This is a genomic window from Photobacterium angustum, from assembly GCF_003026365.1.
Taxonomy (GTDB): Bacteria; Pseudomonadota; Gammaproteobacteria; order Enterobacterales; family Vibrionaceae; genus Photobacterium; species Photobacterium angustum.
The window spans coordinates 1-115,343 of record NZ_PYOM01000004.1 but is presented as its reverse complement, the minus strand read 5'-3'; the positions used below and the strand labels follow the sequence as shown (position 1 = coordinate 115,343).

General features: G+C 39.3%; 93 protein-coding genes and 2 tRNA genes (1 of these 95 running past the window's edge). 55 read left to right on the top strand and 40 right to left on the bottom strand.

Annotated features, from left to right (window positions below; translation table 11 throughout):
• On the bottom strand, position 1 holds a 1-nt sliver of the coding sequence (locus CTN01_RS05485) for a beta-ketoacyl synthase chain length factor (protein ID WP_045148499.1). Its footprint begins 731 nt before the window's first position; a 1-nt sliver of its 732-nt coding sequence is all that appears in the window; its start codon straddles the left edge of the window (only 1 of its three bases is visible, at position 1); the stop codon falls past the left edge of the window.
• Positions 2 to 233: 232 nt separating this feature from the next.
• Between CTN01_RS05485 and CTN01_RS05480 the strand changes: the two genes are divergently transcribed.
• Entirely contained in the window at positions 234 to 521 is a 288-nt protein-coding gene (locus CTN01_RS05480) for a putative periplasmic lipoprotein (protein WP_249033675.1), read from the top strand.
• 239 nt (positions 522 to 760) lie between these two features.
• Positions 761 to 1,828 (top strand): methyltransferase, encoded by a 1,068-nt coding sequence (locus tag CTN01_RS05475; protein ID WP_045148497.1) that lies wholly within the window; start codon positions 761 to 763, stop codon positions 1,826 to 1,828.
• Positions 1,829 to 1,838: 10 nt separating this feature from the next.
• On the opposite strand, the gene CTN01_RS05470 is transcribed toward CTN01_RS05475, so the two are convergent.
• Positions 1,839 to 2,717, bottom strand: coding sequence for an alpha/beta hydrolase (locus tag CTN01_RS05470; RefSeq protein ID WP_045132027.1), 879 nt, complete (start codon positions 2,715 to 2,717; stop codon positions 1,839 to 1,841).
• Positions 2,718 to 2,964: 247 nt separating this feature from the next.
• On the opposite strand from CTN01_RS05470, the gene CTN01_RS05465 reads away from it, so the two are divergent.
• Together CTN01_RS05465 and CTN01_RS05460 are read left to right on the top strand one after the other, a co-directional pair.
• A complete protein-coding gene (locus tag CTN01_RS05465) occupies positions 2,965 to 4,206 on the top strand; it encodes an NAD(P)/FAD-dependent oxidoreductase (RefSeq protein ID WP_045148495.1) in 1,242 nt (413 codons plus the stop codon).
• Between the two features lie 152 nt (positions 4,207 to 4,358).
• Entirely contained in the window at positions 4,359 to 4,574 is a 216-nt protein-coding gene (locus tag CTN01_RS05460; RefSeq protein WP_045148493.1) for a DUF465 domain-containing protein, read from the top strand.
• Positions 4,575 to 4,655: 81 nt separating this feature from the next.
• Here CTN01_RS05460 and CTN01_RS05455 read toward each other — a convergent pair whose 3' ends face one another.
• The 4 genes from CTN01_RS05455 to CTN01_RS05440 form a co-directional block, all read right to left on the bottom strand.
• Positions 4,656 to 6,077, bottom strand: a complete 1,422-nt coding sequence (locus tag CTN01_RS05455) for a sugar porter family MFS transporter (protein WP_005366556.1) — start codon at positions 6,075 to 6,077, stop codon at positions 4,656 to 4,658.
• 648 nt (positions 6,078 to 6,725) lie between these two features.
• The gene (locus CTN01_RS05450; protein ID WP_107342109.1) at positions 6,726 to 7,784 is read right to left on the bottom strand and encodes a hypothetical protein; all 1,059 of its coding nucleotides are present in this window, start codon (positions 7,782 to 7,784) and stop codon (positions 6,726 to 6,728) included.
• A gap of 450 nt (positions 7,785 to 8,234) precedes the next feature.
• Positions 8,235 to 8,456: a VF530 family protein gene (locus CTN01_RS05445; RefSeq protein WP_005366553.1), complete on the bottom strand. Its 222-nt coding sequence runs from the start codon at positions 8,454 to 8,456 to the stop codon at positions 8,235 to 8,237.
• 161 nt (positions 8,457 to 8,617) lie between these two features.
• Positions 8,618 to 9,679, bottom strand: coding sequence for a helix-turn-helix domain-containing protein (locus CTN01_RS05440; protein WP_005366546.1), 1,062 nt, complete (start codon positions 9,677 to 9,679; stop codon positions 8,618 to 8,620).
• A gap of 1,394 nt (positions 9,680 to 11,073) precedes the next feature.
• Between CTN01_RS05440 and CTN01_RS05435 the strand changes: the two genes are divergently transcribed.
• The 9 genes from CTN01_RS05435 to CTN01_RS05395 are packed head-to-tail and all read left to right on the top strand — an operon-like array spanning position 11,074 to position 17,970.
• On the top strand, positions 11,074 to 11,472 hold the full coding sequence (locus CTN01_RS05435) for an ATP synthase subunit I (protein ID WP_045148492.1): 399 nt from the start codon (positions 11,074 to 11,076) through the stop codon (positions 11,470 to 11,472).
• Position 11,473: 1 nt separating this feature from the next.
• On the top strand, positions 11,474 to 12,241 hold the full coding sequence (gene atpB, locus CTN01_RS05430) for a F0F1 ATP synthase subunit A (RefSeq protein ID WP_005366539.1): 768 nt from the start codon (positions 11,474 to 11,476) through the stop codon (positions 12,239 to 12,241).
• A 53-nt stretch (positions 12,242 to 12,294) separates the two neighbouring features.
• Entirely contained in the window at positions 12,295 to 12,531 is a 237-nt protein-coding gene (atpE, locus tag CTN01_RS05425) for a F0F1 ATP synthase subunit C (RefSeq protein ID WP_004727739.1), read from the top strand.
• A 52-nt stretch (positions 12,532 to 12,583) separates the two neighbouring features.
• Positions 12,584 to 13,054 (top strand): F0F1 ATP synthase subunit B, encoded by a 471-nt coding sequence (gene atpF / locus CTN01_RS05420; protein ID WP_005366521.1) that lies wholly within the window; start codon positions 12,584 to 12,586, stop codon positions 13,052 to 13,054.
• A 14-nt stretch (positions 13,055 to 13,068) separates the two neighbouring features.
• Positions 13,069 to 13,617: a F0F1 ATP synthase subunit delta gene (locus CTN01_RS05415; RefSeq protein ID WP_005366520.1), complete on the top strand. Its 549-nt coding sequence runs from the start codon at positions 13,069 to 13,071 to the stop codon at positions 13,615 to 13,617.
• Between the two features lie 13 nt (positions 13,618 to 13,630).
• A complete protein-coding gene (atpA, locus tag CTN01_RS05410) occupies positions 13,631 to 15,172 on the top strand; it encodes a F0F1 ATP synthase subunit alpha (protein ID WP_005366518.1) in 1,542 nt (513 codons plus the stop codon).
• A gap of 58 nt (positions 15,173 to 15,230) precedes the next feature.
• Complete coding sequence (gene atpG / locus CTN01_RS05405; RefSeq protein ID WP_045148491.1) at positions 15,231 to 16,103, top strand: F0F1 ATP synthase subunit gamma; 873 nt, start codon at positions 15,231 to 15,233, stop codon at positions 16,101 to 16,103.
• Positions 16,104 to 16,124: 21 nt separating this feature from the next.
• Positions 16,125 to 17,510 carry a F0F1 ATP synthase subunit beta gene (gene atpD, locus CTN01_RS05400; protein ID WP_005366516.1) on the top strand — a complete coding sequence of 462 codons (1,386 nt, stop codon included), beginning with the start codon at positions 16,125 to 16,127 and terminating at the stop codon, positions 17,508 to 17,510.
• A 16-nt stretch (positions 17,511 to 17,526) separates the two neighbouring features.
• Positions 17,527 to 17,970, top strand: a complete 444-nt coding sequence (locus CTN01_RS05395; protein WP_005366515.1) for a F0F1 ATP synthase subunit epsilon — start codon at positions 17,527 to 17,529, stop codon at positions 17,968 to 17,970.
• A gap of 230 nt (positions 17,971 to 18,200) precedes the next feature.
• On the opposite strand, the gene CTN01_RS05390 is transcribed toward CTN01_RS05395, so the two are convergent.
• The 5 genes from CTN01_RS05390 to trpS form a co-directional block, all read right to left on the bottom strand.
• On the bottom strand, positions 18,201 to 18,752 hold the full coding sequence (locus tag CTN01_RS05390) for a DUF2799 domain-containing protein (RefSeq protein ID WP_045148489.1): 552 nt from the start codon (positions 18,750 to 18,752) through the stop codon (positions 18,201 to 18,203).
• 376 nt (positions 18,753 to 19,128) lie between these two features.
• Positions 19,129 to 19,701: a DUF2913 family protein gene (locus CTN01_RS05385; RefSeq protein WP_045148488.1), complete on the bottom strand. Its 573-nt coding sequence runs from the start codon at positions 19,699 to 19,701 to the stop codon at positions 19,129 to 19,131.
• 281 nt (positions 19,702 to 19,982) lie between these two features.
• The gene (locus tag CTN01_RS05380) at positions 19,983 to 20,327 is read right to left on the bottom strand and encodes a hypothetical protein (RefSeq protein WP_045148598.1); all 345 of its coding nucleotides are present in this window, start codon (positions 20,325 to 20,327) and stop codon (positions 19,983 to 19,985) included.
• A 92-nt stretch (positions 20,328 to 20,419) separates the two neighbouring features.
• Positions 20,420 to 22,138 (bottom strand): VRR-NUC domain-containing protein, encoded by a 1,719-nt coding sequence (locus tag CTN01_RS05375; protein ID WP_249033674.1) that lies wholly within the window; start codon positions 22,136 to 22,138, stop codon positions 20,420 to 20,422.
• A gap of 40 nt (positions 22,139 to 22,178) precedes the next feature.
• A complete protein-coding gene (gene trpS, locus CTN01_RS05370) occupies positions 22,179 to 23,195 on the bottom strand; it encodes a tryptophan--tRNA ligase (RefSeq protein WP_045148485.1) in 1,017 nt (338 codons plus the stop codon).
• Positions 23,196 to 24,169: 974 nt separating this feature from the next.
• Between trpS and CTN01_RS05365 the strand changes: the two genes are divergently transcribed.
• Positions 24,170 to 25,699, top strand: a complete 1,530-nt coding sequence (locus CTN01_RS05365) for an alanine/glycine:cation symporter family protein (protein WP_045148483.1) — start codon at positions 24,170 to 24,172, stop codon at positions 25,697 to 25,699.
• A gap of 55 nt (positions 25,700 to 25,754) precedes the next feature.
• Here the strand turns inward: CTN01_RS05365 and CTN01_RS05360 are convergent, their stop codons facing one another.
• Positions 25,755 to 26,297 carry a type II secretion system protein gene (locus CTN01_RS05360; protein WP_045148482.1) on the bottom strand — a complete coding sequence of 181 codons (543 nt, stop codon included), beginning with the start codon at positions 26,295 to 26,297 and terminating at the stop codon, positions 25,755 to 25,757.
• A gap of 385 nt (positions 26,298 to 26,682) precedes the next feature.
• Here CTN01_RS05360 and dbpA point away from each other — a divergent pair, with 385 nt between their 5' ends.
• Positions 26,683 to 28,068: an ATP-dependent RNA helicase DbpA gene (gene dbpA, locus CTN01_RS05355; RefSeq protein ID WP_045083126.1), complete on the top strand. Its 1,386-nt coding sequence runs from the start codon at positions 26,683 to 26,685 to the stop codon at positions 28,066 to 28,068.
• Positions 28,069 to 28,166: 98 nt separating this feature from the next.
• Here the strand turns inward: dbpA and CTN01_RS05350 are convergent, their stop codons facing one another.
• A complete protein-coding gene (locus tag CTN01_RS05350) occupies positions 28,167 to 28,385 on the bottom strand; it encodes a hypothetical protein (protein ID WP_005366500.1) in 219 nt (72 codons plus the stop codon).
• 348 nt (positions 28,386 to 28,733) lie between these two features.
• On the opposite strand from CTN01_RS05350, the gene CTN01_RS05345 reads away from it, so the two are divergent.
• Positions 28,734 to 30,560 (top strand): cation:proton antiporter, encoded by a 1,827-nt coding sequence (locus tag CTN01_RS05345; protein ID WP_045148480.1) that lies wholly within the window; start codon positions 28,734 to 28,736, stop codon positions 30,558 to 30,560.
• A gap of 105 nt (positions 30,561 to 30,665) precedes the next feature.
• On the top strand, positions 30,666 to 32,168 hold the full coding sequence (locus tag CTN01_RS05340; protein ID WP_244156014.1) for a phosphoethanolamine transferase: 1,503 nt from the start codon (positions 30,666 to 30,668) through the stop codon (positions 32,166 to 32,168).
• 84 nt (positions 32,169 to 32,252) lie between these two features.
• On the opposite strand, the gene CTN01_RS05335 is transcribed toward CTN01_RS05340, so the two are convergent.
• A complete protein-coding gene (locus tag CTN01_RS05335) occupies positions 32,253 to 33,152 on the bottom strand; it encodes a LysO family transporter (RefSeq protein ID WP_045148476.1) in 900 nt (299 codons plus the stop codon).
• A 691-nt stretch (positions 33,153 to 33,843) separates the two neighbouring features.
• Between CTN01_RS05335 and CTN01_RS05330 the strand changes: the two genes are divergently transcribed.
• From CTN01_RS05330 to CTN01_RS05320, 3 genes are all read left to right on the top strand, one after another.
• Complete coding sequence (locus CTN01_RS05330) at positions 33,844 to 35,277, top strand: amino acid permease (protein ID WP_045148475.1); 1,434 nt, start codon at positions 33,844 to 33,846, stop codon at positions 35,275 to 35,277.
• 208 nt (positions 35,278 to 35,485) lie between these two features.
• A complete protein-coding gene (locus tag CTN01_RS05325) occupies positions 35,486 to 35,818 on the top strand; it encodes a tRNA-binding protein (protein WP_045148473.1) in 333 nt (110 codons plus the stop codon).
• Between the two features lie 145 nt (positions 35,819 to 35,963).
• Positions 35,964 to 36,971: a substrate-binding domain-containing protein gene (locus tag CTN01_RS05320; protein ID WP_045148472.1), complete on the top strand. Its 1,008-nt coding sequence runs from the start codon at positions 35,964 to 35,966 to the stop codon at positions 36,969 to 36,971.
• A gap of 81 nt (positions 36,972 to 37,052) precedes the next feature.
• Here the strand turns inward: CTN01_RS05320 and galM are convergent, their stop codons facing one another.
• The 4 genes from galM to galE form a co-directional block, all read right to left on the bottom strand.
• Complete coding sequence (gene galM / locus CTN01_RS05315; protein WP_045148470.1) at positions 37,053 to 38,114, bottom strand: galactose-1-epimerase; 1,062 nt, start codon at positions 38,112 to 38,114, stop codon at positions 37,053 to 37,055.
• A 29-nt stretch (positions 38,115 to 38,143) separates the two neighbouring features.
• Positions 38,144 to 39,298: a galactokinase gene (gene galK / locus CTN01_RS05310; protein ID WP_045148468.1), complete on the bottom strand. Its 1,155-nt coding sequence runs from the start codon at positions 39,296 to 39,298 to the stop codon at positions 38,144 to 38,146.
• 69 nt (positions 39,299 to 39,367) lie between these two features.
• On the bottom strand, positions 39,368 to 40,423 hold the full coding sequence (locus CTN01_RS05305; protein WP_045148466.1) for a UDP-glucose--hexose-1-phosphate uridylyltransferase: 1,056 nt from the start codon (positions 40,421 to 40,423) through the stop codon (positions 39,368 to 39,370).
• Between the two features lie 17 nt (positions 40,424 to 40,440).
• The gene (galE, locus tag CTN01_RS05300; RefSeq protein ID WP_045148465.1) at positions 40,441 to 41,451 is read right to left on the bottom strand and encodes a UDP-glucose 4-epimerase GalE; all 1,011 of its coding nucleotides are present in this window, start codon (positions 41,449 to 41,451) and stop codon (positions 40,441 to 40,443) included.
• Positions 41,452 to 41,808: 357 nt separating this feature from the next.
• On the opposite strand from galE, the gene ebgR reads away from it, so the two are divergent.
• From ebgR to CTN01_RS05265, 7 genes are all read left to right on the top strand, one after another.
• Positions 41,809 to 42,792 carry a transcriptional regulator EbgR gene (gene ebgR / locus CTN01_RS05295; RefSeq protein WP_045148597.1) on the top strand — a complete coding sequence of 328 codons (984 nt, stop codon included), beginning with the start codon at positions 41,809 to 41,811 and terminating at the stop codon, positions 42,790 to 42,792.
• Positions 42,793 to 43,083: 291 nt separating this feature from the next.
• Positions 43,084 to 46,176, top strand: a complete 3,093-nt coding sequence (gene ebgA, locus CTN01_RS05290; RefSeq protein ID WP_045148463.1) for a beta-galactosidase subunit alpha — start codon at positions 43,084 to 43,086, stop codon at positions 46,174 to 46,176.
• 3 nt (positions 46,177 to 46,179) lie between these two features.
• Complete coding sequence (locus CTN01_RS05285) at positions 46,180 to 46,632, top strand: beta-galactosidase subunit beta (protein WP_045148461.1); 453 nt, start codon at positions 46,180 to 46,182, stop codon at positions 46,630 to 46,632.
• Between the two features lie 105 nt (positions 46,633 to 46,737).
• Positions 46,738 to 48,174, top strand: a complete 1,437-nt coding sequence (locus CTN01_RS05280) for an amino acid permease (protein ID WP_045148460.1) — start codon at positions 46,738 to 46,740, stop codon at positions 48,172 to 48,174.
• Positions 48,175 to 48,808: 634 nt separating this feature from the next.
• Positions 48,809 to 51,454: an alpha-glucosidase gene (gene ygjK / locus CTN01_RS05275; RefSeq protein ID WP_045148596.1), complete on the top strand. Its 2,646-nt coding sequence runs from the start codon at positions 48,809 to 48,811 to the stop codon at positions 51,452 to 51,454.
• Positions 51,455 to 51,936: 482 nt separating this feature from the next.
• Complete coding sequence (gene eptA, locus CTN01_RS05270; protein ID WP_045148459.1) at positions 51,937 to 53,571, top strand: phosphoethanolamine transferase EptA; 1,635 nt, start codon at positions 51,937 to 51,939, stop codon at positions 53,569 to 53,571.
• 43 nt (positions 53,572 to 53,614) lie between these two features.
• On the top strand, positions 53,615 to 53,974 hold the full coding sequence (locus CTN01_RS05265) for a diacylglycerol kinase (protein WP_005366468.1): 360 nt from the start codon (positions 53,615 to 53,617) through the stop codon (positions 53,972 to 53,974).
• A 105-nt stretch (positions 53,975 to 54,079) separates the two neighbouring features.
• Here the strand turns inward: CTN01_RS05265 and speB are convergent, their stop codons facing one another.
• Together speB and speA are read right to left on the bottom strand one after the other, a co-directional pair.
• Positions 54,080 to 55,012, bottom strand: coding sequence for an agmatinase (gene speB / locus CTN01_RS05260; protein WP_045128168.1), 933 nt, complete (start codon positions 55,010 to 55,012; stop codon positions 54,080 to 54,082).
• A gap of 93 nt (positions 55,013 to 55,105) precedes the next feature.
• Complete coding sequence (gene speA / locus CTN01_RS05255) at positions 55,106 to 57,025, bottom strand: biosynthetic arginine decarboxylase (protein WP_045148458.1); 1,920 nt, start codon at positions 57,023 to 57,025, stop codon at positions 55,106 to 55,108.
• 709 nt (positions 57,026 to 57,734) lie between these two features.
• On the opposite strand from speA, the gene CTN01_RS05250 reads away from it, so the two are divergent.
• From CTN01_RS05250 to CTN01_RS05240, 3 genes are all read left to right on the top strand, one after another.
• Positions 57,735 to 58,649, top strand: coding sequence for a DUF808 domain-containing protein (locus tag CTN01_RS05250; RefSeq protein ID WP_045148457.1), 915 nt, complete (start codon positions 57,735 to 57,737; stop codon positions 58,647 to 58,649).
• A gap of 191 nt (positions 58,650 to 58,840) precedes the next feature.
• The gene (locus tag CTN01_RS05245; RefSeq protein ID WP_005366456.1) at positions 58,841 to 59,311 is read left to right on the top strand and encodes an outer membrane lipoprotein; all 471 of its coding nucleotides are present in this window, start codon (positions 58,841 to 58,843) and stop codon (positions 59,309 to 59,311) included.
• Positions 59,312 to 59,853: 542 nt separating this feature from the next.
• The gene (locus CTN01_RS05240) at positions 59,854 to 61,140 is read left to right on the top strand and encodes an MFS transporter (protein WP_045148456.1); all 1,287 of its coding nucleotides are present in this window, start codon (positions 59,854 to 59,856) and stop codon (positions 61,138 to 61,140) included.
• Between the two features lie 74 nt (positions 61,141 to 61,214).
• Here CTN01_RS05240 and CTN01_RS05235 read toward each other — a convergent pair whose 3' ends face one another.
• From CTN01_RS05235 to CTN01_RS05225, 3 genes are all read right to left on the bottom strand, one after another.
• A complete protein-coding gene (locus CTN01_RS05235) occupies positions 61,215 to 63,194 on the bottom strand; it encodes a flavohemoglobin expression-modulating QEGLA motif protein (RefSeq protein ID WP_045148454.1) in 1,980 nt (659 codons plus the stop codon).
• A complete protein-coding gene (gene gshB / locus CTN01_RS05230; RefSeq protein WP_045083105.1) occupies positions 63,181 to 64,206 on the bottom strand; it encodes a glutathione synthase in 1,026 nt (341 codons plus the stop codon). Before gshB ends, CTN01_RS05235 begins: the two co-directional genes overlap by 14 nt.
• A 115-nt stretch (positions 64,207 to 64,321) precedes the next feature.
• Positions 64,322 to 64,675: a MaoP family protein gene (locus CTN01_RS05225; protein ID WP_005366451.1), complete on the bottom strand. Its 354-nt coding sequence runs from the start codon at positions 64,673 to 64,675 to the stop codon at positions 64,322 to 64,324.
• A 219-nt stretch (positions 64,676 to 64,894) separates the two neighbouring features.
• Between CTN01_RS05225 and hdfR the strand changes: the two genes are divergently transcribed.
• Together hdfR and CTN01_RS22720 are read left to right on the top strand one after the other, a co-directional pair.
• Positions 64,895 to 65,755 (top strand): HTH-type transcriptional regulator HdfR, encoded by an 861-nt coding sequence (hdfR, locus tag CTN01_RS05220; RefSeq protein ID WP_045148453.1) that lies wholly within the window; start codon positions 64,895 to 64,897, stop codon positions 65,753 to 65,755.
• Between the two features lie 227 nt (positions 65,756 to 65,982).
• Complete coding sequence (locus CTN01_RS22720; RefSeq protein WP_005366446.1) at positions 65,983 to 66,144, top strand: hypothetical protein; 162 nt, start codon at positions 65,983 to 65,985, stop codon at positions 66,142 to 66,144.
• An 89-nt stretch (positions 66,145 to 66,233) separates the two neighbouring features.
• Here the strand turns inward: CTN01_RS22720 and CTN01_RS05215 are convergent, their stop codons facing one another.
• Positions 66,234 to 66,680: a hypothetical protein gene (locus CTN01_RS05215; RefSeq protein ID WP_045148452.1), complete on the bottom strand. Its 447-nt coding sequence runs from the start codon at positions 66,678 to 66,680 to the stop codon at positions 66,234 to 66,236.
• A gap of 441 nt (positions 66,681 to 67,121) precedes the next feature.
• On the opposite strand from CTN01_RS05215, the gene mrcB reads away from it, so the two are divergent.
• The gene (mrcB, locus tag CTN01_RS05210; protein WP_045148451.1) at positions 67,122 to 69,467 is read left to right on the top strand and encodes a penicillin-binding protein 1B; all 2,346 of its coding nucleotides are present in this window, start codon (positions 67,122 to 67,124) and stop codon (positions 69,465 to 69,467) included.
• Positions 69,468 to 69,577: 110 nt separating this feature from the next.
• On the opposite strand, the gene CTN01_RS05205 is transcribed toward mrcB, so the two are convergent.
• The 3 genes from CTN01_RS05205 to CTN01_RS05195 form a co-directional block, all read right to left on the bottom strand.
• Positions 69,578 to 70,630, bottom strand: a complete 1,053-nt coding sequence (locus tag CTN01_RS05205) for a succinylglutamate desuccinylase/aspartoacylase family protein (protein WP_045083101.1) — start codon at positions 70,628 to 70,630, stop codon at positions 69,578 to 69,580.
• A gap of 348 nt (positions 70,631 to 70,978) precedes the next feature.
• Complete coding sequence (locus tag CTN01_RS05200; RefSeq protein WP_045148449.1) at positions 70,979 to 72,298, bottom strand: peptidoglycan DD-metalloendopeptidase family protein; 1,320 nt, start codon at positions 72,296 to 72,298, stop codon at positions 70,979 to 70,981.
• Positions 72,299 to 72,645: 347 nt separating this feature from the next.
• On the bottom strand, positions 72,646 to 72,951 hold the full coding sequence (locus tag CTN01_RS05195; protein WP_045148447.1) for a hypothetical protein: 306 nt from the start codon (positions 72,949 to 72,951) through the stop codon (positions 72,646 to 72,648).
• A 188-nt stretch (positions 72,952 to 73,139) separates the two neighbouring features.
• Here CTN01_RS05195 and CTN01_RS05190 point away from each other — a divergent pair, with 188 nt between their 5' ends.
• Positions 73,140 to 73,580 carry a bifunctional diaminohydroxyphosphoribosylaminopyrimidine deaminase/5-amino-6-(5-phosphoribosylamino)uracil reductase RibD gene (locus CTN01_RS05190; protein WP_107188425.1) on the top strand — a complete coding sequence of 147 codons (441 nt, stop codon included), beginning with the start codon at positions 73,140 to 73,142 and terminating at the stop codon, positions 73,578 to 73,580.
• 110 nt (positions 73,581 to 73,690) lie between these two features.
• Here the strand turns inward: CTN01_RS05190 and CTN01_RS05185 are convergent, their stop codons facing one another.
• The 4 genes from CTN01_RS05185 to CTN01_RS05165 all read right to left on the bottom strand — a co-directional run bounded on the left by CTN01_RS05185 (position 73,691) and on the right by CTN01_RS05165 (position 78,656).
• Positions 73,691 to 74,005, bottom strand: a complete 315-nt coding sequence (locus CTN01_RS05185; protein ID WP_005366435.1) for a hypothetical protein — start codon at positions 74,003 to 74,005, stop codon at positions 73,691 to 73,693.
• A 591-nt stretch (positions 74,006 to 74,596) separates the two neighbouring features.
• On the bottom strand, positions 74,597 to 76,591 hold the full coding sequence (gene tkt / locus CTN01_RS05175; protein WP_045148444.1) for a transketolase: 1,995 nt from the start codon (positions 76,589 to 76,591) through the stop codon (positions 74,597 to 74,599).
• 77 nt (positions 76,592 to 76,668) lie between these two features.
• The gene (gene tal / locus CTN01_RS05170; protein ID WP_006644397.1) at positions 76,669 to 77,619 is read right to left on the bottom strand and encodes a transaldolase; all 951 of its coding nucleotides are present in this window, start codon (positions 77,617 to 77,619) and stop codon (positions 76,669 to 76,671) included.
• 467 nt (positions 77,620 to 78,086) lie between these two features.
• Complete coding sequence (locus CTN01_RS05165) at positions 78,087 to 78,656, bottom strand: outer membrane protein (RefSeq protein ID WP_045148442.1); 570 nt, start codon at positions 78,654 to 78,656, stop codon at positions 78,087 to 78,089.
• Between the two features lie 492 nt (positions 78,657 to 79,148).
• Here CTN01_RS05165 and CTN01_RS05160 point away from each other — a divergent pair, with 492 nt between their 5' ends.
• From CTN01_RS05160 to CTN01_RS05125, 8 genes are all read left to right on the top strand, one after another.
• Positions 79,149 to 80,822, top strand: a complete 1,674-nt coding sequence (locus tag CTN01_RS05160; protein WP_244156012.1) for an ABC transporter substrate-binding protein — start codon at positions 79,149 to 79,151, stop codon at positions 80,820 to 80,822.
• Between the two features lie 11 nt (positions 80,823 to 80,833).
• Complete coding sequence (locus tag CTN01_RS05155) at positions 80,834 to 81,613, top strand: vWA domain-containing protein (RefSeq protein ID WP_045148438.1); 780 nt, start codon at positions 80,834 to 80,836, stop codon at positions 81,611 to 81,613.
• A gap of 14 nt (positions 81,614 to 81,627) precedes the next feature.
• Positions 81,628 to 83,154 (top strand): phosphate ABC transporter substrate-binding/OmpA family protein, encoded by a 1,527-nt coding sequence (locus CTN01_RS05150; protein WP_045148436.1) that lies wholly within the window; start codon positions 81,628 to 81,630, stop codon positions 83,152 to 83,154.
• 11 nt (positions 83,155 to 83,165) lie between these two features.
• On the top strand, positions 83,166 to 83,975 hold the full coding sequence (locus tag CTN01_RS05145; protein WP_045083090.1) for a hypothetical protein: 810 nt from the start codon (positions 83,166 to 83,168) through the stop codon (positions 83,973 to 83,975).
• A 9-nt stretch (positions 83,976 to 83,984) separates the two neighbouring features.
• On the top strand, positions 83,985 to 85,163 hold the full coding sequence (locus tag CTN01_RS05140) for a toxic anion resistance protein (RefSeq protein ID WP_045148435.1): 1,179 nt from the start codon (positions 83,985 to 83,987) through the stop codon (positions 85,161 to 85,163).
• A gap of 20 nt (positions 85,164 to 85,183) precedes the next feature.
• Positions 85,184 to 85,840 carry a hypothetical protein gene (locus tag CTN01_RS05135; RefSeq protein ID WP_005366414.1) on the top strand — a complete coding sequence of 219 codons (657 nt, stop codon included), beginning with the start codon at positions 85,184 to 85,186 and terminating at the stop codon, positions 85,838 to 85,840.
• 135 nt (positions 85,841 to 85,975) lie between these two features.
• Positions 85,976 to 86,066 (top strand) — tRNA-Ser (locus tag CTN01_RS05130).
• Between the two features lie 40 nt (positions 86,067 to 86,106).
• Positions 86,107 to 86,183: transfer RNA gene (locus CTN01_RS05125), tRNA-Asp, on the top strand.
• A gap of 160 nt (positions 86,184 to 86,343) precedes the next feature.
• On the opposite strand, the gene CTN01_RS05120 is transcribed toward CTN01_RS05125, so the two are convergent.
• The gene (locus CTN01_RS05120) at positions 86,344 to 86,658 is read right to left on the bottom strand and encodes a cupin domain-containing protein (RefSeq protein ID WP_045083088.1); all 315 of its coding nucleotides are present in this window, start codon (positions 86,656 to 86,658) and stop codon (positions 86,344 to 86,346) included.
• Entirely contained in the window at positions 86,642 to 88,117 is a 1,476-nt protein-coding gene (gene pdxR / locus CTN01_RS05115) for a MocR-like pyridoxine biosynthesis transcription factor PdxR (RefSeq protein WP_045148433.1), read from the bottom strand. Before pdxR ends, CTN01_RS05120 begins: the two co-directional genes overlap by 17 nt.
• Before the next feature lie 91 nt (positions 88,118 to 88,208).
• On the opposite strand from pdxR, the gene CTN01_RS05110 reads away from it, so the two are divergent.
• Positions 88,209 to 88,865 carry a pyridoxamine 5'-phosphate oxidase family protein gene (locus CTN01_RS05110; protein WP_045148432.1) on the top strand — a complete coding sequence of 219 codons (657 nt, stop codon included), beginning with the start codon at positions 88,209 to 88,211 and terminating at the stop codon, positions 88,863 to 88,865.
• A gap of 80 nt (positions 88,866 to 88,945) precedes the next feature.
• Here CTN01_RS05110 and CTN01_RS05105 read toward each other — a convergent pair whose 3' ends face one another.
• From CTN01_RS05105 to CTN01_RS05095, 3 genes are all read right to left on the bottom strand, one after another.
• Entirely contained in the window at positions 88,946 to 89,050 is a 105-nt protein-coding gene (locus CTN01_RS05105; protein WP_080896178.1) for a 30S ribosomal protein THX, read from the bottom strand.
• A 340-nt stretch (positions 89,051 to 89,390) separates the two neighbouring features.
• On the bottom strand, positions 89,391 to 91,043 hold the full coding sequence (locus CTN01_RS05100) for an AMP-binding protein (RefSeq protein ID WP_005366406.1): 1,653 nt from the start codon (positions 91,041 to 91,043) through the stop codon (positions 89,391 to 89,393).
• A gap of 338 nt (positions 91,044 to 91,381) precedes the next feature.
• A complete protein-coding gene (locus tag CTN01_RS05095; protein WP_045148431.1) occupies positions 91,382 to 92,635 on the bottom strand; it encodes a leucine-rich repeat-containing protein kinase family protein in 1,254 nt (417 codons plus the stop codon).
• Between the two features lie 257 nt (positions 92,636 to 92,892).
• On the opposite strand from CTN01_RS05095, the gene CTN01_RS05090 reads away from it, so the two are divergent.
• From CTN01_RS05090 to CTN01_RS05045, 10 genes are all read left to right on the top strand, one after another.
• Positions 92,893 to 93,594, top strand: coding sequence for a L,D-transpeptidase family protein (locus tag CTN01_RS05090; RefSeq protein WP_045148429.1), 702 nt, complete (start codon positions 92,893 to 92,895; stop codon positions 93,592 to 93,594).
• Between the two features lie 220 nt (positions 93,595 to 93,814).
• Positions 93,815 to 94,276: a TetR/AcrR family transcriptional regulator gene (locus CTN01_RS05085; RefSeq protein ID WP_045083083.1), complete on the top strand. Its 462-nt coding sequence runs from the start codon at positions 93,815 to 93,817 to the stop codon at positions 94,274 to 94,276.
• A 190-nt stretch (positions 94,277 to 94,466) separates the two neighbouring features.
• Complete coding sequence (locus CTN01_RS05080; RefSeq protein ID WP_107342108.1) at positions 94,467 to 95,693, top strand: tyrosine-type recombinase/integrase; 1,227 nt, start codon at positions 94,467 to 94,469, stop codon at positions 95,691 to 95,693.
• A complete protein-coding gene (locus tag CTN01_RS05075; protein WP_045148427.1) occupies positions 95,690 to 97,429 on the top strand; it encodes a hypothetical protein in 1,740 nt (579 codons plus the stop codon). The genes CTN01_RS05080 and CTN01_RS05075 overlap by 4 nt, the downstream gene beginning before the upstream one ends.
• A gap of 3 nt (positions 97,430 to 97,432) precedes the next feature.
• A complete protein-coding gene (locus CTN01_RS05070; protein ID WP_045148425.1) occupies positions 97,433 to 99,586 on the top strand; it encodes an integrase in 2,154 nt (717 codons plus the stop codon).
• Between the two features lie 2 nt (positions 99,587 to 99,588).
• On the top strand, positions 99,589 to 99,987 hold the full coding sequence (locus tag CTN01_RS05065; RefSeq protein ID WP_005367717.1) for a hypothetical protein: 399 nt from the start codon (positions 99,589 to 99,591) through the stop codon (positions 99,985 to 99,987).
• 431 nt (positions 99,988 to 100,418) lie between these two features.
• Positions 100,419 to 106,712, top strand: a complete 6,294-nt coding sequence (locus CTN01_RS05060; RefSeq protein ID WP_107342107.1) for a P-loop domain-containing protein — start codon at positions 100,419 to 100,421, stop codon at positions 106,710 to 106,712.
• Complete coding sequence (locus CTN01_RS05055) at positions 106,615 to 107,328, top strand: hypothetical protein (protein ID WP_045148423.1); 714 nt, start codon at positions 106,615 to 106,617, stop codon at positions 107,326 to 107,328. The genes CTN01_RS05060 and CTN01_RS05055 overlap by 98 nt, the downstream gene beginning before the upstream one ends.
• 783 nt (positions 107,329 to 108,111) lie before the next feature.
• On the top strand, positions 108,112 to 108,573 hold the full coding sequence (locus CTN01_RS05050) for a hypothetical protein (protein WP_045150644.1): 462 nt from the start codon (positions 108,112 to 108,114) through the stop codon (positions 108,571 to 108,573).
• Positions 108,574 to 108,613: 40 nt separating this feature from the next.
• Positions 108,614 to 108,961 (top strand): hypothetical protein, encoded by a 348-nt coding sequence (locus CTN01_RS05045; protein WP_045150643.1) that lies wholly within the window; start codon positions 108,614 to 108,616, stop codon positions 108,959 to 108,961.
• A 189-nt stretch (positions 108,962 to 109,150) separates the two neighbouring features.
• Here CTN01_RS05045 and CTN01_RS05035 read toward each other — a convergent pair whose 3' ends face one another.
• From CTN01_RS05035 to CTN01_RS05020, 4 genes are all read right to left on the bottom strand, one after another.
• Positions 109,151 to 110,431: a Y-family DNA polymerase gene (locus tag CTN01_RS05035; protein WP_045150646.1), complete on the bottom strand. Its 1,281-nt coding sequence runs from the start codon at positions 110,429 to 110,431 to the stop codon at positions 109,151 to 109,153.
• Positions 110,428 to 111,135 carry a S24 family peptidase gene (locus CTN01_RS05030; protein ID WP_107342106.1) on the bottom strand — a complete coding sequence of 236 codons (708 nt, stop codon included), beginning with the start codon at positions 111,133 to 111,135 and terminating at the stop codon, positions 110,428 to 110,430. Before CTN01_RS05030 ends, CTN01_RS05035 begins: the two co-directional genes overlap by 4 nt.
• Positions 111,136 to 111,226: 91 nt before the next feature.
• On the bottom strand, positions 111,227 to 111,874 hold the full coding sequence (locus CTN01_RS05025) for an endonuclease (RefSeq protein WP_244156142.1): 648 nt from the start codon (positions 111,872 to 111,874) through the stop codon (positions 111,227 to 111,229).
• A gap of 558 nt (positions 111,875 to 112,432) precedes the next feature.
• Positions 112,433 to 112,741 carry a helix-turn-helix domain-containing protein gene (locus tag CTN01_RS05020; protein WP_045150635.1) on the bottom strand — a complete coding sequence of 103 codons (309 nt, stop codon included), beginning with the start codon at positions 112,739 to 112,741 and terminating at the stop codon, positions 112,433 to 112,435.
• Between the two features lie 101 nt (positions 112,742 to 112,842).
• On the opposite strand from CTN01_RS05020, the gene CTN01_RS05015 reads away from it, so the two are divergent.
• The gene (locus CTN01_RS05015; RefSeq protein WP_045150634.1) at positions 112,843 to 113,370 is read left to right on the top strand and encodes a hypothetical protein; all 528 of its coding nucleotides are present in this window, start codon (positions 112,843 to 112,845) and stop codon (positions 113,368 to 113,370) included.
• Positions 113,364 to 114,740, top strand: a complete 1,377-nt coding sequence (locus tag CTN01_RS05010) for a DEAD/DEAH box helicase (RefSeq protein WP_045150633.1) — start codon at positions 113,364 to 113,366, stop codon at positions 114,738 to 114,740. The genes CTN01_RS05015 and CTN01_RS05010 overlap by 7 nt, the downstream gene beginning before the upstream one ends.
• Positions 114,741 to 115,343: the final 603 nt, after the last annotated feature.

The following is a 115,343-nucleotide window of genomic DNA, read 5'->3' as shown; positions in this document are numbered from 1 at the left end:
TGGTTAACCGTTTGCGTTAAATGTCGTGTTCTAATGAATGTGTCTTATGATAATAAAGTCTACCTGTGATTGAAAAACATATTTGTGTTGTTATTGCACGCAACGTAAAAAATAGTATGTAAAATTTTAAATATGTCATTCATTAGCTAAGTAGCAGATTCATCTTGTTTGTTGGGATCGATTTAGATGATAATTCTTATTAGGTGTTAACTGAAATAATGATGCTCCTTAAAATGAAAAAGACACTGCTTAGTATAATGGCTAGCTTGCTGATTGTAGGTTGTACCAGCAAACCTGTCATGAATTTAAATGATGTCTATGTGCCGAGCACTGTCACTGGGCAACAACATTCTATTGATGATGTTCAAACAGCGATATTAACCGCAGCAGAGCAACGAGGATGGAGCGCTCGAGTAAATAAAAACAGGCTTGATTGTGGCAACCCTTTCTGTTCGAACTCATACCGCAACGGTCGACATTCCTTATTCTGCATTAAGTTACAGTATCGATTACAAAAATAGTCAAAATTTGGATTATGACGGCACGGATATTCACCGCAATTACAATAACTGGGTGGTGAAATTATCTCGCTCTATTCAACAGCAATTAGATGTAAGTACTCAAAACTATTAATAAAATTATCGTAATAAGTGCATACATAATGATATTAACTAATGACAGATAATTTGTTTTAAAACAATAAGAGTGAGTAAAGGGTCGATAGAATAAGCGCCAACTGTATAACCTATGAAGGTGTTGTGTGACCGATTATTCTCTAGATCCTTTTAATGCTCTTGATGCAAAAACAGAAGCGCAAAAACTTGCTTTTTCTCCTATCGTATTTCAAACCGCTAAATCACTGCGTGATCTTGGTATCCTCGCGGCATTAGATGAAGTAAAAAAAGATGGGTTGGATGCTGTTGCAATTTCAAAGCGTACAGGGATCAGCGAATATGGTGTAAAAGTGTTATTAGATATGGGGCTAAGCGCACATATTGTCACTTGGCACGCGCCAAAATACCGTTTAGCTAATCTGGGGCATTATTTACTGCATGATGGCATGACTCGAGCAAATGTCGATTTTACCGCAGATGTTTGCTACGCCGCGATGATACACCTTTCTGAATCCATTAAAGAAAGCAAACCCGCAGGCCTTGTTGAACTAGGCGATTGGGAAACCATTTATCAAGGACTATCTCAATTACCTGTAGCCGCCAAAGAAAGTTGGTTTAATTTCGATCATTTCTATTCTGATCGTTCATTTTCGTTACTACTTGAACGTGTCTTTGCGAAAAAGCCTAAACGCTTATTTGATATTGGCGGTAATACGGGGAAGTGGGCGCAACAGTGTTGTACGTATGATCTTGATGTGAACGTTACTATTATCGATTTACCACAACAAATTGAGATGGCGCTTGCGCAAGCCCAAAAAAATGGACTGGCAGAACGCATTTCGGGTGTGGGCACTAACTTACTGGATAAATCTCAAGCATTACCGCAAGGAGCGGATGTGTGGTGGATGAGCCAGTTTTTAGATTGTTTTTCACCGATGGAAATACTGAGTATATTACGTCGCGTACGTGAAGCTATGTCGCCTGATGCGGTGGTGTATATTTTAGAGCTTTTCTGGGATGCACAGCGTTACGAAGCAGCAACCTATAGTTTGAATGCGACCTCGTTATATTTCACTTGTTTAGCCAACGGTAATAGCCGTTTCTATCGCAGTGATGATTTTCTAGAAATCGTCAAAGAAGCGGGCTTTATTGTGACAGAGCGCGAAGACAATATCGGTTTAGGTCATACATTGTTAACTTTATCAGCCGCATAAACGAACCGAACTATTCATTATAAGCGACCATTTGCGTGGCTTGCTCTCGGTTATTTTGTCTGACGTATTGCTCGGTGTTAACTAACCATTGGGCAATGTTTTGCTGATAATGAGGGTGGTCGCCTGTCATGGCTCTCGCGTGTCGACAATCATCGAAAGCCATAAATTCTTTATTCCCCTTGAGCTGTTGATAGAGTGTTTCACCAAATTCAAATGGCACAACGCTATCTTCTTCACAGTGTAATACCAAGGCATGACTCTCCGGAACACGATGCAAACTCTGCTCTGCGGCATAATCATCTCGCATAATTACCAGTGCAAACCAATCATAGAGTTTACCGAAAGGACTTTGGCTTAAAACAAACTGCGCTTCTTTAACGTAACTGGTAAAGGGGGAGTCGAGAACAATGCCGTCAATTTCAATCGGATTATCAGCCCAAGCCCGTAAAAAAATATTACTGCCAGTAGATGTGGCGACAACAAATAACGGCTGGTGGTTATATTGATTGATGTAATTGAGGATAGAAATCGCATCAAGGTACGCATCTTTATCTGTTGCCGTACCTGTTGAGTGACCAAAGCCTGAATAGTCGAAAGTGATCACGTTAAAGCCATAATCTGTCAGCCATGCGACTTTTTCTTGGGTTTGCTCCATTTGCCCACTGTTGCCATGAAAGTGAACCACAATGCCGCGATGTTCAGGCGACGATATAGAAGAGATATTAGTAGGGTGATAATAGCGATAAGCAATTTTATTGCCAGAGAGCGAATCAAGCCAAATGACCTCTTTACTTGGTATATTATTATTTGATGGTGAGAAAAAGGCTTGGTTGGCACAACCAGATATTATAGGAAGTAATAACAGAGTCAGAAGCAAAAAAGAGTTCATGGACATCTTCCTGATTTGTCATGACGTATTAATAGTGTGTACGCCTTAAAACGAAAATGTGATCTCTCCTATGAGAAAATAAAACAATGTCCCTAATTGCTATTTTTTAAGATAAAGCGATACCCGTTGTATGGTGTGAAGAAATAACTTTGTTAAACTCTGCGCTGATAATATATCCAAACCGATCGTTGCTTCTTATCTCACTCCCGTCAGGTAAGACACTTATAGCGTTAATAAAAGGAAAAAGATGTTGAACAGTAGACAACGTACCCAAGTTGCGATTATTGGCGCAGGTCCATCAGGCTCTGTTGCAGCAGCGTTGCTCAATCAAAATAATATTGATGTTGTTGTCTTAGAGAAAAACACTTTTCCTCGTTTTTCTATCGGCGAAAGCTTATTACCTGCCTGTATGGAAGTGATCAAAAAAGCCAATATGCTCGATGCAGTGATAGGCGCAGATTTTCAATATAAAAATGGTGCTGCGTTTCGCCGTCGTGATACCTACACCGCGTTTGATTTTCGCGATAAATTCACAGCAGGCGCTGGTACGACTTATCAAGTTCAGCGTAGTAATTTTGATAAAGTGTTAGCCGATGAAGCGGCCAAGCAAGGGGTTGAAATTCGCTATCAACATAGCGTAGAAGCAATTGAATGTGGTGACACTCGCTCTGTTATTACGATTCGTGATGAGTTAACAGGGCAAACCTATGCGCTCGAAGCAGACTTTATTTTAGATGCCAGCGGTTTTGGGCGTGTATTACCGCGTTTACTCGATTTAGAGCAGCCGTCTTGTTTACCTGTGCGTCATGCCATTTTTACCCATGTGGTGGATCATATTGAAGATAGCGGTGTTGAGCACGATCGTGAAAAGATTTTAATTTCCGTTCACCCAACTAATGAAGACGTGTGGTTTTGGCTTATTCCATTTAGCAACGGGACTTGCTCATTAGGTGTGGTGGCAGAGCCTGAATTTTTAGCCCAATACGATGCCGATGAAAAAACTGCATTGCAGCAAATTGTGGCGCAAGAGCCAACATTAAATAAGCTGCTCAGTAAAGCTGAATACGCGAATCCTGCAGCGCAAATTGGCGGTTATTCTGCCAATGTAAAACACCTAGCGACGAACAACTATGCGTTATTAGGCAATGCAGGGGAGTTTTTAGATCCTGTATTTTCATCAGGCGTGACCATTGCAATGCAATCGGCAGATTTGGTTGTTAGTGCCTTATTGAAGCAATTGGCAGGCGATGACGTTAATTGGCAGCAAGAATATGCCGATAAATTAATGGTAGGGGTAAATACTTTCCGTACCTATGTAGAAGGTTGGTACTCTGGTGAATTACAAAAAGTGATTTTCTATACCGATCCTGATCCTAAAATAAAACAAATGGTGTGCTCGATTCTGGCAGGTTATGCATGGGATCAGAATAACCCGTTTGTTGCCCAATCTGAACGCCGTTTAAGAACCCTCGCTGAAATTTGTAGTTAAGTCGCCTTGCGCCTATTTAAAGCCATATTCAATGGCTTTAAATAGTAATATTGTTTTTCATAAATAGAGCAGAAAAAGTGTGATTTTTGTCTTAATTTAATTAGATAGAAGGCGTATAACTAAGACATAAGCTATTTATGAGGAGAGTTCCGATGTTTCCAGAACACAAAGAGTTAATCGATTCTTTAAAAGGTAAAGAAGTTGATTTTGAGCGTCTATACAATAAACACAGCGAGCTAAATGCTGAAATTGAAAAAATGACAGCGAAAGACGGTTACGACGAAGATATTATTGATAAGCTTAAAAAAGAAAAACTATTGCTTAAAGATGAAATCTTGGTTTATTTAAAAAATGCCGAAGCGAAGTAAGAATCTATTCGTCAATAATTAGTAAATTGAAACAGAAAAGATAAGCGCGAGCTTTTCTTTTCTGTTTCTACATTGAACGTATTATTTCTTTCCAAGTTTAGATAAAGGTATACCCGCCATTAGGTTTTGCTCAATCTTCTCCAAACTGATCCCTTTTGTTTCAGGGATTAGGATTAAAGTAACAAAGAGGAAGATGATATTAAGTACAGCATAAAGCCAGAAAGTTTGCGCATTTCCGAGTACTTGTAAGAAAGTAAGGAAAGTAGCGCCAACAATCATGTTTGCAATCCAGTTAGTTGCAGTACTCACTGTAATACCAAAGTCACGTGCTTTTAGTGGCTGAATCTCAGAGCATAATACCCAAATAAGTGGACCTGCACTCATTGCAAAACCAACGATAAAGATAAGTAAAACGAAGGCTGCGAAATATTGCTCGAAAGATGTTGTTACTCCTTGGTTTAAAAGAAAACCTAGTGTAGCCATACTCGCAGACATGACTAAAAAGCCAAGTTTCAAAATTGGTTTACGACCTAGTTTATCAACCAAACCTATCGCAATGAAGGTCGCAAAGACATTCACTAAACCTACGATCACAGTTCCCCACATTTGTTGTTCAGTACTTGCAAAGCCTGCAATCTTAAAGATTTTTGGTGCGTAATACATGATTACGTTCATGCCAGTAAACTGTTGCATTATCTGCAACGTGACGCCCAAATAAACAGCTCGGCGACAGTTACGATTGGTTTTAAATAATGACCAGCCACTTTGTTTTACCTTTAAACTTTCACGAATAGCATCGAGTTCATGTTTTGCTGTCTCATCACTACCACGCAATAATTCAAGTACTTCTTTTGCTTCAGTATGACGGCCTTTTAAAGCTAACCAACGTGGGCTTCGAGGTAGCATCAGTACACCAATTAATAAAATTAAAGCTGGAACTGTAATCACACCTAACATCCAGCGCCATTGTCCCTCATAGCTAAAAGCAGTATCAGACAAAAAGGCAACGACGATGCCAATAGTAATCATTAATTGATACATGGAGATTAAGCTACCACGCAATTTTTGTGGTGCGATTTCAGATAAATATAATGGGGCAGTGAATGAAGCGACGCCTACAGCGAGTCCGAGGAAAATACGAAATATAATTAATATTTCAGTGTTATTCGCTAAAGCACAGCCCAAAGAGCCAACCGTAAATAAGATTGAAGCAACAACTAAACTATATTTACGACCAAACTTGTTTGATAGCGGTCCAGAGCCAATCGCACCAAAAGCGGCGCCAAACATCATTGAACTAACAACCCATTCTTGTGTGTGTGTCGCTAGACCGAATTCTTTAGCAATGAAAGGCAATGCACCAGATATCACACCTATGTCTAGACCAAATAATAAGCCAGCTAATGCTGCAATAATACAGGCAATAAAGACATTTTTATTGAGGTCACTTTTTTCTAAAGAAAGCGTTCCATTAGATCGCTCTTCTGTAATCACTGTCGCCATCATTGAGTCCCTTTATTGGATATTTCGCTGAGACAGCTTCAAAGAGTAGGTAATCCTTTCTGATGAATGGCCCCTTTGTTTTACTGCTTTGAAACTGTTTAAGCGCTTTTATCATATTAATAATTTTATTTTTTAGACTTAGCATGAGAGTTGTCTCTGTCTTAGATTTGATCTTTTGACATCGACACACCGTTCATATGCTTAATCATTGAATGTAATGGTAACGTTTACACTAAGTTTTCAACGTGAGAAAAATCACATAAAGAGACATTGTAATAATCATAGATATGCATATTTATGATTTTGAGGACATATATCTTTACCCAAGATTTATTTATTGCGTTAGTCGTTTGGTATAACTTACTGAATTGGATAGAAGATCTTTATCAGAGGACAAGAGGGGGAGTGTTATTAGGTTATTGCATATGGCGAGGAAACCGATAAGCAGCCTTTAAAAATACGGCTTTTTACTATTGGAGTATTAATTTGAATTTATATTACTTTTTTACTGTGAAATGGTACTGCTGAGCCTAACTGAAATCCTCTCCCAAAAATAGGTTTTGAGAGAGGTAGGTACTGGATGTATAACGAATAGAGCGTTTAAAGAGCTCTAATTTGATATAAGACTATAAACGATTTAAAACTGGGTTATTTTGTTTTATGTGAGTACAATTTATAGCCGAAAGTATTGTTATTATCGTCATTATCTGAACCATAAAACATTCCTTTCTGTATACCGTAACCTGTTATTCCTTCAATTTTATCTTCTTTGAAATCAGCAATCTTATCAATATTAACCTTACTGTCAGGCCCAAGTGCAGCCATAAATTCTGTATTCTTAAGTTCAAAGACTTTACTACTTCGATATAATGTTGAGCGGTGAACTGTTGTCTTATTATCAAAGGAAGCGGCGCCATAAAGGTGATGATCTTGAGTACTATAGAAAAGATCTGAAATATTACGATTGGTTTTCCACTCTTTAGGGGCTGAAATTTTGCCAACTTGTTTTAAATGTAGCGTATCATCTTCTTGATTTGTAAAGTTATTAACGTCTATGCTATCCCAATATAAATTTCCTGATTTTCTGTCCCCAAGCAGGATATTATAGTTTTCACTCCCATCAGCTTGTGCACAAGCTAGGCCTTCAAAATTGATATTCGCAAAGTTTTCTGGATTGCTAGCTATGTTATATACTTTTTCTACGGTTAACCCACTTTTTAATCCGTCAGGATCTAATGATGCATCTCGGTGGATAAGTAAAAGGCGACCATAAAGGTAATCACCCGCGCTCTTATCATAGTAATAACCACTTTCAGCAGCTAAGTAATAGTTATCATCTAATTTGCAGATAGATTCAAGGTCATTTCCTTTAGTGTTTCCATTCCATTCAACCGGATAATTTATGTTTTCAACAATCGGCTTGCCATTTTTATCCATATGTAACATGACAAACCTTGGCTTATTTTCTTCACTGGGTATATTTTTATAGTCCAAAACAGCTAAGACATAATCATGAAGATTATCTTTACTATCTTCGCTGTTATTTCCTAACGCTAGCCCACTTATTGATTGGTCGATTGACCCACTAATTTGAATGTCCTTAGTAGTTGTATCTGAACTAGAGTTAGAATCTGAACCGCCACAGCCTGTTACCAATGTTGCTGAAACCAGTAGCCACAGTAAATTTTTTTTATATTTACAACTCATAATTTAGTTAACTTTTTATATTCGATGGTTATATAAGAAACAGAATCTTCTTTAATCTATTACGCAAGCAATAGTTATCCTGAAAATATCATTTGCCCTTTGAATAGTTGCTGAATTGATACCAATGAGTTAAATGTCATCAGTGTTAAATATTGATAAATTTGGTAATTTTGGAGTAAATAACTTAAAAATTGAATTATTATTTATTTCTAATGATTAAATAACTAATTTTATCTTATTGATTGGATTCTAATCTGTTGTTCTTTATTCAATATGAACTAGCGCTGTATGTTTATTTATGCGAATTGATGATCTAGGTGAGTGTTTTGTTCTAGCTACTCGTAAACATATCGTTAGCCTGATTTGATGGTGTGTTGTTAGAAGTTGCGAAGATAGAGGGAGATGGCATACCTTACTTATGTATTGGTTAAAGCGCGTATGCCAATCGGGTTACTTACAAAAAGTCTCAATATATAAGGCTTCTACTTTGTCTCTTGCCCATTGAGTTTTGCGTAAAAACTTTAAAGACGACTTAATAGAAGGATCGCTGTAAAAACAGTTAATTTTAATTCTTGCATCTAGCCCTTCCCATCCGTAGTGCTCTTGTAAACGCACAAGGATCTTTTCTAACGTCAAACCGTGTAATGGGTTGTTGATTTGTTCTTGGCTCATGATTGAGTGTTCCTACCATCGCGAAATCTGTCGACGGAGTTTAGCAGAATGCGCTGGTGTGGTTTAAGGTTTTCACAAAATTTAAGCATATCTCGTTAGCTTATCGCTCACAATTAGCGACCTATTAGGCAGCTAATCAAACAATAGTGAAGTAACAAGTTTTAAATAAGTTCCCAATGTGAAACCACACGCGGTGCTATTGTTTGGTTTTTACTGGTTAACTGAGACGGACACAGTCCCGTCCAGCGTTTAAACGCGCGTGAAAAAGTACTGAGATCAGAAAAACCTAATTGCTGTGCAATATCAGCTAAGCCTAACTCTGAATTATCTAACAGTGATAACGCCATTTCTAATTTATAGTTCTCTAACACCCCTCGATAACTTGTTGATAAACATGCTAAACGTCTATTTAAGGTACGAAAGCTTATATCCATTAAACTTGCGATATGGTTGCCAGATGCCGCCTCTAAATCAGGTAGGCTTCTAAGCGCACGATAAACTTGATGAATCACATTGTTCTGCTGATAGTTTACGAGCTGATGTTTTAACTGCCATAAGCTGTTTTGATTGATCACCGGGTCAGAATCGGTTAACGGTAAGGATAACGACTTTTTACTAAAGCTAAGTCGGATCAACGGAAAGCTATAGTGGCACTTTATATTCAGTGCAGATGACGCAATCAGGTTATCAAATAACTGTTGCTCTATACGTAAATTAGTCAGCGAGGGTAAATACGCATCACCTTTAAGTGTTTGTGTGCCCCATGTTTGCTTGATGACATTCAATAATAGCGCGAAGTGTAAAGCCAATAACGATAGGCTTTCTGTTGAATGTTTTGCGATCGGTTCATTACTTAATAGCCATAAGTTGATGTTATCACCTTTATTTTCATCTAAATGAAAACGAATAGAGCTATTGAGTAATGCGCTGTAGTGGCACAGTGTATGTAATTGCGTGTAGCGATCAGGGCTCGTCCATAGCGCTAAACTATAGAAGTTAAAGGTTAAAGGATTTACTGACTGTGCTATTTTTGTAATTTGGGTGGATAAAGCATGATACTCAGGCGTGATAGTTGAGAGGTATTGCTTTAGCCACAGACCTTCAAAATGGGTCATGTCAAAGGTGTGATTCTCCTCAATATTGAAGTTTGCAAAAGGAATGACACTTTTCCAACCTGAAGAGACTGTATTTTTTAGTGATGAGAGTTGAGATTTGACTTCCATTGTTACTTATATACCTCATAAAAGTTACATCTCAGAAACATACCAGCGTATTAAAAGACAAGATTAAATAGAGGGTGCAAATTAATGTTACTAAATGCAGTTATCAGTTAGTTGATAATGTATCTTGAAAGTAACAGTTATGTGTCTTTGTCTTTATTTGTTTATCAGTAAATATGTATCATCGTTGTTTTATTTATTTACATTAGCAATGTTTGTAGCACATTAATATTGTTTATTTTGTGCTGATTCTACGTATGGCAAAGTTGTTAATCTATAATTATAGCTCAAACAGTCGATAAATTTTGTCGGATAGCTCTATTTTTATTACGATTCATATTTATTATATATAACCCTAATTGGTAAATATAATGGCTGAATTTAGCAACTCTTACCTTCTCTATTTTATATTTAGGACTGGATGCATATATTGACTTTTATGTTTTATTTTTAATGTATTATTTTCGCTCTTTTATTGTGGCATATTATCGCTCGCAGTGAGCGATATTATAAATATAATATTGTCTGTTTTTTATGACTTCGAATTGTAAATTACAACGTTGAAAATCGCTTTTAATGAGCGTTGATTTATATTTGTTGAGCTTAAAAATGAAAGTTTTTAGTGCCGTTAAGGGCTTTTATTACCTTTGTTAATCATCATCTTATTATTTCATTCTGTAACATCTCATTTTAAATAAGTACGTTGTTCCGCTTCCTTATTTTAAAAATTAATCTGACTATATATACAGTCAGTTATTTTTCTTCCTTTTGCTTCTTTTTTCGCCACAGAGAACGCCCTTTCTGTGTTGGTTGTTATCGCTTTTCTTTCTTGATCTAGCAGTGAAAGAGGAAGAATACGAGCTTAAATCGCGTGATTTTGGTCTTTTAAAATTGAAATTTATTGCAAAAAAAGACAATAAATAGCAAATAACCGTCAACTTTTATGGTTGATAATAATTATTAGTACGTCGTAAGTTTTGTATTTCGCTCATTTTGATTATTGATGTGAATACATAATTATTCGCTTTGCTTACAATATAATCCATTCGGGCTGCAATCATTTACTTGCTCAAAAATGAAAAACATTGATTTCATTTTTTTTAATGGCGTTAGTGATAACGATCACGTAAATTTTAATCATCAAGAGGTGGCGGCAAAGTTATTGATTTTAAATGTATTGCAAATTGCATTACTGAAAATAACACTTTTCTGCTTTGATATTTAATATTTACTTAACATTTTAGTTGATGAGATATTTGCTCTTGATGAGGTTATTTTTTCTTGTGATGTTATTCATTATTCATGTGTGTATGGGTTTGATCATAAGTTGAAATAATCTATAACAAGTTGAAATGGAGGGGTTTAGCAGGTTATTGCATAAATAAAGAGGATTAGAAATGAATACGAAATCTGGTTCTAGCGATATTTTATCTGCAGCAAAAGTAATAGTGATAGGGCAAGTAATATTAGGTTTACTTTTTATTTGTTTCGCTTCTATTACTACTAATTGGTTTGGCGTTAAATCTTCAATTATTGGGGTGGCTATTGCAGTTATTCCTTCGTTGTTAGGCTTAAGTGCAGCTGCTTTTAAAATAAAAACAAATAAAGACATTAGTATTCGATATTTAGCCAAACTTAATAGTTTTATTAAGTGGGTTTATACCGCGGTAATGATTTTAGCTGTTGTTCGTTTTATTCCAGTAAATCATGTAGCTATGTTATTAGCTTATAGCGTGACATTTTTAGGATGCTTTTTAACCCCGATACTTAACAAACCTCAATTTAGGATGACGTAAGGTGGAAGCAGTAACTACCGCTCACGAATATATTGAGCACCACTTAACATTCCTTACTGTAGGCCAAGGTTTTTGGAGCCTAAATATAGACTCCATGTTTATGGTATGGGTGTTAGGTTTACTGTTCATCGGTGTCTTTAAATATGTTGTTAGCCGCGGAACCTCTGGTGTTCCAGGTCGATTGCAATGTTTTATTGAGATCACTTATGAATTTGTAAACAACCTTGTTAAGGAAATTTTTCAGACGAGAAGCAAGATAGTCGGCCCTTTAGCTTTAACTATCTTCGTGTGGGTTTTCTTAATGAATATGATCGACTTAATTCCGGTCGACTTCGTTCCTGCATTAGCACGAGTACTGGGCTTTGAGCACTTCCGTGATTTGCCTTCTGCTGATGTGAACGTACCAATGTCGATGGCGTTAGGTGTGTTTATTTTAATCATTGGTTATACCTTAAAAACTAAGGGACTTGTTGGCTTTATTAAAGAGTTAACAACTCAACCATTTGAACACCCATTGTTGTATCCGGTGAACTTCGTTTTGGAGTTGGTGACATTAATTTCAAAACCAATTTCTCTTGGACTTCGACTCTTCGGAAATATGTACGCAGGTGAAATGATTTTTATCCTGATTGCATTAATGCCGTGGTGGATGCAGTGGGCGTTAAGCGTGCCGTGGGCATTGTTCCACATTTTAATTGTGTTCCTTCAGGCCTTCATCTTTATGGTACTAACCGTTGTGTACCTAGCGATGGCAACTGAAGAACATTAATAAATTAAGTTCGATTTAAGTTTTATCTATTAAATAAATTTTTGGAGTCATTCATGGATATTGTAAGTGCAGTTCTTTACGTTGCTGGTGCGCTTCTTATTGGTTTAGGCGCGGCAGGTGCGGCTGCTGGTATCGGTAATCTTGCGGGTAAATACCTTGAAGGTGTTGCACGTCAGCCTGATTTAACCCCTATGTTACGTACTCAGTTTTTTATCATGATGGGTCTTGTGGATGCGGTACCTATGATTGGTGTGGGTATTGGTCTTTACATCATCTTTGCTGTGGCTTAATAGCCAGAACTACCGTTATAAATCATAACGTTATTTAAATAGTGAGGATGGTATGAATTTAAATGCAACCATGCTTGGTCAGGCAATCTCATTCGTGATTTTTGTTTGGCTCTGTATGAAATATGTTTGGCCACCGCTAACTGCGTTAATTGACCAACGTCAGCGCGAAATCGCTGAAGGACTGATTCATACCGAAAACGCGTCAAAAGAACTTGAATTAGCAAAAGCTAATGGTGAAAAGCTTCTGGATGATGCGAAGAAAAGTGCAAATGAATTAGTCGAGCAAGGTAATAAGCGTCGCGCTCAAATTATCGAAGAAGCTCAAGCAGAAGGTGAGAAAGAAAAAGCTCGCATTATTGCTCAGGGCAATGCTGAAGTGGAAAGTGATCGTAATCGTCTTCGCCAAGAACTCCGTGCAGAAATGTCTGACATGGTGATTGAAACGGCGCAGAAACTGATTAATCGTAACTTAGACACAGATGCTAACCGCGATCTTGTTAATAAACTCATCAAGGATATGTAAGCGGAGAGCACATTATGTCAGATCCACTAACTATTGCTCAGCCCTATGCCAAAGCAGCGTTTGATTTCGCTCTTGCCAATGATGCATTGGAACAATGGGAGCAAATGTTAATTATCGCAGCAACGGTTGCTAGCCAACCCGTTATTGCTCAGCAAATTGAAGATAGCGAGCAGTTTGGCGAGCATGACTCAACAGCGTTTACTGACATGTTCTTGGGCGTTTGTGAGGGGCTGCTGGATGAACATGGCCAGAACCTGATCAGAGTAATGGCTGAAAATGGACGTCTAAATGTGATTGCGCAAGTTGCTGAATTGTTCCATGAGCTGAAAGAAGATCATGAGCGCATGGTAACAGCGACAGTAACAACAACCGAGCCGTTAACAGATGAGCAGAAAGCGAACCTGATACAGGCGCTGCAAAAGAAATTAAATCGCAGTGTTGAGCTTGATTGTCACATTGATGAGTCGCTAGTTGGCGGAATGCTAATCAAAGCCGGTGAAATGGTGATTGATGGCTCGCTAAAAAGCTCTATCAACCGACTTGCTACAAGCCTTCAGGCGTAATAGGTAATTAGATATGCAACTGAATTCCAACGAAATTAGCGATTTAATTAGACAACGAATCGCCACCTTTAACGTGACTAGTCAGGCACGTAATGAAGGTACTATCGTCTCTGTAAGTGACGGTATTATTGTTATCAATGGTCTTGCTGATGTTATGCAAGGTGAGATGATTGAACTTCCAGACAACCGTTATGCATTGGCACTTAACTTAGAGCGTCACTCTGTAGGTGCGGTAGTGATGGGTCCTTACGCTGATCTTGCTGAAGGCATGAAAGTAACAGGTACCGGTCGTATCCTCCAAGTGCCAGTAGGTAAAGGTTTATTGGGTCGTGTTGTTAACACCCTTGGTCAGCCTATTGATGGTAAAGGCGCGATTGATAATGATGGCTTTGCGCCTGTTGAAATTATCGCACCCGGCGTAATCGATCGTAAATCGGTTGATCAACCAATCCAGACTGGTTACAAAGCGGTTGACTCTATGGTGCCAATCGGTCGAGGTCAGCGTGAGTTGATCATCGGTGACCGCCAAACAGGTAAAACAGCGATGGCGATTGATGCCATCATTAACCAGAAAGACTCTGGTATCTACTCTGTGTATGTGGCTATTGGTCAAAAAGCATCAACAATTGCTAACGTAGTACGTAAATTAGAAGAAAACGGCGCGCTGAAAAATACAATTGTTGTTGTAGCTTCAGCTTCTGAAGCGGCAGCCCTTCAATACCTAGCTCCTTATGCGGGCTGTACTATGGGTGAATACTTCCGTGACCGTGGTGAAGATGCCCTGATCGTATACGATGACCTGTCTAAGCAGGCTGTTGCTTACCGTCAAATCTCACTATTGCTTAAGCGTCCACCTGGTCGTGAAGCTTTCCCTGGTGATGTTTTCTACCTTCACTCACGTCTACTAGAGCGTGCATCACGTGTAAATGCTAACTATGTTGAGCGTTTTACTAACGGTGAAGTGAAAGGCAAAACAGGTTCATTAACTGCGTTACCTATCATTGAAACCCAAGCGGGTGACGTATCAGCATTCGTACCAACTAACGTAATTTCGATTACTGATGGTCAGATCTTCTTGCAGACTAACTTGTTCAACGCAGGTTTACGTCCAGCGGTTGACCCTGGTATTTCGGTATCACGTGTTGGTGGTGCAGCGCAGACTAAGATCATCAAGAAACTGTCTGGTGGTATTCGTACCGCACTTGCGCAGTACCGTGAATTGGCAGCATTTGCCCAGTTCTCATCAGATCTTGATGATGCAACTCGTAAACAGCTAGACCATGGTGAAAAAGTAACTGAGCTAATGAAGCAAAAGCAGTACGCACCTATGTCTGTTGCTGAGCAAGCACTTGCTATTTTCTCTGCGGAGAAAGGCTACTTGAATAACGTTGAGTTATCTCAAATCGGTGCATTTGAAGAAGCATTAATGGCATTTGCTAAGAGTCAGTCAGCTGAATTACTAGCAAAAATTAATGAGTCTGGTGATTACAACGATGACATCGAAGCAAGCTTGCACCAGCTTCTAAAAACATTCGTTGATACCCAGTCGTACTAAGCGACGAGAACATTTCCGTCCAAGTACGATGCAGTATGAATGTAGATAGGAGCTAACCATGTCAAATGCAAAAGAGATCCGCACTAAGATCGCCAGCGTGCAAAATACGCAAAAGATCACTAGTGCTATGCAGATGGTTGCCGCAAGTAAGATGCGCAAAGTTCAACAGAACATGGAAGCGACCCGACCTTACGCAGAGAACATGCGTAAAGTGATCGGACACGTGACTTCTGGTTCGTTGGAGTACAAGCATCCCTATCTTGAAGAGCGTGAAGTAAAACGTGTTGCTTACATCATTATTTCCTCGGACCGAGGATTATGTGGTGGCTTGAACATTAACTTGTTCAAGAAAGCACTGGCAGATATGAGTCAGTGGAAAGATCAAGGGGTGGATGTTGATACCACCTTGATCGGTTCAAAAGCGATTTCGTTTTTCCATCGTTTCGGCAACGTGATTGCACAAACATCCGGTATTGGTGATGAACCAAAACTTGAAGATATTTTAGGCCCAGTTAACGCCATGTTGGAGTATTTCGACGAAGGCAAAATTGACCGCTTGTTCCTGGTTTATAACGAGTTTGTAAATACCATGGTGCAAAAGCCAAAGGTGGCACAGTTGCTACCTAACCCTGAGCTTGAAGAAGAAGAGTTAGCCGATGCTAATGAATCAAGCCGTTGGGACTATATCTACGAGCCTGATCCAAAACCAATTCTCAACGAACTGATGCTTCGCTATATCGAATCACAGGTCTACCAAGGCACCGTTGAGAGTATTGCTTGTGAACAAGCAGCGCGAATGGTTGCGATGAAAGCAGCAACCGATAATGCGGGCGAGCTGATTAATGATTTACAGCTGGTTTATAACAAAGCCCGTCAAGCTGCTATTACCCAAGAGCTAAGTGAAATCGTAGCTGGGGCACAAGCCGTTTAAATAGAATTTTGAGGACATCAAATGAGTACTGGTAAGATTGTCAAAGTCATCGGCGCTGTCGTTGACGTGGAATTTGACCAAGATAGCGTACCACGTGTATATGATGCGCTTACCCTTAGTGATAGTGAGCATGCTGAATTAGTATTAGAAGTTCAGCAGCAAATTGGTAGCGGTGTCGTTCGCTGTATCGCAATGGGTTCATCAGACGGTCTTCGTCGTGGCCTAGATGTGGTAAATACCAAAGCACCAATTACAGTACCTGTGGGTGAAGAAACCCTTGGTCGTATCATGAACGTGTTAGGTACACCGATTGATGAATGTGGTGAAATTGGCGAAAAAACCAAATATGCCATTCACCGTGAAGCACCGTCTTATGAAGAACAATCTAACAGCTCTGAACTGTTAGAAACCGGTGTAAAAGTTATCGACCTTATCTGTCCATTTGCTAAGGGTGGTAAAATCGGTCTGTTCGGTGGTGCGGGTGTAGGTAAGACCGTTAACATGATGGAGCTTATCAACAACATCGCGAAAGCACACTCGGGCTTATCGGTATTTACTGGTGTCGGTGAGCGTACTCGTGAAGGTAACGACTTCTACTACGAAATGAAAGAAGCTGGGGTACTTGATAAAGTAGCCATGGTTTACGGTCAGATGAACGAGCCACCAGGTAACCGTCTTCGTGTAGCACTTACAGGTCTAACTATCGCTGAAAGTTTCCGTGATGAAGGTCGTGACGTACTACTGTTTATCGATAACATTTACCGTTATACATTGGCTGGTACTGAAGTATCAGCACTGCTTGGCCGTATGCCATCAGCGGTAGGTTACCAGCCAACACTGGCTGAAGAGATGGGTGTACTACAAGAGCGTATTACCTCAACTAAGACAGGTTCTATCACATCTATTCAGGCGGTATATGTACCAGCCGATGACTTGACTGACCCATCGCCAGCAACGACGTTCGCTCACCTTGATGCGACGGTTGTATTATCTCGTAACATTGCAGCGCTTGGTCTATACCCTGCGATTGACCCACTAGATTCAACTTCTCGTCAGTTAGATCCATTGGTTGTTGGTCAAGATCACTATGATGTTGCGCGTGGCGTACAAACCGTACTTCAGCGCTACAAAGAACTTAAAGATATTATTGCTATCCTAGGTATGGATGAATTATCTGAAGAAGATAAGCAGACAGTATCTCGTGCTCGTAAGATTGAACGTTTCTTAACTCAGCCTTACCACGTAGCGGAAGTGTTTACAGGTCAACCTGGTGTATTTGTATCACTTAAAGAAACTATCGCAGGCTTTAAAGGCTTACTAAGCGGTGAGTATGATGACGTACCAGAGCAAGCATTCTTGTACTGTGGCGCTATCGAAGAAGTGCTTGAAAAAGCAAAAAATCTTTAAGGCGTAAGGAGGCATCATGGCTATTGGCGTAACCGAAAACACGTTCCAACTCAACATTGTGAGTGCAGAAGGTCCATTGTTTTCTGGCCCGGCTCATGCGCTGGCAATTTCTGGCTCTGATGGGGAATTGGGTATACGCCCTGGTCACTCTCCTTTATTGAGCCGATTAAAACCTGGTGTGGCGAGTTTTGTCACTGATCTAAAGGATCCTGAAGAAATCCTTTATATCTCAGGCGGGATTGTTGAAGTTCAACCCTCTGTAGTAACTGTACTTGCCGATACGGCAATGCATGGGAAGGACATTGATAAGGCTCGCGCAGATGAAGCTCGACGCGCCGCAGAAGAAAATATCAACAAGCATGCTGATGATATTAACTTCGCTATGGCGGAAATGGATCTGGCAAAAGCAATGGCACAATTACGTGCGGTTGAATTAACCCAGAAACAGATGCGCCGCTAACCTTGATGGAATAAATACAGTGACCGTTTGTTGGACTAAATCACCATAGAAAAATAAGCGGATATTGTTTTATACCATCAAGGAGGCATTCCTTTTGCATAACCATCATGGTGTGAAAGGAAAAGTAATAGATAGAATGGATGTTATTTATTGCTGATGGTATCTCCAGTAAACCCATCACAATTAAAGCCCTTACTTTGTACCGAGAGTAAGGGCTTTTTCATGCTGTTTTAATAGTATTTATTCATTTGTGCTCGTACTTTTTCAAGTTCTTGTTTTAACTTGTTAAGTTGATGTTGCTTTCGTTTCAGATCGTTTGGTCTATTATTGATTTCATCAATCTCATCGAGCTTTTCACGGCGCTCACGTGGTGTGAGTTGGTCGTAAATTAAACTGTTTTTTAAATCGTTTAATCTTTCTTTTTGGTTATCAATTTGGTATTGCTCATGACTCAATTCTCGTTCTGCACGAGAAACATTTTCTTGCGCTGTATAGAGTTGCTGGCCATGGTTATAGCCCTTTATAAACGCTTGGGCTGTATTTTGCGGGCAGACACCTTGGTACGACTTGCCATGAGAACCAACAAAAAAGCCATGGCTTTCAGTACAATACGTTATTAGCCCTTTATTATAGCCAAGTTGGTATTGCTTAAAATCAGCGTGAACATTGTATTCCGAACATGCAGAACTACGTTCGTTAAATTGGGTCGATGATGCACCTTGAGAGCCATCCAAGTAACCTAGTGCTTGCCAGTTAGCTGTTTGGCACTCTTGTTGATTCATTACAGAACATGCGCTCAATGTGGAGCACAGCATGAGTGTTATTGTTAAATTCTTTATCATCATAGCTAACTTGTTACAAATTTATAGAAGGTAAGTACTCTAAAGGTATTACCGTTAAAAATAAAGGTACAATGTTTTATATTTTATTTTGATACAATAAAACATGCTTATGTCTCTGATATTTATTATTTTTTATATATACAGGAAGGGGTGGAAATATTATGGCAGTATTAATGAGATAAAGCCTTTACACTTTTTTGGGGAGAGTAAAGGCTTATTGCTTTTTCGGTGTATTGTTAACAGAATATAACAATTTGAGCTTTAAGGTTTTGCTGTATAACACTATTGCTAATTGTTAGTGAGTAATTGTCAGTGATTAAAGACGAAATAGCTCAATACGTAAATGGTTTTCATCTTCATAAGCAATGACAGATTGGAAACCTGTGCTCTTATCGACAATCGCTGAAAATTGATCTTTCAGCTGTTCGTTGCCAATAAAGAGTATTTGCGTTGCTTTGGTCATCAAACCATCTTCATCAAAGCTTGATGTTAGATCTTCATCGACAACACATATCAAGACTTTGCCATAACGCGCATTAAGATCAATGGCGTGTGCTAGTGAATACTGTGCTTTAGTATTCAGCTCTCTTTCGATCTCTTGAATAAGGGCAATAAACTGGTAGAGATCGGTTGAGCTCATTTGCTGCAAACGTTCGCGTTCTTGATTTAATGTTGCTTCAAAATCGGTATTTAGCTTTCTACCCATTTGTAGCCAGCTTTTCGTCGTTTTCTTTACTAGTCGATACTGGTGAGATTTAACGATTGGTTTTAAGTATTGAACCAATATATTATTTTTTTCTGCAAGGCTTAGTCGTTTATCTAGTTTTTTGAATTCTAGGTGTAGTAAAGCGTGAGTACTAACGTCTAATAATAGTTCTGATTGGTTCATTCGAGTACCGAGTTGAAACAGGTATTAACAATAATATCATACTATTACTGAGGTAATAGTAGAGTCACATAGTGGGCTATTCTTCAATGACGCTATACTAGCATGTTTGTTATAAGCGTGTCATAAACAAACAGTTACTGATAAAAAGTTTATATTTATAAGCGTCACGTAGGGCTTACAGGGGATAAATGACGTTAATAAATAGCGCAAGGCTAAGGGTTTAAACGTAGCAATAATGCCTATTATCGTTATTGAGTAATAGGCACTTACAGCACGCAATATTAATGCGTGAACATTGTTTTTTCCACGGGATTGAATGCGGTTAAATCACCCGTCGGATTCAATAAGTGCGGTAGAATTTTGGGTAGATTTAGCTCGATATCCTTATCTGTAACAGGATTAATTATTTTGTTATACCAGCCAAGTAAGCCTAAAACGGCATAACCGATAGCGTCGTCATTATCACGGTGTTCAAGAATGATTTGAAGAAAGCGAAGTATGGCCTTGTCTGGTGTTTTTGCCTGCTCTAATGTTTCGTTATACACCGCAGTTGCTTCTGCGACTAGGCCTTCGTACTCAGTATTAATTGCGACCTTAAATGAGCCGCCATTCACGGTAATTTTCATTTTAAACATACCTGTTAGTGCTAATCGCAGCATGGTAACGAATTTACGGCAGGCTTTTATTACGCTAACGCAAAAAACGTCTATTTATTCGCTTAGTCTTCGCTAGGAGTTGAAAATGTAATATAAGCCACTTGTGCGGGAATTCCATGTTGGTCAAAAAAAGCGAGCCAACGCAACTGGTGGTCTTGTAATTTATCACCGGGTCCTTTCACTTCTACCCACTGATAACCTGTGTTATTAAACATGATCAGATCTGGCATTCCTGAGCGGTGGTGGCGTAAGTCTTTTAGTAATCGACGAAACATCATCACTAATTGAGTTGGTGGTATATGGCTTAGTGCCAATGTAAGTGCTTGCTTACTAAATAGCTCCCAGTGTACCCAGTAGTTAGAAATCCCTTGTTTTGTCTCAAGGTGTGTTTGCCAACCATCAAAGTGACCTTGTTCAATCGCTAGTAAGCGTTCATCAATTAAGTCTTTTCGCTTGAGGTAAAACTCTGAATTGAACATATCTAGTGGCGCTAATTGGTAAGGGTTAATAAAACTGCCTTTGATGGGGGCAAAGATAATATCCCACATTGCTAACCCAAAAAGGCTATTGAGAAATTGGTTCTCAAGATAGAACACCGTCCAACCTTGGGACTCAAAATAGCGAGCAGCACAGCGTTCAACCCTTTGGTGTTCAGGATTCGCAAGTTGCAGTTGTATAGTTTTTGGAGCAAACGTTTTTGGGGCAGTAAAAATGTGATTCACTGACTTTGCGAGCTTTTTCTCTAACCTAAGACTGACGCCGTATTCACCTTCATTTTTCGGATCATGCTGAATATTCTTCACGACATCATAGGCTGCTTGGTATTGTTGCTGTGCCATGAGTATTCGTGCTTGTCGTTCACGGCTTGGCGTACGTTCAGTTTGACGAAAGAGAGCAAGTGCTATGTCATATTGATAGTTTCGCTCTAAATCTCGTGCAATATGATTGATAAGTTTTTGGCGTTTATTTTCCAGAGGCAACCATGAAGCAGCCTTTGGCAATAATGGTACAAGGGAAGAAATTGTGTCGTAGTCTTTCGTTTCATGGGCACGCCAATATAAGTCAGACAGTTGGGTTAGGGCCAGCCATTGGTCGACTTGTTCTGTGGTATGGAAGAGTTGCGTGCTGGTATCAATCCGGTAATTTTCAAATTTATGTAGCCCTAAATCACTTAATACAAATTGGCTAAGATCTTGATGGCTATTACCAAAAAACAGTAATAGAAACTTTGCGAGCAGTGTTTGCTGTTGCACCATAACAAGTGGCTCGCTAATGATATTAAGCAAGTATTCACTATCAACATGGCTCTCTAATTTTGATAGAATTTCAGCTTTCTTATCTGTTTTTTCAATAATATTTGGGAATAAGCGCAGTAGTTCAGGTTTGGTATAGAGTGAGAAAATATCACTGATGCTGATAACTTGCTGCTGGTGAAGAGCGGTGATTTCTTGGTTAATAAAATGAGCATGAATAAGCGCATCTTTGGCTAAGTCGATATTTGTGATTTCGTCATAATTGAGCTTGTTAAAACGAAATAAAACCCCTTTACGTGATAGTAAGCGGATCAGCAACATTTGCGCATCGGTTGAAAGCTGGTAGAAAGATCGCAGCCAGTGCTTTTCATCTGTACTTAATAATGAAGCATGATACTGCTCTACGGTTTTAAGCAAAGCCTTAAAGTTGTGAAGGTAGTAGTCTTGTTCGAGTTCGATGGTTGCCATATAACTGCACTGTGTGATTGGACGGCTATGTTTATCTGAAAACCGAATCAGTATAAACATAGCTGCCTTTATACCCAAGTTACTTAGATATCCGAAACAATTAGAAAAGGTTAAGCCCAAATGCGCCTTTCACATCATGTAATACGAGCTGAGTTTCTTGATTGGCTTTTTCGGTGCCTTTTTTCAATACTTCAACTAAATACGCTTTATCATTTAAGTATTCTTCACGGCGTTGACGAATAGGCGTGATTAAGTCTTGTAAGCACGACTCTAAAACTTTCTTTGTTGTACCATCCCCTAAACCACCACGTTGGTAATGTTCTTTAAGTTCAGTGACATAGTTTTGATCAGGATGAAAAGCATCAAGATAGGTGAAGACAACATTACCTTCAATGTTACCCGGATCTTCAACTCGAAGATGGTTAGGATCGGTATACATTGATTTCACCGCTTGGCTTATTTGTTTACTGTCTGCGCCTAACGTAATCGCATTTCCCATTGATTTAGACATTTTGTTTTTACCGTCAGTACTTGGTAGGCGTGCCACATTACTCAGTAGTGCTTGGCATTCCACTAAGATCTCTTTTCCGGCTATATGGTTAATTTTTCTTACGATTTCATTGGTTTGTTCTAGCATGGGTAATTGATCATCACCCACAGGGATCAAACTAGCCTTAAATGCCGTAATATCAGCCGCTTGAGAAATGGGATAAGTTAAAAATCCGGCAGGAATTGATCGGCCAAATGCTTTAGATTGAATTTCATTTTTAACGGTTGGGTTACGTTCAAGACGAGAAATCGATACCAAGTTTGAATAGTACATGGTCAGCTCAGCCAATGCGGGTAGTGATGACTGCAAACAAATCGTGGTTAAGTTGGGATCGATACCGACTGCGAGGTAATCGGCTACCACGTTTAAAATATTAGAAGCAACTTTCTGTGGGTTATGCCCATTATCAGTCAGTCCCTGCATATCTGCGACAAGAATGGTTTGTTGGTACTGATGTTGTAGTTGAATACGTTGTTGCAGGGAACCCACATAGTGACCAAGGTGAAGTGGACCTGTTGCGCGATCGCCAGTAAGAATAACGTTAGTGCTTTGTGCTGATGTTGTCATAGTATTCTCCAGAAAATAATTGCTGCTACCGGAGAGGACTAAACAAGATCGTAACTGTTCATGGCAAACCTTCCGGCAGCGTATGAACATAAAAATAAGGTGTGTTAGTTCAGCGCCGCTCTAGTAAGAGCGCCACCAACAAAATGAGGAGTGAGGTGTACTTAATCGTAATTGCATAGAGGAACAATATTCCCTTAATATTTTTATATCAAGCATTTTATGCTTTGTTTTGTTTACTAAAATTGAAAACTAACCACTGATTTTTTGAACATACGATAATTACTAAAAGGTATAAAATGCAGCATATTAAGATTGCGAAAAGGTCTAAATTATGTCATTTAAGTCTACTTATTTCTTTTTTTTAATTTTTGCATCCGTACTTTGGATCGGTATTCCGCTACTTGCTGTTTCAGTTTAATAAGTTGATTTTTGTTTTATTTTCGGCTGATCATTCTATTTTTAAAGGGGGTTAGCCGTAAATATGAAGAATATTATTTCATGGTAAAAACTCGCTCCAGCAAGGCTATCTAGGTTATTTTATTGTTTTTATATTCACCAATATTGATTTTTTATTCTTTATTTTGTGCTGTTACTCTTTTCTTTATCCGATATTCATCTCATTTATACAGATAAAAATACTAATCTGTGTAAGATATTCCCCATAATTCGCGCTTTTTTTTGTAAGAGATATGCGATTTATATAATTCTTATTCTCATCCGCTTGTTGAATTCCCATCCTTAAAATAGCGTCATTGCCTGCCTTTTTGTTTTTATCCTATTGTTTTTAATTGGTTTCTATATTTACAGTCCTTTGTTGATAAGTAAGTTGATTGTTGTTTTTGTTATATGAAACGCTTGTTTCATACTTTTATGATAGGGGCTTTATTCAAATTTAGGATGTTGCTATGTTAAAAGTGTAAACACAATGTAAAAACTATAAATATGAATGTTGAACATTCAAACAAGGATGTTGTATGAATAAAATTTTAATGACAGCTGCCATGCTTGGCGCATCAGGTAGCACCTTTGCTAGCTCTCTCGATGAGAAGATTAATGAAGTTGTTGCCCCTATTGTTAACCCTTTTGTTGGAATGATTTTCTCCTCTATTCCTCTTCCTTTTACTGATGTTCAAGCGCCGTGGATTGTACTTTGGCTTGTAATAGCTGCTGTATTTTTTACCGCTTACATGGGTTTTATTAATATTCGTGGTTTTAAACATGCCGTTAAAATTGTTAAAGGGGATTATGCTGATCCTAAAGACAGTGGTGATGTCACGCCATTTCAGGCTTTATCGACAGCGCTTTCTGGTACTGTTGGTCTAGGTAATATCGCAGGTGTTGCTGTTGCTGTGACAATTGGTGGCGCCGGTGCAACGTTTTGGATGATCCTTGCTGGCTTACTGGGCATGTCGACTAAATTTGTTGAGTGTTCACTTGCAGTTAAATACCGTACTTATAATCCAGATGGCACTGTCTCTGGTGGTCCTATGTACTACCTAAGCCAAGGTTTAGAAAAACGTGGTAATGCAGCATTAGGTCGTACGCTTGCGGTTCTCTTTTCAATCTTTGCGATTGGTGGCGCGTTAGGCGGCGGTAACATGTTCCAAGCCAACCAAGCGTATAAGCAAGTTGTTGGTGTAACGGGTGGCGACTTATCTTTCTTTGCTGATAAAGGTTGGTTGTTTGGCTTAATCCTCGCGCTATTGGTGGCATTCGTTATCATTGGTGGTATTAAGTCGATTGCAAAAGTAACAGCGAAAGTTGTTCCATTCATGGCGATTACCTATGTTGGTGCAGCAGTCGTTATTCTAGCGATGAACTACAATCTGATTGATGACGCTTTCGCACAAATTATTAATGGTGCATTTACCGGTGAAGGTATTACGGGTGGTGTGATTGGTGTGCTAATTCAAGGCTTTAAACGTGCGGCGTTCTCGAACGAAGCGGGTGTGGGTTCAGCGGCGATTGCTCACTCAGCAGTAAAAACCAAAGAGCCTATTTCTGAAGGTTATGTATCTCTGTTAGAACCGTTTATCGATACGGTTGTGATTTGTACTATGACTGCGCTGGTTATCATTATTACGGGTCAATTAGGTTCAGGACTGGCAGGTGTTGAATTAACCTCAGCAGCATTTGGTAGCTCAATCTCTTGGTTCCCACTAGTACTTGCTGTCGCGGTTGTTCTATTTGCTTTCTCTACAATGATTTCTTGGTCTTACTATGGCCTTAAAGCGTGGACTTACCTATTCGGTGAAAGTAAGAAAGCGGAGATGGCGTTTAAACTGATGTTCTGTACTTTCGTTGTTATCGGTGCATCAATGAACTTAGGTCCTGTTATCGACTTCTCTGATGCAATGATCTTCTCAATGGCACTGGTTAACATTGTCGGTCTATACATCATGGCACCAGAAGTAAAACGTGATTTGAAAGATTACCTACTACGTTTGAAAAACGGTGAAATTAAAGAACAAGGTAAAGATGTAGCGAAACTTGCTAAGCAATAAGGTATAGCTACTAAATAGAAAAATGCCGAGCAATATGCTCGGCATTTTTATTTGGTTATTTACATGGAATAAAAGTAAGTTTATAGCTTTCGCCAGCACTTTTAGGTAAATCATATATTATACGGCAGTCATCTCGTGTCACGATGCTCCAGCCTTTAGCACTTTTACCTAAAAATTGCTTGAAAGTGATGCTATATTTTCCAGTCTTTTCATCATATCCAATTCCCCAGTCATTGGAAAAATTTGTAATTAGGTTTTTTAATGAATTAACGTGCGCATCTGGGTAACCATATCGAAAAGTACACCAAGGTGATTTATTGCATCCAGGTAAAGGAATATTTACCCCATAAATACCAGGACCAGCTCCGTCATAGTGGGCTTGAGTCGTTACATACTGAGCGTTTTCTAAACCCATAGTTGTCAGTTTTGAATAAGTAATTCCAAGAGCAGAGTTAAGTGATCCTTCTAGCCCTTCTAACGATGCATTTCTCGCATCATTTTGTAGGTTCATAAACTTAGGCGCAGCGACTACTGCTAAAATACCAAGAATAACAATAACAACGACAAGCTCTATTAAAGTAAAACCATTCTTTTTCATCGGGGATAACTCATAAATCAATCAATTGAGTGGTGTTTTTTATGAATTGTATTCTTAATAAGTATTTTGGCAATATAATTATTTATTATAGGGGATTATTTTGATTTGTTATTCATTTTAAGCGTTATTTGTTGAATTCTAGTGAATACGAATTGCATCACTTTTTAAAAGATAACCTTGATGTGACGAAGCATTGTTTTTAGTCGGTCAATGAAAAGAGGTATTAGCGCGGCGTTAGACAAACAAATGGGGTGATCCTGTTGAAGTAGATTGTCAGCATGACCATTAGCTGTTAGTGTCGCACCCCTTACGCATGCTTGCTAAATCAACATGCCGATATTCTAAAAACACGCTATGGTGTGTTAGTTGTATACAGGAAATAATTTTGAGCCAGACTGCTTTTTCTACGTTAAACCTTAACCCTGATTTGCTCAGTAACTTAACGTCATTAGGTTACGACGCAATGACGCCGATCCAAGCGCAAAGCCTACCTTTAATTCTTGAGGGAAAAGATGTTATTGCTCAAGGTAAAACAGGTTCAGGTAAAACAGCAGCATTTGGCTTGGGATTACTACAGAATCTAAAAGTAAAACGCTTTCGTGTGCAGACGCTAGTATTATGCCCAACGCGTGAGCTTGCTGATCAAGTCGCAAAAGAAATTCGTCGCTTAGCTCGTGCAATTCATAATATTAAAGTTTTAACATTATGTGGCGGTACACCTTTCGGACCACAGATTGGTTCATTAGAGCATGGTGCACATATTATTGTGGGTACGCCAGGGCGTGTAGAAGAACACGTGCGTAAAGGCTTTCTATGCTTAGATGAGCTAAATACATTAGTGCTTGATGAAGCTGACCGCATGTTAGAAATGGGGTTTCAAGACTCATTAGATGCTATCACTGATGTTGCGCCAAGCGATCGCCAAACGCTGCTGTTCAGTGCGACATATCCAACTCAAATTGCTTCTATTGCAAAACGTATTATGCGTAATCCAGTTGAAGTGAAAGTTGAATCTAACCACGATAATAGCAGTATCTCTCAGCACTTCTATAAAGTAGAGAGTAATGATGACCGCTTACGCGCAGTGCGTTTGTTACTTAGCCAGCACCGTCCTGAATCATGTGTGATTTTTTGTAATACCAAGCGTGAAGCACAAGAGATTTCTGATGATCTTGAAGATTACGGCTTTAGCTCAATTGCATTACACGGTGATTTAGAACAGCGTGAACGTGATCGTACTTTAGTATTGTTTGCTAATAAGAGCCGTTCAATTCTAGTGGCAACCGATGTGGCTGCACGTGGCCTTGATATTGATAATCTTGATGCGGTGATTAACTATCACTTAGCACGTGATACTGAAGTGCATGTGCACCGTATTGGTCGTACAGGCCGTGCAGGTAGTAAAGGTATTGCTTGTTCGTTATTTAGCGATAAAGAGCATTATAAAGTCGCATTACTTGAAGATTACCTTGATCGCCCAATCTCAGGTGAAGCGTTACCAGCCGAGCATTTATTAGATCAACCAACGTTCCGCCCTGAAATGGTAACGTTAATGATTGATGGCGGTAAAAAACAGAAAGTGCGTCCGGGTGATATTTTAGGTGCATTGACGGGTGAAAATGGTATCGCTGGTAGTGATGTGGGTAAAATTAATGTCTTTGATTTCTGTGCTTATGTAGCAGTGAAGCGTGAAGTTGCACGTGCTGCATTGAAGAAGTTAGAAAATGGTCGAATTAAAGGTCGTAACTTCCGCTCTCGTCAATTACGCTAAGTACTCATTCAATCGAATACAAAGTCAAAAGAAAAGCCGATAGTAATATCGGCTTTTTTACTATTAAAGAGTAATAAATCACGATATATCAAAGTGGTTTATAAGAAATAGTGTTGGTATTGAGAGTAAATTAACTCACTAAGGTAGTAAGTCAGTTGGAATGAGTGTTCATCAATACACAAGGTACAGTCTCGCTCATCCTCATCAATTGAGTTGAGAGCTATCGCAATTGTTTTCCATAATTGTAATTCGCGATTTAGTGGTATATCAGCGATGAGCTTTTCATCACTATTGAGATTTATTGTTAAAATAGCCATAAAGAATAGTTTAATAGTAAAAGTCAAGCGAGAATATGCATATGTATTCTTATTAACAATAAAAAATGATTATTTATGGTATCAGTGTCCCATTTTTAATCCCTTTCTTGTATGTGTTGTGAATTATTATTACTTTTTATTAGCATAATTATTAAGTTGTATGCTGGTTTTCTCTAAATATGAGCAACAAAATGATAAGGTTGAACTCAAAAACTATTTATTAGTCAGATAGTGGTAAGTAATGGCTTTTAACTATATTGGGCAGATAAGAATATAGGGAGCTATATTCGTTATATTTTAAAATCACATAAATAATGTGATGTGTATTAAGCTATAGAGTATGACCTCATGCATGAAGAAATGATTGGCCTAACTATCGCAGGACTGGGTGTTTTAGGCCTTAGCTGTCAATGGTTAGCATGGCGAATGAAATTGCCTGCGATATTATTATTATTGATGGCTGGATTAATAATAGGGCCTGTGACAGGAGTATTTAATCCTAATATTTTATTTGGTGATTTACTGTTTCCATTAATTTCATTATCAGTTGCTGTGATTCTATTTGAAGGCAGCTTGACTCTAAATTTTGATGAAATTAAAAATGTAAGGCGTAATGTAAAATCTATTGTCACTGTTGGGGCGATCATTACATGGATGATCACCAGTGTCGCTACTCATTATTTATTGGATTTTAGTTGGCCATTAGCCTTGCTGTTTGGATCTATGACCGTTGTAACTGGGCCAACGGTGATTGTGCCGCTATTACGTACCGTTAGGCCACAAGCCAAGCTTGCTAATATTTTACGGTGGGAAGGGATTTTAATTGATCCCATTGGTGCAATTTTCGTTGTTATTGTTTATGAGTTTATCGTCTCTAGTAGCACCATCCATAGTGTTGAAGTTTTTGGTCTTATGTTGCTGGTGGGCTTGGTACTCGGTGGTGTAGCAGGTTGGCTATTAGCACATGTGTTACGTCGTCATTTATTACCAGAATACCTCCAACCTTTTGCTGTTTTAGCATTAGTACTTGGAGTATTTTCAGGTGCAAATGCGCTAGAACCAGAAGCAGGATTACTAGCTGTCACAGTGATGGGTATGTGGTTGGCGAATGCGAAAGACGTCAATATTCAGCATATTTTGCACTTTAAAGAAAACTTAACAATCTTACTGATTTCTGGTTTGTTCTTGATCTTGGCATCACGTATTCAAATGTCTGACTTCCATACATTAGGTTGGGGATCGATCGCTGTATTTGTGGTGATTCAACTTGTGTCGCGCCCTGTATCGATTTTCGTTTCAACTATGTTTAGTCAGTTAGCTTTCAAAGAAAAACTGTTTTTAGCGTGGGTAGCGCCAAGAGGTATTGTTGCAGCAGCTATTTCAGCATTGTTTGCATTAAAGCTTTCAAACGATGGGGTAGTAGGTGCTGAACTATTAGTTCCATTAACCTTTATGGTGATTATTGGAACGGTTGTTTTACAAAGTTTAACTGCACGTCCAATGGCGAAACTATTAGGTGTCGCAGAGCCATCACCGAAAGGCTTTCTTGTTGTTGGTGCTAATGACGTTGCGCGCACTATTGCGTTAGCATTAAGAAAATATGATTGCCGTGTAGTGGTGACAGACTCTAACTGGGATTATATTCGTGCTGCACGTATGGCAGGGCTTGAAATCTATTACGGTAATGCCGTATCAAGCCATGCGGATGAGTATTTAGATGTGATTGGTATTGGTCACTTATTAGCGTTAACACCAGATAAGCATTTTAATGCAGTCGCAGCTATGCACTTTGAAAGTGACTTTGGTAGCCGTAATGTGTTTCGTTTGAACGGGCGCCGCCATAATAGTGGTTTAGAGAAACATTCAGCATCTCAAGCGCATAATGGTGCAGCTTTATTTGGTGAAGATATTAGCTATAAGAAATTAGCGAGTTTGATAAACCAAGGTGGTGAGATTAAACATACTAAGTTGAGTGATAACTTTACGTTAGAAGATTATTACACGCAGTATAAAGCAAGCCAACTTATTCCAATGTTTGCGATTGATCCTAAAGGTTACATTTACACATATACGATTAGCGATGAATTTGTTGTGAAGGCGGGTTGGACGATAGTTTCTTTAATTAAAGAATTAAAAGTTTCAGAAGAAGTTAAAGATATAAAAACAGAAGCTTAGTTCTTCTAACTATCATCATAATGACAAAGGCACGTTAAACGTGCCTTTTTCTTTTTTTTATATGTTAATATCTGCCACTTCGTTTTTAGAATATCGTGGCATACCGTGAAACAAAAAATAAGAATGCTTATAAAAAATAAGCATTTTCTCTTTGATCTTATAATATCATTTTTTCTTGTTGTATTATCGACAACTGCAATGGGAGCAAAGCATCATAATTATTTGTTAACATTGTTGATTTATTTTGTTGGTGTTATGATTCTTGCAGGATATAAGCGAGTTAAATACAACTTGTTATTGCCATTATTTATTATAAGTTGGCTTTATCTACCTGTGGGTATGATTTATGGTTCACCTAATATTGGCTCTGTTGCATCATTATTAGATACTAATAATCAAGAAGCATTAGAATTTATCTCAAATATTCCATCGGATATTATTCCTTGGTCAGTCAGTTTATTTATTTTAATTATTGTCTTTGCATTTAAAAAAACATCTTATCAACTTAAACATGATATTCCGTTAGTCATTGGTTTGGTACTTCTCTATTTTTCACCTTATAACCATCTTTTTGTTCGCGGTTATCAATCTGTTACTGATTATTTTGTGCAAGAAAAGGCACTTGAGGCTGCTTTCTCGCATAAAGTTAATCTAGACATTCAGCAGGTTACACCTCAATATCAAAACTATATTGTTGTTATTGGTGAGAGTATGCGTCGTGACTATATGTCATTATATGGCTATCCAGCGAAGACAACTCCGTACTTAGATACTGCCAATGGCTTGTTTTTGAATGGTTATATTTCAACGGCACCAAACACAACAACTTCATTACCACGTACGCTTTCCTTAAGCCAAGGGCTAACGTTTAAACCTAATATTAACTTTATTAACCTTGCTAATAGCGCAGGATTCAAAACATACTGGTTATCTAATCAAGGAAAAATAGGACGTTATGATACGCCTATTTCAAAATTTGCAATTTTAAGTAATGAAATGCATTTTTTGAAAAATGGCAGTTTTAATGGTTCAATTAATTATCAAGACTCCGACTTATTACCTTTATTTAAACAGGCTTTGTTGGAACCAACTAAGCAGCATAAGTTGATTGTTGTTCATTTAATGGGATCACACGCAAAATTCTGTCGCCGAATAAAACATGATGACTATCATTTAAAAGATAAACAATTATCTTGTTATTTATCAACATATCGCGAATTTGATGAATTAATGAAAAATATAGTAGGGATATTAAAAAATAGTCATCAATCATATTCATTAATGTATTTCTCTGATCATGGTTTAAGCGATAAAAATAACAAAGGAAAAGATGTTTATTTAGTACACGGAGCTGATCATAAATCAAATTTTGAAGTGCCATTCTTTATTCTATCAAGTGATAGTAAGCAACATGAGATGTTTAAAAAGCAAGTTAGTGCTTATCACTTTTTATCACTATTTTCTGATTGGACTGGGATCACTTCGAAAAAGGTGGTACCGCTATCCATAGATCAAATTAACGATAAAAATATCAAAGTATTTAACTATACGAAGATGGTTAACTTTAACGATTTAGCGTCAGATCCTGCGGTAAAAATATCACGCTAGCCTAGTGAGATAAGTGATAACAATAAAAGGTGGAGTATAATTTTGCTCCGCCTTTTTATTGAATATCTATTATCAATAGACTAATTATAACGAGACAAAAAACAAGATCAGCACAGGGACTAATAAACTTAAAATAAAGCCACTAACAATGGCGACAGGTACACAACGAATGCCGCCTGAGTTTTGAATAACGGGTAGGGTAAAGTCCATTGCTGTCGCGCCAGCATAACCTATTGCAGTGTTAGGGTAGCGTTGTATTAACAGCGGTATTAACACTAAAGCTAACATTTCTCTCAATAACTCATTGAGCAGTGCTGCACCACCTAATACACTGCCTAAGCTATCACCTATTAAGATGCCTGCCAGCGAATACCAGCCAAAACCTGATGCCATGGCTAAACCGTGATTGATAGGTAAATCGAGCAGTAGTGCAGCGATAATACCACCACAAAAAGACGTCACAATCATCACCAATGCAATCGTCGCCCCTTTCTTATTTAACACGATTTGCTTGAGTGTCATGCCACTGTTACGTAGCTGAATACCAATAAAGAACAGTAAGAGTAACAAAATAATCTCACTGGCTTGTGATATCCATGATAGATCGAAATTTAGTAGCAATCCCACCAACAAACCGCTAGCAACAACCAACACTAATTTCAGTGACTCTGCCATCATATGCAGGATAGGTAATTTATGTTGTTTATGATCAGATGCGATTGGCATAAAGCGATCGATCATTGGTAAGACGAATAGATTACAAGTACTGATACAGCCAAAAAAGGTCAGTGTGTAGAGCAAAATTTGGTTGAGGTTTTGGCTTAGATTATCGAGCCCTGCAAGGCTTAGTCCCATCAATGCCAAGATCAATAAAACTAAACGGCTGGTTTGAATATTAATAAAATTGAGGATCTTTTTACTATGAACGGGTATGAGGTAACCAATCACAAGCGGTAAAAAGATCAGTAAAAATCCGGAGAACATAGTATTCCTAGGTTATGGACTGTCGACATTAGTAAAGGATCATAGCGTGTAATCAATAACTTGTATGAGTAAAAATAAGGATAATATCGTTACAGATTGTAAAAATAAAATGAGGTTTTTACTAAAAGATTGGTTTGATATTAAGCCATTTTTCCATAAGGCACGTGATTAAATGTGGTGGTGTATTAATCGCTATACTTTTTATAAACGATTTAAGTGTAGATATAAGTGTAATTGTTGACGATGATTTGTTTTTAATTATTGATTTTAATAGGCTATTTTTCATTTAACACTTAATTTGAATCAGATCACTAAATAAAAGACTAACATGCCATTATTTGCTAGCGCATTCACAAACTGAATTATTTGATGTGATCAACTTAAAGTTAAGGGGGTTTTCTAGTTTATTTTAGTAAATGTTTAACTAATACTTTGTCACAGTTAAAGGGCGATAATAAATGAAAAACTTGTTTTTTCTATTATAAAAGAAGCAATCCACAAGGTTGTTCATCGAGCTATAAACGCTTTTATTTAACTAAAAATGTAAACGTTTCCACTTTATTATTTAACAACTAAAGTGAGAAATTATAATGAAAAATAAATCTAATAAATCCAAGCCTTACTCTGTATCCTACACCACAAGTAAGCGCTGTAGTTGCCATTATTAACGTGCTTTATAGCGGAGATTCTTATGTCTGACTCCAAACGTAATACCATAGGTAAATTCGGCTTATTGTCGATGACCTTTGCTGCGGTCTATAGCTTTAATAACGTCATCAATAACAATATTGAAATCGGTTTATCTTCATCACCCATGTTCTTTATTGCGACTTTGCTCTATTTTGTGCCTTTCTGTTTGATCATCGCCGAATTTGTCTCTCTTAATAAAAACTCTGAAGCTGGAGTTTATGCGTGGGTGAAAAGCTCACTGGGGGGGCGTTGGGCATTTATGGCTGCGTACACATACTGGTTTGTAAATTTATTCTTTTTTACCTCTTTATTACCACGTGTTATTGCCTACGCTTCTTATGCTTTCTTAGGTTATGAGCATATATTCACCCCAACAACAACGACGATTTTAAGTATTGGTCTGTTTGCGTTTGCCACTTACGTTTCGACGAATGGTGCGAAGATGTTAGGTCCAATTACATCGGTTACATCATCGCTCATGTTGTTCTTAACCTTATCTTACATGTGTCTTGCCGGTGCGGCTGTGCTGGGCGGTATTCAACCTGCCGAGCCAATCACGGTAGAAGCATTAACACCACAAATTAACTGGGCGTTCTTTGGCGTGACAGCTTGGATCTTCATGGCAGCAGGTGGTGCAGAATCAGTGTCGGTGTATGTTAATGACGTCAAAGGCGGTCATAAGTCGTTCGTGAAAGTGATTATTTTTGCAGGTCTCTTTATTGGTGTACTTTACTCAGTATCATCAATTTTGATCAACGTGTTCGTTGAGCGAGAAGCATTGAAGTTTACTGGCGGTTCAGTACAAGTATTTGAAGGTATGGCAACCTATTTTGGCTTACCTGAAATGTGGGTTAACCGTTTTGTTGGTGTTGTATCATTTACTGCCATGTTTGGTTCATTACTGATGTGGACAGCAACACCAGTGAAAATCTTTTTCTCTGAAATTCCAAAAGGCATTTTCGGTGAGAAAACCGTCGAGCTGAATGAAAACGGTGTACCAGCACGTGCTGCATGGGCGCAGTTCTTCATCGTCATTCCACTCCTTATCGTGCCTATGCTTGGTTCTGATACCGTACAAGATCTGATGAGTACGGTGATCAACATGACTGCAGCTGCTTCAATGTTACCCCCACTGTTTATCATGCTAGCTTACCTAAACCTACGTTTGAAATTAGATCACCTTGAGCGTGACTTTAAGTTTGGCTCACGTATGACAGGTATTGCGATGGTGTCAGTGCTAATTGCTATTTTCACAGTGGGCTTCTTAGCGTCAACCTTCCCAACCGGTGCTGATACTATGACGATTATCTTCTACAACGTGGGAGGGATTGTAATTTTCCTTGGCTACGCATGGTGGAAATACAGTAAGTATGAAAAATCATTAACGTCGGATGAGCGTCAATTAGAAGCGAAAGCGGCAGTACAACAAGCGTAAAATAACCAACAAAAATAAGCTTTAAATACAGCCTCTGATGTTTGTCAGTGGCTGTTTTTTTAGAATAATCAAAGTCATTTAAATGGCACAAAGGCAACAAATAAAGTGTGATCAAACAGTGTAATAGCAGCATATTTGATTGTTTGTGTAAGCGTTTTCATTACACTGTTTATATTAATTTCTAATCTGTTATATAAGAGAAAAATCAATGGAAACAGTTTTATACGGTGACTTCGCAAAATTAGATATTCGTGTCGGTAAGATCATTGAAGTGGCGCGTCATAGCAATGCTGATAAGCTATACATCGTGCAAATTGATGTCGGTGAGAAAACACTACAGACTGTGACTAGCCTAGTGCCTTACTACACAGAAGAGGAGCTAATCGGTAAACAAGTGGTGGTGCTATGTAATTTAGCAAAAGCGAAAATGCGAGGTGAAACCTCAGAATGTATGCTGCTTTGTGCTGAAACAGACGATGAATCGGAAAGCGTACTGTTAACGCCTGAACGTTTAATGCCAGCTGGTGTGAAGGTTGTTTAGCGCTTGATTGGCTACAGAGAATATAAATGATTACCTGTAGCCACTTTATGTATCAACAAATAGAAATATCGCTAATGCTTGGAAATTTATTGCGTAGTAACGGTTCACACGGTTAAATAAGCACAGTTTAAAAAAGAGAGCAATTATGGCAACCATCAAGGATGTTGCTCGTGAAGCTGGGGTGTCGATTGCCACTGTCTCGCGGGTGATCAACAAGTCCCCAAAAGCAAGTAAGCAGTCTATTGAAGCGGTGACTAACGCAATGAAACAGTTAGGTTATCGTCCCAATGCGGCAGCTAAAGCATTAGTGCGACAAAACACTGATACCATAGGTGTATTAGTGGGGGATGTATCAGATCCTTTCTTTGGCACTTTAGTTAAAGCTGTCGATGTTGTAGCTCATCAACATGGTAAGCATATTCTGATTGGTAATGGTTATCACAATGCAGACGATGAACGACGTGCGATTGAACATTTGATCAATAGTCGTTGTGATGCGTTAGTGATTCACGCAAAAGCACTTACTGACGAGGAGCTGATTAACTATGCTAACGAAGTGAAAGGCTTAGTGATCATTAACCGCCATATATCTGCTATTGCTGAGCGTTGTATCTCACTTGATAACCATAAAGGTGCGTATTTAGCGACCGAATATTTGATCCGTCATGGTCATAGCCATATTGCGTGTATCGCCTCTAACCATGATATTGAAGATGCCAGTGAACGTGTTCAAGGCTATTTAGATGCATTAGCGGATAATAATATAAGTTTATCAGCAAGCTATATTGAAAAAGCTACCCCTGATAGTGAGGGGGGTGAAACAGCGATGATAAATCTGATCACCAAATCATTACCAATGACAGCTTTGGTGGCTTATAACGATTATATGGCAGCGGGCGCATTAGCGGTGCTACAAGAAAACGGCATTCAATCTCCGCAGAAGATGTCGCTGGTGGGGTTTGATGATGGCTTAATTGCCCGTTATACAACTCCAGGGCTAACAACGGTTCGTTACCCGATTCAGATGATGGCAGAAAAGGCTGCTAATCTCGCATTAGCTTTGGCTGATGAGCAACATGTTGATATTGAGGCTATGCGTTTCTCTCCTACCTTAGTACGTCGAGGTTCGGTTGAACGATTAGTATCTGAGTAGTGCTTACCTGATTGATATAACAAAGCCGACATGATGTCGGCTTTGTTGTTTAGAGAAGTAAGAGAGATATTTTAATGTATGTTATTGATAATCAAATGTGTACGTTGTGAAATAATCATATTGTTCATTAGGCTGCAGAAAGCAACTGGTTTGCTCCCATTCAGGATGGTTTGGAGAGTCAGGTAAGAATTGGGTTTCTAACGCCAATCCTGCGTAATCTTGATACTGTTTGCCATCTCGGGCAGGGGTACCTGCTAACCAATTTCCGCCATATAGTTGCACTGCTGGTTTATTGGTTTTCACCGTCATGGCGACTTTGCCATCAGGGGAAATGACTTCAGCAATAATCTCATCAGGCTTTCTTGCTGGTTTTAGCACAAAGCTATGATCGTAACCTTTAGCTTGCTGCTGTTGTTCATCTACTAGTAAGTCTTTACTTAGTGTTTTACTTGTTCGGAAATCAAAGCTGGTATTTTCAACTGGTTGTGGCTTATCGAGCGGTATACCAAGGCTATTAGTCGGTAAATAGTAGTCAGCATTAATACGTAGTGTGTGTGAGCGACTATCACCGTCCCATGTCGCCCCTTGCAGGTTAAAGTAACCGTGATTGGTTAAATTAACGGGGGTGATATTATCACTATCAGCAAGGTAGTGAATGGTCACTTCATTGCTATCGGTTAAGGTATAACGCACAGTAACATTCAGTGTACCGGGAAAGCCCTGATCACCATCTTCAGAGACTAAGCTAAATAAAACGCTATCTTGGCTTTGCTCTACTATTAACCAACGACGTTGATTAAAGCCATCTTCACCACCGTGAAGGCAATTACCATTTTGATTGGTCGAGACTTGGTATGCCTTCCCATCAATACTAAAGAGACCATTGGCAATACGGTTAGCGTAACGACCGATAGTTACACCCATGTAGCTTTGTTGGGTATAAAAATCAGCAAGGTTATCGATGCCTAGTAACACTTCACGTTGTTCGTTGTCATTTAATGGCAGGCAACAACTTAACCAAGTAGCACCAATGTCCATTAGCACGATACGCACTCCATGGATATTAGTGAGTTCAATGATATTAACTGGCTTACCATCACGGGCGAACTGCCGAGTCATAGCGTGCATGAGTGGGCTTTGCATTGGTGCTCCTTAATTGTTAATTGAATGAATTAAGCGATCTTGCCTGCGCCATCTTTAGCTTGGCAGACGTAAATTGACTCTTTTAGTCCTGTTGCAGCTTGGTATTTCGCTTCAACGGCTGCTTTTACATCATCCACTAATGTTGGTGGCACGAGTGCGACAATACAGCCACCAAAGCCGCCGCCTGTCATGCGCACACCGCCTTGCTCGCCAATCACGTCTTTGACGATTTCAACAAGAGTATCGACTTCAAATACTGTGATTTCAAAATCATCGCGCATAGAGGCATGAGATTGTGCCATTAGCTCAGCCATACGCTTCATATCGTTATTACGTAAGGCTGTCGCTGCTTCAACGGTACGATCGTTTTCAGTGATTACATGGCGAGCACGTTTCGCTACTAGCTCATCCAGTTCGTGCGCTTTGGCATTAAATTGCTCAATGGTGACATCACGCAGTGCTTTAACACCAAAGATACGAGCCGCTTCTTCACATTGCTGACGACGGGTATTGTATTCGCTGTCTACTAAGCCACGTTTTTTGTTGGAGTTGATAATCACAATTGCCATGTCTTCAGGCATGGATACCGCTTGGGTTTCTAGGCTACGGCAATCTAATAGCATCGCATGATTTTCACGACCTTCGGCAGAGATCATCTGATCCATGATGCCGCAGTTACAGCCTACGAATTGGTTTTCAGCTTGCTGACCATTTAAGGCGATGTCTGCTTGGCTGATCTCAAGGTTATAAAGCACCTTAAAGGTTTGACCAATCACTACTTCTAGTGCTGCAGATGAGCTTAATCCTGCACCTTGAGGAACATTACCTGTTACTGCAATATCAGCACCCGTGAAAGTGAAGCCACGTTCAAGTAAACATTTCACTACGCCACGAATGTAGTTTGCCCACATCTTATCTTGTTGGAATTCGATAGGTTGGGTGAGATCAAATTCATCGGTGGCATTGTCATAATCAACCGATACCACACGAATGATATTGTCGGTACGAGGCGCAGCAGCGACCACGGTTTGGTAGTTGATGGCACAAGGTAAAACGAAACCATCATTGTAGTCGGTATGCTCGCCAATGAGGTTTACACGACCCGGTGCTTGAATAAGGTGGCTTGGTTGGTAGCCTAATACCGTGGTGAAGGCGTGTTTAACATTTGAAATTAGATCAGACATAAAAAATCTCACAAAATAGAGTACTAATACCGCAGTTATATCTATGAAAAAGTGTAAGTAAGCAATAACTTATTTTTGTTCTTTGTAGTGAATATCGCTGAGATCACGTAGGCGTTGTGCAGCTTGCTCTGCGGTTAAATCACGTTGGCTCTCTGCTAACATTTCATAGCCGACCATGAATTTACGCACGGATGCGCTACGTAGTAGTGGTGGATAAAACAGCGCATGTAATTGCCAATGGTCAATGTTAGTGCCTTGTTCAAAGAAAGGGGCGTAATGCCAGCCCATTGAATAAGGGAAAGAGCATTGAAATAGATTATCGTAACGACTTGTCAGCTTTTTGATCGCTAACGCTAAATCGTCACGTTGCGCATCAGTGAGTTCACTCATACGACGGATATGCGTTTTAGGTAACAGCATGGTTTCAAATGGCCATGCTGCCCAGTAAGGCACTAGCGCTACCCAATGTTCGGTCTCAACCACAATGCGTGAACCGTCTTTTAGTTCGGCTTCAACGTAATCGACCAATAGGTTGCGACCATTTTCTTGGTAGTAAGCCTTTAGGTTGTGCTCTTTACGTTCGATTTCATTAGGTAAAAAGCTATTCGCCCAAATTTGGCCATGAGGATGAGGTTGAGAGCAGCCCATGGTCTCGCCTTTGTTCTCAAATGCTTGTACCCAAATGTAATCTTTACCTAACTCTTCAATTTGATCGTTCCAGGTATCAATCACGTTACGAATCTTTTCAACCGGAAGCTCTGGTAAGGTTTTGCTGTGATCGGGAGAGAAGCAGATCACACGACTTAAACCACGTACTCCTTGAGTTTTAAATAACGGATTAGTCGATTGTGGTGCTTCTGGTGAATCCGGCATTAGTGCGGCAAAATCATTACTAAATACATACGTACCTTGGTAATCAGGGTTTTTATCGCCAGAAATACGATCGTTCGTTGGGCAAAGGAAACATTTCTCGTCATAGCTTGGCAGTTGCTCGGTTGATGGCTTTTCATCTCGACCGCTCCAAGGACGTTTAGCACGATGTGGTGAGACTAAAATCCATTGACCAGTCAGCGGGTTATAACGGCGATGTGGATGATCAACAGGGTTAAATTCAACAGCAGACATGTGTTTTACTCTCTTAATTAGTAACCGTTAGGGTTGTTTGATTGCCAGTTCCAGGTATCGACCGTCATCTCTTTAACGCTGCGCGTCGCTTTCCAATTGAGATCACGTTCGGCTTTGTCTGTGCTTGCCCAACACTCTGCAATATCACCTGCACGACGAGGGCAAATAACGTAAGGCACATGATTACCGCACGCTTTAGCAAACGCATCCACCATTTCTAATACGCTAGAGCCTTTTCCTGTGCCGAGGTTGTAAATATGTAATCCGGCTTTTTCACGCAGGACGTTAAGTGCAGCAATGTGACCATCTGCTAGATCCATAACGTGAATGTAATCACGAACACCTGTGCCATCTGGGGTTGGGTAATCGTTGCCAAAAATAGATAATCGATCACGGCGACCAATCGCCACTTGGGCAATAAATGGCATTAGGTTATTGGGAATTCCTTGCGGATCTTCACCCATAGTACCGGAAGGGTGCGCGCCTACAGGGTTAAAGTAACGTAGTAGAGTAATGCTCCAATCGTTTTCAGCATGGAACAGATCTTTAAAGCACTCTTCCACCATGTATTTGCTACGACCATAAGGGTTGGTGGTTGCTCCTGTTGGTGAATCTTCTGTGATGGGTACCATTTTAGGATCGCCATATACGGTAGCCGATGAGCTAAAGACAATGCTTTTCACGCCGGCTTTACGCATCGCGCGAGCCAACACTAAAGAACCATTAACGTTGTTGTCGTAGTATTCCAGTGGTTTTTCGACCGACTCACCCACAGCTTTTAAGCCAGCAAAGTGGATCACGGCTTTAATATCGTGTTTGGCAAAGATGCTATCGAGAAATGCTTCATCTTGGACGCTACCTTGATGAAACACTGGCATTTCACCGGTTAACGCTTCGATACGTGCCAATACGCCGATTTTTGCATTGGATAAGTTATCGATAATGACAGGAGTGATGCCGGCTTGAAGCATTTGTACACAAGTGTGGCTGCCGATGTATCCCATGCCGCCGGTGACTAAAACTTCCACTATTTTCGCCTCTGCTGAATTTATGGAGAGAAGAGCCGCGCCTTGCGGTTCTCGACTTTATGCTAAAAGTTTATCAATTAAGTGAGTTTATGATCTGTGATCTACCTTGCATTGTGTAAACGTTTACATGTTAAGTCTTCAGAATTTGAGCGTTGAAGAATAAAGGAAAAAGGCTATGTTTTTTTTAACTTGTTGAATATATTTATTATTATATTTTTTTATGTGTTTTATAAATTTAGGGTGATATGAAAGTTTTTACTAAAAAAATTAGGCATAATATAAAACAATAATAAAAAGTGTTATTTTCAAAATATCTCACTAGGATAGTGAGCATTGTTGATGGGAAGCAAAGTAAGTATGGCGACATTAAAAGATATAGCTAATGAAGCAGGGGTTTCTCTTGCAACGGTATCGCGTGTGCTCAACGACGATCCGTCATTAAGCGTAAAAGAACAGACCAAACAACGTATTTTTGAAATTGCTGAAAAACTCGAATACAAAACTAGCAGCTCAAAAAAAGCCGTGGTTGAGAAAAAACAACAGCATTGCTTTGTCGCACTTTATAGCCATAAGCAAGAAGCGGAAGTGAATGATCCGTATTATCTTTCTATCCGTCATGGGATTGAGACCCAATGCGATAAGCTCGATATTGATTTGATCAACTGTTACGACGGTAAGTTTGATGCCCATGATGCAACGATTTCAGGGGTACTGATTGTTGGACGCTGTTCAGATAAGTTATTGAAAGAGTTATCAAAGAAAACCGATAATATCTGCTTTGTGGATTTTTCAGATAATTCAGAACGTTACGACAGCGTGGATATTGACCTTGAAAGGATCAGTAAACAAATTGTCGATTACTTTATTGAGCAAGGCTATCCACGTATTGGTTTCATTGGTGGACAAGATCAGGCAAATACCGCTGATATTCGTGAAATCGCGTTTTCTGAATATGGCCAGTTAAAAGGTGTAGTAGATAATAAAGATATTTACCGCGGTGATTTTTCTAGCGCTTCTGGTTATAAATTAGCAAAGCAGATGTTTGCTAATGGTGATTACCCCAGTGCGTTGTTTATTGCTTCTGATTCTATTGCCATTGGCGTCCTGCGTGCGATCCATGAACAAGGACTGGCTATTCCAGAAGATATTGCGCTGATCAGTGTCAATGATATACCAACGGCTAAATTTACCTTCCCTTCACTGTCTACCGTGCGTATTCACGCTGAAATGATGGGGATACAAGGGGTGAATTTGCTGGTGGAAAAGGCGCGAGATGGGCGGACTATGCCATTACAAGTTTATGTGCCAAGTAAGTTAAAGCTGCGTGGTACTACTAAATAGCAATCATTAAGTATTCATAAGGCACTGTTTTTACAGTGCCTTTTTATTTTCTGTGAAAAGCGTTGCGTTATTTACACTGTTTTCTTTCTGTTAACTGACCTTCTACCACTTCCTTTAAGCCGATCACAGGATTGGTTTAAATCCCCTCGTAAAATGTGACTCACGTAATGTAAAACGTTTCCATTAATTTATTTTAGTAAAACTTTTACTAAAATCGCTCCCAACAGATTCATCGTCATTAGCACGATTGATCACAGATTAAAAATGTCGGTTTGAGCCGGGAGGCATAACGTGAACAACTGGGAAAACTTCCAACATCTGCATGAGAACCGCATGGCACCACGTGCTTATTTCTTCTCATACGATTCAGTTAAGCATGCAACGACTTTTCAACGTGAGCTAAGTAGCCGTTTTATGCTGCTTAGTGGTCAGTGGCAATTTGAATATTTTTCAAATCCATTATTAGTACCAGAAGAATTTTACAGCCAGCCAATGACACAGTGGGGACAAATTACGGTTCCTAACATGTGGCAGATGGAAGGTCATGGCGATCTTCAATACACAGATGAAGGTTTCCCATTCCCAATTGATGTACCGTTTGTACCATCGGATAACCCAACTGGAGCTTATCAACGCACATTTACATTAGGTGCAGATTGGAACAACAAACAAACCCTTATCAAGTTTGACGGTGTTGAAACTTACTTTGAAGTGTATGTGAACGGTCAATACGTTGGCTTTAGCAAAGGTAGCCGTTTAACTGCAGAATTTGATATCAGCGCATTTGTTCAGCAAGGCAATAACTTATTGTCTGTTCGTGTAATGCAGTGGGCGGATTCCACTTACATTGAAGATCAGGATATGTGGTGGACAGCGGGTATTTTCCGTGATGTTTACCTTGTGGGTAAAGAGCAGCTACATGTGCGTGATTTTACGGTACGTACTGACTTTGATAGCGGATACCAAAACGCCACATTAAGCTGTGATGTGGAATTAGAAAACTTAACGGCAAGCGCACAAACAGCATTGGTTGAATATCAATTAATGGATGGCATAACACTTATCGCTGAAGGTGCTGTGGCTGATCTTCATGTTGCTGATAGTGCTAAAGCACAGTTTGCGATTGATGTTATAGCTCCTTTGCAATGGAATGCTGAAAATCCATACCTTTATCAGCTCTTGCTGACGCTAAAAGACAGACAAGGCAATGTACTGGAAGTGATCCCGCAGCGTGTTGGTTTCCGCGACATTAAAGTGCGTAATGGCCTGTTCTACATCAACAACAAATACGTGATGCTACACGGTGTGAACCGCCACGATAACGATCATCTTAAAGGTCGTGCTGTGGGTATGGATCGTGTGGAAAAAGATTTAGTGCTGATGAAGCAGCACAACATCAACTCTGTACGTACGGCTCACTATCCCAATGATCCACGTTTTTACGAGCTATGTGACATTTACGGCTTGTTTGTAATGGCGGAAACCGATGTGGAAACACATGGCTTTGCTAATGTCGACGATTTAAGCCGTATTACGGATGATGCTGAATGGGAAACCGTGTTTGTTGATCGTGCTGTGCGTCATGTTCACGCCCAGAAAAATCATCCATCAATCATCATGTGGTCTATGGGTAATGAATCGGGCTACGGCTGTAACATTCGTGCTATGTATACGGCAACTAAAGCGATTGATGATACTCGCTTAGTGCATTATGAAGAAGATCGTGACGCTGAAGTGGTGGATGTGATCTCAACTATGTATTCACGTGCGCAATTGATGAATCACTTTGGTGAATTCCCGCATGCGAAACCTCGCATTATTTGTGAATACGCGCACGCAATGGGTAACGGCCCTGGTGGTTTAACTGAATACCAAAACGTGTTCTACAAGCACGATCATATCCAAGGTCACTACGTATGGGAATGGTGTGATCACGGCATTCTCGCTCGTGATGAACACGGCACTGAATTCTACAAATACGGCGGTGATTACAACGATTACCCGAACAACTACAACTTCTGTATGGATGGTTTGATTTACCCAGATCAAACGCCTGGTCCAGGCTTGAAAGAATATAAGCAAGTGATTGCGCCAGTGAAAATCCGTGAAGTGGATGTGAAACAAGGTCAATTCATTGTTGAGAACAAATTGTGGTTCTCGAACATTGATGATTACACCATTACCGCAGAAGTGCGCGCTGAAGGTGAAACCTTGTTGGTTGAGCAGATCAAACTAACAGATCTGGCTGAAAACTCAGAGCATATGATCACCTTGGCATGGCCTGAGCTTGATGAGCGTGAAGTGTTTGTAAACTTCACTGTGCGTAAAGATTCTCGCACTCGCTACAGTACAGCAAACCATGATATTGCGGTTTACCAGTTCGAGCTAAAAGCTAATACCGCACAGTTGGAAAGCTTTGTTAATCACAATGCGACTGAATTAGCGATTGAAGAAACACGTTTAGATTATGTAGTGAAAGGTTACAACTTTGCACTTAACTTCTCGAAAGTGAACGGTAAGTTAACGTCATGGTTAGTTGATGGCAAAGAGTTGATTCAATCTTCGCCTAAGCTGAATTTCTTCAAACCAATGATCGATAATCACAAGCAAGAGTATGAAGGTCTGTGGCACCCTGCTCATCTACAAATCATGCAAGAGCACTTCCGAAGCCTTAATGTGGAAATGAACGATGGTCAGTGTGAAATCACTGTCACTAGCATTATTTCACCGCCAGTGTTTGATTTTGGTATGCGTTGTCATTACCGCTACCAAGTCAATGCACAAGGTCAGTTAAATGTGGAATTAAGTGGTGAGCGTTACGGTGACTACCCACATGTGATCCCTGTAATTGGTTTGGATTTAGGCATTAATGGTGAGTTTGATCAGGTGCAATACTACGGTCGTGGGCCTGAAGAAAACTACCAAGATAGTCGCCAAGCTAACATGATTGATGTTTACAGCACTACGGTTGCTGACATGTTTGAAAACTACCCATTCCCACAAAATAACGGTAACCGCCAGCACGTTCGTTGGGCTGCATTGGCTGATAAACATGGCACAGGTGTATTAGTGAAACCACAGCAAGAAATAAACTTCAGTGCATGGTTTTACACTAACCAAAACCTTCACCAAGCACAGCATACCCATGAGCTTGAGAATAGTGGCTATATTACCTTAAACCTAGATCACCAAGTGATGGGCTTAGGCTCTAACTCTTGGGGTAGTGAAGTGCTGGATTCATACCGGGTGTACATGGATAGCTTCCGTTACGGTTTAACGATTCTGCCATTCACGGCTGGCGATTGCCGACCACAAGCATTGGCAAATCACGACTTTGACTCAGCATTTTTCACCACAACGGCTCCACAAACGAATAAGGCGTAATCCATGATCGTATTAGATAGCTTAGCGCAATTTAAATTGGTGTACCGCAATGGACGTAAATGGAACCGTTGTGTAGAAGCCATTGAAAATATTGAAAATATCCAAGAAGGTGTGATGCATTCGATTGGTGATTCTCTGGTGTACATGGTGCAAAACGGTGTGACACCAACCAATGGTATGTTTACTGGTAACCGTCGTTACTTTGACGTGCATTACTACCTTGAAGGCTGTGAGCAAGTGGAAGTGGCGGAGAAAGCACAATTAACCACAGAAGTGGCTTACCAAGATGAAACAGATCGTGAAACCTTGGTGGGTAGTGGTGAAGTCATTGCGTTATCAGAAGGGCAAATTGCGATTTTTGAAAACGACAAAGCGTACCGTTTCTTAGGTGAAAACCCAATAAGAAAAGTGGTGCTAAAAGTGACCATCGAAGATGGCTACTTCTTGAATAAATAGTTCCAAGCATCGTAACAATCAGGCTCACAGTGTGGGCCTGAACTTTTGATATTGATATTCATGAGATTGGCAACGAATCCCATGGATAGTTTTTTTGGAGTAAATATGACGGAAGTAACTCGAGGTACGATAGGCAAATTTGCCTTATTGTCGATGACATTCGCAGCGGTATTCAACGTTCGTAATATCGTTAACAATAATATTGAATTAGGACTAAGCTCTGCGCCAATCTTTTTGTTGGCAACCATGATCTATTTCATTCCTTTCGTATTCATTATCGCTGAATTTGTCTCGGCGAATAAAAACTCAGAATCAGGCATGTACGATTGGCTAAAGCAGCCTTTAGGTACCAAGATGGCGTACATGGGCTCATTCCTGTACTGGTTCGTTAATCTATTTTTCTTTATCTCATTACTACCAAACGTGATCGCTTATGCTTCATACGCCATGATGGGGTATGAGTACAGCTTCTCACCAATCGTAACGTCAGTAATTTCGATTGTGTTATTTGCTGCTGCCACCCATATTTCAACCAAGGGTGCATCATGGTTAGGTAAGATCACTGAAGTGGTGGCTTATGGTGTGTTCTCACTGTTCGCTATTTACGTCGTTGGTGCACTGCTTGCACTAGGTAGTGATCATCAACCGGCACAACCAATCACATTAGAAGCGATGAAGCCAACCATTAACTGGGCGACATTAGGTATTATGTGTTGGATTTTCCAAGCAGCTGGTGGTGCAGAAACGGCTGCGGCATATCTTAATGATGTTAAAGGCGGTCATAAGTCATTTATTAAAGTGATCATTGTCGCGGGTATCGTCATTGGTGGTATGTATGCCCTTGGCTCTCTACTTGTGAACGTGTTCGTGGCACGTGAAGATTTAACGTATGCGGGGGGAATGGTTGAAATTTTCACGGGTATGGGTAACTATTTTAATATCTCGGAAGCGTTAGTCGGTCGTTTTGTCGGTATTGTGCTATTCATTGCGATGTTTGGCTCAATGATGATGTGGACAGCAGCACCTGTGAAAATCCACTTTTCTGAAATTCCTAAAGGTGTATACGGTGAAAAAACCACAGAGCTAAACGAGCATGGCGTACCAGTGCGTGCAGCATGGTGGCAGTTTGCGTTTGTATTTGCGATGTTAGTGGTTAACGGTTTTGGCTCTGAGTCAGTACAGCAGATGATGAATACCGCTATTAACCTAACCGCAGGTACGGCAATGTTACCGCCAATTCTTATCATGATCGCTTACTTCGTTTTCCGCTGGAAGCATGACGATACCCCACGTGATTTTCGTATGGGCTCACAAAAAGTCGGTATGGGTGTGGTATCTATTCTTATCGTAATTTTCGTGGTGAGTATGACGGCATCTGCGTTCCCTCCGGGTGTTGACTTAGTTCGTGCGTTCTTCATTAATGTCTTTATGACGGCGGTATTCTCTGGCTTGGCTTGGTGGTGGATTTCTCGCTTTGAGAAGAAACAACAAGGCATGATTCAACCAGAAGAAAAGAAACCGACAGTAGCAACACAGCGCTAAGCAATATCGCGAAATAACTATATAGATAAGCCACTCACTTTTGTGAGTGGCTTTTTTATTTTTAACTCAAGTCGATTTTTTACTTTTCAATCATTTTTTTACTGAAAGTTTCAGGTTTATTTAAGGCTCAAACAACAAATAACACAAAAATAAAGATAAATACTGAAATACCGTATTTTAATGACTGTGATGTTGCTCATAAAATTCTATAAAAGTAAGTGGGTTGATTTGTTACGAATGTTACATAAGTCATTTATTTTTATTTGGTATTTTGGGGTGAATATCACCGTGAGTGATATGGTTTGGGGAGAAGATCTACTTTTAAATTTAATGAGTTAAGAAAGACAAATAGATAAGCAATGACTATGATTTCAAAGTGTGAAATTACTTCAAAAATAAAAGCAACGTTACTTTTGATTTTTGTATCTAATTGTTACAAGGTATTCTTAACTTGAATTTTAGTAAAATAACTTATGTGACTCACTTCAATTTTACTCTTGGTTTTAGCCCTTAATATTCCTTCCGCGTACAGAGTAATACTCAAGCTACTCTAAAACTAAAAATACAATAGCAGTCCAAATTTTAACGTGGAATGTCTCTTTATATTAAAGGTGTAACAATGACGAATAATCCAATGGTAACCAAGAAAACATTGCTTGCTGCAGTGATCGGCTCTTTATTATTGACTGCTGGCTGTAATAGTGATGATTCGTCTAGTTCATCGTCTGAAGAGAAAAAGAAACCAGAATTAGCCCTGCAGTTTAAAGACATTATTGATCGCACAGGTACACCAAAACACCTTGCAGAAGTTGGATCTGGTGATCACATGGCTTATACGCCATTACATGATGACGGCGCGTGGCATGGCCACTTATTACCAGATTTAAAAGCAAATCCAGAAAATAAAGGTGGTTTTGGTGTGACTGCTATTGCTGAAGAATATAATACTTCGGTAGCAGAGTATTTCGATAAATTATCTATTTTAAAAGATGGCCAGCCTGTTAATTTTACAGCCAAAGCTTACAGTATTCCGGGCGCGTTAATTCAAACATTAACCGCCGATGATATTCGTGTTGAGATGACACTGCAGTTTGTTTCTTCTCGTTCCTCATTGGTTGAGACGGTCGTTACTAATAATAGTGGTCAAGATCTTACGTTATTGTGGGACGGCAAACTAGTTGAACGTTTCTACGCCCTAGATGGTGTTGAAAAGCCAGTATGTAGTGAATTAGATAAAGATGATAAACAAGAATGTTATGAAGCAACAGTCGCTGAAGAGTTACCAGATTTAACTCGCACTTTAACAACGGATAATCATGGTGATATTACTCTGCAGTTTGGTAAAGAACGTGATTCATGGTGGGTGAGAACCCGAGGAGATTCTGCTTTTTATATTGATCGCAGTATTGCTGCTAAAACAACAGTAAAAGGTTTGGAATATCAATCAACATCAGAGATTAGTAATGAGCAAGAAACCAAGATCTATACCGTATTTAGTCATACTTTAACTGCTGAAGAATGGAAGCAAGAGCAGCCAGTTGTGGCTGATATTTTGAAAAATCCTATTAAATACATGAATGCGACCACTAGTCGTTGGGAAAGTTACTTAAGTCATGGTTTAGTAAATGACAACGCAACCGCAGAACAAGAGCGGGTTGCTGTCAAAGCGATTGAAACCTTAACCGGTAACTGGCGTAGCCCCGCTGGTATGGTAAGCCATGATACGGTAACGCCATCAGTAACCGCACGTTGGTTCTCTGGCAACTTAACTTGGCCGTGGGATACGTGGAAACAAGCGTATGCGATGGCGCACTTTAATCCTGATTTAGCGATGGAGAACATTCGTACTGTGTTTGAACACCAAGTTCAGGCTGATGATGTGCTACGCCCATATGATAAAGGCTACTTGCTTGATGTGGTGGGTATGAACATGTCTAAGCAACGTGGTGACGCATTAGGCTTAACTGATTTTAATGATGCACAAACATGGAATGAGCGTAATACCAAACCATCACTCGCGTCATGGGCGGTATGGGAAGTCTACACAGCGCTGAAAGATAAATATAACCGTCCAAGTGATGCCAAAGCATGGCTTGAAGAGATGTACCCACAGTTAGTGGCTTATCATGATTGGTGGTTAACTGCACGTGATACCAACAGTAATGGTATTCCTGAGTATGGTGCTGCGGTCGATCCTGAGCATACAAAAGATGGCCAGCTTATTTACAAATATAAGCTAGAAGGCGATACAGAATGGCAAGTCGCTTATGGTATTGATAATTACAATGCACTGTTAGAGTCGGGCAATTACGTTGATATAAGCAGCCCAGCACAAACAGCGGCTTCTTGGGAATCAGGTCGTGATGATGCCGCGGTATTTGGTTTTATCGACACCATTGCTGATGCGCAAGAGCTGAGTGATTCTGACGAAATTGCTATCATCGATCAGCTAGGTCGTTATGCGAAAGAGAAGTACGAGTTTGATAATAGCTATAATATCAACGCTAAGACTGTGACTTACAGTAATACTGATGCGGTTAATACTGCAAAACTGAACCTAGCCAAAAAAGATTGGCAAGTGAAATTCAGTGAGAACAAAGATGCATCGGGTGCAGTGATTGGTTACTCATTGATGCAAGAATCGGTTGATCAAGCGTCATATTGGTACAGTGATAATAAATATCTTGCACAAATTGCTGAGGTATTAGGTCATAACGATGCCGCTGAAACCTTTACGCAAAAAGCTAAAGAGACGAAGGACTACATTAATAAATGTATGTTTGATACTGACACTGGTTTCTACTACGACATTAATATTGATAGTTCTGAAGCGAAAGAATTAAATAATGGTTGCGCGGGTAAGCCAATTGTAAAACGAGGTATGGGAGCTGAAGGTTGGTCGCCACTGTTTAATGGCGCAGCAACGGATGCAACCGCTAAAGCCGTTGTTCAAAATATGATGGATACCAGCAAGTTTAATACGACAGTGCCACTTGGAACAGCATCTGCTGATAACCCAGCTTATGGTGCCGATATTTACTGGCGTGGTCGAGTATGGATTGATCAGTTTTATTTTGGTGTGAAGGGGATGGCTAATTATGGCTATACCAAAGAAGCGCATGAGATGGTAAATAAACTTTTTACTAATGCAGAAGGTTTAACTAAGCAGCTTCCAATTCAAGAAAACTACAATCCAGAAACGGGCGAAGTGCAGGGCGCAAATAACTTCTCATGGAGCTCTGCTCACCTTTACATGTTGTACAACGATTTTCTGAAATAACCCGTTTAGTAGCATTATGATTAGATCAGCACTAATTCCTCAAGTGCTGACAAAATAAACGCCGATATCTATGTGTATCGGCGTTTTTTTATCTATTTATATATAAGTGGGCTTATAGCGATATCTACGTATCTTTTGTCAGGATACTAACTGCTTGTTTGTTCATAATACGGCGGCGTTGATTTACCTCTTTAAGTTTTTATTTATCGGTAGAAGTGCTAAGAGCATATTTCTTCTATCTTTATTAAGAGTGCAAGGAACCTAAATGAGAACATTACTTTTCATTAATTGAATCTTTGTTTTCATTTTAAATGCCAGTCAATATATATAGATATTAGTTATTTATATGTTTTTGGCTATATAATTCGCCGCCAAAATAGGATCCGTTCGCCAAGGCTGGCATAACCTATATCGTGAACATCTTCTATCATAGTTATGTTGACGTTATATAACTATGATAATTATTCTTGGGAATAGATAGAATGAAACTCCGCTTAACCAGCGTATTGTATACACTGCTTGTCGCACTCTTTTTTACGGCAATACAAAATATTGCGCTTTGGCAACATATCACAGAGCTATTTGAGAGCCAGCCACCAAAGAGCATTATTTTTGCTATTTCTATTCCTATTTTTATTTGTGCAGCACTGAATATTATTTTCACACTGCTCATCTGGCCTCGGATATATCGCATACTTACCCCATTACTGATTATTTTGTCATCATTGGCAACATATGGCATGTATAGCTATGGTGTGTTCTTTGATTACGGCATGATCGTTAATATTTTTGAGACAAATACTGGTGAAGCAGCCAGCTATTTATCTTTAGGTGGTGGGCTATGGTTACTAGTCATAGGTATTGTTCCCGCGATTATATTTACGTCGATGAAGGTGCAATTTAAGCCTTTTATCAAAGAACTTGCCTCTAAATTGCTATCGGTTGTGATTTCGTTGGTTGTGATCGGCATTATTGCGGCTGGCTATTATAAAGATTACGCTTCATTAGTACGTAATCATTCAGAAATCAAAGCCTTAATTAATCCGACTAATTACTTATCAGCGACCTATCGTTATGCGCATTACCAGTTAATTGAAGCGAATATGCCATTTACCCACATTGGCACTGATGCTGTAAATGAACATGCGGCAATCACAGCAAAAACCAATAAACCTAATGTAGTGGTGATGGTACTCGGTGAAGCATCACGTTCTATGAACTATTCATTAAATGGCTATACGCGTGATACCAATCCACAATTAGCAACCCGCAATGTGATCAGTTTTCTGAACGTGAAATCCTGTGGTACAGCAACAGCTGCTTCAGTGCCATGTATGTTTTCTGATATGACCAAAGCGAATTATGATCCTGTTAAAGCACGCCATCAAGATGGTGTATTAGATGTCTTGCATCATGCAGGTATTGATGTGTTATGGAAAGACAATGATGGTGGCTGTAAAGGGGCTTGTGATCGTGTTAAGCATATTGAAATGACCGCTGAGATTGATCCTAGCTTATGTCATAACGGCTCTTGTTATGATCAGATTTTACTTAAAGGCTTACAGCAATATATTGATGATGCTAAGCAAGATACGATGATTGTTTTACATATCATTGGTAGTCATGGACCAACGTATGACGATCGCTATCCTGAAAAATTTAAAGTGTTTACTCCCACGTGTGATACCAGTGATTTACAAAACTGTACTCAGCAACAAGTGAAGAATACGTACGATAATACGATTTTATATACCGATCATATTTTGAGCCAAGTAATTGATATGCTTAAGCAAGATGATCACCATGCCAATACAGCTATGTTTTATATGGCCGATCACGGTGAATCATTAGGTGAAGATGGTGTGTACTTGCATGGTTTACCTTATGCCATTGCACCGAAAGAGCAAACTACAGTACCTCTGATATTATGGTTGTCGCCTGAATACCAAAAAAGTCAGCATATTAATCGTGGTTGTTTAGAGAAAGAAGCCGCCGCCGGGGGATATTCTCAGGATTATTTATTTCATTCATTGCTTGGCATGATGGATGTCAAAACGAACGTTTATGATCCTAAGCTAGATATATTTTCACAATGTCGTAATATTAGCGCCCACTAAGGCAGTACTAGCTAATGATTAATAATAAGAGAGATAAACAACAATGAAACCGGGCGCAACAGGGATTACTCGTATAATTAATGCTGCAGGCTACTCGGCAAAAGGGCTAAAAGCTGCATGGATAAATGAAGCAGCCTTTCGTCAAGAGTCAGTGTTATTAGTAGTGATGACTGCGATTAGCTTTTTCTTACCTGTAACTGGGTTAGAGCGAGTGATCATGATTGCTTCATTGTTACTAGTGATGATTGTTGAGCTGGTTAACTCGGCAATTGAGGCGGTGGTTGATCGTATTGGTCCTGAGCATCATGAACTAAGCGGCCGAGCGAAAGATATTGGTTCTGCGGCGGTATTTGTTGCGATGGCTGTAGTTGTATTGGTATGGGGTGGTATCTTAATTAGTTAATTAAGTTGCAAGACTTATAGCTATACAAAGAAGACACCGAAAAAAAGCCAGAGATTAGCTCTGGCTTTTTTGTTGTTAACTTGTCGTGCTTAATCAAGCTAAAGCTTATTTGATGTCTGCTTTTTTATGCGTCAGTGCCCATAGGTGAAGCATATCGGTTGCGATTGTTGCTGCAGCCAGTGATGTCATGTCAGCATGATCGTAGGAAGGGGCAACTTCTACCACATCCATACCTACAAGATTAATTCCGGCTAAAGCACGAATTACTTTTAACGCTTTATCCGATGTCATACCGCCACAAACAGGTGTTCCTGTTCCTGGCGCAAAAGCAGGATCTAAACAATCAATATCAAAGGTTAAGTAAACAGGCATATCACCCACTTTCTCTTTGATCATGGAAACGATTTGCTCTACAGACCAATCATTCGCTTGACCTGCATCTATTACATTAAAGCCCAGCTTATCGCTGTGCTCAGTACGAATACCAATTTGCACTGAATGAAGAGGATCAATTAACCCTTCTTTTGGCGCATGGTAGAACATGGTGCCGTGATCAAACTTGCTACCTTGATCATAAGTATCTGTATGTGCGTCAAAGTGAATCAATGCCATTTTTCCAAACTGCTTAGCATGTGCGCGTAGTAGAGGGAGTGTCACAAAGTGATCGCCACCAAAACTTAGCATTGCCTTACCTTGCTCTAATAAGCCTGTTGCGTGAGCTTCGAGACGGTCACACATTTGTGCGGCATCGCCACAATCAAATACCAGATCACCACAGTCAGCAACCTTGATAGTTTTAAATAAATTAAATGTCCACGGCCAGCGTTTACCTTCCCATGCTAGGTTGGTTGAAATTTGGCGAATCGCGCCAGGTCCCATGCGACTACCCGAACGACCAGTGGTTGCCATATCAAATGGAATACCAGTGATCACCACATCAGCATCAGACTCCATTGGTGAGAAGTTGAGTGGTTGACGTAAAAAACCAAACGCATTTGCGTATAGTGAGTAATCTGGGTAGTTAGCTAATGTTGCCATGGTTCTCTCCAACAACAATCTTGGGCAAAGCCCCGTTAAGACGTCCTACTACACATGACTAGCGTAGTAGGAACCTTTTATTTAATATTTTAGTTAAATAGCACGGACATCTTCGAGGTAAGTATAACCCTCTAGACCTTCCGCTAATTCTTGTAAAATTGCATCACGTTCGTGATCAGCTAAGTGTTGCTCAGCCATTGTTTGGTATTGGCGTAAAAACTCTTTCGAGTCTAAATGCACGTAGCGCAATACATCGCCAACACTATCACCACGATCAATTTTTTCTATTTCATAACCACCGTCAGTACGAGTACGGACAACTGCAGTGTCGGTATCACCAAAGAGGTTATGCATATCACCTAAGATTTCTTGATAAGCACCGACCATAAAGAAACCAATACGGTATGGCTCTTCGGCTGACCATGTTGGAACCGGTAGCGTTGTTTCAATACCTTGGCTTTCAACATATTGATCAATAGCACCATCTGAATCACAAGTAATGTCTAAAATAATGGCACGACGCTCAGGGGCTTTATCCAAGTTGCTTAATGGCAAGATAGGGAAGATTTGATCAATTCCCCATGCATCAGGCAATGATTGGAATAAAGAAAAGTTCACGAAGAACTTATCAGCTAAGCGCTCGTGTAATTCATCTAAAATCGGGCGGTGTGCACGATTTTTATCTGATAGCTTTCTTTCTAATTCATAACATAAGCGCAAACTGACTTGCTCTGCCCATGCTCGATCGATAAAGCTAATCATCCCAACCCCAAATAGGGCGTGCACTTCGGCTAAATCATTTTGGTTGTCATGATAAATCTCAACCAACGAACGTTGCTCTGCATGTTGCGAGAGCTCGTTCCACGACATCCACATGTTATGTAGCACTTGTGGTGCGTCAAATGCTGGTGCTGAAATACTCTCAGGTTTGTAACTTTCAATACCCACAACATCGGTGATTAAGACTGCGTGATGTGCTGTTAAGTTACGGCCAGACTCTGAAATAATGCGTGGCATAGCGATATCGTATTCAGTACAAATATCACCTAACACATAAACAATGTTGTTTGCATATTCGTTAATACTGTAGTTCATTGAGCAACTGTTCTGACAACGCGTACCTTCGTAGTCCACGGCCAAACCACCACCAACATCGACAGTTGTAATACCGACACCGATTTTTTTTAATTCTGCGTAAACACGACCAGCTTCACCCACACCATTTCTTACATCACGAATGTTGGCAATTTGCGACCCTAAGTGGAAATGCAACAATTGCAGACAATCTAGCATATTGCGCTGGCGCAGTTCATCTACCACAGTTAAAACCTGAGATGCCGATAATCCAAACTTAGACTTCTCGCCACCACTGGCTTGCCACTTGCCTTTACCTTGCGAGGCTAAACGAGCGCGTAAACCAAGACGTGGAGTAACGCCAAGCTCTTTCGCTTGCTCTAAGATAATGCGTAGTTCTGATAGTTTTTCTAGGACGATATACACTTCGTGTCCTAGCTTTTCACCAATGAGTGCAAGACGAATGTATTCTTTATCTTTATAGCCATTACAGACAATGACGGAGCTCGCTTCTTGCGCCATAGCCAGCACAGCCATAAGCTCGGGTTTACTGCCTGCTTCTAAACCTAACTGACGTTGTTGCTTAGCGTATTGGCTTTTAAGAATCTCGCTAACGACTTCTTGTTGTTGGTTGACTTTGATTGGATAAACCGCAAGGTAGTCACCTGTATAACCATAATTTTCAATTGCTTGGTTAAATACACTACATAAGCTATCGACACGATGGTGCATCACTTCAGGAAAACGTACCAATACTGGTAATGAGGCACCTGCAGCAATCAGTTCATCAGCAAGTTGTGATAAACCAATGGTATTGTTGGGAGCCTGTAAATTAGGACGCGCAACCACTGAACCATCTTGTGCAATATCAAAATAGTTTTGGCTCCAGTAAGGCGTATTATAAACGTCACGTGCGTTATTAATTGTCCACTCACTCATAGTCTTAATCCTTGTAAGTACGCGGTCAGTTTTTAAGGCGAACAGAAGCCCTACATAACTGCAGAAAATATCAAATAAAATAGAAGGTTATGGTTGCTGACGTAATAAAAGTCAGGATCTAAAGGTCACGCTAATAAAAAGCAATCCACATCAAACAGTAGTGTATTGCATTTAATTACACGTAACTGGGACTATCCGAGTTCGTTTCATCATTATTATTAATGAACATACGTGTCGATCGTCTAAATTGGGTTGGTCTGATGTTGTTGGCTGCGTTGTCGCATACTTTATTCAGACAAGAAAATGCCTGTAGGTATAGTGCTGCGAATAATTTCATTGTCATTTCCGAACAGGTCGTGCTGCTACTAGCACGGTATGACATAACGTAAAGAGAGGAATTCCAATCTCAGTCTACACCTCAAACCGAAAAGAGGGTGCTTGGCGATTAGACAATTGAATGAGGTTAACTGCAATCAAAAAAGATTTATCGTTATGATAAGAAAGATTAGCCATTCGGCTTTATACCGACTTTAATTGAAAAGGGCGCTAAATCGCGATAAAAAACGCTGATTTTTATTTTTATGGTATAGGCAGTATAATGCTCAATTGTATGTTGGATGAAGTCAGCATCAACAGCTTAGTATTAACATCATAATGTTAGTTTGTGTATTTAAGAGCAATAGGCTCTTAATGGAAGGAGTAGTAACCTGTGGCAGGAGCAAGTTTATTAACTTTGTTAGATGACATCGCGACCGTATTAGACGATGTTGCTGTGATGACAAAAGTAGCAGCACGAAAAACAGCGGGTGTGTTAGGCGATGATTTAGCATTGAATGCCCAACAGGTAACGGGGGTACGTGCGGAACGCGAAATTCCTGTTGTATGGGGCGTCGCAAAAGGCTCATTTAAAAATAAGCTGATATTAGTTCCAGCAGCGTTATTGATCAGTGTAATAGCCCCATGGCTGATTCAGCCAATGCTGTTATTAGGCGGTTTATTCTTATGCTTTGAAGGTGTTGAGAAAATCGTTGAAAAATTATTTCATTCTCAGGCAAGCACAGAAAATAAAGTTGATGTGTTAGCGCAAAGTGATGTTGATATCGCAGAGTATGAAAAAGAGAAAATAAAAGGGGCTATTCGTACTGATTTTGTTCTTTCTGCTGAAATTATTGTGATTTCTTTAGGGGTTGTACAAGATCATCCATTTTTAACTCAAGCCATTGTTGTCAGCGTAATTGCCGCAGTTATGACGGCAGGTGTTTATGGTTTGGTTGCAGGCATTGTGAAGTTAGATGATGCGGGTTTATACCTTGTGAATCATAGCGAACAAGCGAGTTTGAAAAACCGTTTTGGCTCACTATTGGTGAACATAGCACCTTATCTTATGAAGGCTCTGGCGTTTGTGGGCACAATTGCAATGTTTCTTGTCGGTGGCGGTATCGTTGTACATACCTTACCGCATTCCCATGAAATCGTAGATAACATTGTACAAGCCGTCAATTTTCCTGGTGCAGCGTCTATTTTACCACCATTAATGAACGGTATTGTGGGTGTTATTGCGGGGGCCGCGGTAGTTGTTGTGGTGACGTTGATTAATAAAATTCGCGGTAAAAAAACACACTAGATTGAGTGTTTTTTTACCTTTAAAAAGAGAAACTAATTGTAAAGCGTTGCTTCTTCTTACACGAATAATTTGTAACATATTGTTTTTATTAGTCCATTCAGTGTGAATACAGGGTTTGTGAGCAAAATGTTAATTTAACGTCCAAACTTATATCGTTGTAAGAGCAGATTGCTTTATTGACGGAGGTTATATTGAAAAAGTATACAGTAGCATCTTTATGTCTGGTCGCAGCACTGGGTGTAACCGGTTGTGCGCAAAATCCATATGGTAATGCTTATGATGTCGGTGAGGCACGCACAGTACAAAATGTATTAACCGGTACGATCACCAAATTAGATGCCGTAACCATGAGCGGTGGTGGCGAAAATATGATTGGTACCATTGCAGGTGGTGCCATTGGTGCCATTCTTGGTTCGAAAGTTGGTGGCGGTAGTGGTTCTGATATTGCAGCTATTGGTGGTGGTTTAGCTGGCGCAGCTTTAGGTAATAAAGCGGGTGATGCAGTTAGTAAACGTAATGGTGTTAATATCGTAATTAAACTTGATAGCGGTAGAACCATTGCTGTTGTGCAGGAAGTCGATCCAAATATGATTTTCCGTGTAGGCCAACGTGTTGATATTTATCAGCAGGGTAGTACGACACGCGTTGTACCTGGCAACTAATCGCTAAAATTAAACATTTATACATTTGAAAGGCAGTCCATCAGGCTGCCTTTTTTATATATTGTGAAATCATAATTGAATATATATTTAATAAGAAAAAATGATTATTCTATTTTTATATTTGTAACTAATTATTGCTTTTGGTTTTGATTAATTGTGACTAGTCATAGATTGCGATAAAAATGTAAATACTTTTAACACTAAAATATATATAAAAATTTAATGAGAACGTTAGTGTATATTTATACCTAAAATATCATCACCAGTTGAATTAACAAAAAAATCGATTTTGGTTAAAAAGCTCTTATTCTGATAATATTAAGTTTGTGACATTAGTGTTTTTCTTTTCTTGTATTTTTGGTGTTTTACTCTGAAGTTCGTCATTTATCATGATTTATACCTGGTCTTATCAGTTGGTTTGCCGGTAATCATAATATTTGTTTTCATGGTTAAAAAGGCAACAAATAATTAAAATGTACCAAATGCTTCAAAGAGTAGGCTTTCGAACACTTTAAAAAATTCAGTTCGTAAGTATTTAACCTATGAGTAACAATAAATTAGACGAAACGTATAAACGTTTACGCTGGCAAATTATAATAACGACTTTTTTGACGTATACAGTGATGTATATTTCTCGCAAAGCATTTGCAGCTGCAGCCCCATTGTTAATGACCGATTTGGGAATGACCACGGTTCAATTTGGTCTAGCATCTTCTATTTATTATATTTTATACGGTATTTCTAAGTTTAGTTCAGGTCTTCTCGCCGATAAAATTAATCCACGCTTATTCCTTGCTCCTGTGCTTGTCGTGATCGCCATTATCAACGTTGGTATTGGTATGACTGACAGTGTCACCATGCTGTTGTCTCTATATTGCTTAACTGCTGTTGTACAAGGTTGTGGTTTTCCACCGATTGCAAAAGCGATCAGCCAGTGGTATTCAAAATCTGAGCGTGGTGGTTGGTATTCATTATGGAATACGTCACACAATGTTGGTGGTGCCTTAGCGCCATTAATTGCATCCGCTGTTATTGCTTACACAGGGAATTGGCGTTACGCATTTTACGTTCCTGCTGTTATTACCGCAGTACAAGCCATTATCGCGGCTGTGATGATGCGTGGTAAGCCTGAAAACTACGGATTACCTAATGTTGGTGTATGGCGTAACGATACCAAGCAACTTGAGATAAACAAACGTTCTGAAGCTGGCTTAACAATGTGGGTCATGTTTAAACGTTATATTCTAACCAATCCTATTATTTGGTTAGCGATTGGTGGTGATCTTTGTATCTATGTGATCCGCACTGTTTCAAGTGACTGGGTCAGTGTTTACTTTGTTGACGTATTACATTGGGATTTAGTTAAAGCAAACTCTCTGGTGGCATGGTTTGAGGTTGGTGGTATTTTAGGTGGTCTAACATCCGGTATTATTTCTGATAAATTCTTCGGTGCTGATCGCTGGAAAACCATTTTAATCTATTGCTTTGTCTTAATTAGCGGCATGGTGGGTGTAGCATTTACATTGCATATTGACTACATGCTGGTGGCATTGTGCTTCTTTATCATTGGTGCGGGTATTTATGCTCCTCAAATGTTGTTTGCTTTAGGTATTATTGAAGCCTCTCACGCTGATGGTGCAGGTGCAGCAACAGGTTTAAAAGGTGGGGTAACCTATATCGGTGCAGCGCTTGCAGGTGCACCTATTGCGATGATACAAACAAGCTACTCATGGAACGGTGTATTTGTGCTATTAGCTGCAATCGCAGTGGTGTTGGTGTTATTGACTTGTACGATTATACAGGTCGATCGTAAACGCTTACCAATGTAACGTTCGCGCGTTAATAATACATAAAAAAAGCGACCGATTGGTCGCTTTTTGTTTATGATTTATTTACTAGTCGATCAACGAATCGAGTTAAGCATAAACTCCATCACTGGATCGATATCCGCATCTATCTCTAGTGCTTTAGGTAAGTAATCGGGCTGTTTTAAGATCCCGCGCTCGATGAGTTCATCAAGCAGGGGCTTAAATTCAAAGCCAGTCTTACCAATAAATAATGATGTTAAATCTTCATTCTTATACGCTTGAATCGCATCTTTTAAGCCACGAAGATATAAGAAATCTTTAGTGAAACCACCACCACGATATACACGTGCAGTAACGGTAAATGCTTCATCATTACTGATACCGTATTCATGCTTCAAGCTGTTGAAACAGGCATTGAAGGTATCACCATTTACCATCATCTCTACAGCTACAACACGCAACGCCAATGTTTTTAGACGGTGTAGTGGGAAGCTACCTGATAAGTGCTCACAAAGAATCGCAAGGCCTTCTTGTGTATGCGTATTACCCGGTAAACCCAGTTGTAGGATCTTCAATGGTTGACGTTCAGCATTCACTGACGTAACTAAGTGCACACCCAGTTCGTGATGAATTAACGCATCCAAATCACCTTGTGTAAAACGACTGTTTGGGTTCACCTTGATCGTTTTACCACTTACCATTGCTCGTGCGATTAGCTGCTTAGAGGATACGACTTTACAAGGAATATCGTACTCTTTCGCCGCTTCTTTAAACGCTTCTATTGCTTCATTGGCTGTGATTGTTGCAGGCTGCTGCTCTTTGTATTCACAAGCATGAAGAATAAATTTTGCATTGGCAATATCACGCTCATCAGGCTGACCGTAGTAACGTAATGAATTATATAAGAACTCATCAGTACCAATACTACAAAGTAGATCAATACGTACCGCTAATTGGTCGATAACCTTGCGATACATTTTTTGTACGTCAGCATCACGGATACCTTCTACTGGTAGACGATAAAGTTGCTCACGGAACTTGTATGGATCTAAATCAAGTTGGCGATAAGTAAACTGTGGCTGATAGCTATGCGGCTTACTTAAAAAGCGTCGTTTTTCTTGCTTAAGGTTAGTTGGGTTGATGTAGCTAAGCGTATTGATACCACGAGCAATACGATATAGCTGACGATCCAGTTTGAGCACTTCTTTCGATAAATTCGAAGCAAGCAGATCATTACCAGTTAAACCTTTGGCTTTTGTGCGTTTAGTGATAGTAAAAGCAGCATGTTCCGTAATCACGGTTTTCATGGACTCTTTCAGCTTTTCAATCACTAATGGATACGCTTCGCCGCCTTCTTCATTCATGAATACTTTTTTTACTTCAATCGGTAAGATTAATGTGTTTTTAAAGTTTTCTTTAATGAAAGCTGCTTGGTACCCCATGCCTTTAAAGACATCATTTTCTAATGCTGTTACTTCTAGGTTGGGTAGCTCTATACTATTTAAACCTTCAAGCATGACATCAATTTCTTTACGCCAACGACGACAGTTAACTTGTTTAGTTCCGACATTGAATGTCGGTGTTTTCTCGTCAATACGTTGGTAGTTATATGAATGGATGTCATATAACAAACATAAACCGAACTCTTTTTCTAATGTTTCAATTAAACATTTAAGAATACGATAGTAGCGGTTATGTTTTTCATGCGTTACTGCACGTTCTTCTACCGTTAATGGCTCAAGCCATACATTCTTACCCCAAGCATCGTCATAGATACAGTTGCTTGGATCACGGTTAAGATCGTATTCGTAACGTGAATCTTCACCTTGAAGAATGATTGGCAGAGATGAAATAAAATCGCCAGTAAATGGATCTTCTTCAAAGTAGCGCTCTTCTTCTGTTAGCGCACATTTTTCTTTTAACTCGCCACGAAGGTTGTGTCCATGATGAATGGCAGTAGCAATATAAGGCTGATATTCGCTAACACGAATCGTCAAGCTGCCATCATCAAGTTTTGCTTCAAAGGGAGTTAGGCTGCGGATTTTATCCAGAACCTCTAACTCAGTATGCAGCATCTGCAATCACCTTTCGAAAATCATTTTTACGTGCAATGCCGACTTCTTTCGCCATTACTACACTCTCAGCAAAATCTAGGACATTACGTTGAAGTTTTACACGGTTAAGGCGATTGATACGGGTAATGCCGCCTGGGCTTAATACGTTTACTTCAACCAGTTTACCGTTAATCACGTCAAGTCCAACAAAGAACAGACCGTCGCGCACAAGCTTAGGACCAATGTGTTTACATAAGTTAAGCTCTTGCTTCGTCAGTACGTGTTTTACTTCACGGCCACCGGCATGGATGTTTGAACGCACATCGCCTTCTGCTGGCACACGGCGCATAGCACCAATAGGCTCACCATTAAGCAGTAGAATGCGTACATCACCTTGTTCTGCACCTTCAATGTAATCTTGTAAGATCACATAGTTTTCATCGTCACCAATGTAGAAATCAAGTAATGATTTAACGCTTGATTTTGCACTCTTTTCAACCAATATTACGCCTTTACCACCGTAACCATTTAGTGGCTTTAAGATCATACGATCATGGGTTGATTCGTCTAATACACGCTCTAAATATTCACGGTTCTTTGATACGTGTGTTGCTGGAATATATTCATGGTTTGGATCGGGTAACGATGCTGTATATAGCTTGTTATTAGCGACACGTAGACCATCAATATCATTAATAATGAAAGTATGCTCACGCACAGAATCTAAGAAATTAAGAGCCATGGTATCTAGTGGTGGGTTAGCACGCATAAAGATAACGTCAAAGCCCGCGAGTGGTAGCTCAGCTTTGTTAAATTCAGCTTTACGGTAAAAGCTTGGAATATTGTTTGATACATCACCTTTTTTTAATACGTTACAGAATGCAATAGCCATGCTGTCACGCATAGTTAAGTTACTTGGTGTTGTAATTGCAACCGTGTGACCGCGGCTTGCGGCTTCATGGATCAGACGTAGTGTGGAGTCGTTTTCGGCTTCAACTTTGTCCCACGGATACATAACAAAACAAATTTTCATAGCTCTACCAAGAAAGTGCCTGTTTTACAGGCTATTAAAAAGAAATAAGCCATCGCACTAGAGTGGGATGGCTTCATTGTTACTCGATAAACAGAGGTTAGCCCTCTGATAGTAATTAATAGTCTAAATCGCTATCACTACCACTATCGGTATCATCATCGTCGCCGTATACGCCATTATTAGCACGTTGCGACACGCATAAGGTATAACTGCGTGCTTTATGAGTGGTGTGGTTCAGGTATTTTAACCAACACTTACCAAATTCAGACACTGCTGCTTGCTGACCTAACACTTCAGCAAGGAACTGAGTTTCAGACTCATCGATTGGTTGAGTAGTCCCTTCATGTAAGGCACGCATAATACGTCCGTAATTTTCTAAGACGCTGGCTTCACTAATTGTGAAAACTCCCGAGCGATTAAAGCCACGTGGGAAATTTTTATCGTCGTAAAATTTACCTTCACTTCTCATTCATAAAGTCCTTGATGTGATTTGGGGTGATATTTATCCAGACTTGGCGAGTTGTAAATCAAACAATTTTTATCGTTTTGATGAATATTTTTGATGATTTAACGCTGCAAATCATCATATCGTTTAAGATCTAGATTAAGCTCTTGCTTATTAGATATATAATGCTTAAATAGCACGATAATCACGCAATTTATCCTTCTTATTCTTGAGAATTTCGCTGTGGATACAGAATTACTAAAAACATTTTTAGAAGTAACTAAGACTCGTCACTTTGGCCGTGCTGCTGATAATTTATATTTAACGCAGTCTGCCGTCAGCTTTCGTATTCGACAGCTTGAGTCTCAGCTAGGTAACCCGTTGTTTTCTCGTCAACGTGGTAATGTCCATCTAACTGCAGCTGGTGAGCGTTTACAGCCTTATGCTGAAGCTATTTTACAGACATGGGGGCGTGCGAAGCAGGATGTTGCATTAACAGATAGCCTAAATACCCAATTAGCTATTGGCGCATCTCCTTTATTCTGGGAGTTTGATGGTATTTCTGATTGGATTAACCATATCTATGCCAATCTACCTGGATTAGCATTACGCTTAGAGTCTGTTAAACGTGAAGGGATGGCAAAACGCTTGTTTGATAAGAGCATTGATCTCTTTATTACCAGCGAGCCACCGAAAATTGAAAATCTTAATGTACGTAAAGTCCGAGACTACCAATTACAGTTAGTGACTAATAAAAGTAATTGTTGCTTACATGATACTCGTGATATTCCACTCGTCTTTTTAGACTGGGGAACACGATTTTCTGTTGAGCATAGTCGTATTGCTGAGCTTCAGCGTACACCAATAATGCATACACATTCTGTTAAAATGGCGCTTGATTATATTTTAGCGAATGCTGGAGTTGGTTATCTGCCATCGCCAGTTGTCGAAAGTGCTAAGAAAGAAGGCTTACTTCATGTGGTAGAAGACGCGCCAGTTATGGATCAAAGCTTATATTTAGTATGGCGAGAAGATAACGAAAAAGAGGACTTGATCAATGCGTTAGTCGAAGTTCCTTTTAAGAATATGACTGAAAACAATTGATAAGTTTTTTTGCTGATAAGCAGTAAAATATCTTGTTGTACAGAGAGCGAGTTCCTGAATTAGTCTTAGAAAAAATACGAATTAAGCAATAAATCAAGTGGAAAACAAACAAGGCAGTTGTCACTGATTTTACAAAAAAGCGACGTATTTTTGTCACAATAGAACATTAATATTGCCTGTGTTCTATTTATTAATTACTTACTCTGGATGTAGTTCAGGAATCGCAAATGGCTAAGTTAGACCAAAAGTTTCACAAGGGCAGCAAATCAAAATTCAATTCTGAATTTAATGATGATTTTCAAGAGTTGAATCAATCTCGTAACAAAAAGAAACGTCGTATGACACGTTCACGTTTTGAGAGTCCGGAGTACAGCGATTTCGATTATTAATAGTATTTAGTATCGGCAATAAAAAATAAAAAGAAGGCGTATCCTAAGGGTACGCCTTTTTATTTAGCGGTTAATCACGCAAGGGATGATTATTTTTCTTGGCTTAATGCAGCATAACGATGAAGTAATTCTGTCAGTACACTGATCCAACCAAATGCGTTGTCAGGTGCATTGACCAAAATCTTTTCAACTTCAGCACAGTGCTGATCTAATGTCACGGCTTCTTCTAGCTGGAATGAAATAGCGTAAAAATGCCAAAGAATTAAACGTGTCATACGCTCAACATTTTGCTTAGCGTTATCTGATTCTGAAAATGCTTCTTTGACTTCACCCAAAGCAACCGCTGTCATACGTAGCATTGCATCAAATTGTGCTGATTTGAGGCGCTCTTCACTATCCACTTCTTCTTGTTCAAAAGTGAATATTTCCTGCATTACATCTTCCGGCACCATGCGGCTGATTACGCGTAAGCTAAATTCTTCAAGCTCATGACGAGGCATTGTTAATAGGCAGTTTAAAGTATAATCACGTTGCATAGCTATCTCATGGTACCTGTGCCCGATCGGAATTGATCGCTGGCTTTCTTAAAGACGTTATTGTGGATGATTTGCGAATAAATTGCGACCCAAAGCCGGATTGAATTAACCGCTTATTACGCCACAAAGCATTTGTCATGCCTAATGATACGAAATCAAACGCTGTCTTTTGAGGATAGGTTAATCTCATTACTAAGGAGATTAATGCTCAAAGAACGTGCCATTTTTATCATCATAAAATAATGTTTTTTGCCAGCCTTGATGAAAAAATCATACAATATAGAACTGACACTAGGATGACATGATCATTGATAATTAGGATTATGTTTAGCCCAACTATATTGATTTTATATAAGGTAGTAATTTAACAGCCGTCTCATTTATCTTATTGTTTGATAATTATTTTTTAGAAAAGTCGTTGCTGTTAAATTGGAAGAATGAATGACATCAAATAAACATCAGCCTGATAATCAACAGGATAAGCCACAGCCATCATCAACGCGTAAATTAATTAAGCGTAGTATTCTTACTGTTGCCATTATTGGTGGCTTGGGTATGGCCTATCTTGGTAATAATTTAAACAAAACCATCAGTGAGAAATTTGCAGGTCAACTGTGGCAATTACCTTCGGTGGTTTACGCTCGCGAGCTTGCTCTTCAACCTGGAGCGCCAGTTAGCTATAACTCGTTAGTGAATGAGTTAAAAGTATTGGGCTATCAAAAGGTCGCTAAGCCTGATCAAAGTGGTGAATATAAAGCAAATGGCTGGTCTGTTGAATTTGTTCGTCGACCATTTAATTTTAAAGAGGGTGCGGAAGGCGCTCGTCATGTTGTTGTGACATTCAACAGTGAAGGGATCAGCCAAATCAAGGATCTTGATACAAATAAAGAGCTTGGTTTCCTTCATATCGATCCCAAAATGCTGGGAATGTTAGAAGCGAAAAATGACCAGCAACGAATTTATCTCCCTGAAGATAAAATGCCTAAGCTACTAGTCGAAGGTCTTGTTGATACTGAAGATCGTCATTTCTATGAGCATGATGGCATTTCTTTAGTGGGTATTGCTCGTGCTTTTGTCGCTAATATCAAAGCGGGTCACACAGTTCAAGGTGGTAGTACGCTAACGCAGCAACTTGCTAAAAATATGTTTTTATCGAGTGAGCGCAGTTTATGGCGTAAATTTAAAGAAGCCTATATGGCGATTATCATCGATTATAAATATGGCAAAGAAGAAGTACTTGATGCTTACATGAACCAAGTTTATCTCGCCCAATATGCAGGTCGCGGCATTCATGGTTTTGCTTTGGCATCTCGTTATTACTTTGATCGCCCATTGTCGGAATTGCGCCCTGATCAATTAGCATTGTTAATTGGTTTGGTAAAAGGTCCGTCTTACTACAATCCTTGGCGCAACCCTGAGCGTGCAAAAGATCGTCGTAACGTGGTATTAAAAATCATGTTAGACAATAAACTGTTAACGGATAAAGAATATCAAGCATCAATAAAATTACCGTTGGATATTCAATCAAAAGGACAACTTGCAAAGCGTCAACCTGCGTACTTTGATCAAATTAAACGTGAATTAGAGCAAAAAGTAGGTGATGCTTTTGAAGAAGGTAAAGGCTTACGTCTGTTTACTTCACTGGACCCTCAATCGCAAAAGTTAGCCGAAGAATCGGTGAAGAAAATGATCCCGTTAGTGGAAAAGCGTTCGGGTAAAGATCTACAAACAGCGATGGTGATTGCTGATCGTACTACGGGGGAAATCCGCGCTATGATTGGGGGAAGTAATCCTAATTTCCCTGGCTATAATCGTGCGATAAATGCTCAACGTCAAATTGGCTCGGTAGTGAAACCATCTGTTTACTTGTCAGCATTAGAAGACCCAGAGCAATACACGCTTGCAACTTCACTTAAAGATCAGCCTCTTTCTATTAAGATGCAAGATGGTGCGGTATGGAGTCCTCGGAACTATGATCGTAAGTATCGTGGTGAAGTGCCTTTATTTGTGGCGTTAGCTAAATCATACAATGTTCCGACGGTTAATTTAGGTATGGCTTTGGGAGTTGAAAAAGTCTCAACGACATTAACAAAATTAGGGATACCACTTGAAGAAATCCCTCAAGTACCATCACTATTTTTAGGTTCGATGGCCTTGTCACCATTTGAAGTTACTCAGATGTACCAAGCAATTGGTAATAATGGCTATTTAGCGCCATTAACGGCATTAAATGCCGTGGTTGATGAAGATGGCAAAGTGCTGTACCAAAATTGGCCTAAAGCTTCATCAGTAGTGCCAAGTCAGGCTGCATGGCTGACTATGTATGCGCTGCAAGATACAGTCAAATTTGGTACTGCTCATTCATTGAATAAATTGTTCCCTAATAGCCACCTAGCCGGTAAAACGGGTACTACAAATGATGGTAAAGACAGCTGGTATGTCGGTATCGATGGGCGTGAAGTTGTAACTGTATGGATGGGACGCGATGATAATAAAACTGCACACTTAACGGGTGCGACAGGCGCATTGCGTTTATATACTGATTACATTCAGCACCGCAAACCTGAGCCATTAGTCTTAACTCAACCTTCAGAATTGGAAGGAGAGAAATATACGGTAGCAGCGAACGGTACCTATGTTGAAGATTGTTCAGGTACAACACGAATGCCTATTTGGGATCCTAATGGTGATCTTAAACAAAACTGTCAGGTACAAGCTGTGAAGCAACAAGCGAAAGAAGTGCAGAAAAAAGTCGAAGGCTTCTTTGATAAGCTCTTTGATTGGTAATGATATTTTTTGTTTTGCCGTTATTGGCTTAATATAAAAATGAAAGGCTAAGTGTGCGCACTTAGCCTTTTTTATGCTGTGTGTTTTACAATGAAGCTCTAATAGCTAAATTAGTTTGTCATACCCCATTTTAGCTCATCATCTAATTCTTCGATGGCATCATCAAGGTAACTTTCCACTTGCTCTTCAACTAAGCCATCAGGTTCTTCAAAGAAAGCAATATGGAAAATAGCATCACCTTCGTTAACTAAAGGCAATGTTTGCTGACCAATGACGATCCCACCTTGTGGAGCAATAACAGGCGCTTCACTGCTTCCTGCAGGATCGCTAATAGTGGCGATGACTTGATCTTTCGATACCTTCTCACCCAAGGCCACATGGGATCGAAGCAAGCCATCATAGTCGGCACGAATCCAACGTGTTGCTTTTGGCACCATTGGTTCAATAACTTTTTTGCTACGGCTAGTGCGTAGCATATTTAGATGGCGCATTACCTTCAATACGCCTTGAACGCCAGATCCTACTGCATGTGGATCAAGACGTAACGCTTCACCTGCCTCAAATGTGATCACGGGTATGTTAAACTCTTCAGCAGCTGCTCGTAATGAGCCCTCGCGCAGACTTGCGTCAACAACAACGGGTGAGCCAAATGCCATTGCCATATCTTTAGCTAATGGGTTTTCAAGGTTAGCTCTAATTTGAGGTAAGTTAGTGCGGTAAATTGCAGCTGTATGTAGATCGATAACATGAGATGCACGACGAACCACTTGATTAAAGTATTGGTAAGCCATGCGACCTGCAATTGAACCCCGCTCAGAACCAGGGAAGCAACGGTTCAAATCTCGACGATCGGGTAAGTAGCGAGATTTATGAATAAAGCCAAAAACGTTAACTACAGGTACTGCAATAATTGTTCCGTGAAGTTTATTTAAATCTATCTTTTCAATGACTTGACGTACAACCTCAATACCATTCAATTCATCACCATGAATAGCCGCATTGATTAATAAGACGGGGCCTGGGTGTTTACCATGAAGGATATCAACAGAAACCGAAAGAGGTGAGTGAGTATAAAGACGAGCAATCTCTAATTCACAATTAATGTGTTTACCCGCGTCAATTGATAAGCCAGCAAATTCAAAAGGTGGCGTTTTCTTAGCCATAGATACTTCCTGTATTCGGTAGTGTATATAAGAATAGAAAATTGTTGGATGCCGATAACACAAGGAGGTCAATCATGGCGCATACAATGGCAAAAGAATAAGCGTATATTCATTTTATAAATATATGGCATTGTCACAAAAACAGTGATATTTACCGAGTAAAATGTTTCTAAATGTATCTATGTTGTTATATTAAGTTGTTATTATCGTAATGCTAGATTTATTAAAAATGATTCTCGTAATAGATACTGGCTGGAGAATTGTTATGTTTGATATGAAATAAAAAGCACTTCTATTCAGAAGTGCTTTTCGATTGTTTTATGATGATTGAACTAAAAACCAGATGTATTATTTTGTCACACTTGCGATTTGGTTTTTATCTTGTTCGGTTGATTGTTTAATCAAGGTATTATATTTAGCAACCTCGCCTTCAAATTCTTTCTTTTCTTTACGAGGAACAGACGCAGCCAATGGAATCTTTGCTGTCATTGGGTTTACTGCTTTTCCTCGAATTAAGAATTCATAGTGAATGTGTGGGCCTGTTACACGGCCTGTGCTTCCTGATATCGCAATTTCTTGACCACGTTTAACATGCTGACCTTTCTTAACCAAAATACGGCTGTTATGTAAGTAACGAGTGCTGTAGTTAGCACTGTGTTTAATGACGACATAACGCCCTGCATAAGGGTGGTTAGTCACTAACGTTACAACACCATCACCTGTTGCTAGTACTGGCGTGCCTGATGGTGCTGCAAAATCAACACCATTATGTGGTTGGCGACGTCCAGTAACCGGGTGAACGCGATTAGGGTTGAATGGCGAACTGATACGGTAAAATTTTGCTGTAGGATAACGAAGGAATGCACGTTGTAAGCTATCACCATTTTCATCATAAAAGTTACCATCAGAATGCAGGTAAGCTGTTATATAGCGTTTACCCGTATAAATCCGAATAGCTTGTAAATCACTGTCACCTGTAGCTTGACCTTTTATATATTTACGTTTGGTAACAACTTCAAATGAATCTCCTGATTTTAGGTCACGACTAAAATTTAATTTATCTTTTAAGATAGACATAATTTCTTGAGCTTCACTATGTGAGACGCCAGCTTTACGTACTGACGCACTAAAACTACCATGGATAGTTCCTGTTGCAACAGTCTCTCGCCATACACCAGGTAAAGTAATTTCTTTTACGTCGAAATTACCATCTTTAGTACGAATGTAATCAATTCGCTGTGCTAAGCTAAATTCAAGCTCTAACTTATTTAGTTTATGATCACTTTCATTAACCCAAAAACGTAAGATATTACCTGGTTGAAGTTTGTCAATTTGAAGTGTGTTTAAGTCAGCCTCCATGATGGACTGAACATCAGAATAGGGGATAGACATTCTCGCAAAGATGCCACTTAGGGTGTCACCATTTTTAATCTTATATTCATAAGTCGGTGGTAAATCGACTGTTTTCTGCATTACTTTTGATGACAAAGCAGGTAATACCACCTTTGGAGTGGCTGGGATAGAAAGTTTTATTTCTTTATAATTTTGATGAGGTGTCGCTGTATTGATAGATAAAGCTGCAGCAACGGTGATAAGAGAAATACCTGCAATACTAATATAGCGAGAATTAATAAATTTTCTCAAAATCGTCGTGTTTAACGTAGACATAAATCTGGAATGCTCGTCAGTTCTTATTTTTAGTGAGTGCAATCAGCACTAGCTTATTTTTGCGAGGAGGTATAAAAGCATAGCTTTTCTGAACTGTAAATGAACTAATGTTGTGAATAGTAATTATACAGTGTGTTTTTGTTAAAAGTAGATAATATCTCTTATAAGTCAGTTATTTTACAATGTTTTATATGTTTACGGTATAAATGGTAGACATTGTTCCGATTATTTATTGACAGGCGTTATGGACTGAAAACCATTATTGGGTTGTTGATAATATAACGTTCGTTACGTTCTTAACTAAAAGCCCAAGGTTGAATGATTCAAACTTGGGCTGATGAATGAGATTATTTATTCTTATGTTCTTCTCGATAACGGTTGTTGCTTCGGCTTATACGGGTTTCTTCCCACCGGTTTCTTTCTAAATGACCTTCCTTATGGCCTGTGGTTGATAAGTAATTATTGTTATTTATTGTCGTCAACACATGGCTTTGCTGTTGCTGATTGGTATTTAATTGCTGAGTATGGTCCAGATACTTAATCGTATTATCTGTGATCTGTTGGGTATATTGTGGTGAACTGTCGGTCATGGCAAAAGCTGATAACGAATGCAGTGTTAATGATAAGACTAGAGTCGTGATAACGCGTTTCATGGTTGTCTCTCAATATTAAGAAGGATACAGTAAACGATATTTCCGCTGAATTAATAATGATGGAGGTATTCATATTTCATTCATAATTAAATGACATTTGATTAGAAATAAATACGTTATTTTTCACAAATGCTTTTTTTTATGTTTCAGCTTACACTAGAAGTTTTATTCGAAGGTGTATTGAAACCATGAACCACGATTTTCAAGAACAAGCATTTATGATGCGTGCACTTTTATTATCTCATCAATCATTACCAGCCTGTCGCCCGAATCCTCCAGTAGGGTGTGTATTAGTTAAAGAGGGTGAGATTGTGAGTGAAGGATTTACTCAGCCGCCAGGGCAACACCATGCTGAAGCGATGGCGCTAGCTAATTATAATGGTTCTTTTACGGACGTAACTGCTTATGTGACTTTAGAGCCGTGCTCATTCGTCGGACGTACACCTTCTTGTGCCCATACATTGGTTGAATTAGGTATTAAGAAAGTTGTGGTTGCAACACTGGATCCAGACAGCCGCAATAGTGGTAAAGGTATCGCGGTTTTAAAAGAGGCGGGTATTGAGGTTGAAGTTGGGCTTTGTGAAAATGAAGTACTAGATTTTATTGAGCCTTACTTAATTAAAAATTAATAACATAAATAGAAAAACCCAATTAATAAAAATATACTTTCATTAATTGGGCTCTTAATCTTTTTATATTGTTCTTATTTAAATAAGAACAATATCTCAGCTAAATAGTATTATTTAGTTGATGTTTTGTGGTGTAAACGAGATGACTCTTTATGGTCATGCTCTTTAGTTTTATGATGACGATGTTCATCATGCTCATGACGATCGCTATGAGTTTGTTCTGGGTGCTTATGGCCTACAGGATCACCGCCATGTTGTGTATGTGGGTGACTTTTCTCATGATCACGCATTTCATGATGATCACGGTTATGTTTATGCTCAGCACCGTCATCGTAACGACGTTCCATTTTTTCATGCTCAAATTCAGCGCCATGTTGATGACCGCCTTGTGAACCTTTGTGCTCTTGACTATTAAAATGTGCCATAACTAAATCCTTTGATAAACAGCGTTAAAAATAAGTTGGTGTCTGTCTATGGATTTAAATTTACGCTTATTTTAAATTTGAACAATACACGTTTTTATAATCAAAAGTTTTATTTTTGGTAATTGCCGAGATAACAAAATAGGTATATTAATTTAGCTTTATTCATTTTAATTACTAAATCCTCAAAGTAATAAATCAATTAATCGTTACATTTATCAACAAAATAAAATTGTCAAAATATGCAACTTTGACATAGGGTGCTTAAAGGTCTAATCAGAGCTTAAATTATGTTTTTTAACACCTATAAAACCACATCACAATCAGTGTTATCCAATGAAGATAAAATCAATTTAATCAATGACATACATGGATTGATAAGCCAAAGATTTGCAGGTAAAGGGATTAAATTAATTAAAGATTCATCAACGGAAGGGCACTTAAAGTTGCGCTTTGAAGTGAATGGAGAAGAGCTATTACAGGTTAATGTTTCTAATCAGTAGCTTTGAATATGTAACATTTAGTACATTTTATTATTTGATTAAAGTAAAAAGCCGAGCTTTAAAGCTCGGCTTTTTCATGATTATTAAGCGATTATGCTAATAATTCTTTTGCTGTTTCAACAATATTATCTGTTGTAAAGCCAAACATTTTAAATAGCTCTTCAGCTGGTGCTGATTCACCAAATGTTGTCATACCAATGATACGACCATCGAAACCAACATACTTGTACCAGTAATCAGCAATACCTGCTTCAATAGCAATACGTGCAGTTACATCTGAAGGTAATACGCTTTCACGGTATGCTGCATCTTGCTTGTCAAACAGATCTGTTGCAGGCATAGAAACAAGGCGTACCTTACGACCTTCAGTCGTTAGTTGCGCGTATGCTTCTGCTGCAATACCTACTTCTGAACCTGTTGCAATTAAAATTAGCTCAGGTTTGCCTTCACAGTCTTTAAGGATGTAACCACCCTTAGCGATGTTAGCTACTTGTGCAGCGTCACGATCTTGTTGTGTTAGGTTTTGACGAGAGAAGATTAGCGATGTTGGGCCATCTTTTCGCTCGATTGCGTATTTCCAAGCCACTGCTGATTCAACTTGGTCACATGGGCGCCATGTGCTCATGTTTGGTGTTAGGCGTAGAGAAGCAATCTGCTCTACAGGTTGGTGTGTAGGACCATCTTCACCTAAACCGATTGAATCGTGCGTGTAAACTTGAATGTTCTGAATTTTCATCAGTGCAGCCATACGCATTGCATTACGTGCATATTCCATAAACATTAGGAATGTTGCACCGTAAGGAACGAAACCACCGTGTAGTGCGATACCATTGATCATCGCAGTCATACCAAATTCACGTACACCGTAGTGAATGTAGTTGCCAGATGCATCTGTTGGTGTTACTGACTTAGAGCCAGACCACATAGTTAGGTTTGATGGTGCAAGGTCTGCAGAACCGCCCATGAACTCAGGTAGAATTTTACCGAATGCTTCAAGTGCGTTTTGTGATGCTTTACGAGAAGCAATATTTGCAGGGTTTGCTTGAAGATCTGCAATAACTTCAGATGTCACTTGTTCCCAGTTTGCTGGTAGCTCGCCGTTCATACGACGTTTGAATTCAGCAGCTAGTTCAGGGTAAGCAGCAGCGTATGCGGCAAACTTCTCATCCCATGCAGCTTCTTTCACTTTACCTGCTTCTTTCGCATCCCACTCAGCGTAGATTTCTGCTGGGATTTCAAATGCGCCGTAAGTCCAACCTAGGAATTCACGTGCTGCTTTAATTTCATCAGCGCCTAGTGGAGCACCGTGACAGTCGTGAGAGCCAGATTTGTTTGGAGAACCAAAACCAATGATCGTTTTGCAACAAATAAGTGTTGGCTTGCCTGTTTCAGCTTTAGCCGCCTCAATTGCGGCATTAATAGCTGCTGCATCGTGACCATCAACAGCAGGAATTACATGCCAGCCGTAGGATTCAAAACGCTCAGGCGTATTATCAGTGAACCAACCCTCAACGTGACCATCGATAGAAATACCGTTGTCATCCCAGAATGCGATCAGTTTACCAAGACCTAATGTACCTGCTAGTGAACATGCTTCGTGAGAAACACCTTCCATTAGACAGCCATCACCAAGGAAAGAGTATGTGTAGTGATCAACAACGTCATGACCTTCACGGTTAAATTGTGCAGCCATTGCTTTTTCAGCAAGTGCCATACCAACCGCATTAGTAATACCTTGGCCTAAAGGACCTGTTGTTGTTTCAACACCTGGTGCGTAACCATATTCTGGGTGACCCGGTGTTTTAGAGTGAAGTTGACGGAAATTCTTCAGATCATCGATAGAAAGATCGTAACCTGTAAGGTGAAGTAGCGAATAGATAAGCATTGAACCGTGGCCGTTTGATAATACAAAACGGTCGCGATCAGCCCACTGTGGGTTTTGTGGGTTGTGATTCATGTGACCACGCCAAAGTACTTCAGCGATATCTGCCATACCCATAGGTGCGCCAGGGTGACCAGAATTTGCTTGTTGTACACCATCCATGCTTAGAGCACGAATCGCATTCGCTAACATTTTATGTTCCATAGTGTTTCCACCAAATATATGAGATTTAAACTTAAGAAAGCGGCAAAGGCCGCTTTCTGGAATACTTAATTAAGCGATTAAAGACGCTCTGCAATCATAGCTTCAAGTTTACCTTGGTCAATTGCGAAGTTACGGATACCTTCCGCTAGTTTCTCAACTGCCATTGGATCTTGATTATGTTCCCATAGGAACTCAGCATGTGTCATTGCTGCCGGGCGATCTTTCAGATCAGTTGTTGCTTTTAATTTCTCAACAACGTCACCTTGTGCTTCTTCTAGTTCTTGAAGAAGTTGTGGACTAATCGTTAAACGGTCACAACCTGCTAGTTCAAGAATTTCACCAGTATTACGGAAGCTTGCGCCCATAACTACGGTATTGTAACCGTGTTCTTTGTAGTAGTTATAGATATTCGTTACAGAAATCACACCTGGATCTTCTTGTGGTGCAAAATCACGACCTTCTTTCGCTTTGTACCAGTCCATAATACGACCAACGAATGGCGAAATAAGGAATACGCCAGCTTCAGCACAAGCACGAGCCTGCGCAAAAGAGAATAGAAGCGTTAGGTTACAGTTGATACCTTCTTTTTCTAGGATTTCCGCTGCACGGATACCTTCCCAAGTAGAAGCTAGTTTGATTAGGATACGATCGTTGCTGATACCAGCATCGTTGTACATTTTGATAAGTTGACGTGCTTTAGTAACACTGCCTTCTGTATCGTAAGAAAGGCGTGCATCAACTTCAGTTGAAATACGGCCTGGTACAACGTTAAGAATTTCTTTACCAATGCTTACTGCAAGCATGTCGCAAGTATCTTGTACTTGTTGTGCTTTATCATCACCTTGTGCTTTTGCATAAGCGATAGAAGCATCGATAAGTGGTGCGTATTCAGCGATTTGTGCCGCTTTTAAGATCAAAGATGGGTTAGTTGTCGCGTCTTCTGGTTGGTATTTTTTAATGTCTTTAATATCGCCAGTATCTGCTACAACAGTAGTTAGTGCGCGTAGTTGTTCTAATTTTGTGCTCATATCTATTGACCTTATCTATAGGGCTCATGCCATGCCAGCCACTATTTATAACGTGAAATGCTGTCATGCTCAAAAGAATTTATTACTTATTCTTAACCTGTTCATACAAAGCCATTTACACACATTGTGAGCGAATGGTTTATGTAAGAGCATTTGATGAATTGATAATTGACTTTTTCAGTGTTTTTGTCAATTCAAAATGCGAATAAATCCTGTTTGGATCCCAATAAAAGTGGGTTAAATTGAAGTTAACCGCGAGATGTTGCTCCTAACTAGAATAACTTTGGTTTTAAATGCTGAGCGGATGATCTTAATGTTGAACATATGTTCATTTTTAGTGAGGTAAACGAATAAAAATTCCACAAAAATCAGATTGGGTAAAAATATCTAACGTGCTTTACTGCAATAATGAAAAAAGCCATTAACTTTCGTTAATGGCTTTTTGATTTAGATATGATCACACTACATTAGAAATTGTAGTTAACACCTACGTAGTACATCGTTGTTTCTGAGTCGATGTTTAAATCTTTATCGTTATCCGCTTTTTCAAGATCTGTTGATAGATAATCAATGCCAGCACGAAGATCGATGTGTTCAGCAACGGCAAAGTTAACACCCGCACCCGCAGTCCAGCCAAAACCATCAACATCAATATCGTGGCGGTTCATATTGTCGATGCCATCGTAATCGCCATCAACAGCAACGTAAGCGACACCTGCTTTTGCAAATAGGGATAACTGATCATTAAGTGGCATCATTACGCGAGGAGTCAGAGTCGCGTAACCTTTTTTAATGTTATCTTGTTCGCCAGTTTGGCCTAATGTTGCTTCAAGACCAAGATTTTCAGTGAAGTTGTAACCACCGTATAAGCCGTATGCAACTACATTTTCGTCGTAGTTATGTTCCCAATGGTCAGCTTTAAGATCCGTTGTTGCATTACCAAGGCTTGCACCTACGTATGGACCTGTCTGATCGGCAAGTGCTACGCCAGATGCTGTTGTAAGAACAAGTGCTAATGGTAATAGAATCTTTTTCATCATAATTTCCTTTATGTTTTTATTGATTTTTCAAGAGTTAATACTCTAACTCTTGAATGTCACTAACTGCTGATGGGGAGAATATGATGCATTCACAAGCTAAATGTCATGGAATTGAAAGGTGTTTTATTGCGCGGGTTGATTTGACGTTGAGTTAACAATATACGGACATGACTCAAACAAAACGCACAACGATTGCATTGGTAGTGAATGAATGACATTAAAATACATATTTATAAGCAAGTTTTATTGCTTTTGATGAATGAGTATTCAATGCGCGTTATCTAGAAAAACTGAAAGTCAAAAAATCGTTTATATAATTACTATGAATTCAATCGCAAATTGGCATATGTTTCGTGCTACAAGCCTGACGCGTATTTTTTATCCGGTATGGTACCTATTACTCAAAAAAGCGTAGTTACGTTTTTGACTGTTGTAATGGGGAAAACAATGGGATTGATGATCAGATATTTTCGGTATTGGCTTTTTTTGTTGGCTGTATTGATTTCAACGTTTGCTGCAGCAAAACCCCAATATATAAATCCAATACCACTTGCCCAACTTATTAATACGCCAGTTTCAAAAGTTAATGAACAGACTTTTGAACTGCCAGTGATTACTTGGGGCGCAGATATTAATACGATTTATGCGAATGGTAGCCAATCGATCACCTCAAGTAATTCTCTTTTTTCTAGTTATGGACTGAAATTTAGATTAAATCGAAATGATAAATTTTCAGATCAGCTCACGAATTACCTATCAGGAAAAACGCCATACCTTCGCGGAACATTAGGGATGGTTAATGCCGCTTCTGATTTACTCGTCAGCAATCCTTCTGTTACCCCTATTATTATTCATCAATTATCTTGGTCATCAGGTGGTGATGCTTTAGTTGTTAAACCAACTATTCGTACCGTGGCAGATTTAAAAGGTAAGACGATTGCGCTTCAAGCGTATGGTCCGCATGTGGATTATATGGGAGCTGTATTAAAAGATGCAGGATTAACACCTGATGATGTCACCATTAAATGGTTGCCCGATCTTACTGGAACGAATAATAGCCCAGCCAGTGCGCTATATGAAAATGATGTCGATGCTGTATTTGTAATTCTACCTGATGCGTTAGCACTGACATCGGGGGGAGCTGTAGGTACTGGATCTGAAGATTCGGTTAAAGGCGCGAAGATATTAATGTCAACTAAAACGGCTAACCGAGTGATAGCGGATGTTTATGCGGTGCGAGCGGATTATTTTAATAGCCATCGCAGTGACGTAATGAATTTTGTAAAAGCGTTAAATAGCGCAACAGATGAAGTGAAGGTTTTGTTTAATAATGCGAACGCTCAAAGCGCAAAATTGACACCGTTATTGTCTTATTCTGCTGATCTGTTGCTTGATTCTCCCGATGCAATAGAAGACATAAAAGGGCTTTATGCTGACGCAGAGCATTTAGATATTAACGCTAATAAGCAATTGTTTAGTGACATGGCGTACCCAAGAAATATTACGAAAGTCAGTAAAGAAATCCAAACGACGTTAAAGCGACTCGGTTTAACGTCAGCTTCCTCACTTCCTCAATTGGCAAATTGGGATTTTACCCAATTAGGTGCTGATATTGAGTTTAATAATAAATCACGTTTTAACAGTGAGCGTGTCGCTTCAGTGGTTGCAAAGAAACAGCAACAGAATTCATTGGCAGATGGCGAACTGTTTTCTTTTGAAGTCGCTTTTCAGCCTAACCAAAACAACTTTAATTCGTCGCTATATCAAACAGAGTTTAAGCGTGTAATTGAATTGGCCTCTACTTATGGTGGTGCGGTGATCACTGTTGAAGGTCACAGTGATCCTTTGAAATACTTACGCTCTAAGAAAAAAGGCGAAACCGGTGTGGTGTTAAACCGCATTAAACAATCCAACCGCAATATCAGCTTATCGCGTGCGCAAAGCGTTAAACAAAGCGTATTAACATACGCTACCGATCAAGGCATTGCTTTAGATGCGAGTCAGTTTGCTTTAGTTGGTCATGGTTTTGGTAATCCAAAAACAGGGATGTGTGGTAATGAACCTTGTGCTCCTGCAACTGAATCTGAGTGGCGATCAAATATGCGTGTCGTCTTTCGTATTATTCAGTTAGAAGCTGAATCTGATGTATTCCAACCTTTATAAGTGGGCATGATATGAGATTTATAATTTATTCTTGCTGCCTTATTGCTTTTGCTGTGGTGTTTTTTAAACCGAGCTCTGGGGTTAACTCGACAGGATCAAAAGACAGTAGTGCACAGATAAAAAAAACAGATGCATCAAGTGGATATGGATTTGACGCATTAAAAAATGATTGGCCAGCATTAAATAATGATAATGCACTCGTTTCCGATAATTGGCTGGCGACTAACTACCTACTAATTTTTGATGGTAGCGGTTCGATGGATAATACTAATTGTGGTAATGGGCAAAAGAAAATTGTCGCGGCAAAGCAAGCAATACAAACTTTTATTAACGATATTCCTAATTCAGCCAATGTCGGGTTATATGTATTTGATAATAAAGATGCGTCATTGCGTGTACCACTTGGCAATAATAATCGAGCGACATTAAAACAAGCGATTTATGACGTAACAGCTGGTGGTGCAACACCATTAAAAAGCTCTCTAGATTCGAGCTACGCAGCATTAGAGCGTCAAGCCAGTAAACAATTGGGTTATGGGGAATATAACGTTGTGATTGTTACCGATGGTGATGCAAGCCAGGGAGAAAATCCACAACCTGCGATTAATCGTATCTACCGTGACTCACCCGTTACCATTCATACCATAGGCTTTTGCATTGGTGAGCAACATGCGCTTAATGCAAAAGGGATCACCTATTACCAATCGGCTAATAACCCAGAAAAACTGTTAGCAGGGCTAAAAAATGTATTAGCAGAATCTGCAGAGTTTGATGTCGCTAGTTTTAATTAAGAAAAAGGTCATATATGCAAAAGCATAGTAAGTTTGCTCTTTTTATTTTAGTGCTAGGGGTAATGGGTTTAATTAGCTATAAGTTTTTACAGCCCCATATTGATGATCATGTTTATGCTGATACATCGGATGCGCGTAATACCAAAGGTGTAATAAAAATAGGGATGGATAACTGGGTTGGCTATTACCCGCTATGCTCTAAAGAAATGCGTCGATTATTACGCAATGAAGGTTATCGTTTATCTTGTATTGATGATGGCGCTGATTACTCCCAACGTATGGAAGGTATAGCAAACGGTGAATTAGATTTTGCCGTTGCAAGTGTGGATGCTTATATTACATCTGGTAAAGTATACCGTTACCCAGCCAGTATCGTTGCTGTCATTGATGAGTCACATGGTGGCGATGCTATTGTCGCGAATACCGATGTTGTTACGTCGATCAATGATTTGAAAACGAATAAATCCTTATCGATTGGTTACACTCATGATTCACCCAGTGAACACTTACTGAGCGCGATATCTTCTCACTTCGATCTTAATCTTTTTAAATCTAACAACGTTAAACGAGTTGCGACTGCTGGCTCAAGCGATGCGTTATCACAATTAATAGAAGGCAAATTAGATGTTGCCGTATTGTGGGAGCCTGACGTGTCAACCGCGCTTGCCGAAGGTAATTTTGAAACCATTATTAGTACTGATGATACGAAAAACTTAATTGTTGATGTACTTCTTGCCAATAAAGTCGTGATTAAAAATAAGCCTGAAATACTTGATAGCTTATTAGCAACCTATTTTAAGGTACTTAAATATTATCGTGATAACCCTAACGTATTAGTTAAAGAGCTCGAAAGTATTACAGATTTACCGAATAGTCAGGTGAAGCAGTTGCTTAACGGTGTACGATGGATAGGGCTCAACGACAACGTCTCTGCTTGGTTTAGTCAATCCCAGTTACTGCTCGATACTATCGATAGCACTATTTCAATAATCAATGATACATCAGCAGTGCCGCAACAGTGGCTACCCAATAATGATCCCTATCGGATAATACATTCCCCTCCTATTCAAACTGTACAACAATCACTTAATGATATTGCTTTAAATGAACCATCACATAAACCTGTTAGCCATGTATTTGTAGCGTTAAGTGAAAAACAATGGGCGCATATGAGTGAAATTGGCACGTTGAAAACCCGTCCCGTTATTTTTTCGAGTGGTAGTGAACGATTAACACCAAACGGTCAACAGCAACTTCATCTTACTGCTGAAAGTTTATCGCATTACCCGAATTTTCGAATTTTAGTTGAAGGTCATACCGGTTTACGTGGTGATAAAGCGTTAAATATCGAGTTATCGGCAAAACGTGCAAAGGCGGTAAAAAGCTATTTGGTGAATCAACTCGGCTTTGAAGCCAGTCGTATTCATGCGGTTGGTAAAGGAAGTGATGAACCATTAGTTCAATTAAGTGGGGAAAGTCAGCGTCGTTATGCCAATAGATTAATGCGCGTTGAAATTGCGTTGATGAGTGAAACCTATTAAAAGGAAGTAGATTGGATATTCTGTCGCCTCAAGCTATAAAAAATCAGGTAATTTCAAACAGTATTCAACATCCGATAGTTATATATAGTGGTGTTGTGGGCGTGATTGGGGCCGTATATAGCTTATTGTTCTCTGGTGAATTATTGAGCTGGGGAATCACGATTGCAGCTACTGCATTATGCTTTAGTAAATTACTGTGGGGATATAAAGTTAATTATAATTCTCATGCTAAGGCTATTGTTGAGAAATATCATCGCAGTTTATTACAACAACGAGAGCAAACGCTGGTTGATTTAAAGCAAGAGCTAAGCCAAATCAAACAGCAAGATGCGCTAAAGCAAGTTGATCAATTAAGTTTAAAATTCAATGCATTCCAGCAGGTATTAGATAGGGTCTTAAATAAAGATGAATTAGCGTATTCACGCTATATCACTATGGCTGAAGCTGTCTTTGTTGGAGCGTTAGATAATTTGCAGACAGTGATTGTAAATACTAAAGCTGTCTCAGGTATTGATATTGATTATATTCAACAACAACTCAGTGATCTTAGCTGCCAATTAACACAAACCACATCACCTCAAATCTTACTAGAACAAAAAATAGATGCTTTGCAGCACCGAATTGTTATCTATAAAGATGCTCATCAGCATATCACAACCGTATTAATCGAAAACGAACAAGCAATGACAGAGCTTGATCGTGTCACAACACAACTTTCTCAAATATCGCTTCTTTCATCGCAGCAAGGAATGGAATTAGAAACGGCAATGGAAGAGTTACGTCTACTTGCACAGCGCGCACAAAAATACAGTACTCGTTAAGGATGAACAATGGCACAGGAAAATACGACTCTTATAGTAGCGACGCCTGATACGGTAAAACAAGCCTTAGATATTCCAGTATCAGTTCCTGAAACTCACGATAAAATCAGTACGAAAGTAGAAGAAACCGTTTTAATGTTATTGGCTATCGGCGAACGTGATTTATCGCAGCAACGAGATATGACAAACTTGATGACCTCTTTAGGTGAAGATAGTTGTCGTCAGTTAGCTCAATGTAGCCAGTTATTGAAAACCCCATTGCATAGGTTAGTTGATGATGCTCAAGATGGTGGTGGAACAGCAAAAAGCTTATTAGACCTGCAACAACAAGTGAATGCGGTTAACCCTAATCGCACTGACTTTACCATGGGCACTATACGACGTTTACTCAGTTTCCTTCCTTTTGTTGGAACCCCTATAGCGAAATGGTTTTCACGTTATCAAACGGCAGAAGGTGTGATTAAGGATATTGTGCAATCGCTTAGAGGCGGTCAAGCACAATTACAACGTGATAATATCACGCTTGAAGCCGATCAAATTCGTTATCGTGAGTTAACATTTCTGCTTGAAGATTATGTTCGCTTTGGTCAATTGCTTGATGAGAAAGTAAATCAAACTATCGAGACAGCCCAAAATACAGAAACCAAAGTTAAGTTTTTACAAGAGCAGGTGTTATTTCCATTACGTCAGCGAGTGATGGATTTGCAGCAAACATTGGCTGTTAATCAGCAAGCGGTGATTACCACCGAAGTTATCATGCAAAATAACCGCGAGCTTATTCGAGGTGTGGATCGCGCGATAAATGTGACGGTATCTGCGCTTGAAACAGCGTCAGTCATGTCGATTGCACTTCAACATCAGAAAAAACTATTAGATGCGACCCAAGCTGTTAATGACACTACTAATGATCTGATATTACAAACCAGTGAGCAACTTCGAGATCAAGGGGTCAGTATCCAAAAACAAGCTTCTGAGAGCCAATTAGATATCAGTAAGTTAAAACAAGCCTTTTCAAATATTAATGCTGCATTAAATGATATTAGCCAGTATCGAGTTAAAGCTTTACCGCAAATGGCGCAATCTATTGTCGAAATGGACCAATTAACCGAGCAAATGGAAAGCCGTATTAAAGATGCTGAAAAGGGCAAAGACATTCAACAGAACTTGTCTCAGTTAATTGAACTTTAATCTTTGAAAAGGAATTTAAGATGGAAAATGGAATCAAGAAAAACTTACTACCAGCAAACGGCACGCATTGGAAAAAATGGTACGTACCGTTAGAGGAAGAAAATGCCACCATTAGAGAATGTTTAGCGACTCAAGCTCCAGTGGCTGCTGGCAGCGCAGATATACCGTTGATTGTGAGATTAATTGAGAACCCTAAGTTTGATATCCCTGGGATCAATTTATTTAATGGCGCTGTTAGCTTAGAAGATCATGATGTTATTCACCTTTTATTAGGGCGGGGAATGCTACCGAAAGATGAGGCATTTGTTATTGGTTTTACGATGGGCTCATCAAATCGAATGTCAACGGCAGAAAAGAAGATGTACGCGTTTGCTGCTAAATATTTATACCCAGGGCCGTATAAATTTTCTGATGATGATATTACTGTATTTAAGAAAGCGGCGCATCTTGGATACGTTTCTGACTGTCAGCCATTAGATACCATTAATTGTGCAGAACTAATGGATTTAAGTTTAAAAGAAGCGCGTCAGCGAGTCGGGATAGAACCTGATTTACTGGCGGCTTATTATCAGATTGAAAGTCAGCGTTTTAGTCAATTTGAAGAATGTTTACGTATAACACCTCAGGGTCGAGAAAAACTTGAAGCACAGATTAATGCTGAAAAATTAGCGGGATAAATAAAATTAGAACTTTTTGCGTATGATATTTAAGTGAAAATGCGCGCTAAAGCCTGTTTTTTAAACGAATGGTGGGTTTGTTTAAAAATAGGCTTTACAGGTGAGTGATTGCTAGGTATTATTCGCCGCACTTACGGAGAGATGGCTGAGTGGTTGAAAGCACCGGTCTTGAAAACCGGCATACGTTTATAGCGTATCTAGGGTTCAAATCCCTATCTCTCCGCCATATTCTAGAGATTCGATATTATCGGGTTTAATAAAGAATTGGAGCGGTAGTTCAGTTGGTTAGAATACCGGCCTGTCACGCCGGGGGTCGCGGGTTCGAGTCCCGTCCGCTCCGCCAATACAACGAAGCCTCGTCAGAAATGACGGGGCTTTTTTGTGTCTAAAATTCAAATTGTTGTTGGAATTGTATTGGTGTCTGACACGGGGGGCGAGAGTCCTGCTCGAATGTCTGCACTGTTATTTCGCTAACATAATGCTGTCTTAGCGTGGTGATTTTGTTAATCAAAGAATACCGCTAACCAAATCGTCAGTTTATTTGGTTCTGTCCAACTAACGCGGTGCTTTTGGTGAGCAGGAATATAAAGGTGTTCGCCTTTTTCTAAACGTTTAATTTCACCATTGGCAAAACTGACTTCAGCTTTCCCTTCTAATACGATAACCCACTCATTTTCAGATTGATCGTACCATTCATCTATTGGTGTTACATGTCCTTGCGAGACAATGCGTTCGATACGTACAGAATCGGTTTTAAGTAAGTCGATAAATTCTTCATTATCGCGTTTGACAGGTAATTGGCTAAAAATATTCATCATGTCTGTTTTCCGTTAACAGGTGGTTGAAGCAAGTTTTCAAGTTCTCAATCAATACTGGTATGTCATCAATGGAGGTATTACCAAAGCCAAGCACAATACCTTGCCAGTTTCGAATTGTATTCGGCAGTTCATAATAACTCAGTGGTCGTACAATAATATTGTGCTGAAAAGCCTCTTCACAAAATTGTTTTTCACAGACGTTCTGGTGCCATCTTACGGTAACATGAAGCCCCGCAGCTTGACTGATCACTTCCCATTGCTGGCCAAAACCGTCTTTAATACTTTGGATCATTTGTTGATGTTTTGCTTGGTATAGCCGGCGCATTTTCCGAATATGACGAAGCAAGTGGCCGTCGTGTATAAATTCCGTCATTGCTAATTGAAGCTGGGCTTGCGTTTCACCGCTGAGAGCATCTTTTATCTCAAGGTAACGAGAAAGAAGAGTTTGAGGGACGACCATATAACCAAGACGAATACTGTTGCACATCACTTTACTAAAAGTACCAATATAGATGATATTCACATTGATATTGGTTTGAGCTGCAAGTCCTTGTAAGGAAGGGTAAGGGCGATGAGCATATTGAAATTCACTGTCGTAATCATCTTCAATAATGGTCACATTATGTTGGCTTGCCCATTTAAGTAATTGGATCCGTTGAGAGATATTAAGTGTTGTGCCTAATGGATATTGGTTGCTGGGGGTAATGTAAATGGCTTTAGCTTTTGTTTTCGATAACTGTTGAAGGTGAATTCCATCGAATGGAGTCACTGAAAGCGGCGCTATTTTTACATTGCATAAGTTGACCACTTTACGCATTTGAGCATAACCGGGATTTTCAACAAGGACTGTATCGTTAGGCTGAGTGCTCGCCATTATTGCCATGATTAATGCTTGTTGTGCCCCCGATGTCGAAATGATCCTATCGGCGGTGACATCGACAGAGCGTGATGTTTTCAAGTAATGCGTTAATACTTCTCTAAATTCCCACTCACCTTGTAGATCGTTACAACCAAGAAACTGTGTTCTATCAAGCTGTTGTTGATAAAGACGTTGCCACTTTTTTCTAGGAAATGCGACAAGATCTGGCACGCCAGGAGCAAAGGCACTATTCGTTGTGTTTATTGGTTGTTTGATTGTGGGTTGTTTAAATGAATCTTCATTGCTCGTTGTTGTGAGGTAATGATCTGGTAGGGTGGCTGCGACATAAAAACCGCTACCTGCTTGGCTACGAATATAACCTTCAGCAACAAGTTGGTCGTATGTGGCAATAATCGTATTACGACTGACATCGAGTATTTGTGCTAGATGACGAGTTGATGGCAACTTACTGTTCTTCGGCCAATATCCTTGGGTGATTTTATCGCGAATAGCATTAAACAAACTCTGCTGGCGCGAGCCTTGATGATGGCAAAGGGTTAAATCTCCGGTATCAATTAATGTCAAACTGGATCCATCCACTATTCGAAACTGGCTCTTACCTACAGTACCAAAGTTTGATGTTATGTCTATCAGAAGGAAGTGTAATTGTGGAGCAATAGGAGAGATTGCGATGTTATCAAGCACAGATAGAACGACGATAAAGAAAAATCCGAATAAAGCCGTTTTCGAGACAGAGAAGCTCTATCAAATAATTGACGAAAGCTTACTCGCACATATTGCTATTGAGCAAAATGAGCAACCTATAGTTATTCCGATGTTGGTATGGCGAGTTGATAATAATATCTATGTCCATGGGGCTAAAAATAGCCGTTTAATTCGTGCGTTAAAAAAGGGGAAATCTTGTTGTTTAACATTTACGTTATTTGATGGTTGGGTACTTGCACGCTCTGCATTTCATCACAGTGCCCATTATCGCTCAGCAATGGTCTTTGGACAGTTTGATGCTATTGATGATAACCAATATAAAAATGCGTTACTGAACCACTTTATTGAGCAAATAGCACCGGGACGAAGTGAATGTGTACGACAAGGTAATGAAAAAGAACTTACTGCGACGGAATTACTCGTGATGCCATTAACAGAGGCGTCAGTAAAAATTGGCTGCAATGGTGTAAATGATGATGAACGAGATATGGATTTATCCGTTTGGGCAGGAATTATTCCTTATAAAACGGTTATTGGCCCATTACAAGATGATGAGAAGATGGCAAGTGAAATCGAACAACCTGATTATTCTTTAGCGTATGGAAAACGATGGTATAAATAAACACGATCAGAAAAACTAAGTCCAGATATACAATACTGGACTTAGTTCTTGGAGTATTAGCAAGGTCGATTTAGGTCAAATTATGCTTGATGATGCTTTCTTTGACATTCTGTCGTTAAACGTGCATTACCATGTGAGTGTGCACGACGTTTGCCTTTACATGTTTTCATATCGCCCTTAGCCATTGTAAATCCTTAATTATTAATAGAACAAAGAAGATATTTGTATGATAAATTTTTTCCTTATCAGTGCAAGTGATAAATTTGCAGCTAAGCTATTGATACTGTAAATTAAATTTTACATGGCTCGCGTGTTTAATAAGAAATAATGGCAGTTTTTTTCGCTATTCAATAAGTGAAAAAAGAGGATTAAGGAATGAGCTCATTAGATTGAAAATAACGGTAGCGAGGAGATGAAAAGTAGTGCTAACTATTTTAAGTCATTTCTTAACAAGTAAGAAAAAAAGCCTGATAACTTAATGCTGGAAGGCGTTATCAGGCTTTTGTTACTCTATTCTATATAAATTCATTCTTCCCAGCGAATCAATGTATCGCTAGGCCAATCATGGCCAATGTCCGAGTATTTTTGCTCGAGTACATGACGTTTAATTTTAAGGGTTGGCGTTAAAATACCATTCTCAATTGACCAAGGCTCTTTGATCATTAACACACCTTTAATCTTAGCGTGAGATTCTAGCTCGCGATTAATCGTTTCTATTACATGATGAACACGTTTCTCGTAACGTTTACGATCAAAGTTAGGGAAGTGATGCGGGAGTGCTAATAAAACAGGGGCTGGCATTCCAGAGCCGACTAAACACATCATCTCGACGTTACTAAGTTCAAACAGACGTTTCTCAATCGGTACGGGTGAGACGAATTTCCCTTTAGCCGTTTTGAAGGTATCTTTTTTACGCCCTTGGATGGTGAGGTAACCATCTTCATCAATAAAACCGATATCACCAGTATGCAACCAGCCTTCGCTATCAAAGGTTTCTTTGGTTGCAGCATCATTATTGTAATAACCGGCAAATAAGCCTTTACTACGAACTAAAATCTCGTCATCAGCGGCAATTTTCAGTTCGACGCCTGGGCCTGCATTACCGACACTACCGACTTTGTCACTACGGTATGGGTGGTTTAATGTGCTATAGGCAAAAGATTCAGTCATCCCCCAAGCTTCGGTAATATTGAGGCCAATACTTTCATACCAACGCAATAAACCTGCAGAAACGGGAGCAGAACCACAACCTAACACTCGCGCTTCGTTAAGCCCTAAACCATCAGCGAGTTTCCGCTTTATCAAACCTGAGATAAATGGAATTTTGAGTAATAGATTCAGTTTTGCTGGAGGCAGTTTCTCTTGAATTCGTTGTTGGAAAAGCGTCCATAAACGAGGGACAGAAACAAAAATAGTAGGGCGGTGCATTTTTACATCATCGATAAATGTATCAAGAGACTCAGGAAATGCCACTTGAAGACCAGACATAATGGATGAACCAAAAATGTAAACCCGCTCAGTAATATGTGCGAGTGGGAGATAAGAAAATAACCGTTCTGTTTTACCTAATCCAATATGATTGATTATTTGATGTGATGCCCAAGCGAAAGCGCCATAAGTCAGCATCGCGCCTTTAGGAAGCCCAGATGTGCCCGACGTATAAACAATCGACATTAATTCATCATCAGTATGTGCTGGACGTTCATTGCTTGGTGCATGTTGTTCAATCAGTGTAGAAAAATTATATTTTCCTTCAGGTGTTCCTGGGTAGTTAAAAGAGATCGTCGGAATATCTGATAACGTTTGAGTGACGCTATTAATGGCATCAGGGCTATCAAGTTTACCGATAATCACTAATTTACTATCACTATGAGTAATGCAATGCTCAATGGTATCAGCTCCAGCTGTTGGGAAAATAGGAACACTGATATAACTACCTAGCATCATGGCTAAATCACAAATAAACCATTCCGCACAGTTTTTAGAGACGAGTGCAATACGCTCACCCGGTTGGATCCCCAGAGCACGAAAGGCACTGACTAGGCGCAATGCCTTATCAGCAACATCAGCATAGGTGTAGTCAACAAATTCACGGTTTATAATTTGACGAAGATAGATATCTGTAGGACGTTCTTCTGCCCATTGTAGGATCATGTCATTGGGTAGCAGTTGAGCCATATTAATTTCCCTTAAATGGTTTGCTACAAGGATGAAATCGTTCGATGACATCGTTTGTTATTATAATGTTAAATTTAAAGCGTATTTTAGGTGCTAGTCAAGGTGTTGCGTAAGGAAAATCAGTAAGATAAAGAGGCGATATGTGAAGATAGGGTGACGGAATCGGGTATTTATTAGTATAAAATCAATCAATTATTTAAAACACTTGTATGAAATCAAATTGGATCCTCCATAGAATAAATTAATGACTTTGTATCAGATTTGTTACCACGATCATGTTTGCTTTGTTATTGATAAAGGCGACAATAAAAAAGTACTTTTATTGTCGCTTAAAAGAATTACCACTGAATGTAATTATGCGCCTGTTGGCTGAGTGTTTGATAACTCGATGAAGTGCGATCTTGTGATTCACAAATACTGAGTAAATCTTCAATGAAATAACCTAATGCTCGGTTTTCTATTGTTTTGATTTGTTGCTGTATTACTGGAGGTAAATCATCGTAAATTGAAGCAGCACCAAAATCGCCAACCAGAATATTGGCATGCTCATCAAAGAGGACGTTATGGGCATAAATATCACCATGAGCCACACCTTGGTTTTGCATATGTTCAACCACGTTTGCCATTTGTGACACTATTTTTGTTATTTGCTCAATGGTTAACGTAAAACCGTTAGGAAAGGTATCCCGTGTACAGGTTTCAAATGTTGGTGGTAAACCTAGGTTTTTAAAGTGCGCAGGGATTAATGCCATGACTAGCGCTAAATGTTTAGGGTCTGTAACGTGTGCTAATGATTGTACAAGGTTTGGGTGACGACCTGTTTTGAGACAAGCGTTTAATTCATCTTGTGGGTAACCGTCAGATGTCACCTCACCTTTAAAAACTTTAACTGCGATATCTGCTGCAAGTTGATGGGTATTATTTTTCCATTCGGCTAATGAAATAACGCCAGATGCGCCTTGCCCCAGCACTTCTTGTAATGTGTAATCATTCGGTACAACTTCAGGCAATGTATTTTTTACCTGCTGATGGCGATTAAAATCATTACCAGAAAAGGCCAGCCATGCCAGTTTTGGCAAATTAAGCAGTTGAGTTGGAAATGTTTGTAAGCGGTTAGCAGATAAACGGATCAACTCTAAATTATGTAGTTGATCCATTGTGGTTGGCAATTCTGTGAGTTGATTACCTGCTAATGCAAGTTTCTGCAGGCGGGGGCGTAACCCTAAACTTTGTGGTAATTGAGCGATGTTATTATCGGTTAAAATCAGCCACCGCAGTTTTTGAGGTAACGATGTTTCATCAACGGTAGTGATCTGGTTTGATTTAAACCCGATCATTTCTAAGTTTGGGCAAGCCCCTAATACCTTCGGTAACTCGGTAAAGCAGTTATTTGACATAAACACAATGCGTAACTTGGTTAGCTTTGCAAAGTCGTCAGGTAACTGGCTCAGTTTGTTATCCGTTAAATCTAGGATTTCCAAACTATTTGCTAGCGAAAGAATTTCGAGAGGAAATGTGGTTAATTGCTGCGAAATTTTTAGTCGGGAAATATGCGCCAGTTCACCAGAGCGTAGTTGTTCTAACGTATGCAAAATCTGCCTACCTAATTATATGAATACTATTTTCTCTATTGTACCTTGTATGGTGCGAATGCCAATTAACGAAATAGCGATAGGAATTTTAATGACTTATCTAGAAGTGTAAATAATGTGCAATATTTTGTTGTAAAAATGTCCACACTATCGGTTGCACCACGGTAAAACGCCAGTACACTAGCGCCTACTTTTGATGATATCTGTTACTGATTTCGTTTATTTCCAAAGATGACACTGCAAGTACCGAGGGTTTTGTGTTTAAAAAAGCGTTATTGCCATTATTGTTTATGTTCACAGCTGTTACTGAAGTTCAAGCAGCTTATTCGTACTCAACTTACCCTCCAGCAGGTACACGAACCGTTGATGATGTAATGAAGCGTTACTCTCCTTTCGTTGAGCCACGTATTAAACGTTATTTTGAACAAGCCGGTTTATCTTACCCTCCACAAAATATTGCACTTTTTGCGATGAAAGAAGAGATGTCAGTAGAGCTATGGGCAGAAGAGAAAGGTAAGTGGTCTTACGTTAAGCGTTACAATATCGAGAAAATAAGTGGTAAAAAAGGACCTAAACTACGGGAAGGTGATAAACAAGTTCCTGAAGGTATTTATCGTGTTTCATTATTGAATCCCAATAGCCGCTTTCACCTTTCGATGAAATTAGATTATCCGAATGCTTTTGATCGTAAATACGCAAAATTAGAAGGCAGAACGTCTCCAGGTAGTAATATTTTCATTCATGGTAAACAAGCATCGACGGGCTGTTTAGCTATGGGCGACTATAGTATTGAAGAGCTATTTTTACTCGCCCAAAGAACAGGGCTTGATAATATCGAGGTGGTTATTAGCCCACATGACCCGAAAAAAGGGAAACTGTTAGCGTCAGTGAATCAACCGTTCTGGACCCAGATCCTTTATCGTAATATTGAACAACAAGCGAGAAAGTTTGGTCGATAATTGGTGGGCTGCTCTATTTATAAAATGGCTTTCACAGTAAATAATTACATTTGATTTGGCGCTTTTTAACCAGATATAACATGATGTCGCTAAAAATATGAGTTAGCGCTAGTTAAGGGAATAACATTTTGTAATACTAATACGAGCCACTGATTTCAATGAAGGATAATTATTGAAATCGTACTGTTGCATAAAATGATTATAATAGAGTCAACTCATTATGCCAAAGCGTAGTAAAGAAGATACAGAGATAACCATCCAAACGATTATGGATGCTGTAATTGATCAAATTCTTACCTTGGGTTACGACAAAATGTCATACACCACGTTGAGTAATCAAACAGGGATCTCTCGTACCGGTATTAGCCATCACTTCCCAAAGAAACAAGACTTTGCGCATGCACTTGATGGGCGTATCTATCAGCTGTTTGTTGATAAGCTTGATTTAACAGACGATTTAGCAGCATTTTCTGCAAGCTGGTCTGTTGCGCTTGATGATGAAAAATTCCGTGCAATTTTACGCTTACTTTTCCATCATATTTCTTCTGCAGAAACATCACATGAGTTTGCACACCGTGGAATTGAACGCTTATTTACTCTTTGTGAGCAGCGTTATGGTCAGCAAAGTATTGATGAATTAGAACGCCTATTAGGGCGCTCGTTGATTCGTTTAGCTCGATAAATCATTATTTGGGTATTTGTTTAATAAATACTATGATTTGATCCCATATTAAACCCGCTTTGTAGTGGGTTTTTTTTACAGCCAACATATCTAAGAAGTTGTTGAATACTGCATACAGTTAACAACTTTTTATTTGGATAAAGTTAGATTGTTATCCTAACTTTAAATTAGATTTTTTGTTGGGGGTGTAATGGAGCATTTTTATCATTTAGTGGCAACAAGCAAAGAGATTGAGATTGGTGATATTGAGGTGAATACGTCAGTTAAGCCTTATAATTATTCTGTTAGCAAGCCGATGCGCCATGAGGGTGTGAATCTTCTCTTTAGTTCGGAAGGTGAGCCAGAGTTTTATGCAAATGCTTATATCTTGAGTCGTCGCATTGTAGAAGGTGTTAAGGAGACTGAAACCACCTCTTATGCTCTATTGCGTTACTTTCGATTCTTAGCGAAAAATAGCCTCAATTGGAACGATGAGAATCAAGAGCTTGAACGTTACCCAATCTACCTTTTCCGCAGTTACTTAAATAAGCAAATTGATAAGGGGAATATGAGAAGAAGTGTCGGCTCTACTACCCTTTCTGTGATTCGTCGGTTTTATGTATTTTGTATGCGGCACGGTTATATCGAAAAATTACCATTCGAAGTGAATGGGTACACTAAGTACGGTCAAATGCTGACGGATATTACTATTACAAGTCCCAAGCAAGAAACCGAACTAAGACCAATGAATGACACTGATATTCAGCATATAAGGGATAATTGGCATCGAGCTGGCGTTTCTGGTGAGTTTCGATTGATTGTTGCTACCTCGATAAACTCTGGATTAAGAGCCATAGAAGTCTGTGATTTAAAACCTCGACACGTCAAAGTTCCAAAAGGGTTTAAGGGTAAGACATATACCGAAATTAAAATTGGTAATTCTTTTGGCTGTAAAACAAAGCGTGGTACTGACCGAACTATCTCTATGCCCGTCTGGTTGATGACGCAATTAACGAAGTATTGTGAAAGTGAGCGCTACAAAGAGCGTGCGAGACTCTATTTTGCTATGACGGGTGATGAAGATGCTCCCATTTTTATTACTCGGGATGGGAATCGATTTCATGAGGGTGGGAAGAAGTCCAGTACGCTCGATACTCTTTGGAGTCGCTTGAGAGCAGCGATTAAAGAAAACAGTAATCCGCACTTTGACCATATTTATCATGATACGAGAGTCACGTTTCTGGCAAATAAATTTGAGTTACTGGTTAATACGGATGGTATCACAACTACTCAAGCGTTGAAGCTTCTTAAAGATGAGGCTGGACATCGAGCTTTGAGTACAACAATGCACTATCTCACCCATTGGGAAGGTAATCCAACGAAGAATATCGTGCCTGAATTGATGATGGATTTATTGGCAGAGGATTGCATCTTATGACCGATAAAATAGATGGCAGTAAGCCAGAAAATACTCGCACTTACCGCTCTATTTCCACGGATGAAATGCAATCGGAAAATACGTTAACAACCATTCATCAATGGGAATATATCTGGAAAAAGGGTGATGGTAGAATTGCTACCTGTGACTTCCAAGAGTTACTAAAATACAGCACTAAAAAGCATGTCCGTTTTCTTATTTCTAAAGTTGAGCAGTCGGGGTGGGCTGAAACATCGAAAGTTAATCATTTCAATTCCATTAGAGCTATATTATCCCACGCCTTTAATGAGCAAAAATGTATGAAAAAAGTTGAGCTATCTGTGGATACGGCTGCTGCCTATATTCATGCTCAATGGCTATCAATTAGAACAACAGGTGAAGGGTTACACGGTCAATCTAAATCAGCGAAAACGTTGGGTTGGGAGGCTTCTAAATATAGCTCTATGCTAAAAAAGTTTGGCTTAGGAGATATACCCAAAGCACGTCGAAATCTTGATACAAACTCTGCTGCTTTTGATTCGAACAACTATGAACAGAAAGAGCTTAAGTTAGTTGCTCGTGCTTTACTATCAGATAGAAAGACGCTGTATAAGCGTTATCTGGATGAGTCTATCAGTGATTACCAAAGAACGCTTACATTTAATTGCTTGATATCTAATGCCGTATTTCTATACATCTATTACACGGCAGCAGGTCAAACTGAGGCGTTAAATACTTACGTGATAGAAGGTGAATGGAAGGTTGATAAGGTTGGTGGCAATCGCATATCAGTGAAGGGATTAAAGACTCGTGGTTACAAAGAAGAGACACGTTCGTTTACACCAAGAGCAGCATCGAAAACGTTTTTTGAAGAGCACTTTCAATTATCAAAGCTAAACGCAGAAGATTTAGGATTGGATAAACATTATTTGTTTGTCCGTAGAAACGGAAAAACACCCACACAGTTGAATCTTTATCATTATATTCAACAACTAATGGAGCGCTCGGTATCATTAAAAATGGCTGTATCGAATAATGCCAGCTTCATTTTAAATTGTGAGCGATTAAAGTCCTCCGTGAAGCAATATGCAGAAAATAAGCTTGGTCGTTCAGGTGCAATGACGGGGACACGTAATCAATCTGAGTCTACTTGGAATAATAATAAGTACGGTAAGAATTCAAAAGAGGTCGCGAGACCTGAGTTGGCGATGGGAACGTCAACATTGTACGCTTACAGTAAAAACCCTACAGGTGGCGCTATGGTTGCTATTGCCACCACAAAGGCTAAACACTGTGAAGTTTTATCTGTAGAAGAAGCTGATGCACTTAGAGAGGCTTCTAAACATCCTATAGATGATATTTCTAATGGTGGGGTTTGCAAGGGGGAAGATACACCTCAGAAGCGTGAATTCCATAAATCAAACATGGATGTGGGTTTATTGGATGAGGATGATGTAAAGGGTTTAGGGTGTGGGTACGTCATAAAATGTTTCGTCTGTCGAAACTTTGCTGTCATTGATGAAGTTCATGATATTTGGCGTTTTCTTTCATTTGAACTCAGGTTGAAAGAGGCGCTGATTGTGCACAAAGATTTAACGCACTTCATTAACAATTTTGGTGAGGTTCAAGCGTCCATTACTGAAATTAAAAAGCGCTTCAAAAAAAGAAACCTCAAAGCCGCAGAAACCTATCTGAAGCGTCAGGGGTGTCATCCCTTGTGGGATGAGGACTCTATCTCGGATATTTTTAAGGGGTAACTTATGTACAGCATTAGTCATCATCATGCTTTATTTGATAAGTATTCGTTATCAACCGACACAAGCTTTACGATGCCGACAATAGGGACAGTGGTGAGCGTTAAAATAGATGGTAGCCCAGCCTCTTATTTTGAAGATGATAAATGGAATTTTAATGACTTGTTTAATACGAAAGGGGCTGCGGAGGGTGGGTACATAATAAACTTTCAGTCCCAAAAGCATAACCCTGAGTTACTGCTTGAATTAAAGCAGAGAGCCTATTGGTTAATTTGGGGAGGTAAAGGTTCATTACTGGAAGTTGAAGGCGCTGGCACTTTTCGTAAGATTGAGTCCATTATCAATTTATTAAACAAGTTGAACCCTTTATTAAGGATATTCAAAGGGACTCGCATTAACCGCTTTAGATATTTATCTAATGAAATTATTTTCTCGCAAATTATCGAGTCATTGAAAGGTTTGGGTGAAGAAACAATTACTCATAAGCTAGATGCGCTAAGTGTGTTGACGCAGGTTAATTCTCAGTTCCCTGAGCATCAGCGATTTACTATTCCTTATCAAGACGGTCAAACAGCAAGGACGCTAGCTAAAAAAATAGCAGGTAAAGGTCGCGGTCATCAACCTACGGTTATTCCTGTTATCTATGAGCAGTTTTTATCTCGAACTGTTAATGAAGTGGAATCAGCTTATCAAAAGTTCTTGAATGGGCGTGATTTTGATGCTGATGTGGATAGTGAATATCAATCCTTACTTGCCGATTTAGATACTAGTGCTGAAATCGAAGCGCTATACCAAGAGCTGACAACGGATGTCGATATACAAGAAAGGGCAAATAAAAATACATGTTCTGAAAAGGACATTCGTGATGATTTCATGAAAAAGGCACAGGAAGCCGTTGAAATAACGTATCGAAATCAAGCTTATCAGTCCGTCCTTGAAGTCTACAAGACCAATAATCCCCTCCTTGATGTAAAAGAATATGCGAAATGTAACGGTATAACAGAGAGAGAAGCTGTCGATAAATTTAGAATCATCGAAGGCGCTTGCTTTGCCGCTTGTTCTGCTTTTACGGGGATGCGGGTAAGTGAGCTGACACAAATTGATAACACCTCTTACAAAGAGGTTGATATTGACGGTATCACTCTTTGCACCATGCGCTCTTGGACAAATAAATTAGAGAAACTGGATAGAGAAGATGTATGGGCATGTGCGCCAGTCTGTAGAGAAGCCTTGTTGGTCTTAACTGTACTGAACGATAGTTATCGTGATGAATCAGGTAATATCCATCTTAGCCCACGATTTAGTTTCGCTGGGATAAGTAACTCAGGTAATAATATTAAACGTCAATTGAAAGATGCGGTTTTGCATACTCAGAATTTGAGTGTATTGTTTTTATCTTATAGTAATTACCTCGATATTCGTTACATACCTGATGAAATGGATGAGGTATACAACCTGTTAAATCCTATTGTGGCGGAAAGACTTAACCCTATTAAAGCAAATGATAAAGGTGAATTGTTTTGGAGTGTTTCAATACACTCATTAAGACGCACCTTTGCACACTTTGTGGTTGGGCATGGTCTTGTTTCTCTCGCTTCACTAAAGCATCAGTTTAAGCACATCAATCTTTCTATGACGGCTATTTATGCTAGCCACTCCGAAGTTTTAACGCTCATGGGTATTCAAAATCCAGCAGCGATTAAGAAAGACATAGAAGAGCAAGAGAATGAGCAGCACCGTGAATACATGAAGGACATTATTGAGCACCCAGAAGAGCAATCGGGTGGCTACATAAAAGCATTTGAAGGTGATGGCGTGATAACTTCAAGTGAGTTTGATGAACTAGTTGCTACAACAAAGGGGAAGAATAAATCGACAGGCTTTGGTACTTGCTTCGCAGGAGAGTTGTGCAGGATGAATCATTTATTTGAATCCTCTAAATGTGTGGGGCGAGACTGTGAGAATCTTAATATTAATAAAAAAGAAGCTGAGAATTGGGTTAGAAGGCGAAATGGTTGTATCGCTAAAATCGAAAAGATGAAAGAAATGAATTTCTTTAATAAGAGTTCTCTAGCTACCCAGTTAACCGACATAAGAGCAGCAGAAAAAGTCATGTCCGATCACGGAATCGAATTCGAAAAGTATCAGGTAGGAGCTTAGGTATGGCAGCAGTAGGCGCTAAGTTAGAGAAGGCTTTCAAGGAGTTGGTTAAAGAAGGTAAGAAGATTAGTCCGTTTGCCGTTGAGAAACGTGCTGGCGTGTCTAACGGCTCTTTGAAAAATCACCCCGTATTGTTAGAAATGGTTCTGGCTAAAAAGGAAGAATACCTCACTGACCCAAAAAATGTAGGCAAGGTCAAAGCAAAGGCGAATAAATCAAAGGCTCAAGTTTCTAGTGATAAGTATCAGGAAGCGTTGAAGCAAAATGAAAGACTGAAAGCGAAGAATGAGCAATTAGAATCAGAGCAAAAGGTTATGGCTGATAAAGTAGCTCAAATGACTTGGGAGTTACATCGGTATAAGTCGAAGACCAGTAAAAATGTCCATAACTTAAAAGTTTAATCATTTTTGGAAAATGATTGTAGCTTACAATTGGTTGGAAAAAGCAGTCTGATTCTACTCATATTGCTTGTCAAAAAGCGAGTGATGGAGCGAAAGTGTACAAGAGTTATGATGCTGCAATAGCTGCCGCTGTGGGTGGACAACAGGATGGACAACAAAGTTTGAAACTCACTTTTGCCCCATTCCTTGTTAGAACAAATACTCATTCATATTGTATTGACGTGATTTTGGATGAGATATTCTAATCAAAGTTAACTTAAAGTTTAATGTAGTTCAAACCTCACATGTGCATAGCTATTCAGGGGGCTGATTTGTCGTAGCAACCTGCAAAGCTGCTCTAGGACAAAAAGCGTGTTGGGGCCATCGCTCTATGTTAGTATTATTTCTAATTTAACCTCTCTAATGCATTGATAAATTAAGAAAATACGGCGATGAAAAAGAACTCTGACTTGATCCACTATTCAAGAGCTGGTGATATTTTTCACTACAGATGGGCAGTAAAGCGATGTTTAGAGCTATTAGACTTCAATACTGACTTGCAACACATCACTATTGAGGGGTCACAAGAATGTGGCTTAGCTGGCGAATGTGTTGTTGATCTAGCGGAGTATCGTCAATCTTCAAAGGGCGACCTACGTGTAGAATATTTCCAGTTAAAGCATTCGACTGTGCGAGCTGACACCCCATTTACACTGTCTAAATTGAAAGAAACTATTGAAGGATTTGCACAGCGTTATTCTGAATTAACAAGATCCATAGAAATTTTAAAAAACGTAAAATTTACAGTACTTACAAATCGCTTAATTTCACGAAACTTTAAGAAATACATTGAGAAAATAGCTAGTGGTGAAAATGCCCCTGATGGATTTACGAAAACACTTGAAGAATATACAAATTTCAAGGGGCAGAAGCTCAAGCAATTTTGCGAATGCTTACAGTTGTGTGATTCCGAAGGCAATTACGATGAACAAAAATACGATATTCACAAAGAGCTAGCTAAGTTATCTGTTTCAAAAAATATCCTAGATAGAGAAAAGCTGTTAGTAGCCAAAGTTTGGGAAAAAATCGAGCCGGGTCAATCTAATGTCATTAAACGAGAAGATATGCTTGAAGCTTTTGATGTAACAAGTTTCGATGACTTTTTCCCAGCTCCGCCACTCTTTGAGCCAATCGACAATTACATCCCTAGAGATGAACAAACCTGTATCGTTGCGTCTATAAAGTCGGCTACAACACACACTATTATCACTGCAAATGGTGGTGTAGGTAAGTCAATTTTAAGTAGTAACCTCTTTACCGAATTCAATGAACCATCAATCGTAATAGCATATGATTGTTTTGGGAACGGAAGTTACCGTAGAACAAGCGCTAAACGGCATGAAGCCAAATACGCTCTTACTCAGGTGATCAACACGCTTGCAAAAGAAGGTTTATGCGATCAGATAATACCAACTAGAAACGAACCAGATGAGCACTGGATTAAGGCATTTTTGAACAGAATTAGAGAAGTTTGTACTACACTATCAGCGCAGGATGAAAGTGCTTTTTTAGTATTAATCTTTGATGCCGCAGACAATGCTGAAATGGCAGCTGAAGAACACGGGGGGACGTGTTTCGTCAGCCAACTTTTAAAAGAAGTGGTGCCTGACAATTGTAGATTGGTGTTTACGTGTAGACCAGAGAGATTAGATCTTCTCGACCCACCGTCTTCCATTAAACCAATCCAACTATCTCCGTTTTCAAACGATGAAACGCTTGTCAATTTACAAGCTAAGTATTCGGCTTCAACCATAGAACAAGCTACTGAGTTTAATCGCTTAACAGGCGGAAACCCGCGAGTGCAATCTAATGCACTATCATTAAAAATCTCTTCGTTGAGCAACCTGTTACTGTCTTTTGGTTCGAAAGTATTAACTGTTGAAGACTTAATAGAACGGCAATTAGAAGAGTCAATTTTTAGAATTAAGGATGAGTTTCCTAAAAACTATCGTGAGAGCATAGACAGTATCTGCATAGGGTTGGCTGTGTTGCCACCATTTGTGCCAATAGCAGTTTTAGCGAAGGCGGCTAATGTATCTACGGACTCAGTAAAAAGTTTTATAGCAGATTTAGGCCACCCGCTATGGCAAATTGATGACACCGTTCAATTTAGAGATGAACCAACTGAAAAGTGGTTTCAAGATAACTACTCTACAACTCCCGAAAAAATATATTCGTTTGTAAACGCGATTAAGCCACTTGCGACAGAATTTCCGTATGTTTCAGAGTCACTTCCTTTACTATTACTAAAAGCTGAGCAGTTAGACGAATTGGTGGAGCTAGCGTTGTCTGAGAATTTCCTCCCTTCAATCAGTTCTTTTGATGATAATCAAGTGAAAGTGCAAAGATTACAGTACGCATTTAAAGCTGCTCTAAAGACCAACCGGTTATATGAAGCGGCAAAACTGGCGCTGACCGCTGGTGAAGAGATTGCTGGGAATGACCGCCAAATAGATATTTTAAAAAATAATGTAGATCTTGCTTCTTTGTTTTTATCTCCTGGGCGCATACAAGAACTTGCTCATAGAAAAGAGTTAAGTGGTAGCTGGGATGGTTCAGAAACTGTATTCGCAGCATCTTTACTGTCGAGTGTATCCGGTTTGAAAGGTGAGGCCTATAGTTACTATAGATCTGCTGTACATTGGCTTCGCCGTTATTTTCAAAAACGTAACGAGGCAAAAGATGAGAAAGAAAGGTTTAATGAAAAACTAGAAGATATTGAAATCGTAGAATTAGCATTTGCACTATATCGAATTAAAGGCTGGAAAAAATGTGCCGATTTCTTACTCTCTTGGAGCCCATCTTCATGTATATATAGGATTACTTCTAGATTTACGGAAAGGCTTATTGATGTAGGAGACTTTGAACATATAGAAAAGATGGCAAACTACGGTAAGCACAATCCTAGTTTCATTATCGCTATCACTTCAGAATTGATGAAAGTGGGGAAACCCTCTCCTAGAGGTTGCCTAACTCACTGCCTAAATCAAATTATTAAGCTGGAATCTAAGTTAGATAAACCTTCTGAATCTTTTCACAACACCGGTTTTACAGCCGATGCATACTTATCATTTTTTGAAGCCTGTTTAATTCATGACTTGCCTATCGCGAATATTCGAAGGGGGGTTAATTATTACTTCAATTTCCCCATGTGCTATCGTGTTGCTGATGATCATCAATATGATGGTGCAAGGGAGAGCCTTCTACGCTACTTATCTATTCATGCAGCACTCAAAGGTGATTTTGATTTAAGCTTGGATAATTATATTCCTAGTAGCTGGAGTAGTAAAAATGATTCTTATGAAGCCAAGAGAGAGTTAGAGCGAGCTAAAGAGCAAGTTGGCAAGCTTTTACCTTGGTATATGGTAAGAGCTAAAGTTTTATCAGGTATAGACATAAACTTAAAAAAAGAGCATGAATCTGCAAACAATATATCTTCAAAAATAGGATACAGCTCTTATCGGGAATATGAACCAGTGCCTTTCGAAATTACAAAGGCAAAGTTTGAAAACATCCTGTTTTGTAACTCTGACTTCTTAGAAGAACAAGATCTGTTCGTAAAAAATTACAACGACAATAAACTCAAAGTATCTTTTGTTGATGATTTCTATTTTCTTAGAGCTAGTTGTAGGAACGATAAGCTTCTTGAGCTAAGTGAGTCAATAGAAGAACATTGTTATTCATCTTTAAGAAACTATGACTATGACGAATCTCCAGAGTCGCGTTCAGAGCACTTTATTAAATTATCAAGAGCAGTCCTTTGTGTCGGCAGAGATGATGCCGCGTCTTATTTTGATGAGGCGCTAAACAAAGCATTAGACTTTGGAGAAGAAGGTGTCATTCGTTGGGAGGCATTAACATCAATTGCTAAGCGCAGTTCACAAAGTGGGGTCAATAATCCAGCGCTTGCCCATCGCTATATGAGATGTGCAGAAATGATTGGTGATTCAGTTGCCAGAGAAAAATACTGGGATCGCAATGATGCTGTATCAACCAGTTTTCAACTTTCGTCAGAATCAACTTTCCCCATACTAAGTCGGTGGAAGGATAGAAACGTAGGTTGGCATGAAAGGCAAATATATGCTCTAGCGCATAGTGCGGTAGACTCAGATCTTGCATCACCAGCTTCACTATGGTCATTGTCATCATTTTCTTGGGAATATGGACTTTATGACTTTTTAAAGAAATGTCTTGCCAAAGACCATTCCAAGCATAATCAGCAACGAATGCTAGATGATTATATTCGACTTTTGAGAACACAAGGAATTGTCGGTGATAAGTGGATAGAGATACATAAATTAGCAACGCAATATAAGCTGGAGTGTATAACATACGATGAAGTTAAGCGGCTCGCAGCGTCTTTAAAGCAAGATAGAGCCGGCTCTTTACCTAGTGTAATGAAAAAAGAAGAAACTGAAGAATATCAGTGGGATAAGCTTTACGGACAATTTGACTTGTCAACTGACGCTGGCTTCAGAGATGCATTCCAGTGCTATAAAAACCAAGGTTACCCAAGGAAACCCGAACAGTTTTGGCGGGGATGCTATAAAAAGATTACTTCACGAAGATTACGTTCATTCCTAGATGTAATTAGTCAGTCAGAGCAACTAGATTTTTATGATCTTCGGTGGGCATTTGAAAATATCCCTGATGCATGGAAAAACAAGGTCTCAGTAGAAAAGTCTTGGAATGATTCAGTTAAGTATATTGCTTCTAGGTATCCCACTAGATTCACTGCGATTTATGAAAGAGACTATATGTTGAATAGTTTCTTCTTAAATGAAGGTACTAATGTAGCCATAAAAGAAGGCGTTATTAAGGGACTATCAAACTCGGTCGATATAGAATCAGCTAGTGCCTTGTTTAGTTTTGCTCATTACAGTGCTAGTAATCTAAACATAGCAGAAGCCAAAGAATTAATAGACTTTGGCTTATCTAGGCTTGAGAGGTATATCGAAGAAGATTATGCCGATGGTAGTTGGAATGATTCTATACAAGTCCCCAAAAATCTCTCTCATGCTTTAGTTTGTTATATATATGCAAATCTCGGTTCACCTAAAGCTGAGGAACGGTGGAGAGCTGTGCATGCTGTTCGTACATTATACAAACTTAATTGCCAGCCTGAAATCAACTTGCTTATAGAATGTTACAACGAAGGACTACCTAAATATTATGTTCCGACCAAGTATACGTTTTATAATTTACATGCCAAATTATATTTGCTCGTAGCATTAACTCGTTGTGCAAGAGAATGTGCTAACTTATTGATAGATAATAAAAGTTTATTTTCTGAAATCGCTTTGAATAATGACTGTGGAATATTGTTTAAATATTATGGAAAACAAATATGCTTATCGTTACAGCAATATAGGCCAGATTGTTTCGACAGCTCTACGTTTGAAAAGCTTCAAAAAGTTTGTGTGTCGTCACACTCTACAATTAACGAAAACAAATATCGCTATTGCGTGGATTCACCTTGGCATAAAAAAAATACATTAGGCGATCTCCAAGAAGTTTGGTTTGCTTATGATTTCGATAGATACTGGTTTGAACCGTTAGGTCGTGTCTTTGGTATTCCAAGTGAGCAAGTCGAAGATCTTGCTAAAGATGTTTTATTTAACCGCTGGGAAATGAGCTTTGAATCTTCACACATACCAGACTCAAGAGCAGACCTTTGGAAAAATCGTAGAAATTGGAATGACATAGAGAGTTCACGTTCGAGTTATCCTAAAATTGACAACTACAGGTTTTATATATCATATCATTTGATGCTTGAAGTTGCCTCCAAATTACTGGAGACCATGCCAGTAATTCAGGGGGAGGATGATGACGTTAATTGTTGGGATGCATGGCTTAACAAGCACTTAATTCTTAATAAGAACGGTATACTACTATCTGAGCTTAGGGATCCTATACCTATTTACAAACCGGATTGGTTAAATGAAAAATATGATGAAGACTGGCCATGGCAAATAGTTGAAACAGACTTTATTGATCAGCTTATTGCCAAAGTCAAATCATCCACTTGGCTTAACGTTGAGGGCTGCTGGGATGAATATAAGGATGGTAGAAACGAGCATATATCGTTCTCTACTATTTTGGTTCCTAAAGAGCTAAGTCAGTCGCTTTTACATACAACTGCTAACTTCGATAGTCATATTGGTGAGTGTTATTTATACAACTTTTGCGATTCTGATTACGATTATCAAAACAATCAAAAGTTTCGTTGCAAGCAATGGCTGATCGCAGATGGTGAAATCAATGATATTGAACCGAAAGACCCATTCTCTGGAATAATATACGCTCAGCCCTATAAATTAAGCCAATGCGTGACTGATGTAATCAATGTGACTTACAGTGAAGATGAAAAGAGCTGTACTTTATTATCAGACCACAGCATATGTCTTGAAAATAAATACTGGAGTGAGGATAAGCCCAACGATCCAGATTTTCACATAAGCTCTGGCAGCTCTGCCTCAGCATCTCTTAACTTTTTAAAACTTATCTGTGACCAACTGGATGTGGATATTGCTATACAAGTAAATATTCAGCGAACTTTTAAAGGATCATACAGAAATAGGAATAAAGATGATGAACTCGGATACATACCAAGATACAGCAAAACCTTCATCTTATCTGGAGACGGAAAACTTAGAGACACAAGAAAAAGTTATCAATTTAGGTAAAAAACTCATCTCTAGCTTTCAAGAAAACGACCTAGATTATATTACAGCTTGGATGATTAATTACCTATCTGAGCAGATTCTTTTAGCTGAGAACGGAGATGATGAAGCGAAGAAGCAATGCTTTAATACTATAATACAGCTTTGGGAGAGCCGCTCAGTATTTCCTGACGGTACGAGACCATTTGAAAACTTCGAGCCTATATTTAAGGCTTTAGATTCGCTTAGCCCAGAAAACGTGATGCCTCGCTATTTATCAAGTAGTTATGATGGTCAGGAAAATGAGCAACTGGGAGATTCAACGTCTTGGGTTGAGCTAGCTAAACACCTCGATTCAGCAGCAAGAACTTTAATCACTTTTATATTTGAACAAGCTGTCGAGCACGCAAAAAATGATAATACAAAAGATTGGCTACAACATGTATCAGGGGCTGTGGATTCAAATGAATACCAGTTTATAGCTAGATTTTTAGATGAAATTGCACCAGATAAAACAGAACAAAGAGTTCAGAATTTAAGCAATAGAATAGCTAAATTAGAAGCTTTTGAAAAGATAAGCAAGTCGATTAGACAAGGGCTTCAGGAAGAATTGAGAATCTTGGAAACGAGTCGTACTTAAAGAGTTAAGCCTGTGGTTCTTTAGGGCTGCAGGGCAATGCTGAGACGATGGAGAAGCCTAAACACTCCGTTAATGATATCGCATTCGATCGAGAGTTGGTGACCAACAAAACCTCAGTATGTGATCTTGACGATGACAATATTCACAGATTAGCAATTAAGCTGGTGCTTGAGTAAGCGGAAATACTGGCAGTATGGTTGGTATATGTGCTTAAAGAGGCAAGGCATATAGCCTTGCTTTCTTTTTGCATTACCATTCGATAAAATTCTCAAACGCGCGTAGGTCACAATATATATTTTTATCTAAAGTAGCTAAATACAGCGAAAAGCTTAACTCATTATTGTCCATCTTCGAGTCAGCGAGATCTGCGCTGACTCAGTTATGCCCCAAAACGAGTTAGATCAAATACTCACTCACTTCTTATTAACGTGATTTTTGATTAGTTTTATTTACTGTGTATATCAACAGTTATAATGAAACGTGGTGATTTTATCGCTTTAGTTCTGTTTTTAATAAGAAATATTTCTTGTTAAAAACAGAAGTGGAATCATAACCAATTGAAAATTTTATCATTTAACATTTCAGTTTGTATTTAATAAGACTGATTAAATACATTTCTTACTTATCACATCCTATTATTGAGCGTCAGGCGTGAAAAATTGTTATCAACCTCATGATATATATAGATTATATCTAGTATGATAAAGGTTGTTTATGCGTGTATTTTTGCGCGAAAGTAAGAATGCTTATTAATATACTGTTAGGTATCGGAGAAAGTGCTCTATGTGGGGAGAACTTCACGAAGAAAAAGAAATAAATATTGCGTTGCCTGAACCAATGGGAGCAGGCAAAGGCAATCGTTTGTTTCGTGAGCTAGGAGCGAAGCTTCACTACGATGTATATGATTTTGCCGCTGCTAGTTCCGAAAATTGGCAGTCGGAATCTTTGCTTCACGTTAAGCTCAAATTCAATGGCAAAGAAGTAGACGCTCAGGAAAACTTTAACCTTATTTCTCTTGCCTACCCGTTCGCAGTTCGTCCCAGTTCAGATCAACAGAAAGCTCTAAATCTCATTAGTAAAATTATTTCTAAGTTTAATGGCAATGCTACTTACCAAGATCAAGAGTTTTCAGTTTCCACTGTTCAAAGCGACTGGGATTTATGTAACGATTTTCTACTTAAAGAGTGGGGCGAAGAGCCTGGTAGCCAATCGCTGGCAATCATGATCCAGGAGAATTATGCCTAACAATGCCCCATATGGCGGCGTTATACGTTTCTGAGGAATTATGGATAAAGTTGAATTTGTAAAAGCCATTAAAGAAGTTGTTGAGCCTTCTTCGGTAGAAAATACGATTGAAAACTTATCGGAACCACCTGGTAGATCTCCCGATAAGCGTTTACTCGAACAATCGAATTGGTTTAAGTCATTGCCCCCAAGTGAGCAGGCGTTGGTTCAGGGTCTTATCGAGGATGCTGTCAAAGAGTCGGTTTTCGGTATGCTTTGTGTGCTTGATGGTGTCAGACCAATAGCTAGTAGCGACGATAGCTCGATGAATATCCAGTTGACCATCGGAGACTCACTGATAAATGACACTGAATCAGAGTGCCTGCACGACATTTACCAAAACGTATAACAATCTGTTTAAGAGGGATTCGCAACGCGAGGCATTTTCACTATGCGTTGGTTTTAGTGGTTAAGGTGGTATGCGGCAACTTCGGTATTGCGTTGCTCACCCCTTAACAGGGCGTTATCCCTACTTTTCCTAATACTTACCAGCCAAAATAGAGCAAAGTGCGTAACTCGCTTTTGTCCAAAAGTGTCTTTAAACACACTTTACTACCACAATGTCTTTAATGTCGGTGTAGTAGTTCTCTAGCTCTAACATTTCTATTTCTCCCTGCCGTTCGTGGTAGCTGCGTTGCTGACATGCAAAACCGATCACGCCTTTACCAAAGCGATCGCTTAATTGGTCGAGGGCGTTGTTTAAGGTGTCTTTGTTATCAAAGCGGTTAAATAATTCGAACTGTTTTACTTCGGCATCAATCAGGCTTGGGGCACCCACGCCCACTTTGTATATCGGTTGCTTGGCAAGGTTGTCGGGGATCAAATCATCGAATAAGGTGCGCAATTGTTGCAGGGCAAAACTGGTATCGGTTAGGCCGTTTTCGAGTGTCAGTTCACCACGGCGATAAAACGGCGGGCAACGGTCGTATTTTGAGGTGCTGACAAATACCGAAAGGGTTTTCATCTCGCTTTTTTGGTCACGTATTTTGCGCATCACTTCGGCGCAGTGGTGAGCCAATTCGGCAAAAAGGTCGTCTCGGTGGTGTAGGCGATCACGATAAGAAGCGGTAGACCATATCTGTTTTTTCTTTTCTCGCTCAACGGAAATATCTAAACAGGCGATTCCATTAAGCTCTGAAATCACGTTAGCGACGTTGATGGAATAGCGTTTGTGATAGGTTTTTGTGTCGCACTGCTTTAGTTGGTAGGCGGTTAAAATGCCTTCTTGTGTTAGGTGTTTATTCAGTTGTCTGCCTATGTTCCAAAGTTTACCTACGGGCATTTGTTTTAAAACCGCATCGGTTTCTTTCTCGCTTATTAATACACATTGTCCCTGGTAAGGTTGGCAGTTCTTCGCTGCCCACGAGGCAACTTTGGCCAAGGTCAGGGTTTTACCTACACCAGCGCCTGTCGGTACACCGGTTTCTTTGTAAATGGCTTTACGTAAGGCTTGTACGTGTTCATTCAGATCGACGTTGATTTGGTACAGGTGGCTCACATCATAAAACACTTCATCTACGCTGTAGCGCATCGAACGGGCACCTTGTATGTGCTTTTCAAGGGCGGTCATAAAGCGATCTGAATGGTGAGAAAAGGTGTTGAAGTTGGCTTTATATACAATGCCTTTGTGTACCCGTAGGCGGTCTATTTCTTCCCATATTGGGGTGAATTTTGAAATGCCGATGTTAGTGCAAGCACGGTTAGCGGCAATGGAGATCCCTTGACCTGCTGTTACCAGCAACGGGGTATTTCTCAGGGCTGGCTTGTAGGTAATGCAAGATTCGGCGTAAAAACGGGTGCCATCAAGTAAGCAAATCATAAGGTAACAGGGCGGTGTAATCGTAGGCTGTAACGCACCACGCCATGTAAGCGGGTGTAGTCGTTTTGGTTTATTGGGTGTGGCTGAAAGCTGGGGTTATCTGAATACAAGGTTCTGCTGTGTAGGTTTACGCGCTTTACGACAAGATCGTTGTTTAACGAAAGTACGATAACGTCTTCGTTCTCAGGGTTGAGGTGGCGCTCTAATACCAGTATGTCGTGGTCCCAAATGTACGGCAGCATGGAAAGCCCAGCCGCACGGCACAAGATGGTGGAGTGCTCTTGGGTGATCACAAGTTGGTGTAGGTCGAGTTCGGTTAAGTCATGGTGCCATGGTAATAACGGCGGTTGCCTGAAGTGATGGATAGAGAGGGTGACCACGCCTATTACGTGTAAGTCGTCCCACTCTTTACCTGATGCGGCAATGTGTTGGCATAGCAGGCTCCAACGTGCGATATGGTTGTCACCGTGTTGCTCAAATACAACAAGGTCGCTGTTTAGGGGCTGTAAGGCACTGTCTATGAGTAGCCAATCGCCTTTGGCGATCCCTAGCTTTTTGTAGGTGTTGTCGGCGCTCATTATCCGCATAGATGAATGGCTGTGTACAAACATGGTTTGTAGGTTTAGCGATTTTTTCCGAAAGCGAATAGTGGGGTTTTCAAAGCCGGTGATCCCCGCCTGTACGTAAGTGTTAAGTGTAATCATGTTTAAAAATACTGTATATATGTACAGTTATTTTAGGGGTGTTTTGAATTGAATGCAATTTGCTTTTATACGCAAATGTTTTTCAACAGCATCAGTTACAACGACTTAGTAATATAGGGTTCTTATTTCTCTGTGTTTTTTCAATCTTTTCTGAGCGCTCACATTCCCATTTAGTAACAGGGTATTGTTTATCCCACGCTTCCATTAATTGGCGCTGTTGGCGGCTCATTTTGTATTTTGGATATACAGCTTCAAAGTACATATAAGTACGTGCAACTATTCCTCGCGAACGTTCAGGTGGCTGTGCCTTCTTGCTTTTGGAATCTATGATCATTTCACAGCTACCAAATGTGCGATAACTGTTATTTAAAGAGTTAGCTATCATCCCAAAGTTATAATTTTGTCGTGTTGCATTTACGGCACCAACGGCTGGATACAAGTTGTATAGATCGGATTGCATCAAGCGATATTCTTTATTCGCTTTTTCTGCACATTTACGGCCTTTAAATTCTTTTCCTTTCCTATTAACACAAACTATATTACCTTCACGCCATTCGCTAAAAGCACGGCCAAAGTTCTCGGCTGGAATGATATGTTCTGCTTCCCAGCGTTTAGTTCGTTTCTTGTGTACTTCTGTTGTAAACCCTTTGGGTAATTCTATGTACTTATCTTTATTAAAAGAGGCGCCGCAATAAAGGGTTTCCATGTCATCTTTGTTGGTATAAATATCTCTCTGCATGTGTTTCTTTGCTTTGCTGAAAGATTGAATTGTAGTGTTCCCTTGGTAACTATCAGCAATACAGAAAGTGGGAATAACTGCTGTGGTTATTAGTATTAATTGTTTAATGGTAACAATGCCCTATTAATTAAGTAAATGAATAGCTAACAAGAATCGTAACTTATTAAAGATATCTTAGAAACATCAAAGAAATATGTAGTGACCAAATTTAATGTACTACTACAAATAATCTATTTAGATGTTTAGAGGTATTGTTAAATGACAGCCCACAATGGCGGTCTTTTTGTACCCTAAAAGGCACTTCATGGAGAAGTTATCGATACTTTTTTCTAATATCTACTAGCCGAAATAGGGTAAATTACCTAACCAATTTCTGTCCATGAACATTTAAGCGCTCCCTTTATGACAGCTTTGATGGCTAGCTTCTGTGATCACCGAGCGATTCTGTCGTATCGTAATTACCAAGGGAATGTGTCGCGATTAATTTACTAAGTGTTGAATATCGTACTTTGAAACAGATTGTTAATTACATCGTTTTAGAGAAGATAAAAGATTTCTTTAATTAGAGGAAAGCAAACTTTCAAGTAACGAAGCTTTATCTTCATCGCTTAGTTTTTCAATAGCACACACAAGCTCCGCACTTAATTCATTCTCACAGAAGAAATATTGCAGCGGAACACCTAGTTCTTCAGCCATTCGCTTCAAAGTACCAATATCTGGCACATGACGCCCTTTTTCATAATGATTCATTCGGCCACTTGCTGAGCTTTCTTCCATACCAATCTTCACCCCTAAATCCTTTTGGGTGATTTTTGCTTTTTTACGCGCTGCTTTGAGCCTCGCAGGAATGGGGTTGTTGTATTCCACTTAGACATTTCTTTAAGACCTATAGATAACTTAGATTGTCTAAGTTTTACCGATTTTTGTATACTTAGCAATCCTAAGTTTTTATTGGTCTAAATTTACACATGAATACAATCATCAAAATAAATGCTCATATGTTTAACCTATTGATTGAAAATAAGATGGATGATTTTTCGGTGATAGAGCTTAGAGATGCACTATTTAGTCTGGATGTGTCGTTTACTGATAAAGAAGATGCGAGACAATATGTGTATAGACAAATTCTATCGTTTGAAAAAAATGGATGGCTAACATCTTTAGGAAAAAGAAGAGATAAACGTTACTCAATAACAGATAAATTTAGAGCTCAATCTTTTGCGCCAAAACGTGATGAAAAAGTAAGATCAACAAGTTGTGTTGGCAACATTATTGAAATCCTAGTTCAAGAGAAAAAGGAGTACGAGGCTGAGCTCGCAATTACACTGGGCGAAGTAGAAGAATACCAATCATTACTTAATCGTTTCCCCAATGATGAGGAAATATTGACTCCGCTTTTTGATGCTGCTAAAGAACGCTCCGCTAAACTTTTGGGCAAAGTAAATGCGTTAACAAATCGTTTGCAGGTAAAAAATAGTAAGGTGTCCCTATGCTGAGGTTGTGGCAGTCGGAATGTGCTAATAAAGCGTTAGATAAATATATAAATGGACATTCACACTTCTTTTGCCAAGCGACTCCAGGTGCTGGAAAGACCATTATGGCTGCAGATGTCGCCAAATCATTATTGGATAATGATGAAATAGACTTAGTACTCTGTTTTTCGCCTTCTTCTGCAGTCGCTGAGGGAATTAAAGCGACATTTTCATCTTATTTATCATGCACGTTTAGTGGCAGGTTAGGAACTTTAGGAGCATCATACACATACCAAAGCATCAAATATCTTGATGATTCCTTTTGGGAAACGTTAAAGAAATATCGAATTTTTGTCGTGTTTGATGAAATCCATCATTGTTCGTTTGATGAGGATGGGAAAAGTAATTCATGGGGAGAGCAAGTCGTATGTAAAGTACAGCGACTAGCTAAATATACATTAGCGCTATCAGGTACGCCTTGGCGCTCTGATCGTTTACCCATAGCAATGGCGGAATATTCTGATCCTGAAGGAATGCTTGTCTGTGATTATCAATACACGTTAAATCAAGCTGTTAAAGATAATGTCTGTCGTCGGCCTAAGATTGTATTGGTTGATAATGAAGGTTTATCGATTAAAGATGAATCTAGTCACTCATTTTCATCAATTGCTGACTTACTTCAACATACAAAAGCTTCATATCAATCGATTATCCATAATCAGGCTGCTGTTATCTATATATTAAAGTCGGCTTGTATAAAGCTCTGCGAGATTAGAAAAAGAACACCGAATGCAGCAGGGCTGATTATTGCAACTTCAGTATCACACGCTAAATGGATACAAAAGTTGTTAGATGTTGAACTTAAGCAAACTGTTTCTATCGTTACTTATCATCATCAATCTCCAATGGAAGAAATTCAACGTTTTAGAAATGATAAAACACAATGGATAGTCAGCGTGGGAATGATTAGTGAAGGTACTGATATACCAAGACTTCAAGTTTGTTGTCACTTAAGTGCAGTTAAAACTGAGTTATATTTTAGACAGGTCTTGGGGCGTATTTTGCGTGTAACTAATAGCGTTAATCAAGATGCATGGCTTTATACATTTGCTGAAAGTAACTTGGTCGAATTTGCTGAACGTATAGAGCAAGATATACCAGAGTCTTGTTTGTATATCGATGTTGAGCTGCCTGTCGAAGACATCATTAGTAACACGAAAGTAAAAGCAACTGAAAGTAGTACGACTACAGATAGTGGCTTTTCTTCACTTTTAATTGATTGGGCAGACGAAGTGTCAAATAGCTCTAACAGTAGTAGCGAAATGATTTATCAAGAATCTGAACGTATCAAGTTAGGGCAATATAGAGAGCGAGTAATTGCTGCTTTTTCTTAATTAAAGTATCAAAGTTAATCTTAATACAAAGTGTTTACAAGGCTGTTTAATTTTGTGAGCAACTAAATGAACGAAATAGTCGCTTGATAGTTAAGGTCTGACAGAATCGCTTAGTGATCACAATTCATCTGCAGGCACGTCACCCGCTGGCACTTCATAAACTAGAAGTGCCCCATTATTAGTCAGAGTAAATGCTCATTCATATCGTATTAACAGGATTTTGGATGAGATGTTCTAATCAAAGTTAACTAAAATATTTTGTTTAAATTCTGGATGTTTTATTACTCTCTTCCATAAAAAACGCCGAGTTTGAGGTTTTTAACCTCGCTGAGAATACACCTATAACCAGCTGGGCAATAATTGGCCTGAAGGCTTAAATTTTCTAGATAAATCTTAGATACATATTCAAGTAACCGTTTACATATTTTTTTCACCGATAAAAAACGCTCCCATTAGAGGGAGCGTTTAAGGCAATAAATGTAAGGGCTATACAAGATTAGCGAAGTACTCTCACCGTATGTTTACTTAAGAACTCTTTAGCAAAGTCGTTGACTTGTTTTTTCTGGGCATCAGATAAATGACTCATTGTTTCAAGGTATTGTT

Excerpts from the sequence above, each read along its gene's own strand:
- CTN01_RS05480 (WP_249033675.1), top strand. The coding sequence starts at position 234 with ATGAAAAAGACACTGCTTAGTATAATGGCTAGCTTGCTGATTGTAGGT.
- CTN01_RS05470 (WP_045132027.1), bottom strand. The coding sequence starts at position 2,717 with ATGAACTCTTTTTTGCTTCTGACTCTGTTATTACTTCCTATAATATCT.
- CTN01_RS05465 (WP_045148495.1), top strand. The coding sequence starts at position 2,965 with ATGTTGAACAGTAGACAACGTACCCAAGTTGCGATTATTGGCGCAGGT.
- CTN01_RS05460 (WP_045148493.1), top strand. The coding sequence starts at position 4,359 with ATGTTTCCAGAACACAAAGAGTTAATCGATTCTTTAAAAGGTAAAGAA.
- CTN01_RS05455 (WP_005366556.1), bottom strand. The coding sequence starts at position 6,077 with ATGGCGACAGTGATTACAGAAGAGCGATCTAATGGAACGCTTTCTTTA.
- CTN01_RS05450 (WP_107342109.1), bottom strand. The coding sequence starts at position 7,784 with ATGAGTTGTAAATATAAAAAAAATTTACTGTGGCTACTGGTTTCAGCA.
- CTN01_RS05445 (WP_005366553.1), bottom strand. The coding sequence starts at position 8,456 with ATGAGCCAAGAACAAATCAACAACCCATTACACGGTTTGACGTTAGAA.
- CTN01_RS05440 (WP_005366546.1), bottom strand. The coding sequence starts at position 9,679 with ATGGAAGTCAAATCTCAACTCTCATCACTAAAAAATACAGTCTCTTCA.
- CTN01_RS05435 (WP_045148492.1), top strand. The coding sequence starts at position 11,074 with ATGAATACGAAATCTGGTTCTAGCGATATTTTATCTGCAGCAAAAGTA.
- atpE (WP_004727739.1), top strand. The coding sequence starts at position 12,295 with ATGGATATTGTAAGTGCAGTTCTTTACGTTGCTGGTGCGCTTCTTATT.
- atpF (WP_005366521.1), top strand. The coding sequence starts at position 12,584 with ATGAATTTAAATGCAACCATGCTTGGTCAGGCAATCTCATTCGTGATT.
- CTN01_RS05415 (WP_005366520.1), top strand. The coding sequence starts at position 13,069 with ATGTCAGATCCACTAACTATTGCTCAGCCCTATGCCAAAGCAGCGTTT.
- atpA (WP_005366518.1), top strand. The coding sequence starts at position 13,631 with ATGCAACTGAATTCCAACGAAATTAGCGATTTAATTAGACAACGAATC.
- atpG (WP_045148491.1), top strand. The coding sequence starts at position 15,231 with ATGTCAAATGCAAAAGAGATCCGCACTAAGATCGCCAGCGTGCAAAAT.
- atpD (WP_005366516.1), top strand. The coding sequence starts at position 16,125 with ATGAGTACTGGTAAGATTGTCAAAGTCATCGGCGCTGTCGTTGACGTG.
- CTN01_RS05395 (WP_005366515.1), top strand. The coding sequence starts at position 17,527 with ATGGCTATTGGCGTAACCGAAAACACGTTCCAACTCAACATTGTGAGT.
- CTN01_RS05390 (WP_045148489.1), bottom strand. The coding sequence starts at position 18,752 with ATGAATCAACAAGAGTGCCAAACAGCTAACTGGCAAGCACTAGGTTAC.
- CTN01_RS05385 (WP_045148488.1), bottom strand. The coding sequence starts at position 19,701 with ATGAACCAATCAGAACTATTATTAGACGTTAGTACTCACGCTTTACTA.
- CTN01_RS05380 (WP_045148598.1), bottom strand. The coding sequence starts at position 20,327 with ATGAAAATTACCGTGAATGGCGGCTCATTTAAGGTCGCAATTAATACT.
- CTN01_RS05375 (WP_249033674.1), bottom strand. The coding sequence starts at position 22,138 with ATGTTTATACTGATTCGGTTTTCAGATAAACATAGCCGTCCAATCACA.
- trpS (WP_045148485.1), bottom strand. The coding sequence starts at position 23,195 with ATGACAACATCAGCACAAAGCACTAACGTTATTCTTACTGGCGATCGC.
- CTN01_RS05365 (WP_045148483.1), top strand. The coding sequence starts at position 24,170 with ATGAATAAAATTTTAATGACAGCTGCCATGCTTGGCGCATCAGGTAGC.
- CTN01_RS05360 (WP_045148482.1), bottom strand. The coding sequence starts at position 26,297 with ATGAAAAAGAATGGTTTTACTTTAATAGAGCTTGTCGTTGTTATTGTT.
- CTN01_RS05350 (WP_005366500.1), bottom strand. The coding sequence starts at position 28,385 with ATGGCTATTTTAACAATAAATCTCAATAGTGATGAAAAGCTCATCGCT.
- CTN01_RS05345 (WP_045148480.1), top strand. The coding sequence starts at position 28,734 with ATGCATGAAGAAATGATTGGCCTAACTATCGCAGGACTGGGTGTTTTA.
- CTN01_RS05335 (WP_045148476.1), bottom strand. The coding sequence starts at position 33,152 with ATGTTCTCCGGATTTTTACTGATCTTTTTACCGCTTGTGATTGGTTAC.
- CTN01_RS05330 (WP_045148475.1), top strand. The coding sequence starts at position 33,844 with ATGTCTGACTCCAAACGTAATACCATAGGTAAATTCGGCTTATTGTCG.
- CTN01_RS05325 (WP_045148473.1), top strand. The coding sequence starts at position 35,486 with ATGGAAACAGTTTTATACGGTGACTTCGCAAAATTAGATATTCGTGTC.
- CTN01_RS05320 (WP_045148472.1), top strand. The coding sequence starts at position 35,964 with ATGGCAACCATCAAGGATGTTGCTCGTGAAGCTGGGGTGTCGATTGCC.
- galM (WP_045148470.1), bottom strand. The coding sequence starts at position 38,114 with ATGCAAAGCCCACTCATGCACGCTATGACTCGGCAGTTCGCCCGTGAT.
- galK (WP_045148468.1), bottom strand. The coding sequence starts at position 39,298 with ATGTCTGATCTAATTTCAAATGTTAAACACGCCTTCACCACGGTATTA.
- CTN01_RS05305 (WP_045148466.1), bottom strand. The coding sequence starts at position 40,423 with ATGTCTGCTGTTGAATTTAACCCTGTTGATCATCCACATCGCCGTTAT.
- ebgR (WP_045148597.1), top strand. The coding sequence starts at position 41,809 with ATGGCGACATTAAAAGATATAGCTAATGAAGCAGGGGTTTCTCTTGCA.
- CTN01_RS05285 (WP_045148461.1), top strand. The coding sequence starts at position 46,180 with ATGATCGTATTAGATAGCTTAGCGCAATTTAAATTGGTGTACCGCAAT.
- CTN01_RS05280 (WP_045148460.1), top strand. The coding sequence starts at position 46,738 with ATGACGGAAGTAACTCGAGGTACGATAGGCAAATTTGCCTTATTGTCG.
- ygjK (WP_045148596.1), top strand. The coding sequence starts at position 48,809 with ATGGTAACCAAGAAAACATTGCTTGCTGCAGTGATCGGCTCTTTATTA.
- eptA (WP_045148459.1), top strand. The coding sequence starts at position 51,937 with ATGAAACTCCGCTTAACCAGCGTATTGTATACACTGCTTGTCGCACTC.
- CTN01_RS05265 (WP_005366468.1), top strand. The coding sequence starts at position 53,615 with ATGAAACCGGGCGCAACAGGGATTACTCGTATAATTAATGCTGCAGGC.
- speB (WP_045128168.1), bottom strand. The coding sequence starts at position 55,012 with ATGGCAACATTAGCTAACTACCCAGATTACTCACTATACGCAAATGCG.
- speA (WP_045148458.1), bottom strand. The coding sequence starts at position 57,025 with ATGAGTGAGTGGACAATTAATAACGCACGTGACGTTTATAATACGCCT.
- CTN01_RS05240 (WP_045148456.1), top strand. The coding sequence starts at position 59,854 with ATGAGTAACAATAAATTAGACGAAACGTATAAACGTTTACGCTGGCAA.
- CTN01_RS05235 (WP_045148454.1), bottom strand. The coding sequence starts at position 63,194 with ATGCTGCATACTGAGTTAGAGGTTCTGGATAAAATCCGCAGCCTAACT.
- gshB (WP_045083105.1), bottom strand. The coding sequence starts at position 64,206 with ATGAAAATTTGTTTTGTTATGTATCCGTGGGACAAAGTTGAAGCCGAA.
- CTN01_RS05225 (WP_005366451.1), bottom strand. The coding sequence starts at position 64,675 with ATGAGAAGTGAAGGTAAATTTTACGACGATAAAAATTTCCCACGTGGC.
- CTN01_RS22720 (WP_005366446.1), top strand. The coding sequence starts at position 65,983 with ATGGCTAAGTTAGACCAAAAGTTTCACAAGGGCAGCAAATCAAAATTC.
- CTN01_RS05215 (WP_045148452.1), bottom strand. The coding sequence starts at position 66,680 with ATGCAACGTGATTATACTTTAAACTGCCTATTAACAATGCCTCGTCAT.
- mrcB (WP_045148451.1), top strand. The coding sequence starts at position 67,122 with ATGACATCAAATAAACATCAGCCTGATAATCAACAGGATAAGCCACAG.
- CTN01_RS05205 (WP_045083101.1), bottom strand. The coding sequence starts at position 70,630 with ATGGCTAAGAAAACGCCACCTTTTGAATTTGCTGGCTTATCAATTGAC.
- CTN01_RS05200 (WP_045148449.1), bottom strand. The coding sequence starts at position 72,298 with ATGTCTACGTTAAACACGACGATTTTGAGAAAATTTATTAATTCTCGC.
- CTN01_RS05195 (WP_045148447.1), bottom strand. The coding sequence starts at position 72,951 with ATGAAACGCGTTATCACGACTCTAGTCTTATCATTAACACTGCATTCG.
- CTN01_RS05190 (WP_107188425.1), top strand. The coding sequence starts at position 73,140 with ATGAACCACGATTTTCAAGAACAAGCATTTATGATGCGTGCACTTTTA.
- CTN01_RS05185 (WP_005366435.1), bottom strand. The coding sequence starts at position 74,005 with ATGGCACATTTTAATAGTCAAGAGCACAAAGGTTCACAAGGCGGTCAT.
- tkt (WP_045148444.1), bottom strand. The coding sequence starts at position 76,591 with ATGGAACATAAAATGTTAGCGAATGCGATTCGTGCTCTAAGCATGGAT.
- tal (WP_006644397.1), bottom strand. The coding sequence starts at position 77,619 with ATGAGCACAAAATTAGAACAACTACGCGCACTAACTACTGTTGTAGCA.
- CTN01_RS05165 (WP_045148442.1), bottom strand. The coding sequence starts at position 78,656 with ATGAAAAAGATTCTATTACCATTAGCACTTGTTCTTACAACAGCATCT.
- CTN01_RS05155 (WP_045148438.1), top strand. The coding sequence starts at position 80,834 with ATGAGATTTATAATTTATTCTTGCTGCCTTATTGCTTTTGCTGTGGTG.
- CTN01_RS05150 (WP_045148436.1), top strand. The coding sequence starts at position 81,628 with ATGCAAAAGCATAGTAAGTTTGCTCTTTTTATTTTAGTGCTAGGGGTA.
- CTN01_RS05140 (WP_045148435.1), top strand. The coding sequence starts at position 83,985 with ATGGCACAGGAAAATACGACTCTTATAGTAGCGACGCCTGATACGGTA.
- CTN01_RS05135 (WP_005366414.1), top strand. The coding sequence starts at position 85,184 with ATGGAAAATGGAATCAAGAAAAACTTACTACCAGCAAACGGCACGCAT.
- CTN01_RS05120 (WP_045083088.1), bottom strand. The coding sequence starts at position 86,658 with ATGATGAATATTTTTAGCCAATTACCTGTCAAACGCGATAATGAAGAA.
- CTN01_RS05110 (WP_045148432.1), top strand. The coding sequence starts at position 88,209 with ATGTTATCAAGCACAGATAGAACGACGATAAAGAAAAATCCGAATAAA.
- CTN01_RS05105 (WP_080896178.1), bottom strand. The coding sequence starts at position 89,050 with ATGGCTAAGGGCGATATGAAAACATGTAAAGGCAAACGTCGTGCACAC.
- CTN01_RS05100 (WP_005366406.1), bottom strand. The coding sequence starts at position 91,043 with ATGGCTCAACTGCTACCCAATGACATGATCCTACAATGGGCAGAAGAA.
- CTN01_RS05085 (WP_045083083.1), top strand. The coding sequence starts at position 93,815 with ATGCCAAAGCGTAGTAAAGAAGATACAGAGATAACCATCCAAACGATT.
- CTN01_RS05080 (WP_107342108.1), top strand. The coding sequence starts at position 94,467 with ATGGAGCATTTTTATCATTTAGTGGCAACAAGCAAAGAGATTGAGATT.
- CTN01_RS05075 (WP_045148427.1), top strand. The coding sequence starts at position 95,690 with ATGACCGATAAAATAGATGGCAGTAAGCCAGAAAATACTCGCACTTAC.
- CTN01_RS05070 (WP_045148425.1), top strand. The coding sequence starts at position 97,433 with ATGTACAGCATTAGTCATCATCATGCTTTATTTGATAAGTATTCGTTA.
- CTN01_RS05065 (WP_005367717.1), top strand. The coding sequence starts at position 99,589 with ATGGCAGCAGTAGGCGCTAAGTTAGAGAAGGCTTTCAAGGAGTTGGTT.
- CTN01_RS05060 (WP_107342107.1), top strand. The coding sequence starts at position 100,419 with ATGAAAAAGAACTCTGACTTGATCCACTATTCAAGAGCTGGTGATATT.
- CTN01_RS05055 (WP_045148423.1), top strand. The coding sequence starts at position 106,615 with ATGATGAACTCGGATACATACCAAGATACAGCAAAACCTTCATCTTAT.
- CTN01_RS05050 (WP_045150644.1), top strand. The coding sequence starts at position 108,112 with ATGTGGGGAGAACTTCACGAAGAAAAAGAAATAAATATTGCGTTGCCT.
- CTN01_RS05045 (WP_045150643.1), top strand. The coding sequence starts at position 108,614 with ATGGATAAAGTTGAATTTGTAAAAGCCATTAAAGAAGTTGTTGAGCCT.
- CTN01_RS05035 (WP_045150646.1), bottom strand. The coding sequence starts at position 110,431 with ATGATTTGCTTACTTGATGGCACCCGTTTTTACGCCGAATCTTGCATT.
- CTN01_RS05030 (WP_107342106.1), bottom strand. The coding sequence starts at position 111,135 with ATGATTACACTTAACACTTACGTACAGGCGGGGATCACCGGCTTTGAA.
- CTN01_RS05025 (WP_244156142.1), bottom strand. The coding sequence starts at position 111,874 with ATGCAGAGAGATATTTATACCAACAAAGATGACATGGAAACCCTTTAT.
- CTN01_RS05015 (WP_045150634.1), top strand. The coding sequence starts at position 112,843 with ATGAATACAATCATCAAAATAAATGCTCATATGTTTAACCTATTGATT.
- CTN01_RS05010 (WP_045150633.1), top strand. The coding sequence starts at position 113,364 with ATGCTGAGGTTGTGGCAGTCGGAATGTGCTAATAAAGCGTTAGATAAA.